Source organism: Mucilaginibacter sp. P4_A11, assembly GCF_056402535.1.
Window position 1 is genome coordinate 288,357 of sequence record NZ_JBFUHE010000007.1, and the last position, 96,809, is coordinate 385,165.

The 96,809-nt window shown below is 43.8% G+C and carries 72 protein-coding genes and 2 tRNA genes (1 of these 74 only partly in view); 38 read left to right on the forward strand and 36 right to left on the reverse strand.

The features are described from left to right. From AC1DUD_RS16185 to AC1DUD_RS16205, 5 genes are all read left to right on the forward strand, one after another. Nucleotides 1–274, forward strand: the final stretch of a protein-coding gene (locus AC1DUD_RS16185; RefSeq protein ID WP_477376111.1) for an SDR family oxidoreductase. Its footprint begins 470 nt before the window's first position; 274 of the gene's 744 nt are visible here — the last part of the coding sequence; its start codon lies beyond the left edge, outside the window; its stop codon occupies nt 272–274. A gap of 164 nt (nt 275–438) precedes the next feature. Continuing rightward, entirely contained in the window at nt 439–1,344 is a 906-nt protein-coding gene (locus tag AC1DUD_RS16190; protein ID WP_477376113.1) for a glutamate--tRNA ligase family protein, read from the forward strand. A gap of 207 nt (nt 1,345–1,551) precedes the next feature. After that, the gene (locus tag AC1DUD_RS16195; RefSeq protein ID WP_477376115.1) at nt 1,552–2,400 is read left to right on the forward strand and encodes a phosphatidylinositol-specific phospholipase C/glycerophosphodiester phosphodiesterase family protein; all 849 of its coding nucleotides are present in this window, start codon (nt 1,552–1,554) and stop codon (nt 2,398–2,400) included. A 22-nt stretch (nt 2,401–2,422) separates the two neighbouring features. Further along, nucleotides 2,423–3,592: a glycosyltransferase family 4 protein gene (locus AC1DUD_RS16200; protein ID WP_477376117.1), complete on the forward strand. Its 1,170-nt coding sequence runs from the start codon at nt 2,423–2,425 to the stop codon at nt 3,590–3,592. Nucleotides 3,593–3,724: 132 nt separating this feature from the next. Further along, complete coding sequence (locus AC1DUD_RS16205; RefSeq protein WP_477376119.1) at nt 3,725–4,600, forward strand: PfkB family carbohydrate kinase; 876 nt, start codon at nt 3,725–3,727, stop codon at nt 4,598–4,600. A 387-nt stretch (nt 4,601–4,987) separates the two neighbouring features. Here AC1DUD_RS16205 and AC1DUD_RS16210 read toward each other — a convergent pair whose 3' ends face one another. The 11 genes from AC1DUD_RS16210 to ileS form a co-directional block, all read right to left on the reverse strand. After that, on the reverse strand, nt 4,988–5,746 hold the full coding sequence (locus AC1DUD_RS16210; protein ID WP_477376121.1) for a tetratricopeptide repeat protein: 759 nt from the start codon (nt 5,744–5,746) through the stop codon (nt 4,988–4,990). 4 nt (nt 5,747–5,750) lie between these two features. Then, nucleotides 5,751–7,568, reverse strand: a complete 1,818-nt coding sequence (locus AC1DUD_RS16215) for a BatD family protein (RefSeq protein ID WP_477376123.1) — start codon at nt 7,566–7,568, stop codon at nt 5,751–5,753. A gap of 24 nt (nt 7,569–7,592) precedes the next feature. After that, nucleotides 7,593–8,348 (reverse strand): tetratricopeptide repeat protein, encoded by a 756-nt coding sequence (locus tag AC1DUD_RS16220; RefSeq protein WP_477376124.1) that lies wholly within the window; start codon nt 8,346–8,348, stop codon nt 7,593–7,595. Further along, a complete protein-coding gene (locus tag AC1DUD_RS16225) occupies nt 8,345–9,385 on the reverse strand; it encodes a vWA domain-containing protein (protein ID WP_477376126.1) in 1,041 nt (346 codons plus the stop codon). The genes AC1DUD_RS16220 and AC1DUD_RS16225 overlap by 4 nt, the downstream gene beginning before the upstream one ends. A 4-nt stretch (nt 9,386–9,389) precedes the next feature. Further along, nucleotides 9,390–10,394, reverse strand: coding sequence for a vWA domain-containing protein (locus tag AC1DUD_RS16230; protein ID WP_477376128.1), 1,005 nt, complete (start codon nt 10,392–10,394; stop codon nt 9,390–9,392). Further along, nucleotides 10,391–11,353, reverse strand: coding sequence for a hypothetical protein (locus AC1DUD_RS16235; RefSeq protein WP_477376130.1), 963 nt, complete (start codon nt 11,351–11,353; stop codon nt 10,391–10,393). The genes AC1DUD_RS16230 and AC1DUD_RS16235 overlap by 4 nt, the downstream gene beginning before the upstream one ends. 5 nt (nt 11,354–11,358) lie before the next feature. Continuing rightward, nucleotides 11,359–12,240, reverse strand: a complete 882-nt coding sequence (locus AC1DUD_RS16240; protein ID WP_477376132.1) for a DUF58 domain-containing protein — start codon at nt 12,238–12,240, stop codon at nt 11,359–11,361. A gap of 119 nt (nt 12,241–12,359) precedes the next feature. After that, the gene (locus AC1DUD_RS16245; RefSeq protein ID WP_477376134.1) at nt 12,360–13,415 is read right to left on the reverse strand and encodes an AAA family ATPase; all 1,056 of its coding nucleotides are present in this window, start codon (nt 13,413–13,415) and stop codon (nt 12,360–12,362) included. Between the two features lie 475 nt (nt 13,416–13,890). Then, on the reverse strand, nt 13,891–14,496 hold the full coding sequence (locus tag AC1DUD_RS16250) for a lipoprotein signal peptidase (protein WP_477376135.1): 606 nt from the start codon (nt 14,494–14,496) through the stop codon (nt 13,891–13,893). After that, the gene (locus tag AC1DUD_RS16255; RefSeq protein ID WP_090533802.1) at nt 14,497–14,880 is read right to left on the reverse strand and encodes a TraR/DksA family transcriptional regulator; all 384 of its coding nucleotides are present in this window, start codon (nt 14,878–14,880) and stop codon (nt 14,497–14,499) included. It lies immediately after the preceding gene. Then, nucleotides 14,880–18,263 (reverse strand): isoleucine--tRNA ligase, encoded by a 3,384-nt coding sequence (gene ileS / locus AC1DUD_RS16260; RefSeq protein WP_477376138.1) that lies wholly within the window; start codon nt 18,261–18,263, stop codon nt 14,880–14,882. The genes AC1DUD_RS16255 and ileS overlap by 1 nt, the downstream gene beginning before the upstream one ends. A gap of 72 nt (nt 18,264–18,335) precedes the next feature. Here ileS and AC1DUD_RS16265 point away from each other — a divergent pair, with 72 nt between their 5' ends. Then, entirely contained in the window at nt 18,336–18,530 is a 195-nt protein-coding gene (locus tag AC1DUD_RS16265; protein ID WP_477376141.1) for a hypothetical protein, read from the forward strand. 804 nt (nt 18,531–19,334) lie between these two features. Continuing rightward, nucleotides 19,335–19,904 (forward strand): hypothetical protein, encoded by a 570-nt coding sequence (locus tag AC1DUD_RS16270; protein WP_477376143.1) that lies wholly within the window; start codon nt 19,335–19,337, stop codon nt 19,902–19,904. Here AC1DUD_RS16270 and AC1DUD_RS16275 read toward each other — a convergent pair. Beyond that, a complete protein-coding gene (locus tag AC1DUD_RS16275; protein ID WP_477376145.1) occupies nt 19,899–21,218 on the reverse strand; it encodes a leucine-rich repeat-containing protein kinase family protein in 1,320 nt (439 codons plus the stop codon). The two genes, AC1DUD_RS16270 and AC1DUD_RS16275, sit on opposite strands and share 6 nt — an antisense overlap. Before the next feature lie 183 nt (nt 21,219–21,401). On the opposite strand from AC1DUD_RS16275, the gene AC1DUD_RS16280 reads away from it, so the two are divergent. The 7 genes from AC1DUD_RS16280 to AC1DUD_RS16310 all read left to right on the forward strand — a co-directional run bounded on the left by AC1DUD_RS16280 (nt 21,402) and on the right by AC1DUD_RS16310 (nt 30,578). After that, entirely contained in the window at nt 21,402–21,650 is a 249-nt protein-coding gene (locus tag AC1DUD_RS16280) for a hypothetical protein (protein ID WP_477376148.1), read from the forward strand. Nucleotides 21,651–21,772: 122 nt separating this feature from the next. Then, entirely contained in the window at nt 21,773–22,546 is a 774-nt protein-coding gene (locus AC1DUD_RS16285) for a M17 family peptidase N-terminal domain-containing protein (RefSeq protein ID WP_477376150.1), read from the forward strand. 64 nt (nt 22,547–22,610) lie between these two features. Further along, the gene (locus AC1DUD_RS16290) at nt 22,611–23,213 is read left to right on the forward strand and encodes an RNA polymerase sigma factor (protein ID WP_477376152.1); all 603 of its coding nucleotides are present in this window, start codon (nt 22,611–22,613) and stop codon (nt 23,211–23,213) included. Nucleotides 23,214–23,291: 78 nt separating this feature from the next. Then, nucleotides 23,292–24,248, forward strand: coding sequence for a FecR family protein (locus AC1DUD_RS16295; protein WP_477376154.1), 957 nt, complete (start codon nt 23,292–23,294; stop codon nt 24,246–24,248). Between the two features lie 115 nt (nt 24,249–24,363). Further along, nucleotides 24,364–27,900: a SusC/RagA family TonB-linked outer membrane protein gene (locus AC1DUD_RS16300; protein ID WP_477376156.1), complete on the forward strand. Its 3,537-nt coding sequence runs from the start codon at nt 24,364–24,366 to the stop codon at nt 27,898–27,900. Between the two features lie 20 nt (nt 27,901–27,920). Then, nucleotides 27,921–29,720 carry a RagB/SusD family nutrient uptake outer membrane protein gene (locus AC1DUD_RS16305; protein ID WP_477376158.1) on the forward strand — a complete coding sequence of 600 codons (1,800 nt, stop codon included), beginning with the start codon at nt 27,921–27,923 and terminating at the stop codon, nt 29,718–29,720. An 18-nt stretch (nt 29,721–29,738) separates the two neighbouring features. Beyond that, nucleotides 29,739–30,578 carry an endonuclease/exonuclease/phosphatase family protein gene (locus AC1DUD_RS16310; RefSeq protein WP_477376161.1) on the forward strand — a complete coding sequence of 280 codons (840 nt, stop codon included), beginning with the start codon at nt 29,739–29,741 and terminating at the stop codon, nt 30,576–30,578. A gap of 126 nt (nt 30,579–30,704) precedes the next feature. Here AC1DUD_RS16310 and AC1DUD_RS16315 read toward each other — a convergent pair. The 3 genes from AC1DUD_RS16315 to AC1DUD_RS16325 all read right to left on the reverse strand — a co-directional run bounded on the left by AC1DUD_RS16315 (nt 30,705) and on the right by AC1DUD_RS16325 (nt 31,413). Continuing rightward, nucleotides 30,705–30,779, reverse strand: a tRNA-Val gene (locus AC1DUD_RS16315). Between the two features lie 142 nt (nt 30,780–30,921). Next, nucleotides 30,922–30,996, reverse strand: a tRNA-Val gene (locus tag AC1DUD_RS16320). Nucleotides 30,997–31,095: 99 nt separating this feature from the next. Next, nucleotides 31,096–31,413, reverse strand: a complete 318-nt coding sequence (locus AC1DUD_RS16325) for a hypothetical protein (protein WP_477376163.1) — start codon at nt 31,411–31,413, stop codon at nt 31,096–31,098. Between the two features lie 404 nt (nt 31,414–31,817). Here AC1DUD_RS16325 and AC1DUD_RS16330 point away from each other — a divergent pair, with 404 nt between their 5' ends. Genes AC1DUD_RS16330 through AC1DUD_RS16340 form a run of 3 tightly spaced genes read left to right on the forward strand, consistent with a single transcriptional unit; the run spans nt 31,818 to nt 35,444 of the window. Continuing rightward, nucleotides 31,818–33,017 (forward strand): sensor histidine kinase, encoded by a 1,200-nt coding sequence (locus tag AC1DUD_RS16330; RefSeq protein ID WP_477376165.1) that lies wholly within the window; start codon nt 31,818–31,820, stop codon nt 33,015–33,017. Continuing rightward, a complete protein-coding gene (locus tag AC1DUD_RS16335; protein WP_477376167.1) occupies nt 33,014–33,712 on the forward strand; it encodes a LytR/AlgR family response regulator transcription factor in 699 nt (232 codons plus the stop codon). Before AC1DUD_RS16330 ends, AC1DUD_RS16335 begins: the two co-directional genes overlap by 4 nt. 28 nt (nt 33,713–33,740) lie before the next feature. Next, nucleotides 33,741–35,444: a CocE/NonD family hydrolase gene (locus tag AC1DUD_RS16340; protein ID WP_477376169.1), complete on the forward strand. Its 1,704-nt coding sequence runs from the start codon at nt 33,741–33,743 to the stop codon at nt 35,442–35,444. A 79-nt stretch (nt 35,445–35,523) separates the two neighbouring features. Here the strand turns inward: AC1DUD_RS16340 and AC1DUD_RS16345 are convergent, their stop codons facing one another. The 6 genes from AC1DUD_RS16345 to AC1DUD_RS16370 all read right to left on the reverse strand — a co-directional run bounded on the left by AC1DUD_RS16345 (nt 35,524) and on the right by AC1DUD_RS16370 (nt 43,404). Then, on the reverse strand, nt 35,524–36,282 hold the full coding sequence (locus AC1DUD_RS16345) for a 3-keto-disaccharide hydrolase (RefSeq protein WP_477376171.1): 759 nt from the start codon (nt 36,280–36,282) through the stop codon (nt 35,524–35,526). Between the two features lie 27 nt (nt 36,283–36,309). After that, nucleotides 36,310–38,025 carry a GMC oxidoreductase gene (locus tag AC1DUD_RS16350; RefSeq protein ID WP_477376173.1) on the reverse strand — a complete coding sequence of 572 codons (1,716 nt, stop codon included), beginning with the start codon at nt 38,023–38,025 and terminating at the stop codon, nt 36,310–36,312. Between the two features lie 181 nt (nt 38,026–38,206). Then, on the reverse strand, nt 38,207–38,941 hold the full coding sequence (locus AC1DUD_RS16355) for a glucosamine-6-phosphate deaminase (RefSeq protein WP_477376175.1): 735 nt from the start codon (nt 38,939–38,941) through the stop codon (nt 38,207–38,209). Nucleotides 38,942–38,944: 3 nt separating this feature from the next. Then, nucleotides 38,945–40,030, reverse strand: a complete 1,086-nt coding sequence (locus AC1DUD_RS16360) for a Gfo/Idh/MocA family protein (protein WP_477376177.1) — start codon at nt 40,028–40,030, stop codon at nt 38,945–38,947. Nucleotides 40,031–40,360: 330 nt separating this feature from the next. Beyond that, nucleotides 40,361–40,606, reverse strand: a complete 246-nt coding sequence (locus AC1DUD_RS16365; RefSeq protein WP_377026671.1) for a hypothetical protein — start codon at nt 40,604–40,606, stop codon at nt 40,361–40,363. A gap of 275 nt (nt 40,607–40,881) precedes the next feature. After that, complete coding sequence (locus AC1DUD_RS16370) at nt 40,882–43,404, reverse strand: OstA-like protein (protein ID WP_477376180.1); 2,523 nt, start codon at nt 43,402–43,404, stop codon at nt 40,882–40,884. Nucleotides 43,405–43,506: 102 nt separating this feature from the next. Between AC1DUD_RS16370 and tilS the strand changes: the two genes are divergently transcribed. Next, nucleotides 43,507–44,844, forward strand: coding sequence for a tRNA lysidine(34) synthetase TilS (gene tilS / locus AC1DUD_RS16375; protein ID WP_477376182.1), 1,338 nt, complete (start codon nt 43,507–43,509; stop codon nt 44,842–44,844). After that, entirely contained in the window at nt 44,841–45,323 is a 483-nt protein-coding gene (locus tag AC1DUD_RS16380; protein ID WP_477376184.1) for a hypothetical protein, read from the forward strand. The genes tilS and AC1DUD_RS16380 overlap by 4 nt, the downstream gene beginning before the upstream one ends. Before the next feature lie 53 nt (nt 45,324–45,376). Here the strand turns inward: AC1DUD_RS16380 and AC1DUD_RS16385 are convergent, their stop codons facing one another. Then, complete coding sequence (locus AC1DUD_RS16385) at nt 45,377–46,258, reverse strand: LysR substrate-binding domain-containing protein (protein WP_477376186.1); 882 nt, start codon at nt 46,256–46,258, stop codon at nt 45,377–45,379. A gap of 143 nt (nt 46,259–46,401) precedes the next feature. Here AC1DUD_RS16385 and AC1DUD_RS16390 point away from each other — a divergent pair, with 143 nt between their 5' ends. After that, nucleotides 46,402–47,640, forward strand: a complete 1,239-nt coding sequence (locus tag AC1DUD_RS16390) for an MFS transporter (protein ID WP_477376188.1) — start codon at nt 46,402–46,404, stop codon at nt 47,638–47,640. Nucleotides 47,641–47,646: 6 nt separating this feature from the next. Here the strand turns inward: AC1DUD_RS16390 and AC1DUD_RS16395 are convergent, their stop codons facing one another. The 3 genes from AC1DUD_RS16395 to AC1DUD_RS16405 all read right to left on the reverse strand — a co-directional run bounded on the left by AC1DUD_RS16395 (nt 47,647) and on the right by AC1DUD_RS16405 (nt 49,791). Then, nucleotides 47,647–48,315 (reverse strand): lysostaphin resistance A-like protein, encoded by a 669-nt coding sequence (locus tag AC1DUD_RS16395; protein ID WP_477376191.1) that lies wholly within the window; start codon nt 48,313–48,315, stop codon nt 47,647–47,649. 69 nt (nt 48,316–48,384) lie between these two features. Further along, nucleotides 48,385–48,756, reverse strand: coding sequence for a hypothetical protein (locus AC1DUD_RS16400; RefSeq protein WP_477376193.1), 372 nt, complete (start codon nt 48,754–48,756; stop codon nt 48,385–48,387). A gap of 72 nt (nt 48,757–48,828) precedes the next feature. Further along, a complete protein-coding gene (locus AC1DUD_RS16405) occupies nt 48,829–49,791 on the reverse strand; it encodes an isopenicillin N synthase family dioxygenase (protein ID WP_477376195.1) in 963 nt (320 codons plus the stop codon). Between the two features lie 204 nt (nt 49,792–49,995). Here AC1DUD_RS16405 and AC1DUD_RS16410 point away from each other — a divergent pair, with 204 nt between their 5' ends. Together AC1DUD_RS16410 and AC1DUD_RS16415 are read left to right on the forward strand one after the other, a co-directional pair. Continuing rightward, nucleotides 49,996–51,717, forward strand: a complete 1,722-nt coding sequence (locus tag AC1DUD_RS16410; RefSeq protein ID WP_477376197.1) for a DUF6600 domain-containing protein — start codon at nt 49,996–49,998, stop codon at nt 51,715–51,717. Between the two features lie 84 nt (nt 51,718–51,801). Next, nucleotides 51,802–52,248, forward strand: coding sequence for a thioredoxin family protein (locus AC1DUD_RS16415; RefSeq protein ID WP_477376199.1), 447 nt, complete (start codon nt 51,802–51,804; stop codon nt 52,246–52,248). Between the two features lie 75 nt (nt 52,249–52,323). On the opposite strand, the gene AC1DUD_RS16420 is transcribed toward AC1DUD_RS16415, so the two are convergent. The 4 genes from AC1DUD_RS16420 to AC1DUD_RS16435 form a co-directional block, all read right to left on the reverse strand. Beyond that, nucleotides 52,324–53,169 carry a ferritin-like domain-containing protein gene (locus AC1DUD_RS16420; protein ID WP_477376201.1) on the reverse strand — a complete coding sequence of 282 codons (846 nt, stop codon included), beginning with the start codon at nt 53,167–53,169 and terminating at the stop codon, nt 52,324–52,326. 12 nt (nt 53,170–53,181) lie between these two features. Continuing rightward, entirely contained in the window at nt 53,182–53,874 is a 693-nt protein-coding gene (locus AC1DUD_RS16425) for a ferritin-like domain-containing protein (protein ID WP_477376204.1), read from the reverse strand. Between the two features lie 1,401 nt (nt 53,875–55,275). Continuing rightward, a complete protein-coding gene (locus AC1DUD_RS16430) occupies nt 55,276–58,842 on the reverse strand; it encodes a sensor histidine kinase (protein WP_477376206.1) in 3,567 nt (1,188 codons plus the stop codon). A gap of 92 nt (nt 58,843–58,934) precedes the next feature. Beyond that, entirely contained in the window at nt 58,935–59,207 is a 273-nt protein-coding gene (locus tag AC1DUD_RS16435; protein WP_477376208.1) for a hypothetical protein, read from the reverse strand. Between the two features lie 277 nt (nt 59,208–59,484). Here AC1DUD_RS16435 and AC1DUD_RS16440 point away from each other — a divergent pair, with 277 nt between their 5' ends. Further along, complete coding sequence (locus tag AC1DUD_RS16440) at nt 59,485–62,397, forward strand: hypothetical protein (RefSeq protein ID WP_477376210.1); 2,913 nt, start codon at nt 59,485–59,487, stop codon at nt 62,395–62,397. A 58-nt stretch (nt 62,398–62,455) separates the two neighbouring features. Here AC1DUD_RS16440 and AC1DUD_RS16445 read toward each other — a convergent pair whose 3' ends face one another. Continuing rightward, nucleotides 62,456–64,798, reverse strand: coding sequence for an efflux RND transporter permease subunit (locus tag AC1DUD_RS16445; protein ID WP_477376212.1), 2,343 nt, complete (start codon nt 64,796–64,798; stop codon nt 62,456–62,458). A 627-nt stretch (nt 64,799–65,425) separates the two neighbouring features. Between AC1DUD_RS16445 and AC1DUD_RS16450 the strand changes: the two genes are divergently transcribed. From AC1DUD_RS16450 to AC1DUD_RS16465, 4 genes are all read left to right on the forward strand, one after another. Continuing rightward, nucleotides 65,426–65,794, forward strand: coding sequence for a diacylglycerol kinase (locus AC1DUD_RS16450; protein WP_477376214.1), 369 nt, complete (start codon nt 65,426–65,428; stop codon nt 65,792–65,794). Beyond that, entirely contained in the window at nt 65,784–66,509 is a 726-nt protein-coding gene (recO, locus tag AC1DUD_RS16455) for a DNA repair protein RecO (protein ID WP_330862935.1), read from the forward strand. The genes AC1DUD_RS16450 and recO overlap by 11 nt, the downstream gene beginning before the upstream one ends. Before the next feature lie 485 nt (nt 66,510–66,994). After that, the gene (locus AC1DUD_RS16460; RefSeq protein ID WP_477376217.1) at nt 66,995–69,373 is read left to right on the forward strand and encodes a glycoside hydrolase family 3 C-terminal domain-containing protein; all 2,379 of its coding nucleotides are present in this window, start codon (nt 66,995–66,997) and stop codon (nt 69,371–69,373) included. Nucleotides 69,374–69,438: 65 nt separating this feature from the next. Beyond that, a complete protein-coding gene (locus AC1DUD_RS16465; protein WP_477376219.1) occupies nt 69,439–71,778 on the forward strand; it encodes a glycoside hydrolase family 3 protein in 2,340 nt (779 codons plus the stop codon). Between the two features lie 309 nt (nt 71,779–72,087). On the opposite strand, the gene AC1DUD_RS16470 is transcribed toward AC1DUD_RS16465, so the two are convergent. Continuing rightward, entirely contained in the window at nt 72,088–73,608 is a 1,521-nt protein-coding gene (locus AC1DUD_RS16470) for a glycoside hydrolase family 32 protein (RefSeq protein ID WP_477376221.1), read from the reverse strand. A 334-nt stretch (nt 73,609–73,942) separates the two neighbouring features. Here AC1DUD_RS16470 and AC1DUD_RS16475 point away from each other — a divergent pair, with 334 nt between their 5' ends. From AC1DUD_RS16475 to AC1DUD_RS16485, 3 genes are read left to right on the forward strand one after another with little or no spacing between them, the layout of a single operon-like run. Beyond that, the gene (locus tag AC1DUD_RS16475; protein WP_477376223.1) at nt 73,943–75,745 is read left to right on the forward strand and encodes a patatin-like phospholipase family protein; all 1,803 of its coding nucleotides are present in this window, start codon (nt 73,943–73,945) and stop codon (nt 75,743–75,745) included. A 33-nt stretch (nt 75,746–75,778) separates the two neighbouring features. Then, nucleotides 75,779–77,755, forward strand: coding sequence for a hypothetical protein (locus tag AC1DUD_RS16480; RefSeq protein WP_477376225.1), 1,977 nt, complete (start codon nt 75,779–75,781; stop codon nt 77,753–77,755). Nucleotides 77,756–77,766: 11 nt separating this feature from the next. Continuing rightward, a complete protein-coding gene (locus AC1DUD_RS16485) occupies nt 77,767–79,164 on the forward strand; it encodes a ComEC/Rec2 family competence protein (RefSeq protein WP_477376227.1) in 1,398 nt (465 codons plus the stop codon). Between the two features lie 41 nt (nt 79,165–79,205). Here the strand turns inward: AC1DUD_RS16485 and AC1DUD_RS16490 are convergent, their stop codons facing one another. From AC1DUD_RS16490 to AC1DUD_RS16505, 4 genes are all read right to left on the reverse strand, one after another. Next, the gene (locus AC1DUD_RS16490) at nt 79,206–82,940 is read right to left on the reverse strand and encodes a sensor histidine kinase (RefSeq protein ID WP_477376229.1); all 3,735 of its coding nucleotides are present in this window, start codon (nt 82,938–82,940) and stop codon (nt 79,206–79,208) included. 83 nt (nt 82,941–83,023) lie between these two features. Beyond that, entirely contained in the window at nt 83,024–83,911 is an 888-nt protein-coding gene (fabD, locus tag AC1DUD_RS16495) for an ACP S-malonyltransferase (RefSeq protein ID WP_477376231.1), read from the reverse strand. Nucleotides 83,912–84,063: 152 nt separating this feature from the next. Next, nucleotides 84,064–84,705 carry a GTP cyclohydrolase I FolE gene (folE, locus tag AC1DUD_RS16500; protein ID WP_477376233.1) on the reverse strand — a complete coding sequence of 214 codons (642 nt, stop codon included), beginning with the start codon at nt 84,703–84,705 and terminating at the stop codon, nt 84,064–84,066. Between the two features lie 9 nt (nt 84,706–84,714). Beyond that, nucleotides 84,715–85,131 carry a 6-pyruvoyl trahydropterin synthase family protein gene (locus AC1DUD_RS16505; protein WP_090534603.1) on the reverse strand — a complete coding sequence of 139 codons (417 nt, stop codon included), beginning with the start codon at nt 85,129–85,131 and terminating at the stop codon, nt 84,715–84,717. 76 nt (nt 85,132–85,207) lie between these two features. On the opposite strand from AC1DUD_RS16505, the gene mqnB reads away from it, so the two are divergent. Further along, nucleotides 85,208–85,828: a futalosine hydrolase gene (mqnB, locus tag AC1DUD_RS16510; protein ID WP_477376235.1), complete on the forward strand. Its 621-nt coding sequence runs from the start codon at nt 85,208–85,210 to the stop codon at nt 85,826–85,828. A gap of 12 nt (nt 85,829–85,840) precedes the next feature. Further along, nucleotides 85,841–86,710: a menaquinone biosynthesis family protein gene (locus tag AC1DUD_RS16515; RefSeq protein WP_477376237.1), complete on the forward strand. Its 870-nt coding sequence runs from the start codon at nt 85,841–85,843 to the stop codon at nt 86,708–86,710. A 92-nt stretch (nt 86,711–86,802) separates the two neighbouring features. Here the strand turns inward: AC1DUD_RS16515 and hflX are convergent, their stop codons facing one another. Further along, on the reverse strand, nt 86,803–87,987 hold the full coding sequence (gene hflX / locus AC1DUD_RS16520) for a GTPase HflX (protein ID WP_477376239.1): 1,185 nt from the start codon (nt 87,985–87,987) through the stop codon (nt 86,803–86,805). A gap of 204 nt (nt 87,988–88,191) precedes the next feature. Between hflX and AC1DUD_RS16525 the strand changes: the two genes are divergently transcribed. The 6 genes from AC1DUD_RS16525 to istB all read left to right on the forward strand — a co-directional run bounded on the left by AC1DUD_RS16525 (nt 88,192) and on the right by istB (nt 96,671). Beyond that, complete coding sequence (locus AC1DUD_RS16525; protein ID WP_477376241.1) at nt 88,192–90,171, forward strand: DUF3857 domain-containing protein; 1,980 nt, start codon at nt 88,192–88,194, stop codon at nt 90,169–90,171. 8 nt (nt 90,172–90,179) lie between these two features. After that, nucleotides 90,180–92,114 (forward strand): DUF3857 domain-containing protein, encoded by a 1,935-nt coding sequence (locus tag AC1DUD_RS16530; RefSeq protein WP_477376244.1) that lies wholly within the window; start codon nt 90,180–90,182, stop codon nt 92,112–92,114. A gap of 11 nt (nt 92,115–92,125) precedes the next feature. Then, nucleotides 92,126–92,764 (forward strand): leucyl/phenylalanyl-tRNA--protein transferase, encoded by a 639-nt coding sequence (gene aat, locus AC1DUD_RS16535; RefSeq protein ID WP_477376246.1) that lies wholly within the window; start codon nt 92,126–92,128, stop codon nt 92,762–92,764. Nucleotides 92,765–92,782: 18 nt separating this feature from the next. Next, complete coding sequence (ruvC, locus tag AC1DUD_RS16540) at nt 92,783–93,373, forward strand: crossover junction endodeoxyribonuclease RuvC (RefSeq protein WP_477376248.1); 591 nt, start codon at nt 92,783–92,785, stop codon at nt 93,371–93,373. Between the two features lie 1,238 nt (nt 93,374–94,611). Further along, nucleotides 94,612–95,904 (forward strand): IS21 family transposase, encoded by a 1,293-nt coding sequence (gene istA, locus AC1DUD_RS16545; RefSeq protein ID WP_477376250.1) that lies wholly within the window; start codon nt 94,612–94,614, stop codon nt 95,902–95,904. Between the two features lie 20 nt (nt 95,905–95,924). Next, nucleotides 95,925–96,671 carry an IS21-like element helper ATPase IstB gene (gene istB / locus AC1DUD_RS16550; RefSeq protein WP_252790399.1) on the forward strand — a complete coding sequence of 249 codons (747 nt, stop codon included), beginning with the start codon at nt 95,925–95,927 and terminating at the stop codon, nt 96,669–96,671. Nucleotides 96,672–96,809: the final 138 nt, after the last annotated feature.

The following is a 96,809-nucleotide window of genomic DNA, read 5'->3' on the forward strand; positions in this document are numbered from 1 at the left end:
TTGCGGCGCTATGGAAGGCTTGGTAAGGGCGTTGGCCGTTGAGCTTGCCCCAATACGTGTAAATAGTGTGGTGCCCGGCGTAATTGACACCAACCTTTGGGATAGCTTACCTGCCGAAAATAAAGAAGGCCTCTACAATTGGGCGAAAGATACACTGCTGCTTGGCCGTGTTGGCCATGCCGATGACGTTGCCCTCGCCTTTGTTTACCTCATGAAGCAAAGCTTTGGTACCGGGTTGAGTTTGGTGGTTGACGGCGGCACATTGTTGGTATAATGGTTTAATGAGAGACGCCTAACCGCAAGGTGATCAGGGTAAAAAAGTTTAGGTAAAAAAGCGTCATTGCTTCGTACCTCGCAATGACGTTGTGTGAATTGCATTATTAAACAGCACCTTATCGATATACAACGCTTTTTGCCAAAACCTCCATCTTTTGTATCTTGGGCTATTCATCAACCCAAAAACAATTGACAAGCACCCCGATACATTTTAATAAAACCCGCATAGCGCCAACGCCGAGCGGGTTTTTGCATGTGGGTAATATTTTATCATTTTCGCTTACAGTGGCATTAGCCCGCAAATATGGTGCGAAAATATTATTGCGGATAGATGATCTCGACCGGGCAAGGGTTAACCCTGAATATTTAACCGATATTTTTGATACGCTTCGTTTTTTAGAAATCTCCTGGGATGAAGGCCCACAGGACATCAATGATTTTGAAGCCCATTTTTCGCAAGTTCATAGGATGAATCTCTACAACGAAGCCCTTGAGCAATTGGTTGCCGGTGGTTTAGTTTTTGCCTGCACTTGTTCACGAAAGCAGCTGGGTGAAACCGCCCCATGTGCTTGTATTGATAAACAGAGCCCGTTAAACACTCCGGAAGCAAGCTGGCGATTACGTACAGATAGTAATGCCGTATTAAAATTGAACAGTTATGATGGCACAACTATCCAAACGCAATTACCTGCCGAAATGGAAAATTTCGTAGTCAGGAAAAAGGATGGCTTTCCCGCCTACCAGCTTACGTCGGTTGTTGATGATTTGTTTTATGGTGTCGACCTGATTGTAAGAGGGGATGACCTGTGGGCATCAACGCTGGCCCAAATTCAATTGGCCGCTGTGCTGGATAAACCAGTTTTCAATAATGCAGTATTTTATCATCATCCTTTGTTGCTTGAAGGGTCGGGGAAAAAACTATCTAAGTCGGCAGGCTCAACATCGGTCAGGTATTTGAGGCAGGAGGGCAAGAGCGCGGCAGAAGTATTTGAGCTTATTTCAAATCTGTTAGGACTTCCCGGTAGGGCCGATAGCTGGCAGCAGCTTGCTGGGCTTATTCTCGGCTAATCTTCATGGCTTATTAACAGGTGTTTATAAAATGCTGATTTAATGTGAATCGGCCTTAATCGAAAAGTATCGGTTTGTATATTTTAATGTGATGAAAATGTTAATTCATTTACAATAAATTAAAACATACGGTGCTTTTACTTTACCATGACATAACTGCCTGTACACATCGGAGCGGTAAATTTGTATCAACAAATACAAATTACGATGCAAGCCGCATTTTGCCACAAGCACCTGAAATTTCTGTTTTTTGTTATCCTTGCCTTCAGAGCCATTACCTGCCAGGCTCAAAACAGCCCCCTCTCCAAAGGTTTCGCACATAATGATTACTGGCATAACCGGCCTCTGTATGATGCCCTGGATAACGGTTTTCAAAACGTAGAGGCTGATATTTACCTGCGCGACGGCGAATTGCTGGTTGCTCATATGCTGCCGGCTTTTCAAAAAAAGCGTACCCTGGAGCAGCTTTATTTAAACCCGTTATTCAATTGCTATGAGGGTAAAAACAGGGAAGTGGTACACCCGCTTTCTCCCATTACTCTTATGATCGATATCAAGTCCGACGCTGAAAAAACCTATGCAAAGCTGTCGGAAGTGTTAAAACGTTATGCGCCGATGCTGTCGAGCTATAATAATGGCGAAATAACAGAGGGGAATGTAACCATTGTCATTACCGGCAACAAGCCTTATAAAATGCTCCAGGCGCAAAAGGAACGTTACGCTTTTATCGATGAGGACCTGATGCAGGTGCATACCGATACGCTTTCAAATACCGTTTACAAAACCGCCAGTTGCAAATATTCGCGCCTGATCAGCTGGACAGGTAAAGGCCCGATGCCCGAAGATCAAAAACAGTTGCTCCGCGATTACGTAGCCACAGCACATCAATACAAGAAACGGGTGCGCCTTTGGGCTTCGCCTGAGAATAAGGAAGTATGGCGGGCCTTGCTTGAATGTGAGGTCGACCTGATCAATACAGACAAGTTGGCCGAATTAAGAGAATTCCTAATGACCGGGCCGGAGCCTGTGCGGTACGCTAAGGTAAACACCAGGTAATAACATTTAATCAATCAATAAGATGAAAAAGATCAGAGTGGCTTTTTTTGCCGAGATACTTATTGAAGATTTTGACGGTGCAGTACGCACCATGTACCAGCTCATTAAGCGAATAGATCGTAATGTTTTTGAATTTTTGTTTGTGTACGGGGCTGGGCCTGACAGTATAGCAGGATTTGAATCATTAAAAGTTCCGGCCTTAACACTGCCTATTAATACGGGTTATACCATGGCTATACCAGCTTTGGTTGTTAGCGAGTTAAGAGAGGAAATAGATAACTTTTCGCCGGATGTTGTACACATTGCTACCCCATCGCTATTGGGCAATTTCGCGTTAAAATATGCTTCTCAGCGCGGTTTACCGGTAATCAGCATCTATCATACCCATTTTATTTCCTATATCGATTACTATCTGAAACATACCCCATTCCTGATCAATAAGGTTAAACAGATGATGACCGAAAACCACAAGATTTTCTATAATCAGTGCGACCAGGTATATGTGCCCTCGTTAAGTATGAAGGACGAGCTCATTGATATAGGCGTCGATACTTACCGCATGAAGCTTTGGCAAAGAGGGATGGATACCAACCTGTTTTCGCCCGGTCATAAAAACGACAAAGCCCTGCGCCGGTTAACCGGGAATGATAATCCTACAATTTTATTTGCGAGCCGCCTGGTTTGGGAAAAAAACCTGGAAACCCTGTTTGAAATTTATACGATAATGCAAAGCCGGCATCCTAAGGTTAATTTTATAATTGCCGGGGATGGCGTTGCGCGTAAGGCCTGCGAAGCGAAGATGCCGAACGCCGTGTTTACCGGTAAGGTAGATCACAAATCACTTTCGGTTTTGTATGCATCATCAACCCTGTTCCTGTTTCCTTCGGTATCCGAAGCTTATGGCAACGTAGTGCTTGAGGCAATGGCATCGGGCCTGCCCTGTGTGATAGCCGATGGCGGAGGCTCAAAAGATTTTATTGAGCAGGGTATCAATGGTTTTAAATGCGATCCTTATAACGCCGCCTGTTTTGTTGAACGGATTGAATTACTGCTTAAAAGTAATAGCTTAAGAGAGCAGTTTATTGAAGAGGGGATTCAATACAGCAGCCGGTTTAGATGGGAGCACCTGGCATCGGTATATTTTGATGACCTGGCCGAAATGGCCGGCGCAGATGTGCTGAGTATCGTATAAAACAGATCTGATCCCTAAAGTGATTTCCCTGTCACAAAACATTAATATCCTTGTACACCAGATCCTATTTCTTACATTTGCCGTTTGTTTAAATAATAAGGGCTGATTATCAAATCATAATAGGGGAATTTCATGTACGATATTTGTTGTGTAGGGCATATTACGTTAGATAAAGTGGTGACGCCGCAAGCGGTAAAACACATGGCGGGCGGTACTTCTTTTTACTTTTCAAACGCCATCCGTAATATGGATGTGAAGTATACCCTGGTTACTTCGCTTGCTTTAAGCGAAATGCCGGTGGTTGAAAAACTTCGCGGCAAGGGTATCGAAGTACATGCCACTACCGGCGGCGAAACGGTTTACTTTGAAAATATTTACTCTGTTAACCAGGATCACCGCACTCAGCGCGTGCTACAAAAAGCTGATCCCTTCACTATCGAACAACTTGATGAGATCCGGTCCCACGTTTATCATTTAGGCCCTTTACTGGCCGATGATATCTCTGTAGAATTTATAAAGTCCCTCGCTCAACGTGGTAAGCTGTCTCTTGACGCACAGGGGTACCTGCGCAAAGTAGAAGATAAAAATGTAGTGGCTATCGACTGGCCCGAAAAACGCGAAGCCTTGCAACATATCCACATCCTGAAAGTGAACGAACACGAAATGGAAGTGTTGACCGGGATAACTGACATCCATGAAGGTGCCAAAGTTTTGAACGAATGGGGTGTTAAAGAAGTAGTGGTTACGTTGGGCAGCATGGGCTCTGTTATTTATACCGATGGTGTTTATTACCAGATCCCGGCATATAAACCATCGGAAGTAGTTGATGCCACCGGTTGCGGTGATACCTATATGGCAGGCTATTTATATCAGCGAGCCAAAGGCAAAGGTTTCCAGGAAGCAGGTGAATTTGCAGCCGCCATGGCCAGCTTCAAAATTGAATCATCAGGTCCTTTTACCGGTACGGAAGAAGATGTGCTGGAGCTGTTAGCTAAGAATAGGGTTTGAAGCTGAAAGCTAACACTGGTTCAAGTTTAGCGATAGCGTAACTTGGACCTAAAATAGGTTAAGCTTTCAGCTTAACTAAAATGATACTATTGATAATCCTTTTGCTATTCAAGATCTCCCACCTCGGATTACTATGCATGTAGCCTAAGACTACAGTTGGCCATCAAATATTGAAATTCTTTATGCATGTAGTTACAAACTACAAGCATAATTAATCCGTAGACGGAGTCTACGGACAGCATGATACTATTGATAAACCCCGGAAGCAGGATGCTTCCATGGTTTTAGGACGAAGTTACGCTATCGCTAAACTTCGACCAGTATAAAGCTTTAGGCCTTGGGCTTTCTGCTTTTAAGCTCGAAAAACCTTTCGCCTCCCTCAAAAAACTATATTTCCTTAGCATCCGATTCATTGATCCAGCCTTCGTTGCCGCTGGCCAGCCTGATCTTCATCCAGCCGTTGTTGTTCTCCAATATCTGAACCTTGGTGCCATCGTGGATCAGGAACAGGTTTTTGGAACCTGGCGTCGGTCCGCTTTTTACATTTACAGATGTGCTGAAGATAATTGCGCCATGGTGAGCATCAAAATACTGGTCCTGGCTATTTGCTACGAACATGCTTGCAAAGCCGAAAAGCAACAACACTAAAGCCGAATAGAACGACAGCTTTTTAATGCTTACCGAATTGGTAAACCTGTATGTTATTAACAATGCAGAGCCCGCAATAATGAACAGGATGCTCATTACAGCCAATGTTGTTAACGAAAAGCGAAGAATGAACGAGTGCCACCATTTGGTAATGAAAAACTCGGTACCGGCATCAACCTTATCGGTTGTTTTTTGATTGGCAAACTGGATATTGAAATTGATATCCTCATCCCCCGGCGAAAGCTTATGCGCCTTTTCGTAATACAACAGGGCCGATGGCACATCTTCATTTTTAAAATAGGCGTTGCCTAAATTATAATAAACCAATGCCGACTGGTGTCCATCGTCTACAATTTTCTGGTAGCTGGTTATAGCCTCTTTGTACTGGCCTTTGGCGTACTGGTCGTTTCCTTTTTTTAACAGGATGCTGGCCTCATCGTTAGCTAATGCGTACATGGGCATAACGATGATGAGCAGGATGTATATAATGCGCTTCATCATGTTATATTTTATTTTCAATGTTATTGATCATGTTCTGTGCCTTATCAAACACCTGCTGCTCGGTAATACCTGATACAGGGGCATAGCGGGCCATCTCGCAAAGGTCAAGCGTGTCAAGCATCTCATTAATGAGGTTTTCATCAAGTGAACGGGCTTGCAGCTCTGAAGCTATCTTTTCGTGGTTCAGGTCGGCATAAGGGATGTTGAGCTTATCGCTCAGGTACCCGTATAAACCGCGGAACAGGTTCTCGTAAAATGCCTTTTTATCATTCAATTGCTGTTTGGCACTTGCCAGATGTTTGGCTGCTACCTTGCCTGCTTTACGGCTTTTTAAACCTACTACGTCGGCATTGTTCTTATCGCGCCATTTGCCGTAAACCAAAGCGCCCATAAAGCCTACCGGACCTAAGATCAGCAGGAAATAATATAATCCCGAGCCATAAAAATCGCTGCCTACCTCGTTTAGTTCGCTGCCGGTTTTTATGTAGCGGATATCATTGCTCAGTACCTTAACATCCTGTTTGCCCGCGTTTGAAAAAGCGGTAACATTACTGCCATCGCCGGTGCCTTTAGCTACTTTGATGTGGAATGCCGGAGTGCTTAATGAAACGTACCTGCCGGTAGCGGGGTTAAAGAAAGCGAACTTAACCGGATCGATGGTAAAATCGCCCTGGTGCCTTGGAATCAGCAGAAAAGTGTATTTCCTGTTGCCCGATGAACCGCTTGCATTTTCGGTAATAGTATCGGTTATCTTGGGCTCGTACTTCTCAAAATCGGCCGGGAAGGTTGGGTTTATCGGTTTCAACAACTTCAGGTTGCCTGTACCGCTTACCTTTATGGTGTAATTAATGGCATCATTAGCTTTAACATCATTTTTATCAAGCGAAGCCTCAATATTAAACTTACCCACTGCACCGGTAAATTCGGCTGGCTTGCCTGCCTGTGGCAACGGTTTTACATGGATAACAACGGGCGTACTTTTAACCTTGTACTTCACATCCTCGTATCCGCCAAAAAAAGCATCGAACGGATCACCTGATGATGAAGCGGCCTGCTGCCTTACTATAAAGTTCATGATGGATGGCTCAATGGTGATATTGCCTTCATGCTCGGGGAACAGGATGGTTTGTTTAATATCAGTTACGTTGTAGCGCACACCATTTAAAATCTCGGTACGCCATTGGGCATTAGGGTTATTGTTTTTGATCTCCTGACTGTAAAAGCCGTTCAAATCAGGGATCTTTTCTGGTTCGCCGTTGGCTATGTTGACCCGGGTATAAAGGCGCAGGTTCATCATGATCTGCTGGCCCATATAGGCGGTTGTTTTATCAACCTCGGCACGCAAAAACAATGATTTGGAGATATCGCTTACACGGCCTTTCTGAATGTTGCGGCTATCGGGACCGTTACTGCTTTGTTGCTGGGCTTGCTGGCCGACCTGCCCGCCCTGGCCTTTTACAACTTTAATTTTAATTGGAGCCGTGCTGTAAGGCCTTCCGCCCGACATGATTGTAGCCGGACCGATGGTTAATTCGCCCTCTTTGGTTGGTACCAGGTCATATCCGTATGCGATACTTGCCGAGGTAACCCCGTTAATCATGGACACGCTGTTGGACACGTTAGGGCCGCCAACTACCTGGAAGCCGCCAAAAGCAGGTGGTGCAAAACGATCTCCATTGGCGTTGATGGAAAAGGTTACTTCAAGTACCTCGCCTGTGCCAATAGTGGTTTTATTTACCGATGCCGTGAACTTTACCTGCGCAAAAATCAGGCTTGAGCAACATAGCAGCAGCGTTAATATGGAAAGTTTAATTTTCATTAGTATCTACAAAACAACAAGATTTTACCAATCCTTTGAAATAGGCACTTTAGCGCCTTTTAATTTTTTATTCTTCAGCTTATCCTGGGTTTGCTTCTCATCGTTGTTGAGGGCGTCAAGCATCCGCTGGGCATCATCTTTTGACAGTTGGTTTGGCTGCTGCCCCTGCTGGTCTTTCTGATCCTGGTTTTGCTTGTTCTTGTCCTGATCTTGCTTGTTTTTATCCTGGTCTTTCTTATCCTTATCGTTCTTATCTTTATTTTTATCGTCCTGGTTTTTCTTATCGTCTTTGTTTTTATCCTTGTTTTTGTCCTTATTATTGTTGCCCCCGCCGCCTTTGTTCTTATCCTGCTGGTTTTTTAGCATTTTTTGGGCATAGGCGAGGTTATACCGGGTCTCCTCATCTTTAGGATTATTAACGAGTGCTTTTTTATAGGCGTCGATACTTTCCTGGTATTTTTTTTCGGTTAAAAAAGAGTTACCGATATTGTGATAAGCACCAGCTTTCACATTTTTATCAATTGATGCGTTTGCCAGTTTATTGAACTGCGCGGCTGCATCATCATATTTTTTCTGCTTAAACATGGCATCGCCAAGGTTAAAATTACCTTCAAGGGTTTTTGCCTTTTTGCTCATGGCCTGGCGATACGCTACTTCTGCTTCTTTAAACTTTTTTTGCTGATAGAGTTGGTCTCCCTGCCTCAGGTATTTCCTTTCCTGCTGTGCAAAAAGAAATGAAGCCTGCAGCACTAATAAAATGGCTATGATATATTGCTTCATGTGTTTTTTACTTCAAATAATTTGATCTTGCTCAGGCGCATATTTTTACGGATGGAGATAAAGAACTCGGCCAGTAACAATACAAAGGCAATGGCCAGGAAAAATTGAAACCTGTCTTCAAAATCTTTAAACTGTTTGGTATCCGTCATCTTGCGCTGTACTTTGGCTATCTCATCCATCACAATGTTAAGGCCGCTGTTGGCATTGTTGGCACGTACGTAAACGCCTTTTCCTGCTTCGGCTATTTCCTTACCCATGGTTTCATCCAGCTTGCTGACTACAGGTTGCCCGGTGCTGTCATTATGAAAACCGATTTGTTTGCCGTTTTGATAAATAGGGATAGGTGCGCCTTCTTCCGAACCTACACCAACCACATTCACGGTAACGTTTTTAGCTAAGGCATATTTAGCTGCGGCTACGGCATCATCCTCATGGTTTTCGCCATCGGTAATAATGATGATGGATTTACCGGTTCCGTTCTTAAAATCAAACGACTGCATCCCTAAATTAATTGCCGCGCCAATTGCTGTGCCTTGTGTTGGCACCATTTCGGTATTAATGGTGTTCAGGAACAGTTTGGCTGCCGCATAATCGGTAGTTACCGGGAGCTGTACATAAGCCTGCCCCGCAAATACTACGATACCGATGCGGTCGTCATGCAGTTTATCTATCAACTGGGATAACGCGCGTTTGGCATTTTCCAAGCGGTTAGGGGCAAGGTCCTGCGACAGCATACTGTTCGATACATCAAGCAGGATCATGAGGTCGGCACCTTTGCGCTTTACCTCTTCTGTTTTGGAACCCAACTGCGGATCTGCAATGCCAATAATAACAAGGGCATAGGCTAAAATGAAAAAGATGAACTTGATCCAGGGGCGTGAAAAGGATACCTGTGGCATCAGCTGCATCACCACCTCCTTGTTACCCAACGAGGCTATGGCTTTACGTTTCCACCAGTTTACCCTCAAAAAAATAAAGAGCAGCAGCGGAATAGCAAGCAATCCCCATAAAAATTCTGTATTTGCAAAACGTAGCATGCTGTTATGTTATAGCTCCCTTAAGCAGGGTGTGTCTTGTTAAAAATTCTAATGATAAAAGCGCCAGTGCAATAATGGCGAACGGCAAAAAGCGTTCGGTTTTTTTGCGGTACTGGGTAACATCTATCTTGGCTTTTTCCAGTTTATCAATCTGTTCGTAAATATCCTTCAAAGCGCTGTTATTGGTTGCCCTGAAATATTTACCGCCGGTAATGGTAGCAATTTTGCTCAGTGTGCCTTCATCAATATCAACTTTCATGCGCTGGTACTGCACACCCATCGGGGTTTGAACAGGGTAGGGGGCATAACCGTTTGTGCCGATACCTACCGTATAAACCCTTACGCCAAACTGCTTGGCAATTTCGGCAGCTGTAACCGGCGGGATGGAGCCCGAGTTGTTTGAACCATCGGTAAGCAGGATCACTACTTTACTTTTGGCTTCGCTGTCTTTTAACCGGTTTACGGCTGTTGCCAACCCCATACCAATGGCGGTACCATCTTCAATCATCCCGTTTTTGATATCGGCATAAAGGTTTACCAGTACAGAGTGATCGATAGTGAGCGGGCATTGTGTAAAACTTTCACCACTGAAAACCACCAGGCCGATCCTGTCATTAGGGCGGTTCTGGATAAAATCAGTAGCGATGTTTTTGCCCGCTTCAAGCCTGTTGGGTTTAAAATCTTCGGCAAGCATACTGCCAGAGATATCTGAAGCTATAACGATATCAATACCCTCGGTGGTGGTATCCTGCCAGCTTAATGATGATTGCGGCCTTGCCAGCGCTATGATCAATGCCGCCATTGCTAACGAGCGTAATATGATGCTCAAATGCCTGAAGCGCGGCAGCATGCTTTTGGTGATCATGGCGAAGCCCCTGATGGTAGGCATGGCCAGGTTACCCTGCAGCTGCTTTTGTTTCCAGATGTACCAGCCCACCATAAGCGGGATACTGATCAGCAGCCAGAAAAAGCCGGGATGGGCAAATTCTATTCCTTTAAACCAAATCATTTTGCCTCATCTCCCTTCACATCTGTTGGTCTGGCATGGGGTTGTGTATCTTTAATAAAAGTAACAGCATTTTCCATGCTCTTTTCATTTTCATGAGCCGCGGGTTTTTCTTTGGCAAATTTCACCATGTCCGATAGCACGAGTAATTGTCTTAACAAGTTCCTGTCTTCACTGGCTATATCCATATTCCGCAGACTGGCAAAGATCTCTTCGGAGGTTTGCTCCAGGGCCTGTATGGTGTACCGTTTTTCAAGATACTCGCGCACTACATCGCTCAGTTCAATATAATATTGCTTAACCTGATCATGCTGCCAAAGCTGTTTGTTTTTGATTTCTTCAAGTTTTTGAAGCGCCTGCACATGCAAGGGAACGTCAGGTTTAACCTCTTCAACAACCACTTCCTTTTTAGGTCGTTTAAGCAGGTAGTAAACTACTCCGCCTGTAACCAGCATTGCGGCTAATATTCCAACTACCAGCTTCCAGTTATCGCGCAGCCAATCCCAAAAAGTATATTTAATGGTAAGCGGTTGCTTTATATCATAAAATGCTTTAGTTGTATCAACCGCAACTGTTCTTACATCAAGATTCAATGTATCAGTTGGTAAGTCACCCACCGGCGATTTAAATACATATGACGGGATGATGTACATACCGCTGTCGAAAGCGGTAATAGTATAGCGCCTGTTAATGGTTTCGATCGATCGATCATCCTTATCAAAAACGGTATCAGTCTTAAAGTGTACAATCCTGATCTTGCCTATGCTATCGGCCAGTTTTGGAAACCCGATGCTGTCTTTAACATGAAAACGGATGCTTAAGTTGAGCTGTGTTTGTTCGCCTATGAGGATAGATTTTTTATCCAGCGTAGCTTTAGCTCCAAAGTTTTGCGCCCTGCCTGTTTGGTAAAAGCCTGCAAGCAATACCAACATAGCCAGGGTGTATTTGATGTACCTGTTCATATATTTTACCGCCGGCCTTCCCGCTTTTTAAATAATGTCATTAATGGTTTAACGTATGATTCATGTGTGCCAATGGTAGTATAATCAACCCCCGAGCGCTTAAAAGTATCCTGCAGGGCAGCGTTGCGTTTCACGGCATCCCATTTAAAGGCATCGCGAACGGCTTTATCACCGGTGTTTACCCACATGATCTGTCCGCTTTCTTCGTCCTTAACAGGTATGAGGCCCAGGTTAGGAAACTCATCTTCATGTTTGTCGTACAGCTTTAGGGCAATGATATCGTGCTTTTTATTGGCGATCTTAAGCTCGTTCTCAAACTCAGAAGTAATAAAATCCGAGATCACAAAGGCCGTGCATTTCTTTTTGATAACGCTTGTAAAGTATTTCAGAGCCGCGGCTACGTTGGTGCCCTTGTTTTCGGGCTGAAAAGCGATCAGCTCGCGGATGATCATCAAAATATGGCTACGGCCTTTTTTAGGCGGAATAAATTTCTCGATCTTATCGCTGAAAAGTATGATACCTACCTTATCATTGTTTTGTATGGCCGAAAATGCCAGTACGGCGCAAAGCTCAGTAGCCAGGTCCTGCTTTTGCTGGTTTTGTGTGCCGAAGTTTTCAGACCCGCTCACATCCATCAGTACCATAACGGTAAGCTCGCGCTCCTCTTCAAATACTTTTACGTAAGGAGCATTAAAGCGGGCCGTTACGTTCCAGTCGATGGTACGGATCTCGTCGCCGATCTGGTATTCACGCACCTCGCTAAAGGCCATACCGCGCCCCTTGAAAGCCGAATGATACTCGCCCGAAAATAAGTGGTTACTTAAGCCACGGGTTTTGATCTCTATCTTCCTTACCTTTTTTAGCAGATCCTTGGTGTCTTTAGCCATTTGGCCCCCTCTAAATCTCTCCGCCAGCTGGCGGAAGACTTTTAAAAATCATTGTTATAAAACTGTTACTCGCCCTGTTGTAAAGCCCTCTTCCTTTAGGGGAGGGTTTGGGTGGGCTATTACGGTACCTCAACCGCGTTCAGGATCGCTGTAATGATATCCTCACTGGTGATGTTCTCTGCTTCGGCCTCGTAGCTTAAGCCTACACGATGCCTTAACACATCGTGGCAAACAGCGCGTACATCCTCAGGGATCACATAGCCGCGGCGTTTGATAAAAGCATAAGCTTTAGATGCCAGAGCTAAACTGATACTCGCCCTTGGTGACGCACCGAAAGTGATAAGCGTTTTGTATTTGGCAAGCTTAAACTGATCCGGGAAACGGGTGGCGAAAACGATATCAATAATGTATTGCTCTATCTTTTCGTCCATATAAACCTCGCGCACTATTTTGCGGGCTTTGATGATCTCCTCAGGCTTGATGATGGCGTTTGGTTTACCCATGCCTGCCGGCGAAATGTTGGCGCGCATGATCTTTTTCTCATCTTCCTTGTTAGGATATTTGATCACCACCTTCAGCATAAAACGGTCAACCTGTGCCTCTGGCAGGGGATAAGTTCCTTCCTGCTCAATAGGGTTTTGGGTTGCCAGTACCAGGAACGGATCGGGCAGCTTATAGGTGGTATCGCCAATGGTTACCTGGCGTTCCTGCATGGCTTCAAGCAGCGCACTTTGCACTTTGGCAGGCGCACGGTTGATCTCATCGGCCAAAACGAAGTTAGAGAAGATAGGGCCTTTGCGCACAATGAACTCTTCTTTCTTTTGGTTGTAGATCATCGTACCCAACACGTCGGCAGGGAGCAAATCCGGTGTAAACTGGATCCGGCTAAAGTCAGCCTGGATAGCTCTCGCCAGCGTATTGATGGCAAGCGTTTTTGCCAATCCAGGTACACCTTCCAATAAAATGTGCCCGTTAGCCAGCAAACCGATCAGCAGGCGCTCAACCATGTAGCGTTGCCCAACTATCACTTTATCCATCTCCATGATGAGCAGATCGATAAAAGCGCTTTCTCTTTGTATCATTTCATTCAGTGCCCTGATATCGGTTGAGTACGACGTTGGGGCTGCCGGTGCAGCTGATGAAACATTTCCTGTATAGCTATTTTGTTCTTCCATTAATTTTTTTCGTTTCGGTAGGCAAACTTAAACACCCGCTCAATTTTTCGCCAACTAAAATCTATGCTTAAATGTTAAAAAGTGTTAAATCGTAATATATCGTGGCTGATATATCTGTTTAGCACTCACAAAGTTCGGTGGTAATTGTTAAATCCGGCCCTGTTAAATCCCCAATATACATTATTTAGCTGCTTTTGTACAATATAACGTGTTAAAAGGTATTTTATTGAATGGAGGGTTGCACACTTAGATAACTCGCATTCGTTGCAAATAAGCACAAGAATAGTTTGTGTGGGTTTTTAATTACGGGATTTACTTATTTCCGTCATTGCGAGGTACGAAGCAATCCCCAACAGGCAGAGTAGCTATGAAAGTCCGCCCTGTATAGTTTGCGATTGCTTCGTACCTCGCAATGACGGGGGGATAGCAAAAAAGCCGCTCATCGCGGCTTTTCATATATGGATCTATAATAAATTTATTCTTCAACCATTTCGCTGTTGGGGCTGGCTACTTCTGGTTTTTCGTGTTTGAAATAGCGTTTCTGGTATAGCAGTATCATAATTACGCCTATGCAGATCGAAGCATCGGCGAGGTTAAATACCGGCCTGAAAAACTCGAACGGCTCGCCTGCCCATAACGGGAACCATGATGGATAGGTGCCACGCAGCAGCGGGAAGTAAAACATATCAACTACACGGCCATGAAATATAGGAGCGTATTTATACATCAAACCATAAAAGGTTGAATCGATGATATTGCCCATAGCGCCGGCTAAAATGAGCGCAACATTCATGATAAGCCCGCGATGGTATTTGTGTTTAATTAAATAAACAAGGGTGTAAATTATACCGCAAACCGCAACTATGCGGAACAGCGTTAAAGCCAGCTTGCCCGCATCGCCGCCCCATTCCATGCCAAATGCCATGCCGTTGTTTTCGGTGTAATGTAACATACCCCGGCTCCCCAGGAAACGAATTTCTTCGCCCATTTGCATATGTGCCCGTACCCAGGTTTTAATGATCTGGTCGGCAAGGATGATAAAGGCAGCAGTTAAAAAAGGTTTGGTATAAGAAGCCTTCATTTATTGCTTTAATTTAGCTTCCATTGAAAGGGTGGTGTGCGGCACAGCACGTAAACGCTCTTTCGGGATCAGCTTGCCTGTTTCGCGGCAAACACCGTAAGTTTTATTTTCGATACGTACAAGCGCGGCCTCAAGCTGTTCAATGAACTTTTTCTGACGTGCAGCCAATTGGTTTATCTGCTCCTTTTCAAGCGTGGCCGAACCATCTTCTAATGTTTTGTAAGTACCGGCGGTATCATCGGTGCCGTTGGCATTAGGCGAACTTAATGACGTAGCCAATGAGTTTAATTCCTCGCGGGCTATGCGCATTTTATCCAGGATAATCCCTTTAAATTCCTGCAGGTCAGCTTCAGAATATCTGGTTTTTTCTTGTTCTTGTTTCATTATACTTTACTAATAGCAATCAATATTTCTTGTTCGTCAATTGTAACAGGTTCTCCCTCATTTAGGTTATCTGCAAACACGATGCTGTCAGCCAAAATTTCGGCGCAAATATAGGATAGATTGTTCTCCACGGCCTCTCTGATTGCCTGGGTGCTGTTTACCCGCACGTTTATCCTATCAGTTACTTCAAATCCTTTGGTCTTACGTATATTTTGCACACGGTTGATAAACTCGCGCGAGATACCTTCCTGTTTCAATTCGTTGGTTATGGTAACATCTAAAGCCACGGTTAGTTTTCCCAAATTTGCAACCTGCCATCCGGGAACATCTTCGGCTATGATCTCAACGTCATTAGCTAATACTTCGTATTTGCCATCAAGTACAGTGATATTACCGTTGGTTTCTAATGCGCTTATATCATCCTGCGTAAAGTTTGTGATAGCTTCGGCTACAACTTTCATGTCCTTACCTACTTTTTGGCCCAAAGCCTTAAAGTTTGGCTTTATCTTCTTTTTGATGAAACCTGCGGTATCGGTAATGTACTCGATATCCTTGATGTTGGTTTCAGACAAAATCAGGTCTTTAACCTGCTCAACGTGTAATTTAAAGCTTTTATCCAGTATTGGCAATAAAATTTTGCTCAATGGCTGGCGCACATTAATATTCACTTTTTTACGCAACGAAAGCGTTAGCGATGAAACATCCTGTGCCAGTTGCATCCGCTCTTCCAGTTCGGCATCAACCAATGCGCTGTTATATTCAGGGAAATAAGCCAGGTGCACCGATTCAAATTCTTCCTTGCCGGTAACAGCGTTTAAGTCACAATATAATCTGTCGGCAAAGAATGGCGCGATTGGCGACATTAGCTTGCTAATCGCGATCAGGCAGGTATATAACGTTTGGTAAGCCGAAAGCTTGTCTTCCGAATCGTCTGATTTCCAGAAACGGCGACGGCTTAAGCGGATAAACCAATTGCTGAAATGCACATCAACAAATTCCTGGATAGCACGGGCAGCCTTGGTTGGCTCAAAATCGGCGTAGTAACCGTCAACCTCTTTGCTCAGGGTGTTTAACAGCGATATGATCCAGCGGTCAATTTCGGGGCGTTTGCTGTTCTCAATTTCAGGCTCGCTATATGCGAACTTATCAATATTCGCGTACAGGGTAAAGAATGAATAGGTGTTGTACAGCGTACCAAAAAACTTACGCCTTACTTCATCTATCCCCTCTTCGTTGAATTTAAGGTTGTCCCATGGCGATGCATTGCTGATCATGTACCAGCGGGCTGCATCAGCTCCGTATTTCTCAATGGTCTCAAATGGATCAGCAGCGTTGCCTAAACGTTTAGACATTTTGTTGCCGTTTTTATCAAGCACCAGGCCGTTTGATACCACGTTTTTGAACGCAATACCTTTGTTGCCAACCTGTTCGTTAACTGCTTTAACTTCGTCACTTGCTTCGCTTAGCATTACGGCTATGGCATGCAGGGTAAAGAACCAGCCGCGGGTTTGGTCAACACCTTCGGCAATGAAATCGGCAGGGTAGGCGTTTTTAAACTGCTCCTGGTTTTCAAAAGGGAAATGCCATTGCGCGTAAGGCATAGCGCCCGAATCAAACCAAACGTCAATCAAATCGGGCTCACGCAGCATTTTGTTGCCGGTTGATGATACTAAAACCACATCATCAACATAAGGGCGGTGCATATCCTCCAAAACAAAACCTTCGGGCATGAAACCTGCTTTGATAGATTTTTCGATCTCGGCATTCAGTTCAGCTATCGAACCGATGCAAATTTCCTCTGCACCGTTCTCCTCGCGCCAGATAGGCAGCGGGGTGCCCCAATAGCGTGAACGCGAAAGGTTCCAGTCAACCAAATTTTCCAGCCAGTTACCAAAACGGCCAGTACCGGTTGATTCCGGTTTCCAGTTAATGGTTTTGTTCAACTCCACCATTTTATCCTTTACCGCGGTGGTACGGATAAACCAGCTATCAAGCGGATAATATAATATCGGCTCGTCGCTGCGCCATGAGTGGGGATAGCTGTGCTCGTATTTCTTAACGTCGAACGCACGGTTCTCTGTTTTTAATTTAATGGAGATGAGTACGTCGGTTGGTTTAAATCCTTCTTCGGCACGCTCGGCATCACTATAATATTCTTCTTTAACGTAACGGCCCGCGTAATCGGTAACCTCGTCAACAAAACGGCCTTGTTTGTTCACCAGCGGAACATCCTTGCCTGTTTCATCCTTCACCATTACCGATGGTACGTTGTTTTCCTTACAGGCCCTGAAGTCATCCGCACCAAAAACAGATGCGGTGTGTACTATACCGGTACCATCTTCAGTAGTAACAAAATCGGCCGGGATCACGCGAAAAGCGTTTTGCTCCAGATCCTCATTGGTTACATAAGGCATCAGTTGTTCGTAGTGGATACCCACCAGCTGACTGCCTTTTACTTCGGCTTCAATTTTCCATGGGATGATCTTGTCGCCGCCTTTGTAATCGGCAAACGAAGCGTTCTCACCCTCAGCTTTAAAGTATTTTTTAACCAGGTCTTTAGCCAGTACTACACAAACCGGCAGGTAAGTGTAAGGGTTAAAGGTACTGATCTTAACGTAGTTGATGCCTTCGCCAACGGCAAGGGCACAGTTTGATGGTAAAGTCCATGGGGTAGTTGTCCAGGCCAGGATAAATACTTCCGTATCTATGCCGTTGAATAAAAACGCCGAGTCTGCATCTTTTTTTACCTTGAACTGAGCTACTATGGTAGTATCCTTCACCATTTTATAGGTGCCCGGTTGGTTAAGCTCGTGCGAGCTCAAACCGGTACCTGATTTTGGCGAGTATGGTTGTACGGTGTATCCTTTGTACAGCATATCTTTATTATGCAGTTGCTTCAGGATCCACCAAAGGCTTTCAATGTATTCGCTTTTGTAGGTGATGTACGGATCATTCAGGTCGACCCAGTAGCCCATTTTTTCGGTCAGGTCGTTCCAAACGTCGGTATAGCGCATTACTTCCTTACGGCAGGCGTCGTTATAATCTTTAACGCTTATTTTTTTACCGATATCATCTTTGGTGATGCCCAAAGCTTTTTCAACAGCAAGCTCAATTGGCAGGCCGTGGGTGTCCCAACCGCCTTTGCGTTTTACCTGGTAACCTTTGAGGGTTTTGTAACGGCAAAAAATGTCTTTAATAGAGCGCGACATTACGTGGTGAATACCGGGCATACCGTTAGCGCTCGGCGGCCCTTCATAAAAAGTATAAGGGTTACCTGCCGGACGGCTGGTAATGCTTTTTTCGAAAATATTTTTCTGTTTCCAGAAGTCCAGTATCTCTTTGCCGGTTTGCGATAAGTTTAACTGCTTATATTCCTTGTACATCTATTATTTCACCTCGTTTTTAAGAGGTTGCAAAAATACAGAATTAAAAAATGATTTTTTTAATTTAGGCCGATGAAAAATAAAGCAAAACGCTCTGTTTATCTTTTACTAATAGGGATCATCCTGTTTTCGGCAGGGATGGCCATCCCAAGCGGGCCAGCCGAAAAATGGGATGATTACGCACGTGGAGCAGGACTCGGTTTATTTATAGCTGGCTTCATTGGCCTGGTAACCTGGCTTATTGATGTGGTGAAGGAAAATAAGTAAGTGTCTTAAGTCGCAAGTCTTAAATCCAAAGTTCCGCAGATATTGATGTTGTCACCAAATCTCTACGCCACACTTGTGGCTTAGGTGTTCATCAAAAGATAAGGGAGTCAAGGTTCTCTCTGCCGTTGTTGGTGTTTTCACCAACAACGGGCAAGCAGTCGCGAATTACACAGAGTGACTTTGTTAATTGGAGTGGCTTTTGTAATAATGTGAGTTTAAGTCGTTCATTGTTAGGTGTATTTTACGAATATGGGCGTTGCCTGCGGCTCGGGCTTTACGTTCCAAGTCCTCGCTTTTCCTTCCCCGCAATTCCAATGCTCGCTGTGGGCTTTACACTACAATATAGCGAGGCCTCCGCACCAATCCCATCAACGTCGGGAGATTGAAAATAAATGATTGGCCCTTAATATTCAATTTCCGGCTAAATACTTCAGACTTAGGACTTTTTTATCGCTTGTTTAAATACTAAGACTTTAGTTGATGCGTTATTGATAAGATAAAAAATAAAAGCCTCCTTGCACTCGCTGCTTGGAGGCTTTAAACCTAAACCTTATCACAAATCAAGGTGGTAACCTTGTATTGAAATAGCTGCAAATCTAATACATGGATTGTTAAAATCAAAAAAAAACCGACGAATCCGGTGAATGAATCGACGGATTGGTAAAAATTATCATTTTTCGTTCAAATATTTCTAAAAAAGCAATGTTAAAAGTCGCTTTCATCTACCTAATGAAAGATGTACACATGTAAAAGCTTTAAAAATCCTGTATAATTGCCTGAGCTATTAATCAATATTTGTATTCAATGCATCCAAAAGACCTGGTGGGAAAGAAGATAACAGATATCCGCTGTTTAGTTAAAGCCGAGCAATATGGACTGGATTTTGCCAGCTGTTTTATTGAACTTGAGGGAAGCATGTTTGTAACAATCCCCTATGATTTTGAAGATGAAGTGAAGATAGAAGCACCTGATGCAGATGCTGAAAGTATTTTCCTGCTCCCGCTGATTGAAATACAGCACGTTAACCCCGGAAAGAAACCAATTGCTGAACTGGCTTATAATAATTACACTGGCTGGAAAAGGCTGATAGTTAGGATAAAGCACATCTTAGCGTACTGGCCGTATAAAACAGAATTTGTTGAAAATAAACTGATGAATGTTAAAGGCAGGGACATAGTTGATTTGCTTAGCCGGGAATTTGAAGATGAAAAGCTGATTTTAGAGCTTGATAACGGATATTTTATTACTGAAACAACGGTAGCTCCAAACGGCTTAGGTCTTGCCGGAATTAATTACTTTACCTGCCTGGCTGATTTACTTGATGGGGAAGAAGATGATTTAATAAGGCTATCAACAACGCAGGCTTCGCTATAGCACAAACTGTTCCCGGTCTAATACCATAAAGTCTCTGTTTAAAACTTGAAACGAAGGGCGCTTTTCCATGTTATCGCTCATGCACGCATCCCTGAGCTCCTCAAGTTTTAATATTAACCGAGACTCTGCTTGATTACATAAGCTAATAAGATCATCAAGCAGGCAGCCATAGGCCCTTACTTCAAGCAATTCAAGCTTCTTGGCTGTTTCGGAATCCGATAGATCATAAAAACAGGCGGCCCCAAAATCGCTGAACAGTGTGTTTGCTTCGTCATCAACCAAAATATTGTGAGCGTAAAGGTCGCTATGCATAATGCCTTTGCTGTGCAGGTGCTCTGCTACGGAAGCAATGGTTCCTGCAATTTTTAATACCTGTGCAGGTGTAAGGCCCATGCCCGGCTTAAAAACATCGCGTGTGCAGGTAACGAAGCTGGGGGGGAGGCCCAAATTGTAAAAAGTTTTAGGTATGAGTTTCATCACCAACCCCTTTTTGTTTTCGGGGTGATTGGTGATCTGGCCTATTAATTCTGCAAGCCCCTCGTGATTGCCGGCAGTGATGCAGGCGTTCATCTCATCTTCGGGCAGGCCATCGCTGGTAACTGCTCCTTTAAAAATTTTAACCGCAACTTCGCTGGTTTCGCCGGCATGCCGCCAGCTAGCTTTGGAGATAACACCAGATGCACCTTCGCCAAGCAACTCGCTGATCTCCAGTTCGTGACTGTCAATCGGTGTAAGCGGTTGTACAGTTGGTTTATAGCTGAAAGGATTGCCCGAAAAGGCCAGCCATGATAGTTTAGGCAGAGATAAAAGCCATTCGGGAAATTCGCTTAATTGATTGGCAGAGATCCGGAGTAATTCCAAATTACGACAATTAGCAAGCGACGCCGGTAACTCCTTTAATTTATTACCTGCAAGCATCAATTTCTGCATTCTGTTGCAATTACCTATTTCGGCAGGCAAACTGGTAATGCTGTTATTGGTAAGGATAAGCCACCTAAGATTTGAATTAATTGATGCCTGCGGCACCATTTCTATCTGGTTTGATTTAAAACCTACAATATCCAAATGCGGACAATCGCCCAGTACTTCGGGCAAAATGGTGAACAGGTTTTCTGAACAAAAAAAGATCTTAAGTTTTTGGAGCCGACCAAAATCCGCAGGTAATGAGCTTAGGTTATTGAATGAAAGATCGAGATATTCCAGCGTATCTGACAGTTCAAAAATTTCGACCGGGAAATGCGAAAGCTGTTCAGATAGCTTAAGTGATATGGTTCCTTTTAATTCTCCGTTTTGTAACTGCTTTAATGTTTGCATAGGCTGAGGGCAAAGGAACAAAAAAGCCTAAACATTTATGTTAAGTCTGGTGGGATGAGAGGGGTGTTATTTTAAGCTGAGTGTTCTGATAGAAGTAACAAATAGGATAGATTTCGGAGGTTTATTGATGATAAATACTTTTCCTGTTAATTCGCCGTTTGTTGCGGAAACCCCTATATGTTTATGCATAAGAAAGTGCAGTTAGCACATATTCGTTATAATACCAATAGCAATGGTCAAACCGAATGCTGGCGTCTTGTGCTTGATGGCGAAGAGATCCTGGTAGAATCTGTTCAGATAGAAGCGCCGGTATTCACCTCGCGGGATTGGATCGAACCCATCAGTCAGTTTAAGCATCATATATCAGTAAAAGATTGTAACGTTGTTATAAGCGAAGCAGGTGCAGCCCTCATTACAGATCAAAAAACCTGATTTACATTTAAATAGCCGATTGAGATGCTTTTTAAGGGATCCCGTATTTCTTAATCTACGTCATCTTTTTGTTTTTCTATTTCCCTCATTTTTGACGTATCGGTAATTTAAACGTCGTCATTATGGAATACGCTATAACAATAACTCAAAAACCATCTGCAAAATCTCATACAGGTTCCTTGCGGTTGCTTATCGCCAGTGCAGCCATTGTTTTAATAACTTTTACAAACGGGTGGGCACAAACACAAGCACCAGCGTTGCCCGCCGCCGGAACATCGGCAGTATTAGGCCAAATTGATGGGATAACCATCGCAACAGCTGTTCAGGCACCATCTAATCAGCAGACACCGCTACAGGTTATTTGCGTTTTTGAATACACCGAAGGAGATATTTTTAATTCACCACCCGCATTGCCGCGTAACCTTAACGGTTTGGTACACATAGATGATGCCCTGAAAGGAATGCTTACCGAATTGCGAAAGAGCGGCAGGTTTGAAGGCCATGCACTGGAAACCATATTGATTACACCACCCGCCGGCAGCATGCCTGCCGAAAAGCTGCTGATCATTGGGCTTGGCGACCGGAAATCATTTAACCCGGAGCTGATGACCAGTGTTGGCCGTGTAGAAATGCGTGAAGCTTTGCGGTTAGGGGTGAGCAGCTATTCGCATGCCAGCGATTTAAAAGATGCCGGCATTGATTCGCCTACCGGCGCTGTTGCTGTGAATGTTATCAAAGGGGCGGTAAATGCTTATGAAACTGAGCGGTTTTTGAAAGATCATTCGTTGAGCTCTTCTCAACCTATAACCAAAATAACGCTGCTTGCCGGGCCTGCTTATTTTCAAACTACAGGCGATGCGGTTAAAGCTTTTGTTGGTACCGCAAAGGGTAATTAAGCACTTCTGCATGATCAGTTTGTTATTTAACTTTTACTTTACGTTGGTTGTTTAATTTTGGCGGATGCAACAATTTGACAATCCTCCTGCTGATCATGAACTGTTGGAAATGCTTAGAGACGATAACATCAGTGCTTTTGATGTATTGTTCAACCGATATTGGAAATCCCTTTTTATAGCAGCGCAGGTAAGGTTAGGTGACGATGAGGCCGCGAAAGATATTGTTCAGAACCTGTTAATAGATGTTTGGCAAAAGCGGAATGAACTACAGATAAATACCTCTCTTGAGCAGTTTTTATTTGGTGCTGTTAAACGTAAAGTATTAAATCATTTTCGTTCGGAAGGTATCAGGCAAAATGCTATGGAGAATGCATTATCCCGTATGAATGATATCATTTATAAAGAAGAAAATCTGTCCTCTTATTTTAACCTCGAAAAAATTGTAAGCGAAGAAGTAGAAGAAATGCCGGTTAATATGAAGCACGCTTTCCTGCTGCGGAGCGATAGCTACTCGGTAAAGGAAATAGCCGAAAATCTTAATCTTGCCGAGCAAACCGTATCAAATAATATTACCGAAGCGCTAAAACGTTTAAAGCGCCGCCTTAAAGTTGAATACCCCGATCGTTATATTAACTGCTTTATTTGTTTGGTGATCCTGTTTACATAAAGTTAACGGAAACTTGATGTAAAATAGAAGTAGTAAAAGCGGTTTTGTGCAACATCCCAGTAAAAAGCACAAAACTGGATGGATTCGTCGGAGCTTAAAAAATTAATTGACCGCTATCTTAAAAATAAAGCTACCGAGCAGGAGCGCAAACTGGTTGATGAATGGTATCAATCATATGATGATATTGATGGATCATTGCCTGTCGCTAAAGAGCAGCAGTTAAAAAGCGAGATCTACAGCTACGCAAAAGAACGCGTAAATAACAAACCTCCCAAAATACGAAGACTCAATTTTATTAGGTATGCAGCTGCTGCGGCAATCATTGTGCTGGTTACAGCAGGCTTGCTTGTACGCCGTGAAATAGCGCAGCAGCAGGAACAACAGAAACCAACATATGCCATTTTTAAAACAGGTATAGGGCAGGTAAAAAAGCTGGAACTGCCCGATGGTTCTACAGTTTGGCTCAACGCCATGTCACGCATCCGCATCATTGAAGGTTTTGAAAAAAACACAACCCGAAGTGTTTATTTGGATGAGGGTGAGGCTTATTTTGAAGTAAAGCACGATCCTGCCCATCCATTCCTGGTAGTCACCAGCAACGTGACTACAAAAGTACTGGGTACTTCATTCAATGTTAAAGCGTATAACCAGTTAAACTATGTGGCCGTAACGCTCCGCACCGGCCATGTGGAAGTACGCGATAAGCAAGGCAAAATGGCCGTGCTTATGCCTAATCAAAGGGCTGTTTATTCATTGCAGGAACACAGCTATAAACTAAGCAGCTACAATGGCGAAAAAAGCAAAGGCTGGGTAGAAGGGCGAAGCGCACTCAGCAATGCATCTTTCCGGGAACTGGCCCTAACCGTAAATAACATTTACGGTGTAAAACTCACCAGTAAAAACAAGCAAACAGATACCTACAAATACAATATCATCATCAGCCAGTCGCACACGGTTGATGAAACCTTGAGGCTTATATGTTCAATCCATAAAAACAGTTGCAGGAGGCAAAACAATGACGTAACCATGTATTAATAAAAAAAGCCGGTCTGTAGCAGATCCGGCCATTAGTTCGCAAAGCTAATAGATTGAGCCCTATTTGCTTATGCCCTTAGTTTCTCCGTTAAAAATCCACTAAGAACTCAAAAGTATGAAAAAAAACTTACGTTGCTTAAGTAAAGCCATGCGTATCACTTTTCTGATTTACACCATTATTATTGCGGGCGCAGGTGTATTGATAGCCGCGCCAAGTACAGGACAGGTTTTTGAAAAACGCGTTAGCGTTTCCCTTTCAAATGAAACGCTGTTAAGTTCCATTAAAAAAATTGAAAATGCCGGTAGTATTGAATTTGCGTACGACCCTAAACTGCTTGGTTTGGCCGATGTGCAAATTAAAAACCAATCTTTTAATAACGAGCGTTTGGCCGATGTATTAAAAAGGCTTTTTGGCAATACCGGTATTGGTTTTAAAGAAGAGGTATCGGGTACTGTTACCTTGTATAAAAAAGAACAGCCAAAGGCTGTCCCCGGTAAAATTACAGGGAAAATTATCGACGAAAAAGGTGCACCGCTAACAGGGGCCACCGTTATGTTGATTGAAGCAAGTAAAGGGGTACAAGCCGATATTAATGGCGATTTTACCATAAGTGCCGATGAGGGTAATTATACCTTAATGGTAAGCTTTATTTCGTTCGAGTCCAAACGTGTGCCGGGCGTAAAAATAAAAGCGGGCGAGGTTACGCAACTTAACCCTATAACGCTTGTGGCGCAATCAGGTACGCTTAATGAGGTACTGGTTGTTGGTTACGGAACGCAGAGGAAGCAAAATTTAACCGGTGCTGTTGAACAGGTTACTTCAAAAGCATTTGAAAACCGTTCGCTGCCTAACTTAACCCAAGGCTTACAGGGCGTTATTCCCAACCTTAACCTTGTACCGCTTGATGGTAAACCTATTCAGTCGCCATCGTACAACGTAAGGGGTACTACCTCTATCGGTCAGGGCGGAAACGCATTGGTTTTGGTTGATGGTGTCGAAGGCGATCCAAGCAGGATAAACCCTAATGATGTGGCCACGGTATCGGTTCTAAAAGATGCAGCTTCGGCTTCAATATATGGTGCAAGGGGTGCTTTTGGCGTAATCCTGATCACCACTAAAAGTCCGTCGAAAGAAAAAACCAGCGTTACCTATTCATTTAACCATTCGGTTAAAAGCCCAACTGCAGTACCTAAGTTTGTTACCGATGGGTATACTTTTGCGAAAATGTTTAACGAGGCCTGGAGTGCCTGGAATGATTATTCGCAAACACCGCAAAACATCAACAAAACAGTTAAGTTTTCTCCTGCATATTTAGAGGAACTCAGAAAGCATTCCCTTGATCCGTCGTTACCTTCAACAATAGTTAACAGTGCGGGTGAATATGAATATTACGGCAATACCGATTATTACAAACTGCTTTACAAAGATCATAACGAAGCCCGTGAACATAACCTTTCTGTATCAGGCAACAGCGGTAAGGCCGATTTCCTGATCACCGGTCGTTATTTTTCACAGGATGGTTTGTTCCGTTATAACTCCGATGATTACAAGATTTATAACCTGAGAGCTAAAGGATCTTTGCAGGTATATCCGTGGTTGAGCCTTTATAACAATGCCGATTACTCTAACGTGAAATACCATAACCCGCAAAATGTGGGCGAGGGAGGCAGCGTATGGAGAAATATACAGGATGAAGGCCACACTATGGTGCCTTTATTCAATCCTGATGGTACGCTTACTTATTCTGCTGCTTATTCGGTAGGTGATTTTTACTATGGCAAAAACGGTATCGATTTTAACAACAGGGTATTCAGGAATACTACCGGCTTTGTAGCCCAGTTTTTTGATAATACATTTCGCGTTAAAGGTGATTTCACTTTCCAAAATACTGATAACGGCAAAACCAGTAAACGTGTACCTGTAGCTTACAGCCGTAAACCAGGTGTAATTGAATACTTAGGTACTGCCTATAACGATCTTGAAAATTATAACCAAAGCATCCAATACGTCGCTACAAACACTTACGGCGAATTTGAGCCAAAGTTGAATGGCGGCCATTATTTTAAAGCATTGGCAGGTTTTAACTTTGAGCAATCAACCCAAAAAGCGCTTGATGTTACACGCAACGGATTGCTTTCTGACGATGCTACTGATATCAATCTTGCCCTTGGCCAGGGGATCACTACAATAGGTGGTTGGGACAAGTGGGATATTGTAGGTGGTTTTTATCGTTTAAATTATTCGTTTAAAGATCGTTACCTGATTGAAGCCGATGGGCGTTACGATGGTTCGTCAAAGTTCCCGGCCAATCAGCGTTACGCTTTTTTCCCTTCGGTATCTGCCGGCTGGAAAATTTCGAACGAACCGTTTTGGAATGTATCTAAAGATTTGATCACTAATTTAAAAGTGAGGGCCTCTTATGGTTCGTTGGGTAATGGCAGTATCGGTTCATACGCGTTTCAGGAGAAATTCAAAATTGAAAAATCACCAAGGATCCTGAATGGTGTGATTCCTCAAAAAACCGGTCAGCCGGGTGTATTGCCCGATGGGTTAACCTGGGAAACTTCAAACACCCAGAACCTTGGTTTAGACTTGGGCATGTTATCAAGCCGCTTAACCATTTCGGGCGATGCTTACATCCGTAAAACCAATAACATGTTTACAGTTGGTATGACCTTGCCTGCAGTTTTTGCTACCGATGTACCTAAAGGTAACTACGCCAACCTGAAAACCAAAGGCTGGGAAGTAACCGTAGCATGGCGCGACAAATTTAATGCGGGCGCGAAACCATTTAACTACGGCGTAAGGTTAACAATGGCCGATTATACTTCTAAGATCACTAAATACAACAACCCTAATAAACGTTTAGACGATTATTATGCAGGCCAAACTGTAGGAGAGATTTGGGGCTTTGAAACAGCCGGTTACTTTACATCGGCGCAGGATATTGCCAACTCGCCTAAACAAACCTTGATCAAAGCATCAACAACCGGTCAGCTTTTGCCGGGTGATATCAAGTTTAAAGATTTGAATGGAGATGGTGTAATTGATTACGGCGATCAAACCGTAAATAAACCGGGCGATAAAAAAGTTATTGGTAATGCTACCCCACGATATACGTATGGTATAGGTGTTGATGCCGATTGGAATAACTTTTTTTTCTCAGCATTTTTTCAGGGCGTAGCTAAGCGCGACTGGTATCCTGGTTCGGAAGCAAGTGTTTTCTGGGGGCAATACAACAGGCCTTATAACAAGGTTCCTCAATCACAGTTAGGAAAGATCTGGTCGGAAGATAACCCCAACGCTTATTTCCCAAGGTACCGTGGTTACTCTGCTCAAAACGGATCAGCCGAGCTAACCCAGGCGCAAACCAAATATTTGCAAAATGCTGCTTACCTGCGCATGAAAAACGTTCAGGTAGGTTATAACCTGCCATTGCACCTCATCCAAAAAATTAAGCTGAACAATTTGCGTGTATTTGTTTCGGGCGAGAACCTGTTAACGTGGTCACCACTGTATAAAGTTACCAAAGATATCGACCCGGAAAGCATTAACGGATCAGACAGGGTTGTTACCGATGGTAAAAGCGGTAACGGAAATAACTACCCGATATTAAAGAGTGTAACCTTAGGTTTAACCGCAACATTTTAATCATTTAAAAAGCTACAGATATGTTTTCCTTAAAATCAACATACATAAAGCTATCGGCAATAATGCTTTTTGTGAGTTTTATTGCAGTTAGCTGTAAAAAATTAGACCAATTGCCACAGGACACAGCTAAAAGCAGCGACGTTTTTGGCAACGTAACGGGGCTGCAATTATATGCCAACTCCTTTTATGAAATCCTGCCTGATGCCGGTGCGGTTGTGCGGAGTGATGCCATGTCTGATTATGCGGCAAGGACGTCCGTGCCTGACTTTTTACGACCAGGTGCTTATGGTCCGCGTCAAAGCACTGATTGGGCATGGACTGGTTTGCGCAACATTAATTACTTTATCGAGAATTGTAATAATCCGAAAGTTGCCCTCGCAGATCGCCAGCATTTTATTGGCTTAGCGCGCTTTTTCAGGGCCTGGTTTTATTTTGATAAATTGAAACGCTTTGGTGATGTGCCATGGTACAACAAAACCATGAAAGTTGATGACCCTGCATTGTATAACCCAAGGGATAAAAGGACATTGGTGGTCGATTCGATCATGGCCGATTTGGATTATGCCGGTTTATATATCAAAACTACTGATAACACCCGCAGTTTGATCACAAAATACACAGCTTACGCCTTTAAATCGAGGGTTTGCCTTTTTGAAGGTACTTTCCGTAAGTACCATGATGAATATGGCTTGCAATCATCAGTAAACGGCTTACTAACCAAGGCTGCCGATGCTGCCCAAAAAGTAATGACCGAAGGTGGTTTTAATTTAAACACTGCCGGGGGGACCGATAAATCGTACCGGGCGTTGTTTACCAGCCAGGCACCGGTATCATCAGAAGTGATCCTTGCCGCTATATCTGATCCGGCACTGGGTATTTTTAACGATTCGAACTGGTATTGGACAAGTGCCACTTATGGCGACAGGTTGAGCTTTACCCGCACATTTGTAAATACCTATCTTAATATTGATGGCACGCCGTTTACCGATAAGCCGGGTTACAAAACCATGCCCTTTGTTGAAGAGGTAAAAGGTCGTGACATGCGTTTGCAGCAAACCATCCGTATGGGTAACTATACCCGCCTTAATGGTGCTACACAACAAATTGCGCCTCCGGTATTTTCGTACACTTACACCGGCTATCAGCCAATAAAATTAACACAGGATGATGCCTCCATGGACGGAGGTAAACGTAATACAAACTCGGTACCAATTATGCGCTATGCCGAAGTGTTGTTGAACTATGCTGAAGCTAAAGCCGAATTAGGCACACTTACTGATGCCGACTGGAACCAAACCATAGGCGCTTTACGCCGCCGGGCGGGCATAACCGGCAGTACCAATACTAAACCTATTATTGCCGATCAGTATCTTAAAACAAATTATTTCCCGGCCATATCTGATGCTTCGATACTGGAGATTCGTCGCGAACGCGGTATCGAGCTTGCGTTTGAAGGTTTCAGGTTTAATGATATTGTAAGATGGAAAAGAGGCGAATTGATGGATCAAACCTGGAATGGTTTTTACGTACCGGCCCTGAATGTTCCGCTTGATTTGAACGGAGATGGCATACTTGATGTTTGCTTTTATACCACGCTGCCTGCCAAAGAAAATCAGATTGCCGGGGTAACCTACGTTAGTGTTGCGCCAACCTTAACCAGCGGCACATCAAACCCGCAAAGGCTAAACAGCGATAACGAGCTTACCTGGTTAACAACCATTGCGCGTAAATGGGATAACAAGTTTTATCTGTATCCTATCCCGGAAACAGACAGGCTTCAAAACCCTAAATTAGGCCAAAACCCAGGCTGGGAACAATAATTATTACAGATACATATCATGAAAATAAAACAATATTTATTTGCCGCATTATTTGCTTTGGTATGCATGCAAGGCCATGCACAGCACTTAATTGCCGGAACTTTTAATTTACGATACGACAACCCACGGGATACTGGTAATTTATGGGTAAACCGGGCGCCTGTTGCTGCAGCGCTGATCCGCTTTCACCAGTTTGATATTTTTGGTACGCAGGAAGGCTTGAAAAATCAGCTGGATGATTTGAGCAACGCCCTGCCCGAATATGAACGTTATGGCTTAGGGCGTGACGATGGTAAAGATGCCGGCGAGCATTCGGCCATTTTCTTTAAAAAGAGCCGTTTTGTGTTGTTGAAAAAAGGTGATTTCTGGCTGTCTGAAAACCCCGAAAAGCCGGGATTAGGCTGGGATGCAACCTGCTGCAACCGCATCTGTTCATGGGTTTACCTGCAGGATAAAGAAAGTAAAAAGAAATTCTATTTCTTTAACGCACACTTTGATCACCAGGGAAAAATTGCCCGCGAAGAAAGCGGTAAATTGATCCTGAAGAAGATCAAGGAGATTGTAGGAAACGAAAAAGCCATATTTACCGGCGACCTGAACGGCGATCATAACAGCACCTGGTACCAGCGCCTGGCTACCTCAAACTATTTAGTTGATACCTACAGCCAGGCAGTGCAACCCTATGAGTTTAACGCTTCTTTTAACTCATTTGGAAGAGCTTTAAAATCAAATGGTGTCATCGATCATATTTTTACAACCGGTAAAGTGGATGTTAAAAGATGGGGTATTTTAAGTGATAGCTATCATGGTAAATTTCCATCAGATCATTTTCCTGTATTGGCGGAAGTGAATTTGTAGGAGGATATTTTTTTGTTGTTGAGGGGCTGCCGGAGGCAGCCCCTTTTTTGTGGGATGGATTTTGGCTGGATGATTTAACACAGTCTGAAAATAAAAAAGCCTAACATTTCTGTTAGGCTTTTCCTGTGGGAACTACTGGGTTCGAACCAGTGACCCTCTGCTTGTAAGGCAGATGCTCTGAACCAGCTGAGCTAAGCTCCCTTTGTTTTTGATTTTGCCATTATAACTGGTAAAACCGAGTGGCGAAGTTAAATCACTTTGCCATATAATGCAAATACTTTTATGAAGTATCTTACCAAAGATGCAAGTATAAAAAAGCCTAACATTGCTGTTAGGCTTTTTGTGGGAGCTACTGGGTTCGAACCAGTGACCCTCTGCTTGTAAGGCAGATGCTCTGAACCAGCTGAGCTAAGCTCCCTTGCTTTTGGGACTGCAAATATAGGAGTTGATGTTTGCTTGTCAAAATAAAATTTCAAAAATTTTTATGTGACTGATTTTCAGTAAATAAGAATGCTGGTTACTTTACATCCCGGTACTGGGCACGGGGGCGGGGATCTTCCGGGAGGATTTCCATTTCCGGAAATTCAATATAGTGGGCGTACCATTGTATAGCGCCAACTAAATCCAGCGCATCTTCGGCAGCAACATTAACTGTTTCAAAAGCGTAAAGCTTATGGTCGGCATAGCCGTAAAGCTGAATCTCGTTGTCATCCGGACTAAAGCGCTCCTCATCAAGGCAGTAAACTTTTACCTTGAGGCGTGTATCCCTGGAGTGGATCACATCCCTGCAGGGGTTTTGAGGATCGGTTGCCAGTAAATATACATTATAGTCCATAATTGGGTTAACAAAGTTTATATGGGATGGTTTCTTTTAATAAGCATTTAAGGGATAAAATTGTTTGAATTTATGTCCGTTTCCCGATGTGTGGAAATCGCACCCTTATTTGGGTAAAAATTCTACAGTTTAACATTTACGCAATATTAAAAAGCTGTTTTTTAGGTAAATAAGCTAATTTTTACTGATTGGCATTTCGTTTGAATAAATGTTATTACCCTTCTCAAAGGGTTGTTTTTCATAGGTAGATGTAGGGTCGAAATACTGCGAGAGTATTTCGACCTTTTTTTATTGGCATGAACCGCTTTACAGGCTGTCTGAAATTAAATATTACTAAATAACAAGCGTTATCAATTCGTCGTTCCTCCTGGCCATGATAAATAATAAAGGAAGAACATAAGCGCATGAATCCGGCGGGTTATGAAGGAGTAAATGACATCGGTCCGATAGCCGCACTCATCCCCCAAATACTTACGCTCATGTACTTTATCTTTCAACTGTATAATAGTTTTTGTTGCTTTGGTAATAAATCGGCAGCAAACAAATTGAAACAACAGGTACCCATATCACTTTATTGGAAATGTCAGCTCATTGGCTGGTCTGTTGCGGCGCTTTATTGGGGGTATACAGGTTACAGCCAACCTGGGTTTAACTGGCTGCTGGGCATCCTTCAATTTATTACCGATGTTGCTATCTATATTCTCATTACTCATTTATACCGTTGCCTTGCCTTAAAATTGGGCTGGCAAAATCTTGGATTAAACAAATTATTGTCAAGACTGATACCCGCGGTTATAGTGTTGGGCCTGGTTTACCTGTTTGTAACCGTTTCAAAAGTTTACTTTTTCAAGGTGTGGTTTCAGTGTGGGTTTTCAGAACCGTTCGGTGATTTTTTTGATTTTTACCGCGATAGCATTTTTGTCGCGGGGGTACGCTTGATGTCTATCTGGCTACTGGCTTATCATATGTACCATTATTCTAAACGCGAAATAGGCATAGCTAAGGAAAATGCCAGGCTGGAGGTTATCACACGCGATGCACAGCTGAATAACCTGTCTGCGCAACTTAACCCGCATTTCCTGTTCAATTCTTTAAATAACATTAAAGCTTTAGTTATTGATGACCCTAAATCTGCAAGGCGGGCAATCGACCTGCTGGCCGATCTGCTAAGGAATTCGCTTTACAACGGCCATAAACAATTGATCGCCATAAAAGAAGAACTTGAGCTGGTTAAAGATTATCTGGAATTGGAAAAACTCCGGCTTGAAGAGCGGCTTCAATATCATATTGAAACTAACAACGGGCCTGAAAATGTTATGCTTCCCCGCTTGTGTATTCAAACCCTCGTTGAAAATGCCATTAAACACGGCATTGGGCAACAAAAGCAAGGTGGCCTCATCAATATACAATTAAACAATGAGCAAAGCGCTTTGACCATATCAGTAAGTAATCCCGGGAGGTTAAAACCTGTTGAAGAAAACGATGGGTTAGGGATTAAAAACCTGAACGAACGTTTGAAATTGCAATACAAAGGCACGGCTCATTTTACCATTAGTGAGGCTAATGATATAGTTACGGCAACCATTAAAATTCCTTTGGCATGAAAAAGATAAGGGTTTTGATCATTGATGATGAACGCGCCGCCAGAAATGAGATAAAGCGCCTGCTTGGGGATTATCCTGATTTTGAAATTGTGGGGGAAGCTGCCAATGCAGACGATGCCCTGAAGGCGATTGGAGAGCATGCACCTGACCTGCTTTTTTTAGATATTCAAATGCCCGAAAAATCGGGCTTTGATCTGCTTGAATCATTGGAACAAGCACCATCAGTGATATTTACAACGGCCTACGATCAATACGCGGTTAAAGCATTTGAAGTTAACGCGCTTGATTATCTGTTAAAACCTATCCGTGATGAAAGATTTGAAAAAACCATAGTACAAGCAAGGCAACGGTTAAGTAAAGCAGATCCTGCCGGGCAGATCTTTGTGAAAGACAGGCAGCAATACCATTTTATTCAATGGAGCTTGGTACACCTCATCGAATCGATGGATAACTACGCCCGGATTTTTTTTGGCGATAAAAAGGTGTTCCTGAAAACCTCGCTCAATCAGCTGGAGGATAAACTGAACAGTGAGCTGTTTTTTAGGGTTAACCGTGCGCAGATTATTAACCGGCAATACATACAAACCATAACAACGGTGGATAGTCGTTTAAAAATAACAATTAGTACAGGTGCCCAACTGGAGGTTTCCGAGCGGCAATCGGCAAAATTCAGGCAATGGGCAGCAAGTAAGTAAATCAACCTTTACATATTAACCACTTAAAATGATGAGAAAATTATTCTCCCTGCTACTGCTATGCCTTATTTTCGGTAGCATAGCATCGGCACAAAACAAAAAAGCGGCAGGACCTTACCTTCGGGATAGCGTACTGCTAAAAACACACGACGGCGCATTTGTTACCGTAATGATAGCCCGCAAAAAAGGGGTAACTGAAAAACTACCAACCATTTTCCAGTTCACCATTTATGCCCGTCGTTCAGATTCATTAAAAATCCAGGAAGCTGCGGATAGGGGCTATGTCGGTGTAATGGCCTATACACGCGGCAAATGGAACAGCCCTGGCGAGCCGCTGGCCTATGAAACCGATGGACGCGATGCTTATGAAGTGATAGACTGGATCAGCAAACAGGCCTGGAGTGATGGCCGGGTAGGTATGTACGGCGGAAGCTACAATGGATTTACCCAGTGGGCGGCTACTAAAAAACTTCATCCGGCACTTAAAACCATCGTGCCTTCGGCTGCCGTAGCGCCGGGACTTGATGTACCGATGACCAATAACGTGCAAATGAGCTTTGTTTTTTCGTGGACGTATTACACCAGTAACAACAAATTCCTGGATGAAAAAGATTATAACGGACCACAATGGAACCAGCTGTACTGGAAATGGTATAACACAGGCTTAGCTTATCACACGCTCGACAGTCTTACCGGCAGAGAGGTTAATCATATGTTCGGGCATTGGGTGGCACATCCAACTTATGATCAATACTGGCAGAATATGATTCCCTATAAAAAAGAATTTGCAGAGATCAACATACCGGTGTTAACAACCACGGGGTATTACGACGGCGGACAGATTGGTGGCATGTACTATTATCGCGAACATCTGAAATATAACTCCAACGCCAATCATTACGTGATCATCGGACCTTACGGCCATTTCGGCTCACAGGGACATCCCGATTCGGTTTTGAATGGTTACCGCATTGATGATGCGGCGCGGATCAACATTCACGAAATTATTTACCAGTGGTTTGATTATATCTTCAAAAACAAACCTAAACCAGTTTTTTTGAAAGACAAGTTCAACTTTGAAGTTATGGGCAGCAATGAGTGGAAGCATGTGCCCTCGCTCAAGCAAATGAGCAATGATACCCTGAAGCTTTATCTGGATAATTCCCGCTTAAGCCCGGTTAAACCATTGAAAAAAGCTTTCGCATCGCAAAGTGTCAATTTTGCCAACCGGGATAGCATCAGCAGTTATTACTTTTTAAACCAGTTTATTTATGATACGCTGAACACCGGCAGCAGTCTTGTTTTTAAAAGTGATCCACTTACAAAACCGCTTACTGTCAGCGGCGCGTTTTCGGGTGTGTTAAAGACTATCATCAATAAAAAGGATCTGGATTACCATGTGGTGATGTTTGAGGAAATGCCCGATGGCAAATATTTTTACCTTAGCTATTTTATGGGCAGGGCCAGTTATGCTACTAATCCAGAGAAAAGGCACCTGCTAAAACCGGGACAAATGGAAACTATTCCGTTTACTAACACCTACATCACCAGCAGGCAGTTCAGTAAAGGCAGCCGCATAGTGATCCTGCTCAATATCAACAAAAGTCCTTTTGAACAGATCAATTACGGAACGGGGAGGAATGTGAGCGATGAAACTATCCGCGATGCCAAAATACCGCTGCAGATAAAGTGGTTTAATGATAGTTATATCAATGTGCCGGTGTTGCGATAGATAAGACGCAAGACGGCAAGAGCCAGGAAGCAAGAAATTAAAAACTTCGTAAGTCTGGGTTCTATTAGAGAAGCATACCTTATAACTTCTTAATCTCGATATTCCTGTACCAAACATCAGCGCCATGGTCTTGCAACACGATGTGCCCTGATTTAAACGTTCCGAAATCGGGCCATTCTTTGAATTTACTGCCCGCTACCAGTTTTTTCCAATGGTCGTCCCAAAGGGTCGTTGACAGTACATGCTCGCCATTAATGGTAAAATCAAGCTTGCTGTTGTTGCAAACAATCTCTACCTGGTTCCACTCGCCGGCAGGTTTAACTACTTCTTTCGATATGGAGATCAGATCATACAAATCGCCTGCACGGTGTTTGATGAGTTTGCCATCTTCGTTTTCCTTGTTATCAACTACCTGGCATTCGGGACCGGTAAAGTAACTGTATTTGTATTTGGTGGTATCCTCCTTTACAAGAAACAGAATCCCGCTGTTCCCGCCTTTTGAGATTCTCCATTCCAGCTTAAGGTCAAAGTTTCCGTACTCCTCGTTACTTACCATATCGCCTCCATTTTTGCTTTGCCAATCACCTTTTTGCGAAGCGTCAAGGTGCAGCACGCCATCTTCTGCTTTCCAGGCTAAACCCGGTGCCGGTTTACCATAGGCATGCCAGCCGTTTGTAGTTTTACCATCAAACAGTGGCTCAAATGCCGAAGCAGTGCTATCCTTTTTTTGATTAGTATCGGCAATACTTGTACTGTCCTTATTATAGTTTTTGGGGGTAGATGAATGGCAGCCACTTAGGGCTATGGCTGTCAGTGCTATTAAAAATAACTTGTTCATTTGGTGCTATGTTTTAGTTAATATGTTTTAGAGATTTCCTTTTTTAAATTCGCCCACGGCATAAGTAGCAGCTCGGGCAGTTAAGGCCATATACAATATTGACGGGCTCTGATTACCTGTGCTGGTCATACAGGCCCCATCGGTAACAAATGCGTTTTTACATAAATGCAACTGGTTCCACTGGTTAAGCAGCGATGTTTTAGGATCTTTCCCCATCCGTACGCCACCCATTTCATGAATATCCAAGCCAGGAGCCTGTTTATTTTCATGCTTTTGGATATTGGTACAGCCTGCTTTTTCAAACATATCGGCAGTTTGGGTTAAAAAATCCTTGATCATGCGCTCATCATTATCATCATATTCAACCGAAGTTATCAGCAAAGGAATGCCCCATTGATCTTTCTCCTCTGTACTTAAACGCACATGATTACTGGCTTTGGGTATGGTTTCGCCCTGCAGGTACATGTAAGCACTCCAGCCGCCCGGCTCGGTAAGCGAATCTTTGTAAGCGCCACCGACTTCGCCTTCAGTGGTTTCTTTTGGTCCCCGGTTGCGGTAAGCGCCCATAAATGTGGTGAAACCGCCTTTATAATCTGTTTCCTGTTTATGCAGGTTACGATAGTTGGCCAGGATCAGCTCTGTAGGGTTGCGACCAAAGTAGTAGCGGTCTAAAAAGCCGTCCATATCAGCCGTTACCGATGCCCGGTAATTTTGAAAAGCAACATACTTTCCAAGCAAACCATTATCGTTACCCAAGCCATTCGGGAACCGCTCTGATTTAGAATTAAGCAGGATCAGGTTGGTGTTCAATGCCGAAGCATTCATGAAAATAATGCGCGCCTTGTAAATAAACTCCTGTTTGGTATTGGTATCAATAACTTTTATCCCTGTAGCTTTACCTTGTTTTTCATCATAAATAATGGAATGCACAACCGAGAATGGTCTTATAGTGAGGTTACCCGTTTTTTTTGCCCAGGGCAGCGTTGAGCTTACTGAACTAAAATAACCACCGAACGGGCAGCCACGCATACACAGGTTCCTGGCCATGCATTTAACCCGGCCCTGATCTATGTGGATCTGCTTAGGCTCGGTAATATGGGCCCAGCGGGCATGTACCAGGTGCCTGTCTGGATAGCTTTCTTTTATTCTGTTGCTGATATGTTCCTGTACTGCGTTCATATCAAATGGTGGCAAAAACTCGCCGTCGGGCATGGATTCAATGCCATCTTTATTACCGCAAACACCAATAAACTTTTCCACATGCGAGTACCATGGCGCTACATCATCATAACCTATAGGCCATTCAATACCATACCCAAAACGTGCCGGGTTTTCAAACTCGTATTTACTCCAGCGCTGGCAGGCCCTGCCCCAGGTAAGCGATTTACCACCAACCTGGTAACCACGAATCCAGTCGAAAGGCTTTTCCTGGATATACGGATGATCTTTGTCCTTTACAAAAAAGTGGGCATCATCCTCGCCGTAACCTGCTGCACGGGTTATCAGCGGATTTTCCTTCAAAAATGCCTTGGTCATAGCCCCCCGGTGTTTAAACTCCCAGGGATCCATGGTTGCTGTGGGATAGTCTTTGATATGCTGCACATCCCTGCCACGTTCAAGTACCAGGGTTTTTAAACCCTGCTCACAAAGCTCTTTAGCTGCCCATCCACCGCTGATGCCCGAGCCTATTACAATAGCATCATAAGTAAACTGACCGTCAGTATTTTTAGGTTCATCAGGCATTGGTACAATTGGTTATGGTTAATAAACTGTTTAATTGGCAATAGGTTTTATATAAAAGCTGAAAGCACAAAGCTAAAGGCCTAAAGCATTAAGCTCTTAAAAGCTAAAAGCACAAAGCTTTAAATTTTTAGCTTTCGGCTTTTTGCCTTAAGCTTTCAGCTCATCATATCTGCATAACGATTTATACTGTTAAGCTCAGTTGTGCCGCCGCTGCTTCATCCAGAAACACCTGTGCGTTTTGCAGCGTTTTAAATATGGAAGCAGGTACGTCATTGGTAACACAGCCCTGTAAGGCCTCGGCAATAATTGGCGCTTTTTTACTTCCGCTGGCTATCAGCACCGGTACCGCGGCTTCGGCCAGGTGCCTTAAACCAAGTGTAATGCCCTCGGTTAAAACAGTATCGGTAGTAAAATATTTTTGAGCAACTTCAACCGTAATAGGAGCTAAAGGTGAGTGATGCGCATACGAATGAAAATTGGCACCGGGTTCATTAAGACCGATATGGCCATTGAGCCCCACACCAACCACCATCATATCTAACCCGCCAAGCTTATCAATATGTTTATTCATGTCCTGGCATTCCGCATCCAGGTCATCGGCAATAGCATTAAAAAATTTCACTTTGTTGGGTGAGATATTAAGCGGCTTAAAGAAATGTTTTTCGAGGAAGTAAGTACAACTGCCGTCATTGGTTCGGTCGAGGCCTACCCATTCATCAAGGCCTACAAAGTTAGTTTGGCTAAAATCAACCAGGCCACGATTTGCATATTGAACCAGGTAGCTAAGCAAACCGGCTGGCGATTCGCCTGAGGGAAAACAGATAAGCGCGTCAGGCTTTTGGCTAACAAGGGTAACCACCAGGTCGGCCGCCGCTTTTGACATGGTGTTGTAATCAGGATATGTATGTATTTTCATTTTCTATTTATTATTGAGCCAAAGATTTACAGGTTTATCAACCTTTGCCGAAAAAGGCAGCTCTATTTTTTTGCCTGCCCCTGCCGATGCATAAGCCGCGTAGATGAGTTCAAGTACAGCCCTGCCATCCTCGCCGGTTACCAGTGGGGTTTTGTTGTTTTGTACACAATCAATAAAGTGTTTTAGCTCATGCGGATAGCCTTGGTTGAAGGCTTCTTCAAAAATGGTGAAGCTCCATCCTTGCGTGGTATCTGATTTTTCCATGGCGTAGCCATACCCATCACGACTGTAAGTTACCGCCGCATTGCCCATAAACAGATCGGCATAAATAACGCCGCCAAGACCGTGGATCTCGCAGCGGTCGTCCATACCGCCATGTTTAGCCCAGCTATTTTCGGCCACGGCTGTTACGCCGTTTTCAAACTCAACAATAATTACAGAATTATCTTCGCCTTTGGTACGGCCTTTATGAAGTACCGTGCTCATACTGGCATAAACGCTTTTAGGTTTGGCATTATCCAGCATCCAGCGGAACCAACCTAAAGCATGGCAACCCATGTCCATGATCACCCCACCGCCCGAAAAATTGATATCATAAAACCAATCCGAATGCGGCCCCGAATGCTTTTCGCCCTGCTTCAGCATGTAGATCTCGCCAACAGCGCCTTCTTTTACCAGGTGCCTTGCCCGTTCATATTTGGGTGCGAAGCAAAGCTCTTCGGCATACATCAGTTTTACATTGTTGGCCTTGCATACGGCAATCATTTCATCGGCCTCTTCAAGCGTAACGGCAAGCGGCTTTTCAATAATCACATGCTTGCCTGCTTTGGCAGCTTTTATGGCGGCTTCAGCGTGTAAATAATTGGGCAGGCAGATATCTACTACCTCGCACCCTGATTCGGCAATGAGCTTATCAATATCGTCAAACCATTGGGCTATATGGTATTTTTCGGCAAAGGCTTTAGCTTTTTCGGGGTTTCGGGCGTAACAGGCCACAACATCGGCTTCAGGGATAAAGCGATGGTACGATTCCATGTGGATATCGGTAATAAAACCGGCACCCAGTATGGCAACTTTAGTTTTGTTCATAAAACGTATATATAATATAGCGCTGATAATTGGGACAGCGCACAGGATTTACCTGGTTCAGAATACTATTCAAGATTAACGAATAATAATTAAAAATTGAAAATTTTTGGAAGATCGGTACTTCGTCCCCACCCATGACACAATAAAATAGTGGTCATATTGAACTTGTTTCAACACCCCATTTGCTAAGCCGCTTGCTAATCAAATCGCATACCCGTCCTATGGGGTGCTGAAACAAGTTCAGCATGACGGGTAGAGATGCCATTTCACCCTAAAAATTAACGGGATCAAAAAATTTGACGAGATAGAAATCTTGTTCTGTTTAACGTTTTACTGCTCCAGCACATGCTTTTTAATAAACTCAATTGTTGATTCGGGCAGGGCATTACCGCTGGCCTGGGTAAGGCTACCGTCGGGTTGTAATTCAAGTTCAGCGTTGATGTTGTTATCGATAAAAACATGAAGCTTGTTTTGCTCTTTTTCAACACGGCAGGTAAGCTCACGTTCTGAATAGTTGATCAGGAATTCGTACTTCCCATCTTTGGCAGCAGGTGTGGTGTCTTTTTGATCGATCATGGCGGTTTGTTTATTGGGATAACACGCCGGGATACATGATGTTTACTTTATTTAATAAATAAAAACAGGTGTTTCAACATCCTTTAAAAACAGGCAGAAAAAAAAAGAGATAGCCCGCCGGCTGTCTCTTTTTTAAATTTAAGTTGACTGACCTCATTATTTATCATAAAGAACTAATTGGTTAGAACGATAATAACAATTAGTCAAATATAAGCACTATAGAATAAGTAGACTAATTTTTTTGATAAAAAATGTTACTTTTTTTTCATTTTGGCTCAGTTTTTCTTAACAGATGGCATTTTGCTAACAATACTGTCCTTTTTCTGCTCATTTCCGGATGGTTTTGGGGCAAAATTTCTGATAATCGTATCCTTTTTAAATTTTATCGTATTATTCTTCGCTGTATCAACTTTTAGGGTACTATCCTGCATGTTTTTTTGTCCGGGGCCTTTTAGGCTGTCTGTCTTCATACCTGCTGCAGGTTTAGTGGTACCTGGCTTGCCCGGGGTATTTTTTGCAGGTGGCTTTGTAGTAGTTGCCTTTTTGCTTCTCTTTTTTATAATGTCTTCTTTAGAAGCAGGTCGCTCTTTAGGCTTCCATAAAAATCCTTTCAGGATCTTGTCGTCCTCCTTTACTTTTTCGATAGGGATGTACCGGTTTTCGGGTTTGGTTAAAAAGTAGATATCCGTAGCCTGGTTCTTTTTAAAAACGGTACGGATCCTGCTGCTTAATGAGCGCTGCATACCCGAAACCTTGCCGCTGTCGCGCTGAAAATATATGGTTTCGGCATTGCCGAATGTGTACATCTCGTCCAGCTTATCATCCTTAAAATAGCCCCGCATCTTTTTACCCGAAACCTGGTTAAAATGCGTTGAATCGTCTTTTTCAATATTTACGATAAATGCAGATGGGAACAATTCAATATTATCCAGCTTTTTGTGGCGCATTTGCATATATACCGTATCCCCGCTCAATTGCGACCCTTGTGTCCAGATAATGGGGTTCACATACATGCGCATTGTTGAGTCGCTATTGCTGTAAAATACCGAATCGGACTTAGCCTGCAGATCCGATTTAAAGATCTTGACATGATGGTGCCCGATAAGCATCCTCACCCGTGCTGTATCTTTCACGTTGACAGGATATTGTCTGAAAACCGGGTCACGCTGCATTTGCACACGGGCTATGCTGTCCTGCTTTGCTTTTTTGATAGCTGCAAGTGCATCCTTTTTGCGTTGTAATGAATCATTTACCGGTTTAGGCTTTCCAAAAAACTCACGGTGAAAATAACTGGTATCTTTAGGCACCTTTATATAATAAGCCGTCAAAAATTTCGACGATTTTTTATCAGCCGCCACTTTGCGTTGCTTCAATGTAGTATCCCGTAAAGTACGCTGACGTTCCTGGTAAATTTTTTGATTTTTATAGGTCATGATCTGCGTTTCGATAGTATCGGCAGTCATGTATATCGAATCGCGTTTAATGTGGCTGGTGTCTTTAGGCGCCACAGAAGATTTTACGGGTATAAGCTTTCCTGTTACTTTAGCAACGCCGGGCTTAATGGCATCGGCAACTCCGGCAAGGCTGCCTATGTTTTTTATACCTACTTTATCCTTATTGTTTTTTAATGCAGGGGCCGCAGCCTTCAGTGCTGAATCAATCAGTTTTTCGTTACCTTTTTTGGCCTGCGTTGCCGCCTTTATCAGGGCATCTGCATTTGTATCTTTATTATTTTGTAAAGCGCCTTGTACCAGCTTGGTTGCCATATCAACATTGGCACTATCCTTTTTACCTATTGCAAAAGGCTGCTTAATCGGCATGGTATTGGCCGGGGCCTTGTGGCTGCTATCGGGTTTTATAGCACCGGCAATTTTAGCAAGATCGGTCACTTTCTTGCCCGATGCTTTAGCATTCTTGTTTTCTGCCGGCAATTGTTTAGCTGTGGTATCGGGTTTACTGGTATCCTTTTGTTCGGAGATCAGTACCACATAAGCGTTTTCGGTAACAACGGTTTTTTCCTCGGCTCTGTAATAGGTACCCAGATCGCCTTTAATAGTTACCTTTTGCTCACGGTCTTCAAAAGTGATGTTTTTTACCGCCCGACCGTAGCCTTTTAGCTTATCATAAAAAAGACTATCCCCTTTTAATGATTTGGTACCCTGCCTGTATGAATTTTTCTTCCCGAAATAAGCTTGCTCCGTAACGGTGTTATACAAGCCGTTCTCCGTGTACAGGGTATCCTTATCCTTGGTGCCATAAATATTGGTTGGCCCGAAAAAATAAGCTATACGAGTACCTGTATTGTACTTAAGAGTATCGGTTTTTATAAGCGCATCGGGTGTGGTAAGTACCACATTGTACCGGAAATAAGAATCGCGGCTGAAGGCAAAATAGTAGCCATTTTTACTCGTGAGCACATTATCCTTATTAACCAGTTTTCCGCCGCCTGTATAGGTACCTATGCGGCTGGCTGTATTATAGGTAAGGTAATTGGTGGTTAATGTGGCATCGCGGTCAACCATTTTAACATTATCGGTAAGGATGGCTGTTTTGGTATTACCGTTATAGTTCAGCTTATCCGAGAATATATTCAGCGTATCGCCCTGGTTTATGTTTACATTGCCAAAAGCGTCAAAAGCGTTTTCGTTGGGATAAAAGTAAGCACTATCCGACCGCAGGAGGGAGTAATCCTGCTTAAACACACCTTTATATACCTTGATCAGTTGCCTGCCGTTAACCTTTGTGCCGGTGCTTCGTTCAGATTGTATCAGGTTTACAATTGATTTTTTTTGAGCCATAGCTGCAGTTGCTATCGCCAAAAACAAAAAGCATAAAACATATTTCCTCACAATGGCAAAATTAGTTTTTTGTTGGGGTTATTAAATTAATAATTTTGATGAATGCTGCCAGTTAATCAGTTTGTTAATTTTATTGAGCAAAATGCTTTATTTACACCCGCTACCAAAATACTGGCGGCTGTAAGCGGCGGCATCGATTCGGTTTTAATGGTGCACCTGCTTAATACTGCAGGCTATGATTTTGGCATTGCCCATTGCAACTTTCAGCTGCGCGGCGATGAAGCCCTGCGCGACCAGGCCTTTTGCCGTGACCTCGCCACAGCACTTCGCATACCTTTTCATACTGTAAACTTTGATACGGAGCAATACGCGGCCCAAAACAAGATCTCGATCCAAATGGCAGCCCGCGACATGCGTTATCAATGGTTTGATACAATCAGTCAGCAATCAGGTTATGAGGTTATTGCGCTTGCTCACCACCAAAACGATACTATTGAAACAATATTGTTAAACCTTACACGAGGTACCGGAATTGCCGGGCTGCATGGCATTTTACCCAAAAACGGTAAACTGGTTCGCCCACTGTTGTTCCTCACCCGTGCCGAGATACAGACTATTGTTACTACCGAAGGTTTAACTTTTGTAGAGGACAGCTCTAATGCTTCGGCTAAATATGCCCGCAATAAGATCAGACTGGAAGTTGTGCCAAAGCTGAAGGAATTGAATCCATCACTCGAAAAAACTTTTGAAAACAGCTTGCTGCATTTCCGCGACCTGGAACTTTTGCTTGAGCTTAAGCTTGATGAAATAAGACAGACGCTGCCGCAGATACATGATGGCGTTACTTATCTCCCTATTGCCGAAGTAAAAAAACTAAATCCCAAACGGCTGTTGCTTTTTAAACTGCTCGATGAATATGGTTTTAATGAAGCTACTATCGAAGATCTCATTGCTTCGCTTGATAAACACTCCGGCCGGGTATTTGAATCAGGGACACATACCCTGTTGCTCGACCGTGATAACATTATCCTGAAACCCAAAACTACCACGCAGCTTGCCGAAGTTATTATCAAGACCACAGACCATGAAGCCAATTTCGGCGTTTATAGGGTGAATTTGCTGCATGATGATAGTCCGCTGATTATAAAAGATAACCCGTTGGCTGTATCAATTGATGCAGATAAACTGATATATCCGCTCAGGATCCGTAGCTGGCAGGATGGTGATCATTTTTTCCCTTTGGGGATGAAGGGCAAAAAAAAGTTAAGCGACTTTTTCATTAACCAAAAACTGCCGCTGCACCAAAAGGAAGAAATCCCTATCCTTGTAAACGGCAACGGCGAAATTATATGGATTGGCGGCTACCGCCCCGACGAAAGGTATAAAGTGAGTGATAACACTAAAAAAGTTACTATCTTCGAACTGTTTAAACTAACATGAGCGATAAATCCGTTTTTACTGAAAAGCAATACCTTGGCCGGGAATTTATACCGCTAACCATACGCCTGGTTTTAGCCATGTTTTGTTTTGCAGCCTACTTTTTTACTGATGAACGCGAGCGCAACGGCGATTTACTGGTTGTTGTAGGTTTTTCTATCATCATCATTTCCATTATCCTTGGATTCCTGCTACATTTCCGCACCCGTGTAGAAAACAAAAGCGTTATGCTTGACGGGCTTTGGACAACCAAGCTGGTGAAAATAGATCTGAACAGCATTGTTAAAGTTGAAAAGGGTACCTATAGCCGCTATATGTTCAATAATCCTGTTTATAACCTGCATACCAAAGGCACTATCCGCTTTTTCACCTCAGGTAACGAAGCCATCCACCTTACCGACCGCGATGGCCTGCTTTACATCATCGGTTCCAAACACCCTAATGAATTTTTGAGGGCAGTAAGGGAAGAGATGAAAAAGTAATCCGCGCTGGTCGTGAGGACACGACCACGGGGGAAGAGAATTTTCCATTAGTATTACTCACTCTCCATCACCCGCATCAATTCCTCAATAAATAAAATAGCCGCTCTTTTACGGTAAACACCTTTTTGCCAAAGGATGTATGATTGCCGTTTGATCTCTTTTGATTCGATGGGGATAGCGGTTACTTTGTTCCAGCCGATGATGGCTTTTTCGTTCAGGATAGTTGCCCAATGGCCATTCTCAACCAGGGCCAGCAATGAATGTACGTCGTTTAGTTCTATTTTGATGTTGGGCACTATCTTTTTACGGTTAAACAACTCATTGATAAACTCTCGCGAGCTGAATCCTTTACCCGGCAAAATAAGGTCCTGTTTGGCCAGTTCTTCGAGGCTTATTTTTTTTAGTTCGGCAAGTGGGTTGTTTTTGGATACCACCATCACCACGCTCGAGCTGAACAGCAGCTGCATTTCCAGATCTTCGTCGTCGCTTTCATTATGAAAAGCCAGGATCATATCCAGTTCGGCCAGGCGAAGTTTCTTTTCCAGTTCTTCGGGGTTACCGTAAGTAATAAAGATCTTGATGCCCGGATATTTGGTACTGAACGGGGCCAGCGCCGGTAATAGCAAAGAGGTAAAAGCGTATGAAACGCCGAGGTTCAGCTCGCCCGTGGTGGCATTCTGCAATTCACTAATGGCCTGCTTGCTTCGCTGTACATCGTTAAGGATTTTTCGGGCATGGGTTAAAAATATATGCCCGGCCTCAGTAATGCGCACATGTTTACCTATCCTGTCGAACAGGAGCATACCCAGTTCTTCCTCAAGCTGTTTGATTTGTTGCGATAGGGTACTTTGTGTAATGAACACGGCAGCTGCAGCCTCGGTAAAGTTCATGGTTTCGGCAGCTTTAACAAAGTACTGTAATTGACGTAATTCCATAATCAATCGTTTTTGCCTATCAATTCTATTAAAACAATCTATTTTACAAATGTATCAATAAGGGCGATATTTGCATTATAAAACAATTCAATAGTCTTGCATTAAGTACTCCCCTGAATTTGCTTTTGTTATGAATTGAACAAATGAATGTGTTTCGCTCTTTAAAGTACCGTAATTTTAAACTGTTTTTTTACGGTCAGTCAATCTCCCTCATTGGCACATGGATGCAAAAAACAGCAGTAAGCTGGTTAGTTTACCGCCTTACAGGTTCGGCCCTGTTATTAGGAATTGTAAGTTTTGTGAGCCTGATCCCCTCACTGATATTGGCCCCATATGCTGGCAGTATTGTTGACAGGCATAACCGCTACCGCATTTTGGTTATTACACAGCTGGTATCCATGCTGCAGGCCGGAGCCTTTGCTTTTATGATCTTTTTCAAGATCTATAATATCCCCGCAATTATTGGTTTAAGCCTGTTGCAAGGCATTGTAAATGCTTTTGACGTTACCTGCCGCCAATCATTGATGGTGGATATGGTTGATGATAAGGCCGATCTGCCTAATGCAATCGCTCTAAACTCAACCATGACCAATCTTGCCCGTATTGCGGGCCCGGCCATTGCAGGTATAGTATTGAGTGCTTTTGGCGAGGATGTTTGTTTCTTCGGTAACTTTTTGAGCTATATCCCGGTGCTTGCCTGTTTATTTATGATGAAACTGGACACCATAGTGCCTGTCCGTTCAGAAAAAAGCATCTGGACAGAACTACAGGAAGGTTTCAAATATGTATCAGGCGACAGCGACCTGAGCAGTATGATCCTGATGCTTACCGCAAGCAGCTTGTTCGTTATTCCTTTTAATACGCTGATGCCCATCTTTGCAAAAGATATTTTTAATGGCGATGCCAAAACTTTCAGCTGGTTTGAGAGCGCAGCCGGCTTAGGCTCGGTGATCAGCGCGGTTTATTTAGCCAACCTCAAAACCAATAAAAACCTGGTGAAGATCATGTCTATCGCCAGTCTTATCTTCGGCACAAGTGTATTGATGGTAGCTTATGCGGGCAAACTGCCTTTTGCTTTAACATTCATGGTATTTACCGGCGTTGGGATGATGGCGCAAACATCGGCCATTAACACCTACATCCAAACCCATGCAATCCCGGCCATGAGGGCAAGGGCCATCAGTTATTATGTTATGGCTTACCAGGGTATGATCCCTGTAGGTAGTTTGATGGCCGGATGGTTAGCCAATGAACTTGGCCCGCGTAAAGCCGTTTGTATAGAAGGCATTATCGGAGTATTGGCAACAGCCTTATTTGTGTTGTATAAAAGAAGGCAGGCAGCCGGTGAAAGCGTTGATGGCAAGCCAGTGCTGGCCGATTGAAACATCTTAATGTTTAGGAACCGCATGAAACAGCGCATTGATATCGATCAATAAATGACAAATGATCAAAATTTTGATATTACGGTACCTATAATAGTGATATCCAAAAACCAGCCCTATGGCAAAGGGCACCAGCATATTAATAAGGGTGCCGTACCCGGTATGGACTAAGGCAAAACAAGTTGCCGATAAAAAAACCGGGAAATGCCGGTTGGTGAAAATAAGTTGCAACCGGCTTTGGATATACCCTCTAAAAATTATTTCCTCCACAACACCGGCGGTGATCAGGGTGAAAATTTTTAACGGTACGCTCATGAGCGAAAACTGAAGCGCTAAAGCGCTGGTTTTAAACCCCAATAGTTTCAAAGGTATCCATAGCGCAAACGCTGCGGCAACAATGATCACCAGTATAACCATCACAGATATTATATAAAAGCCAAACGAATGCCGTTCTTCTTTCCACAACAGAACAGGTTGCTTTTCAATTTTTGAAGCATACCAATAAACAATGCCAAAATAAATCCAAAATGTGATGCGGGTTATCAACATCCTTTCGGGTATTGGTAAGCCATGCAAAAGCATTGAGCTCAACGACCAGCATATATGCAGCGCAATAACAACTAAAAGGCCGTTAATCACTGCCCGTCGTTCTTCTTTTTTTAGTTGCTGTATCATTTAGCGATTAAAGGTTTAGCATCTCAATATACCAAAAGATCATGAATTAGTTATGGTTTAGGCCAGGGCTTATTTCAGGCGTAATTCAATTTTTTGTTTATATATATCCAGCCTAATCCAATCCAAAGAATTTTCGGACGGAACACATTCTTTCAAATCTAATCCCCGGGCGTACCTGCTAAGCGCTTTCGGGCCGAAATTTATAGTCATCTCATATTCCCCTTGCCCATCCGTACCGATCCTGGATTTTGTTATAATTTTACGGGTTTCATTTACGTTTTTAGCCGTTAATTGCTCTTCAACAAGTGGCATTGCTACCCCATCGCACCAAAAAAATTTAATTTTATCATCCTCAAAGTTTTTGAATACCCTGGATAAATGATATTCAAGGTAAATACAAAAATCTTCATCAAATGGGTAGCAGGGTTTATCTTCGGGCATCGTCGGGATAGATATTATAGAAAAGCCCTCTCAAAACTGAAAGGGCTTTTGTTGTTATGAACATGTTTTGCTTTACATCTTTAAACCAATCTCTCTCAAACGCTCATCCAAATACTCGCCTGCAGTAATATCAGTGTATAATTTAGGATGCTGGTCATCAATGCACGAATCAAGACTGGTAAGATCCATGTTTGATTTGGGATGCAGGAAAAACGGCACCGAAAAACGGGAGAACTTCATCAGCTCGCGCGGAGGATTTACTACTCGATGAGTTGTGGATTTTAGTTTATTGTTGGTTAAACGCTGCAGCATATCACCAACGTTAACCACCAGATCTTCGCCATACGCCTTAACCGGGAACCAGCTGTTATCGCGGGTTAACAGTTCAAGCCCGTCGGCACTGGCGCCTATTAATAAGGTGATCAGGTTGATATCCTCATGTGCACCGGCACGTACCGCGTCATCAGGAACCGAATCAGGATCCAGTATCGGGAAGTAGTGCAGATTACGCAGGATAGAGTTTCCGTTGTGCACTTTATCATCAAAATAGGTTTCCGGCAGTTCCAGGTAAACAGCGATGGCACGCAGCAAATATTTACCGGCTGCTTCCAGCTTTTTGTAAACTTCTATGGTAGTTGGGTTAAATTCAGTCAGTTCGTTAACTGTTACGTTATCCGGATACTGGGCTTTCAGCGCATCATCATCCGTTACGGTTTGGCCAATCTGCCAAAATTCTTTCAGGTCGGGGGTTTTAAAGCCTTTAGCAGTTTCTTTGCCTTTACCGGTATAACCACGCTGACCAGCCAAGCCCGGAATTTCATATTGCTGTTTTACAGCATCGGGTAAGGCAAACAGGGCTTTAACCTGTTCATAAAGTTTATCTATCAGCTCTTTGCTTAAACCGTGGTTAGTAATGGTAACAAAGCCGGTTTCGTTAAAAGCTTTGCCGATATCGTTCGAAAATTGCTTGCGTTCGTCGGCATTGCCGTTTATATAGGTATTCAGATCCAGGCGTGGAATATTTACGGTGCTCATAGTTGTAGTTTATAAAACAGGTAGCAAAATTATTTAATTTTTAAGCGTAGTACACAAGATAGCAATAAAATTTTATCCCCATAATTACACTGACTGAGTTTGAATAAACACGTTAAAACAATTTTTGCTTTAAACGTTTTATACATCTGCCTGTCATATATTTAGCAACAACGATATAACAGGCTTTTTTTAAACACTATTATTATGAAATTCATCAATAAAATATGCGGCATCAGCTTAATAGCATTTTTGATAATGCTTGCCGCACCAAACATGAGTAAAGCCCAGGAAGGAGGCTACGTATCCGACCAGGAGTTTTACGACGAACTTGAACCTTATGGCACCTGGGTTAACGACCCTCAATATGGTAACGTGTGGATTCCCGACGCGGAAGACAATTTCAGGCCATATGCAACCCGTGGCCACTGGGTTGTAACCGACTATGGTAACACCTGGGTATCTGATTACGAATGGGGTTGGGCGCCATTCCACTACGGCCGCTGGCGTTATGATGATTACTATGGCTGGGAATGGATCCCGGGCCACGAATGGGCACCGGCATGGGTAAGCTGGAGGCATGGAGGCGGTTATTATGGCTGGGCTCCTTTACAACCGGGCATCAGCATCAATATATCTTTTGGCAATAGTTACAATGTGCCCGATAATTATTGGGTTTGCGCGCCACAGGCTTATATTAACAGACCAAACATTTACAACTATTATGTACCGCAAACCCGTGTGGTAAATATTATTCACCAAACAACTATTATTAACAACACTTATGTTAATAACAACCGCACTTATGTAACCGGCCCCAGGATCAACGAGATAAGGCAGGTTACCAACAACCGTAATGTGCGTGTTTATAACATTACTAATGTTAACAGGCCAAACGGCGGCGGCAGGGTAGTTAATAATACCGTGAATATCTATCGCCCTGAAATAAGGAGAGCGCCTGATGCAAGGCCGGCAAGGGTAGTAAATGCGGCGGCTTATCGTCAGCAAAACCCAAATGATGGCATAGCCAACAGACAGGGCGGCAACGCGGCTATTAACCGCAACAATGCAGCCCGTTTACGGGAAGTAGCCCGCAATGAAAAACCTGATAACAAAATAGTACAGGTTAATCATGCAGGCCCGGCTGCAAGGCCAAACCCTGCAAACGGAGCCCGCTCCGATCAACCCAATGCAAGGCCCGGCGATAACCAGGCACAGCGTGAGCAACAAGCACAGCAACGTCAGCAACAGCAGCAAGCCCAACGTCAGCAGCAGTCAGATCAAAAAGATCAAACCCAGCGCTCGCAACAACAGCAGGCACAGCGTCAGCAGCAGGAACAACAACGCCAGCAGCAACAGCAAGCTCAAAGACAGCAACAGCAGCACCCTCAGAACCAACCTGACCAGCAAGCACAACGTCAGCAGCAAGCACAGCAACGTCAGCAACAGCAGCAAGCCCAAAGGCAACAGCAGGATCAACAACGTCAGCAACAACAGCAAGCCCAAAGGCAACAGCAGGATCAGCAACGTCAGCAACAGCAACAGGCCCAAAGGCAACAGCAGGATCAGCAACGTCAGCAACAACAGCAAGCCCAAAGGCAACAGCAGGAACAACAACGTCAGCAACAGCAACAAGCCCAAAGACAACAACAGGAGCAGCAACGTCAGCAACAGCAACAAGCCCAAAGGCAACAGCAGGAGCAACAACGTCAGCAACAGCAACAAGCCCAAAGACAACAACAGGAGCAGCAACGTCAGCAACAGCAACAAGCCCAAAGGCAACAGCAGGAGCAACAACGTCAGCAACAGCAACAGGCTCAAAGGCAGCAGCAGGAGCAACAACGTCAGCAACAGCAACAAGCCCAAAGGCAGCAGCAGGAGCAACAACGTCAGCAGCAGCAAAGGGAGAGACGCCCTGAAAACAGGTAAATAAAATTACAACTGCTACAATAAACAGCACGTATAAAGCATTATATACGTGCTGTTTTTATTTTACGAACACCTTAATTAAGAATGAAAAAAATCCTGCATACTACATGCTTTGTTATCCTGTTCAATATTGTCTTTAGCTTTACCGTTAAAGCACAGGAAACTGTAAGCAAATCATCAACCCAAATCAATTTTATTGAAAACTCCTGGAACGAGGCATTGAAACAGGCTGCCCGCCAAAACAAATACATTTTTGTTGATGCCTATGCCAGTTGGTGCGGCCCCTGCAAAATGCTTAAAGCTACTACCTTCAAAAACAATAAAGTAGCCGACTTTTATAACGATAATTTTGTGAATGTAGCCATTGATATGGAAAAAGGCCAGGGCCCGGCCCTTGCTGCCCAATGGGGACTGCAGGCTTATCCTACCATGATCATATTTACCAGCAAAGGCAAACCTGTTTCAGGTACTGTAGGCTATATCCGGGCAAACGACTTAATTAAATTCGGCCAGCAGGCATTGAACAAATAGTTCAATTTTCAGGCATAAAAAAAGACCGGCACTATAAGCAACCGGTCTTTTTTTTAACTCAATTAACAACTTTATTTAGGTGTAGATAAAAGTACCTACTAATAAAGCTAACACCTGGTCCATAGATAAAGGCTCATCAAAGGCAGCGGTCGCGATAGCAACCGAAGTAGTCGAGCCGGAAATACTTGGCAATGTGGTAACATTAACCGGGCCCTGGGTAACATTTTGCTCCCCATCATAATTCCCGTTAACTTGCGGTACACCTGTATCGTTACCTAAAGTAGCGGTGCTGGTGATCCATGGAGAAACACCTAATAGCTGGCGGATGGCCGATGCGTGGCGGGCTTCAACCGCGTGGATAGATAAAGCGGCAGTCAATATATCTTTATTGCCCAACAAGTTAGGGGCCTGACCTTTATAGGCACGCACGCCTGTATCTTCAAATGCCAATGCTACTTTCAAAAACAGGGTATAGTTGCTGAACAATCCTTTAAACGGACCATTACCTGTACCACCGCCTGCAGTAAAATCAAACTTAGGCGAAGTAACCGGCGTACCGCCCGAAGCAGTAATAGCAGTTTTCAGGAAGGCTACGTGCTGGTTCTCGTCGTCTTTTACTGTGTTGATATAAGAAGCACCCGCTGCGGGGATCAAACCAGCAGAGGCAGCACCTGTATTATAAAATGATGACTCAAGATACTCAAGTGTTAAGGCGTAATTTAAAACTTCAACAACAGTTGGGGCCGCTGCTGCACCATATGCCCTTTTCAACATAGTGCCCATAGCAAACGGCACAGCAGCCAAAGCTACCTTTGAACCGAAGCTGGTTATATTTTTGATGGCTGCACGACGCGGGTTAAGCCTGTCGTTCAGTTCCGGATCAAATTTTTCTATTTCTTCTATTATATTAAATAAATTCATGGCGATGTGGGATTAAGCTGTGTAACTGTAATTGGTTGCGCTCACTTTGGTTTTCAGGTAGGTGTTTGCAATCGGCAATACCTCGGCAATGGTGGCTGATTTGTTTAAGCCGTTGCTGTCAACCTGGTCATCAGCTGCAAATGAGCCTGCAACCAGCATATTGCTGATCAGCGCCGCATGCCTTGCCTCAACCGATACAATTTTACCTGCGATGGTCAGATAACCCGGGTCCTGGATGAGGTAACCGGCACCGTCATAAGCTTTAACGCCGGTATCTTCAAATGCTTTGGCAGCACCCAGCACAGCAGATTTTTTGGTAAAATCGATAGTGCTGAAATCGACAGTAAGCGCAGGGATCGCGTTACCACCCAAAGCAGCTTTGAAAAACTCGCGGTGAAGTACCTCATGATCGCGGATACTGGTGAAAAGCGCTTTTTCGTTAGCTGTCATGCCCGAATATGGCGTAGTAATTACCTGGATATAAAATGCAGCTTCCAGTTGTTCCAGTGCATAAGCATAATTGAGGATAGCAAGATCGCCTTTGGCGCCTATATCAATGCCCCCGCCAACTATTACCTTATGATCTTTGTGGCAGGCTGCTGTAGCTAAAAGGCCGGCTGATGCCACGCCTAACCCCGCATAACGTAAAAATGACCTCCGGGCCATGTTTGCTCCGCCTATGCTTTCTTGTTCAGATGTTTTCATAGAGTTCGATTTTTTAATGCTATAATTAGTTGTTTTGTAGATGGATATACGCCTGTAACAACATGGCGGATTGTAATTAGTTGACAATTAATACACTCTTAATTAGAGTAATTAACTTTCAGTAAAACTTCCGGCTCTATTTATGGCTAAAAGGCGTTAGAAAAAATCAGGGAGCAATAAAAAAGGCCGAAAAACTCTCGCAATTTTTCGGCCCTACATCTACCTATGAAAACAACCCTATGAGAAGGGTACATTAATACCTATCCAAACCCGGTGCCAAATCACAAAAGCACCTTTCAGGCACTACAAATAACCTTTTTGAGACTATTATATTACTTTCATGTGGAAAGTAATCCCACAATCGGGAATTATAAGCAACTGGTCAGCAGTAATACTTAATTAAAAAGCAAAGAGAAAATCTGGAATTAAATTTTAGCTAAATAAAAAAGGCCGGACAACTCTCGCAGTTATTCCGACCCTACATCTACCTATGAAAAACAACCCTTTGAGAAGGGTAATAAGCTATATTCAAACGGAGTGCCAATTTCAAAAAAGGTGTTTAATTGCCTAATTGGCAGTTTTTTAAGTCAAGTAGATTCTCAATATGTAGAAATGACACCCATAACCGGGAATTTATTTCCCAATGGTTAATTTTGTCGGTATAAATTTTAATTTTCAGGTAATTCGATATAAAAATAAAAGGCCGGACAACTCTCGCAGTTGATCCGGCCCTACATCTACCTATGAAAACATCCCTTTTTAGTAAGGGTATTAACTTTAATTCAAACCGGATGCCAATTGGAAAAACATACCGTAAAGCGTTGAAAGGCACTTCTCAAATGTGTCTTGGGGATGAAGTGTGCAAAAACATTCCAGGAAAGGAGGTGTAATTTTCCCAAAGGTTAAATTCTTTGAATTTCGAGCGGATTGTCGTGTCGGGCAATAGTGAGTGGCGTTACTTTTACCTGTGATAAGTTGAAAACCCTTGCCAGGCTGAGTGTTTAAATTCGGCAAATTCCGAAGCTGAAATATTCAAACAGATAGCTCACGGATTATTGAATAGTAACGATATTGGCCTGCGTTCATTTGCAAATAGGTTAAGAGGAAGAAAAGGGGTGAGGCCTTTAACTATAAAGGCGATAGATGGGAAACCGCCACTCAATACCGACCTTTAATTGTTAAAGGTGACGACTTCGTGAAGAAAGGGCATCATGCCTATTAAATAACATTAAAGAGTATAAACAAGGGCGATTAGAAAAACTTTCCTTTGAATTGAATAGAGAATTTATACCTGCTTAAATTATTGTGTCATGAGTAGCGCCTGTCGAAGTATATCAGGCAGACCTATGCGCGCGAGTCTTCGACAGGCTCAGACTGACTGGCCTTCGCTCAATGCCAACCTTACCCCACCGGCAAAGTAACCGTAAACACAGTATACTCTCCCTCTTTGCTGTCAATATCAATTTTGCCGCCGTGTCCTTTCACCAGAATATCATAACTGAGTGACAGCCCTAAGCCTGTTCCCTGTCCCGTTGGTTTGGTGGTGAAAAATGGCTGCATGACCTTTTCCTTAATACTGTCAGGAATCCCCATGCCGTTATCGCGAACTGTTATGATTACCGAGGTAGCTCCCCCTTTAGGTGGCTGGGTGGCTGTTGTGACTGTAACCTCCGGTTTATAAGTTTCACCTGCTGTTTTTTGCTTTTGATGCACCGCATAAAAAGCGTTGTTAAACAGGTTAAGCAGCACACGGCCAATATCCTGCTGTACTATATTGATTGGTGTGAGGTTATTGTCAAAATTAGTAACCAGCGCAGCGTTAAAAGTCTTGTCCTTAGCGCGGAGTCCGTTGTAGGCCAGCTTGAAATACTCGCCGGTGAGGTTATTGATATTTACAGGTTCTTTACTGCCGGTGCCCGCACTTGAGTGTTGGAGCATGTTTTTCACGATACCATCGGCGCGCTTACCGTGATGGTGGATCTTCTCGAGGTTGAGCTTTACATCTGCGGCAATGGCTTTAGCTTCTTCCGCGTCACCATTGATTAACTCGGTTTCCATTTCTTCTATCAGCTCAATACTCACCTCCGAAAAATTGTTTACAAAATTAAGCGGGTTCTGGATCTCGTGGGCTATGCCTGCGGTAAGTTCGCCTAATGAAGCCAGTTTTTCGGCCTGGATCAGTTGCTGCTGAGTTGTTTTGAGGTTATCAACAGCTTCAGATAGCCTGTCGCGTTGGGTAATGATCTCTTCCTGTTGTTCGCTCAGTTCCTTATTGGCCACGCTCAGGTCGCTGGTGCGTTGTTTTACCTTTTCTTCAAGCAACTGGTTTTCACGTTTAAGATGCTGCGAACGATAGGCAATAAAGGCGTAAACGGCCGAAGTAAACAGTATTACATATATTAACCAGGCCCACCAGCGCAAATACCAGGCTGTAGCGATAATGATAGTTATGCTGTCGCCGGTGTTGTTCCATTTACCCGAGCTGTTTGCCGCTTTTACGCGAAATACATATGTACCGGACGAAAGGTTATTATATGTCACCCAGCGATCAGTCCCGGCGTTCACCCAGTTTTTGTCAAAGCCTTCCAGTTTGTAGGCATACACATTTTGTTCCGGATTATCGTATTGCAGACCAATATAATCGATCTGCACCCGGTTTTGATCGTAGGGCAGTTCGAGCGTTTTGTGGCCATATGCTAATGTTTTGTTAAATACCTTTTCACTTGCCGCAGGATTACTATAGATAACATCTTCAATATGTACAATGGGCAGGTAGGGGCTGTCATTTAAATCTTCGGGGTTAAAAACAGCAATGCCATTGCTTAACGGAAAAAGCATCCTGCCATCTGCAAGCTTGTTGACGTTATCAATGCCCCTGAAAAGATCCTTGCCCGGCAAAATATCGTCCATGTAAAAATTTTTCAGCTTCATGGTGCGGGGATCAATCCGGGTAAAACCCCGCTCGGTTATCACCCACAGGCGACCATCATTGTCTTGATTAATGCCCATTACCGAATTAAATATTAAGCCGGAATCTTCATTAAAATGCCTTACATAAACTTCCTTTTTGCGGTCAAATTCAAATAGGCCATTAAGGTAGGTACCCACCCAAAGCCTGCCGGTTTTATCTTCAAAAATATTATCTACACAAATGGCTTTTCGTATGTCATTATTAAAATAGGATATGAAGCGTCCTGTTTTCCTGTCGAAACGGTTAAGGCCGCCAAAATTGGTACCTATCCAAAGGGTATTTTCATGATCTTCATAAAAGGTAATAGCGCGGCTGTCATCAAGTGCATATTTATTTTTTGAAGTGATTTTTTCATAAGTGCCCCGGTAGGGGTAACGGGTAAACTTTTTGGTTACCGGGTTAAAAGAGCATATCCCGGCATCAACATCTACAGCTATCCATAGTATCCCGGTATGATCCTGAAACAACGTATGTATAAAATTGCTTGTAAGGGAAGTACTATCGCCGGGGATGTTACTGTACTTTTCTTTTTTTCCGGTGATGGTATTGTACACCAGCAAGCCGCTTTCAGTTGCCACATACAGTGTGTTGTTTTGTCCGTAACAAAAGCCCGGAAAATAGCCTTCATTAGGGGCCGCGTTATATACCTTTTTATACTGGTTAGCAATGATGTTGCCTTTATATATGCCTTGCCGGGTGGTTAACCAGGCATCGCCATTGGGCCATGTTTTAATAGCTACCAACTTGCCGGGATAAGTGCCGGTTTTTGCAGGGTTACCTTTAAATAAGGTAAAGGCGCTTTTTAGCTTGTTTACACGTGCTACACCTGCATTCCCAAACCCAAGCCAAAGCGTATTGGTATGGTCAATTGTTTTACCTCCTATGCCCAGGCTCGGCAAGGCGCCCTGATCTTCCGGATCGGTGAGGTAACGTTTAAAAGCCGACGTTGCGGGATCAAAGTAAACCAGCCCAGCCGACGATGAGATCCAGAGTTTACCATCCTGCGTTTCCCCGAAGCTGATAAACTGATTTTTGTTAGCAGAGCTTATGGTATCAACAGGTATGTAGTTGCTGAATGTACGAGTTTGCCTGTCGAACTTTGAAAGGCCTTTATTGGTGCCAATCCACAGGTGTTTACGTTTATCTTCGTAAAAGCTATAAATACCTGCGCTCAACAGGCTGTCTTTTGCATTAGCCTGGCCATATTCTTTAAGCTTGCCGGTGCTAATGTCATAACGGGCAAATTTCAGGGCTTCGTCATGCCCATGAAAAGTATTCATATAAAGTATACCTGGTTCGGACGGGGCTTCATAAATTGGGTTAGCTGCCCGCATTTTGGCGGTATCATTTGATGTGAGGTATTCACTAAAACCTTTTCCTGCGCCGTTGTAGTGGTATATGCCATTATTTGAGCTAAACCAGATACTGCCATTGACAGTTTTAACGGGATTATAATAAACGGTTGCCCTGATATGATAGATGCCCTTTTGCCGGTTGCCAAAAAGTTGATATCGCCCTGTGCCCGGCTCAAACTTCATAATATTTTGACCGCTGTTTGCTGCATCAAAACGCCCCCACAAATTCCCCTCGTTATCTATAGTACCCACAATCAGCTGTCCATAGGTTATGCTTGCGGGATAGGGGTATTGTGTAAAGGAATCAGTTTCGCGGTTGTACCTGAAAATTCCGTTGGCAAGGGTAGTTACCCACAAGGTTTTGTTATGATCTTCAATTACATTAAGTACCAGTGTTGATACCTGCTTGTTGAATTTTGGAGAACCAAGTTTATATATCTTGTAGCGGTAACCGTCATAACGTACCAGTCCGTTCTGCGTAGAGAACCACATATACCCCTGGCTGTCTTCAATAAGGGAACCCACGTTTGATTCGGGCAGGCCTTTTTTAATATCAAAGCGGTCGAAATATAAATGGGCTGATTGAGCGCCGGCATAAAGGCTTATGCAGCAGCACAAAATCAGCAATATGATCTTTTTCATTAAGGCGTAAGTTTACAGGCTTAAAGTAAATATTTTATCCTGTAAAATAAAATGGGGGTTTTATATCCCGGAAACTTACTTTTTAGGAGCTTTCAGTTTTTTTCGCGTTTGTTATCCGATACCATTTTCACAATGGTTTTTCCCTGGGTTAGTTGTTTAGGGTCTTTAACCTTTGCCAGTGAGTTTTGCCAGGCCTCGTCAACCAGCTTCTTCACTTCTTGTCGCGGAAATGCTTCGATATCGTTCACCAGCAAATAGCGGTACTGCTTGCCTTCGCCAATAAGTATTTTGTGCGGATCGGAAAGTTCGGAACCCCAGTAAAAAGCCGAAATGGGTATTGTAATTACCTCCCCGGTACAAGGCAAAGGAGCAAAAGATATGGATCATTTTTTCGGTAGGCGACCAGCCCGCGGCCAAAGCATTGTAATTATCATAAATAAGCTCATTTGCTTGCGGATACAAATCCCATATAAAATCGCGCAGCCACAAAGCACGCTCCCGCACTTGCGGAGGGAACATTTTCAAAAAGAAAAGCAGATCGGTAACCTGTTCCTGCGACATAATATAAATGTACAATCTTTTATTTTTTGTTAATAATAATTAACTTTATATCACCCAATTATAAACCTAAATACTTTCCTATTGAAAAGCAACGGCTTTACTAAACCGGTATTTGTTTATATAGCGAAAAGAATGCGCGGCTCAGTGATCAGCCTGCTCATTTTAGCTCCTGTTTTATTTTTTAGCATGCAGTGCCAAGCGCAGGAAAAAGCTCCTGCTTCGCGCCTGCTTGAAATGAAATCAGTGCTGGATAGCGTTACCCGTCAAACCCCTGCTGAAAAGATCTATCTGCAATTAGATAAAAGTATCTACACCCCCGGCGATACGCTGTGGTATAAAGCTTACCTTTTTAACGCTCCCACACTCGGCTTATCGGCTAAAAGTGCACTAATGTACCTGAGCATTGTTACCGATAGCAATGTGGTGGTAAAACGACAGCGCCTGCCGGTTGAAAACGGGCTGAGCTGGGGCAACATCAGCCTGAAGGACCTTCCTGCCGGTACTTATACACTTGTCGCTTATACCCAATGGCTCCAAAATTTTAACCAGGATTGCTTTTTTCGTAAACAATTCACCATTGCCGACGATGCAGGCAGCAACTGGTTGGCTAACTATACCAGCTCAAGTATAATGACAGATGGTAAGGAACAAGCCCACGTTAAACTATTGTTGACGGATGTGTATAAAACCGCTGTTGCAGGTAAGCCTGTTCAGTTAATGGTAATGAAAGGCCGAAGGCGGTTGTACCGACAAACCATTCAAACCGATGAAAAGGGACTGATAGATATTACTTTTAAGCTGCCCGGCAAACCTGGGGATATCCACATTATTGCCAGTGATGCCGGGGGTAACAGGGTAAACATCCCGCTTAACTTTAACCGACCACAGGATGCCGATGTGCAATTTATGGCCGAGGGCGGCGAGCTGATTGCTGACTTGCCGGCTCATATAGGTTTTAAAGCGATAGGTTTGGATGGTAAAGGCATCAACGTTTCGGGCGTGGTGCTTGATCGCGAAAAACAGGTGGTGGCTAATTTTACAACACAGCATTTAGGTATGGGGAGTTTTAACCTGCCGGTGGTTAATAAAGGCGAAAGTTATACCGCTAAGGTAACCCTACCGGGCGGTGCTACCCGCGATTATCCATTGCCGGATATAAAAAGCGAAGGCATATTTTTAAATGTGATCAATGCCGCTGCCGAAGATTCGGTAAGGGTATTGCTGGGAGCAACAGATAAAATAGCCCGATCCGGCGAGAGTTATTTTCTTATTGGTAAAGCCCGTGAAATTATTTGTTATGGGGCCATGGTTAACTTTAAAAATGGCGCGTCCATTAGCCAAAAGATCAGTAAACGGCTTTTTCCTTCGGGCATTACGCATTTTGTGCTGCTTGATATGAAGAACAGGCCCTTGAATGAACGACTGATTTTTATTAACCGGCATGATGACCTGCACTTAAATATCAATACTGATAAAGCAATCTATAATCCACGTGACAGCATTGCATTGCGCTTGAATATAAACGATGCTTTGGGTAATCCTGTGGCCGGAAATTTTTCGCTGGCCGTTACTGATGATGCGCTGGTACATCCTGATAGCCTCAATAACGAAAATATCATTACCCGGATATTGCTTACTTCCGAACTGAAGGGCTATGTGGAAGAACCCAATTATTATCTGAATACTAACGATGCTGCAAGCAAGGAGGCACTCAATAACCTGTTGCTTACACAGGGATGGGTAAGTTATGGCTGGCCAGATGAAAAAGGCCGGCCAGTTTATGCTGCCGAAACCGAAGTGGCTATTAAAGGCCGGGTACTTAATGTTTTTAACAGCCCGGTAAAGAAAACAAAGGTACAGCTGTTTTCTAAATCGCCGTTAATGGTTACTGATACACTTACCGGTAAGGATGGCCGCTTTATATTTCATAATCTCCCATTTACAGATACACCTGCCTATGTACTTAAAACTGCTAAGAACTTTAATGTAGGCATTGTAATGGATGATGCACCCCCGCCGGTATTTACGGTATCCGCCGGCAATCCCGTAACACCATGGTATGTGAGCAGCGATAGCACCTTACTCAATAGCATAAAGAATAACCGGGTGCGTCAAAACCTGGCGCTCGATCTGCCTGCCGGTACCCGGGCCCTGAAAGAAGTAAAAATCACTGCAAAAAAAATTGTTAAAGACTCAAAAAATCTGAATGGAGCAGGAAATGCCGATTACGTTTTTGACGAAGCGGACCTATTGAAAGCCGAAAAGAAAAGCTGGTTGCGGTTTTTGCAGGAAAAAGTAAAAAGCTTTAGGGAAGGTTCTATTATAAAACAATTTCCATTGCGTTTTGCGGTGCAAGGCAAAACTCTGAGCGAAATTCAATTTGGGCAATGGCGATTGCCACCAAACAATTTTTTTGCATGGTATTTTGTAGATAACAAGCCTATTTGCTTTGTGGTGGATGGGATCCCTTTTGGTGCTATAATGAAAAGCAACTATAACGATGACCCTGATTTTATTACTTTAAAGAATTACCTGGAGTCAAATAGCGCCGAAGATATTAAAGGTATCGAGATCAATACTACCTCAAAATATAATAACGAATATTATAGACGCTATGTCCCATCGGAATGGATGATGAATACTAATGTTGCGGATTTTACTTTTATGGAAATAACTACCCGGGGCGGTCATGGCCCCGTCATACGTAATACACCTGGCAGTTATTTATATAAGCCTTTAGTCCTTAGCTTTCCATCCAAATTTTACAGCCCCCGGTACGCTGTAAATGACAAAAGCAAATACCAGCCCGATGTGCGCTCAACTATTTATTGGACGCCTAATGTTAATAGCGGTGCCGACGGTAAGGCCGGTGTTGGTTTTTATGTTGCAGATAAACCTTCAACCTATACTTTTATTATAGAAGGCACAGACGGAAACGGGAATATCGGTTTTAAAACCGGGAAGATAAAGGTAAGCAGTAGTATAACCCCTTAGTTAAAGTTCAAAAATGCTGCGAAAGCTTTCAGCCTTTAGCCTTCCGCTTTTAGCTTTTTCATGCTTCATCAATATCCGGTCCTTTGATCTTTTTACGGTCAACGCCGCCTTCAAGTGAAAGCAAGAACGCCGGTAGCAAAGTAAGGTTGCTGATCATGGCGACCAGTAAGGTGATGGATAACAGGATGCCCAAAGCAACCGTACCGCCAAATTTTGACACCGCGAAGATGCCGAAGCCGAAAAACAAGACCGTAGCAATAAAAATCATGCTTACCCCGGTTTCGCGGATGGTATCTGAAACTATTTGTGAGATGCTTTTTTTGCTGTGCCGTAACTCGTGGCGGTAGCGGGTAATAAAATAAATGGTCTGGTCGGATGAGATGCCCATGGCTATACTGAATATCAATATGGTTGAGGGTTTAAGCGGGATACCAAAAAAACCCATAATACCGGCCGTAATAATCAGCGGAACAAGGTTGGGTACCAGCGATATGGCTATCATTTTTATGCCGCGAAACAGGATCCACATTACGCCTGCTATGAGTGCTATAGCCCAGGCCAGGCTTTCATAAAGGTTTTTTAACAGGTAGTTGGTGCCTTTTATAAATATGATGCTTGAGCCGGTAAGTTCAACATGGAATTTCTTCGGATTGAAGATGGAATCGATGCGTGGCTGTAATTGGGCCAGTACGGTATTCATCTTTTTTGACCCGGCATCAACCATTTCAAAAGTAACACGGGTAACGCGATGGGTGCTGTCGAGATAGGTTTTTAACAAACCGCTTGTTCCTTTGCCCGAGTTACCGGCATAGTTAAGGATAAAGTTTTGCTCCAGTCCGTCGGGCAGGCGATAGTATTCCGGATTGCCACCGTAAAATGCCTGTGTACTGAATTTTAGCACCTGGATCAACGATACCGAACGGCTAAATTCTGGATAGGAGGAGATCAGTTTTTCCAGCTTCTCCACCTTGCGAATGGTGGCTAAATTCATTACCCCGTTTTTGCGTTTGGTGTCGATACTAACTTCTAATGGCAAAACCCCCTTGAAATTCGATTCGAAAAATTTAAGATCGTGCAGGGTATTATTGCTTTGCGGAAGGTCATCAACCACATAACCGTTAATGTTCATTTTAGCCATGCCAAAACCCGCAATGATGATCAATACCACGGTGGTGATATAAATAACTTTGCGTTTGGTGTGCACAAGCTTATCTAACAGCGCTAACAATCCGTCCATCAGTTTGCTGTCTTTAATGCCTGTTTGGCTTGCCCTTGGTGCAGGCAGGAAACTGAAAATGATGGGTACCAGGATCAGGCTTAGCGCAAAAGTGCCCAAAATGCCTATTGAGGCTACCAGGCCAAACTGGGTAAGTAATTCGCTGTTGGTAAAGCATAATACACCAAAACCTATGGCGGTAGTAATGTTTGCTATAAACGTGGTAATTCCGGCACGCTCCACAGCAACTTCTAAAGCGGCCATTTTGTTACCGCTGATGCCGTACTCATGGAAATATTTATTGAGGATGAATACACAGTTAGGGATGCCGATCACCACAATAAGCGGGGGAATGATGCCTGTAAGAATGGTCATTTCATAATGCATCAGCTGCAGCACACCTAAGCTAAATATCACGCCCATTATCACAATGATTACCGGGAATATAACGGGAAATACCGACCGGAAAAACAGCAGAAGGATAAGACCGGTAATGATCACCGAAAGACTCAGGAACAATGAAAACTCGTGAGCTACCAGATCGCCAACTACAGTACGGATCAGGGGCAGGCCGGAGTAGTGTACTTTAATATTGTGTTTCTTTTCAAAGGCATCCCCAAGCTGATCAATTTTTTTAATGATGGGCACGCGAAAAGGCGTGTTGATGATCTTGTCATCAAAAGTGATAGCCATTAAGGTACTTTGCCCATCTTCACTTACAACTAATCCTTTATAAAATGGCATGGAAGCAAGCTGTTGTTTTACACTGTCGACAGCTGCTTTTGTTTGCAGCGGACCGGTAACCAAAGGTTTCAGTACAAATTTATGTTGCAGGGTATCCTTTTGCAGGTTGTAGATATTGGCGGCTGAGATCACAGCTTTGATCCCTTTTACTTTTTTTAACTCTTCGCCAATCTGGTACCAGTCATTAAAAACATCTTTATTATTGAATATCTCCGGCGACTTGATACCGATAACCATTGATGAAGCGTCCTGCCCAAACGTTTTCTTAAATTCAGCGTACCGGATAAAAGCCGAGTCGGTAACAGGGAGAACTTTACCGCCGTTGAAGGTGATTTTTACCTTCGACGCTTCATATCCCATAAAGGCGCTCAGTGCCAAAACGCAAATAAAAATTATCAGCCTGTTTTTAAGAATTGCAGAAGCTATATGTTTCCAGAACATTAGTTATTGATATAGTAAGAGGAGGCGCAAAACTACGAAAATTGCGCTATCTGCCTATTAATGATAGTGATAATGTGACAAATAGTTAATTGGGATTGCGTTATGTTGTAGTTAACAGATTTGTATACAGTGTTTAGCGTTCAACTTTTTAGGTGTGAACACTTGTACTTGTTTTTAAAATAAACAGCACTGATAATTAGGGTGTTACATTTTGTGAGATTGGGCGTTTTTGGGGATATGAACAAGTTGGTACTGATAATCAGCTTCTTATGTTTTTTGAAAAACAAAAGGCTGAACACCCGTTTTTAAAAAGTTGAACACTTGTGCTATGCTGTTGCTGGTGTTGTCATCACGGGTATTCGGAAGAAAATAAAAAAGTTCGAGATTGTGCGATTCCCTCCCCTGGGAGGGTGTAGGGAGGGGTTTCGACAACAGACTTACCTGCTTTTATGGCGCATAGCCCCCTCCCTGCCAATGCACATCCCAACGCACCCCTCCCAAGGGAGGGAATTGTAAATCTTCCGAATACCTGTGATGACAACATCAACAATGGCTTAGGTGAGGATAACAACAATATCGCAGTATAACGTCTCTCCTTATTTGCGCTTAAACTTTGTATTTTTGAGCATGAAAAGGTTGGTACGCAGTTTTGGTTTCGCGTTTAAGGGTTTGGGGTATGCTGCCAAAACCCAGCCTAACTTCAGGTTTCATTTAGTGGCCGGTACGATAGCTGTTGCATTGGGCGTCTTTTTCCAGCTTGCAACTGCCGAGTGGTTTTGGCTTATGGCTTGCATTGCCGTGGTGCTTATTACTGAATTACTCAATACTTCTCTCGAAACACTCACCGATCTGGTTTCGCCTACTTATAACGAAAAGGCTGGTCACGTAAAAGATGTAGCTGCCGGGGCCGTTGTTGTAGCTGCGCTATTTGCGCTGATAACGGGGATCGTCATTTTTTTGCCGAAGATCATTTTATTGGTAAGGCATGCTGCATAAAACCCGTGGCATCATATTCCGGGCTACCGATTACGGCGAAAGCAGCGTGATCGTTCAAATCTTTACCGAAAAGTTTGGATTGCAATCTTACATCATCAACGGAGCTAAAAAGCCAAAAGCAAAAATAGGGCGGAATATGCTGCAGCCGCTGCACCTGTTAGACCTAGTGGTTTACCACAAAAATACCGGTGGTGTGCAGCGCATTTCTGAACTGAAAAATGCACCGGTACTGCTCAGCATTCCTTATGATGTGATCAAAAGCTGCATAGCGATATTTTTGAACGAGGTGTTGTATAAAGCCATAAAGCAACAGTCGCCGGATGAAAACCTGTTCGATTTTGTTTTCAGCGCTATTGAATGGCTCGATCATCAAACAGAAAGCGTGGCCAACTTTCACCTGATATTTTTAACCCGGCTTACCCGTTACCTCGGTTTTTACCCCGACCGCTACATGGCCGGTAATGCCGATTACTTCGACATTAAAAACGGGCAATTTACCCGGTTCAAGCCCGAAAGTGTTTCTTATCTCTCGCCCCCGCATACCCAAAATTTCGGATTAGTATTGCAAACCGGCTTTGAAGACATGCAGCTGCTAAAGCTGAGTAATGATGAACGCCGCTACCTGGTACAAAAGCTGCTGGAATATTATGCCATGCACATTGAAGGTTTTGGAAATATCAAATCGGCCGATGTGCTGGAGGAGGTGCTGGCCTAAGTAAGTATTTGCATTGCGGATGATAGCTGATTGAATGCCTGCACTTAATATAAGCTCGCAAAGCCGCAAAGGCGCTAAGAAAAACCTTTGCATCTTAACGCCTTTGCGAGAAATCAATACCCTTACCCTACAACTGGCGCGAGTATGTAGTGAGAATATTATAAATCGTCATTGCGAGGTACGAAGCAATCGCGAACTCTACAAGGAGATTTGCATAGCCGCTCTGTAAGTAGGGGATTGCTTCGTACCTCGCAATGACGCGGTGGAGAAACCCACAACTGGCAAAACCCCAAACTGAAGGGAGGAGGTAATTCCATAGCCCCGTTTCACCTGCCCACCCATATTCTTTATCCTTTCATCGATAAAACTTGCTATTGTAAAACTTAATTTTTACTATTGTGTAATAATGACACAAAGAGTTTGATTTTGCTGTTATTGTACCGCCAATTAGTACCCTTTAACCTATTTAATTTTTAAACATGAGAATGAGCTACAAACTACACGTTGCTTTAGCATGCGTTTTATTAGCCGGTGGCATCCATCAGGTAACACATGCTCAAAGCAAAAATTCCGCGCCGCAGCTAAGTGCAACAAACGTAAAACAGATTGTTGCCGCCATGACACTCGAAGAAAAATCGAAGCTGGTTGTGGGGATGGGTTTTAAAATGCCGGGCGTACCGCCGCCTTCAAAGGATAAAAAAAATGAACCTATTGATATCGGAGGTTTTAAATTGCCGCCATCTGACCCGGATGCTTATAATATTCCCGAAAAAGTGCCCGGAGCAGCCGGTCGCACACATGCTATTGCCCGTTTAGGGATCCCTTCAATCACGGTATCTGATGGGCCTGCCGGTTTAAGGATCGAGCCTATCCGCAATGGCGATAAATCAAAAACTTATTATGCTACGGCATTCCCGGTTGCCACTTTACTGGCCTCAACCTGGGATACGCAGCTTGTAAATAAAGTAGGCGTTGCCTTTGGTAACGAAGTACGTGAATACGGTGTGGATATTTTGCTCGCGCCGGGCCTCAACATTCACCGTAACCCATTGGGCGGCCGTAATTTTGAGTATTATTCGGAAGATCCGTTGGTGGCAGGCAGCATGACAGCGGCCATTGTTAACGGTATCGAATCAAACGGGGTGGGCACTTCCATTAAGCATTATGCGGCTAACAACCAGGAAACCAACCGTAACTCCATCAACACTATTGTAAGCGAACGTGCCATGCGTGAGTTGTACCTGCGCGGTTTTGAGATAGCGGTTAAAAAAGCACAGCCATGGACGGTGATGTCGTCATACAATAAACTCAACGGCACTTTTACATCCGAAAGGCGCGACCTGCTTACTACCATTCTTAAAAAAGAATGGGGCTTTAAAGGTTTTGTCATGACCGATTGGTTTGGTGGTAAAGATGCCGTAGCACAGATGAAGGCCGGCAACGATTTGCTGATGCCGGGTAACCCAACCCAGTCTGAAGATATAGTAGCTGCTGTAAAAAGCGGTAAGCTCAGTGCCCAGCAGCTTGATGCCAATGTGGAACGTATCCTTAATGTAATCATTCAATCGCCTACATTTAAAAAATATAAATACTCTGATGCGCCTGATTTAGCCGGTCACGCGGCTGTGGCTCGCGAAGCTGCTGCACAAGGTATGGTACTTCTGAAAAATGACGACCATGCGCTGCCGTTTGGCGCAGGTAAAAGGATCGCTGTATTTGGTAATACTTCATATGATATTATTGCAGGCGGTACTGGTAGCGGCGATGTGAACAAGGCTTACACTATTTCGCTGATGCAGGGCCTGGCTAATGCCAACTTTAAATTACAGGAAACGCTTTCCAATAATTATAAGGCCTACCTGGTTGATATGAAGGCTAAACAGCCAAAGCCTAAAAACTTTTTTGATCATCCTGCTCCAATACCCGAAATGGATGTAAACGCTATCGTAGCCGAAGAGGCCAATGGTGCCGATGAAGCACTGATCACCATAGGCCGTAACGCAGGTGAAGGTGCCGACCGTAAGCTGGAAAGCGATTACTATTTGAACGATGCAGAAAAAGGACTGATCAGCGGTGTTGCCAATGCTTTTCATGCAAAAGGCAAAAAAGTAATTGTTGTGCTTAACATCGGTGGTGTGGTTGATGTTACCGCCTGGCGCGACAAGGTTGACGGTATTTTATTAGCCTGGCAGCCGGGTTTGGAGGCGGGTAATGCTATTGCCGATGTGCTGAGCGGTAAAGTAAACCCATCGGGTAAACTGGCAACCACATTCCCTGCCGACTATAAAGATGTGCCATCGGCAGGTAATTTCCCCGGCACGCCAGAAGGTAAACCAACACAGGTTATTTATGAGGAGGGTATTTATGTGGGGTATCGTTATTATGATGCCGCTAAAATCACCCCGGCGTATGAGTTTGGTTACGGCTTGTCATACACCAACTTTAAGTTCAGTGATTTGAAATTAAGCTCAAAAGCTTTCAAAAACGTGATCACCGCTACTGTGACTGTTAAAAATACCGGCGATGTTGCAGGTAAAGAAGTGGTGCAGTTATATTTGGCGGCTCCTAAAAAAGACCTAGATAAACCCGAGGATGAATTGAAAGCTTTCGGCAAAACCAAGTTGCTGGCCCCCGGTCAATCGCAAACATTAACCTTTACTATCAAAGCAGCAGATCTGGCTTCGTTTTATACCGACAGGCAGGCCTGGATAGCTGATGAAGGCAATTACAAAGTGAAAATAGGTTCATCATCGCGCAAAATTGAAGAAACAGCTTCTTTTAGCCTCGCTAAAGATATCACTGTTGAAAAAGTAAACAAGGCGCTGGTGCCCGAACAAACTATAAACGAACTAAAACTAAAGTAAAACCAACCGGCCTCTGCAATATTTTTTGCAGGGGCTTTTTTCTTTAACCAGAATCATGAATGATCATGGCCAAACCAATTAAACTGATAACCCTGCTGGCCCTGCTGCCCGCAACTGCTGTAATAGCGCAAAATAAATGGACTGAAAGAAAGGCAGGCGATATTGCTTTTGTTACCAATACCGGCGGTCAAAACTTAGGTTACTCTACCTCATCCGGCGTAAAAATATTAACTGTTGATGGGCTTGCTTTTAAAGACCTGAACAAGAACGGCAAACTGGATAAATACGAAGACTGGCGCCTGTCGGTTGATGAACGTGCTAAAGACCTCGCTTCAAAAATGAGCGTTGAGCAAATAGCGGGCTTGATGCTGTATAGCCGTCACCAGCCTATCCCGGCGGCAGCGGGTGGTCCATTTGCAGGGACTTATAACAATAAGGTATTTGCCGAAAGCGGAGCTAAAGCTTCCGACCTTTCCGATCAGCAAAAACAATTTTTGGCTAAGGATAATGTAAGGCATGTACTGGTAACATCGGTGCAAAGCCCCGAAATAGCTGCCCAATGGAATAACAACGCCCAGGCTTTTGTTGAAGGACTGGGTTTAGGGATCCCCAATAATAACAGCTCCGATCCGCGGCATGGCACTGTGGCAACTGCTGAATATAATGCAGGGGCAGGAGGGGCTATTTCCATGTGGCCTGGTTCGCTTGGACTTGCCGCTACTTTTGATCCGGAAGTGGTGAAAAACTTCGGCCATATAGCCGCGCAGGAATACCGGGCTTTGGGTATTTCGACAGCGCTTTCGCCGCAGGTTGATATTGCTACAGATCCGCGTTGGGCCCGTGTAAGCGGTACTTTTGGCGAAGACCCGCAATTAGCTGCCGATATGGCCCGCGCTTATATTGATGGTTTCCAGACTTCTGAAGCTGAAAAGGAAATAAAGAACGGATGGGGATACAACAGCGTAAATGCTATGGTTAAGCACTGGCCGGGCGGTGGTGCCGGTGAGGGTGGTCGCGATGCGCATTATGCTTATGGCAAGTACGCCGTTTATCCGGGGAATAATTTTAAACAACACCTGATCCCTTTTACCGAGGGCGCATTTAAGCTGCAAGGTAAAACCGGTATGGCTGCGGCAGTGATGCCTTATTATACCATCTCCTATAACCAGGATACCAAAAACCATGAAAATGTAGCTAATAACTATAACTCTTACATCATTAACGATCTGCTTCGAAAAAAATACAAATACGATGGTGTGGTTTGTACCGACTGGCTGGTTACCGGCGATGAAACCACGGTTGATTCATTCCTTTCGGGTAAATCATGGGGTGTGGAGGGGCTTTCTATTGCGCAGCGTCATTACAAAGTGCTGATGGCCGGTGTTGATCAGTTTGGAGGTAATAACGAGGTAGCCCCGGTTACCGAAGCTTACCAGATTGGCGTAAAAGAGCATGGCGAGGCATTTATGCGGGCAAGGTTTGAGCAGTCGGCGGTGAGGTTGCTGCGTAATATTTTCAGGACAGGTTTGTTCGAAAACCCTTACCTGGAACCCGAAGTTTCCAAACAAGTTGTGGGTAAGCCTGAGTTTATGGATGCGGGTTACCTGGCACAGCTTAAATCGATAGTGATGCTTAAAAACAAGGCTAACATTTTGCCTTTGCAAAGCGGCAAAACCGTGTATGTGCCTAAAAAATTTACGCCTGCAGGTAGGAATTTTTTAGGGATGGAAACACCCGAAAAGCTGGAATATCCTGTAAATATGGAAACCGTTAAAAAGTATTTTAAAGTAACCGACAATCCCGATGAAGCTGATTACGCCCTGGTATTTATTGCCAGCCCCAACAGCGGCGGTGGTTACAACAGCGCAGATGCTAAAAACGGAGGGACAGGTTATGTGCCGGTTAACCTTCAATATGGCGCGTACACTGCTACAGATGCCCGTGCAACCAGTATAGCAGGCGGTGATCCGCTGGAGAAATTCACTAACCGGACATACAAGGGCAAGTCGAGCACTGCTATTAATGTTACCGATTTGGCTATGGTTACAGATACCTATGCAAAAATGAAAGGCAAGCCGGTTATTGTATCTGTTAATGTGAGTAACCCGATGGTATTTGCCGAATTTGAAAAAGATGCCAGCGCCATCATTGTTGATTTTGGCGTACAAGGCCAGGCTTCGCTTGATATCATAACCGGTAAAGCCGAACCATCGGCATTGTTACCGCTGCAAATGCCGGTTGATATGAAAAACGTTGAAGCCCAGTTTGAAGATGTGCCGCATGATATGAAATGCTATGTTGACGAGCAGGGCAATAAATATGATTTTGGTTTCGGCTTAAACTGGAAAGGTATAATTAAAGACGGGCGTGTGGATAAGTATGTGAAGAGTGTGGTGAAGCCGTAAAGGCAAAATATTCAAAACACAACGGCGTCATTGCGAGTAACCACCAGGGCCCCCTCTGGAAAAACCGTGACGATATTTAAAAAATAGTATTAATAATCAACAGCTTACAATCACATCGTTATAGGGTACGAAGCAATCCTCGATTAGCAGGTCCGCTCTGTAGAGTTTGGGATTGCTTCGTACCTTACAGCAATGACGCTTCTTTATCATCCTATTTCCCATCGCTACTGCAAGCGTCCTCGCTTGTGGGCTTCATGCTGAGTTATGCAATCAGCCGCTGTTCCCGGAAACATTCATGCCTCCCGACCCCTAATTCCCCCCACTCAAATCCCACATCTTTAAACTCTTCACCACTGCCTCTCCCTCCGAAAACACCGCCAAACCTGTAGCATCTTTATCAGGATAGATCATGGTTGAGATCACTTTTTCGCCATCGTTGCCAAACACTTCCAGTGATGACCGGTCAAGCAAAACCTTCACTTTAACAATACCGTTTACCGCTTTCATGGGAGCCGTCTGTACCAAATTTTCCGGCGACTTATTATCTTTTTCCGAACCTGTGCAATCCACAAAAAGCTGTTGCTTTTCCACGTCGTAACCCACAATTACTTTTTTATCCGTCCCGGTTTTTTCGGCTACGTTAAACCCTACCTTCTTTGCATTCCTGGTATTAAACTCGGCATCAATCCAATAAGCGTTTCCCTTACCCGGCAGCTTTAGTCCAGAGCCGTTGATAATAATGTTCTTCTTTTCTACAACTTTTCCCCGGGCATATTTATTCAGCGATTTGGTCACGAATATGGAAGGCAATTGATTAAGCACCAACCCTTCACCTGTGGTTTTTAGCGACAGGTCATGAGGAATGGACATCTGCCCTTTCCAGGGAAAGGTTTCCGGTCTGCCATTTTGGAGCCAGCCTAACAGGATCTTTTTATTTTGTGGAGCGTCACGCCAGGCTATCGCGGCATAAAATGCATCGCCATAATCAACTTTTAATACCTGATTACTATCATTAATACTTTTGAAGCTTGTACCGTCAAAATCGCCAACAAAATATTGAATCAGCGGCCCATGCTCACCTCCCGACGAAACAAAGAGTGCCCATTTGATATTTGCCGGGTTACCGTCAACTACCAATGGCAATAACGACGGGCATTCCCAGCCATTTTTCGTAAAGCCGGCCGGGCCAAAGTCGCTTAGCTTGTTCCATTCCTTTAGGTTTTTTGAGCCGTAAAACCGCACCTTATGATCGTCAACCATTGATACGGTCATAATCCATTGCTGAGTTGGCTGATACCAGAAAACGTTAGGGTCACGAAAGTCCCGCATATTCAGGTCGATAACCGGGTTGTGTGCATATTGCTTATAGCTTAAACCGCCATCGTTACTATAGGCAATAAACTGCGATTCTTTTTTCTGTTTAGGCTGATCGGCAGTAAAAATGGCTACCAGCGGCCGCTTGCCATTTATGCCGAATCCACTGGTATTGTTTTTATCCAATACCACCGAACCCGAATAGATCCAGGTGGTGGTGTCTTTGGTAATAATCTCCGGGATAGCAACAGGAAGGTGTTTCCAGGTTACCAGGTCTTTACTGGTTGCATGTCCCCAACTCATATGCCCCCATTTATTTTCAAATGGATTATGCTGATAATATAAATTGAACTCCCCGTTTAAAAATATTAGCCCGTTGGGATCGTTGGTCCAGTTGGCTGGTGGCGTAAAATGATACGCTGGCCGCCAATGTGGGGTAGGCACAACTTTTTCCTGGGCAAACGCGTTGCCGGTAAGCGAAATTAACCCAAGGCATAGTAATTTAATTTTGTTCATGTTTTTCGGTTTAATAAATGCGGGTTCTTGTTTACCACAAAATGCAAGAATAAAATTTAAAAAACCAAATCTGCAATTAAATGCCAGGGAAATTGAGTTAAAATAATTCTATCTGCTTGATCAACCCCGTATTTAAATATTTAGACAGAATTTATTTCAAATGCCTCACAATTAATCGAATTACATAAATCTTAAATTAAGAACCGTTCTGCTACCGATGGCGTGGTATCTACTCTATCTATTCAGAAAAATAAATAACTTATTCTTTTGAATAGACAGACCAATGCATTAACTTTCAATAAATTAACAACACAAAACACCTAAGCCAGCGTCTATGAAAAATATCGCATTAGCCATGTCTGGCGGGGGATACCGTGCCGCCGCATTCTCACTTGGTGCCTTATCCTATCTAAACAACACACCATATGAAGATCACTCTCTTTTACGAAACGTGACCTTCATGAGCTCGACATCTGGCGGTAGCATTACTAATATCGCCTATAGCGCAGGCTTATGCCGGGGCGACTCCTTTTCAGTAATCTATCACCGGCTGCTCAATGCTATCGACGGCGAAATGGTTATCAAAAGAGTATTTGAGATCCTGAGCCACGATGCTGCCTGGCAGGCCCGGCCCGATAAAAGCAGGAACCTGATCAATGCATTTTCCATGGCCTATGATGAATTGCTTTACCCGAATCAATATTTTAAGCTCTATACCGATGGCCTGAGCGGAACTCATCTTGAAGAGATCTGCGTTAATTCAACCGAATTTGCCAATGGGCTAAGTTTCCGCTTCCAATCCCAGCACCCCACACTCAACAATGGCAAGGTTGGCAACGGTTATATTTACTTTAACGATCTTGATGCGGCTTGGCGTTTAAAGCTGTCGGATATCCTGGCCAGTTCTTCCTGTTTTCCAGGCGGCTTTGAGCCACTGGTCTTCCCCGAGGATTTTACACACGCCGGGCTCAAACCAGAAGAACTGAACGAAGCTATAAGTTTTAAGAACAACCCTTTTACCACCGACGAAAAACCGGACGATATTTTTGAGGACAAAGAATTCAAAGTTAACCCTAAACGTTTTGGCCTAATGGACGGCGGCATTGCCGACAACCAGGCTATTGACAGCATCCAGCTGGCCAGTCAGCGCCGCAAGGAAAAAGGGCGGCCACCGTTTGATCTGCTGCTGATCACCGATGTAACAAGCTACCTTATCGACAGCTATACCCTGCCACTGGAAAAGAAGAGCTTCGCAGGTAAAGCAACCGTTAACGGCATCACATGGTCGCTATTCATCCTTGGCTTGCTGTTTCCTTTAATGATCCTGGTGTCCCTGTTTACAGGCTGGCACCAGCAGATGTACTTGCTTTTTATCCCTTCATTACTGGCCCTGGTTGCCTGGCTGGCAATCCAGGTTAAACTCCTGACAACCCGCATCCAGGCCAACAGGGAACGTTCTACCTGGAGCCTGATGTTGTTAAGCTACGCCGGATACTTTTTAAAACTCCGCCTGAGCGCATTGACCCAGATGCTTACCGCCCGCTTAAAATCGGTGCTGATGATCACCTCAGATATTTACCTCAAACAGATCAGGGCACACTATTACAGCCAGCTCTATGCCGACCCGGCTACGCATTTCCTGGTGGTCAGTAACGCCATCTATGACCTGAGCCTGGTTAAGCAAAAACCCGGGGCCGGAAAAACCGGTAACCCGGCAGATGAGGCAGCCGAACAGCAACTTGATAAGGTGACACCACCTTCTGCCGCGCTTATCGGTATTGCTGAAAAAGCCCGGATAATGGCTACCACGTTATGGTTCGATAAATATCAGCGAAAGGATAACAGTAAAGCAGCCATTGTAGCAACCGGCCAGTTTACAACCTGCTATAATTTATTAAAGCATCTTTATGCTAAGCAACAGCGGGTAAGGCCGCAGGCTGCGACCCCTATAGCTACAGAACCCGTGGAAACCTGGACGACAATTGATACGCAGCTCAAGGCCGCCCTGGAAGCTGACTGGAAAAAATTTAACCAGGACCCGTTCTGGCTTTATAACCAGGAAGGCGCTTCCGAAACAGGCTTCAGCCCTCTGATGGCCGTAGCCGAAAACCAACGATTCAAAGTAATCAGTAAGTAAATCCAATGCCCCCGAAATCAAACTTGCAAGTATATGAGCTCACTTAGTTACCCGCAGCCTTTTTTCCGTAAGTTAAGAGGCTATGCCTTCGATCCCTCTTTTTCCTCTACCCTGGCCAAACGGCAGGTTAACGAAGTGATCTATAAGATCAAATGGGAGCCTACTAAGCCTGGCCCGCGGGGAGAATATGTAGAAGTGATTGATTACGATCCAACCAAGCAGTGTTATTATGCCGCGCTCTCGCTGGAAGAGCCCTTTGTTTTGGCCGACCATGGCATGGCCCTTTCCGAAGGAGATCCGCGCTTTCACCAGCAGCAGGTTTACGCAGTGGTCATGAGCGTGATCAGCCAGTTTGAAAAGGCCCTGGGCCGGAAGATCATCTGGTCAAAAATTGATAAACCTGAAGGAAAAGGCAGTTCGCGGACGGAATATGATCACAAGTTTATCCAGCGGCTTCGCATTTACCCGCATGCCATGCGCCAGCAGAACGCCTTCTACTCTCCGGAAAAGAATGCCCTGCTGTTTGGTTATTTCCAGGCCTCCAATAACTGGGACGGGAATAACGTACCAGGCGGCGCTATCTTCACCTGCCTTTCGCCGGATATCGTTGCCCACGAAACCACCCATGCCATCCTGCATAGCATCCATCCTTATCTTACCCACGATACTAATTTGGATATGCTGGCTTTTCATGAAGGCTTCGCCGATATTATCGCCCTGCTGCAGCGCTTTACCTTTCGCTCAGTAGTAGAGGACCAGATCCGCAGTTCGCGGGGCGATATGCTTTCACCCGAAAACATGCTCGGCGATTTGGCTATCCAGTTTGGCCAGGCTGTATCCGCCAACCGTCGCGCGTTGCGCAGTTTCCTGGTAAGCATGAATCCCGATCCCGCTAAATTTCATACTGTTACCGAACCTCACACCCGCGGCGGCTTATTGGTAGCGGCCGTCTTCGACGCCTTCGCCCGGCTCTATAAATTCCGCATTAGTGATCTTCTCCGCCTGGCCTCAAACGGTACAGGCATTTTGGCATCCGGGGAAATCGACCCCGACCTGGTGAAGCGTCTTTCTAAAGAAGCCTGCGACATTGCCAATAAATTAATGCTGATCTGCATCCGCGCACTGGATTACTGCCCCCCTGCAGACCTAACCTTTGGCGATTACCTGCGCGCCCTGATCACTGCCGATGTGGAATACAACCCGGATGATGAAGAAGGCCTGCGCTTCGCCCTGATGGAGTCTTTCCGCCGCTGGGGTATCATTCCCGAAGAAGTCAACACCTTCTCGGTAGAAGCACTAAGGTGGAAGAATCCCAATGACTATTTCGTTGATCATGATAAATTAAAAGGGCTTATCAGAACAATCAAGTATACCTTCGATCCAACTTTTGAACAGGTTTACAAAATGCGACCGAACCCGAAGCTCGCCGAAGTGCTGAGCAGCATTGAACGGATCCTTCGGGAGAACAACCGCAACGTCATTTTTACAAAATCGCAGAACCTGTCCAGGTTTGTCCATAAACTTTTCGATTACAAGATCGGCTTCGCCCCTGCCGGAACCGAAAGCCTGCTCGGCATGAATTTCCAGGCCATCACTTACAATTATACAGATATCGATACACATGGTGTAGAAACACAAAAACAACTACAAGCCGCCAAACGGGATAAATTTCAGGTATATAAATGCCGCCCGCAGATTTTGCCGAGCCCGGAATCAGGCAACAGCGTAAAAACTATGGTTATCATGTTTCTTCAAAAAGTATATGTTGACCTGAAAGGCAGCCGTTACCAGGGTTATTTCCCCGATGATCAATATGCCTTCCGCGGCGGTGCCTCGCTGATCATTGATATGGCTAACTATGAGATCAAATACGTGATCAAGAAAAGTGTCTGTAGCGCCGACCGGCTGATCCGCCAGCTCGATTACGCGATTGCCAATATGCGCGATGCCGATAATAATGCCCTGCTGATGCAGGATGATGAACCCTTTGCCGCCTTACACATCCATTAAACCTATTCACCATGCCAGCTACTGCTAATATCCGTATGTATAACCAGGACAATCTTGGAGATTGCTTCCTGCTTAGGTTCAGCTCCGGACAGGAGGAAGCTTACTTACTGATCGACTTCGGTTCCTATATGGGCAACAATGCCGAAAGGGAGAGAAAGATAGCCGAAAATATCATGCAAACCATCGGCGATAAAAAACTGACCATAGTCCTAACCCATCAGCATAAGGATCATTGGAGCGGATTTTTGACCGCCGGCGATATCCTGAAGGGCGAAAACAACCCCGAACGGGAGCTCTGGCTATCCTTCCTTGATAGCGAAACCAGCAAAGAGGGTAATATAATCCGCTCCACTACCGAAAAGTACTGGAAAAAAAGCGCGAAAACCAAGCAGCTCCTCCTCGATAATTTCGGTAATGTGCCAGAGGTAAAAAAAATGCTCGCGCAGAAAGAAGGACTTGACCTGTTTGCCGAAGGACAGACCGGAGGGCCTGCCATCAAAAAACTCCTGGAGATCGCCGGAAAAAAAACGAGGTTCCTTACACCCGGTGATTCCTTCCTGATGCCGGGGATAAGCGAGGGGGTTGAAGTTTATGTGCTTGGCCCGCCATTTGATAATAAGCAACTCACCAAAATGAACCCCGGCAAGGACGAAGCCGTTATTGGCCTTAACGCTATGGCCGAGCTTGCCAATATGGATTTGTCAGGTTCTCTGATGCTTGATGCATTGAATTCATTGGATACTACAACTTCATTTGAGGAAAGCGATTTTCCTTTCAACCGCCGTTTTATCGATACTAATCCCACCAACCCTATCAAGACCGCTTATGAAGGCGCTGACAACATTTGGCGCAAGATTGAGTACGATTGGCTCAGCGAGGTTGGCCGTTTATCCCTTTACATGGATAAACTAACCAATAATACCAGCCTGGTTTTGGCTTTTGAACTCGTTGAATCCAAACGGGTATTGCTTTTTGTGGGCGATGCGCAAATTGGTAACTGGCAGAGCTGGTTCGATGTGAAATTTAAGAAAACTACCGTCACCGGCGAGGACCTTTTAAAACGAACTGTACTGTACAAAGCCGGGCACCATTCAAGCCATAACGCCACTTTAAAACAGGGGCTTGAACTAATGAATGAAAAGGAGTTAATTATTATGATCCCGGTAAACGAAAAGGTAAGTACCAAGTTTGGCTTTGCCATGCTTAAACCCGAAATGCTCCATGGCTATCATCGTAAAAGTAAAGGCCGCGTGCTGCGCGCCGATACCATAGAACAGGATGGCAGCAAATTTCAGCTGGATTTCCCGTTTGCTACCCGTGAAGACCTGAAGGACCGGCTCACTATCCACCAGCCAGACGATGCCGAGCCTTACCTATGGATGGAGCTGACCGTAAAGGATGACGATTGAAAGCATCGGCTTAAATTAATTTACCGGTTGCTTATTAACAGTTAAGCAGCCGGTAAACTCAAATAAAATGTAGTCCCTACGCCCATGGTTGTTTCAAACCATATTTTGCCGTTTGCGTTTTCGATAGAGTTTTTAATGAACGCCAGGCCTAAACCCGTTCCCGAACTTTTGGTAGTAAAGTTTGGCTCAAAGATCTTTTCGCGCATCTCTTCAGGAATCCCATTGCCGTTATCTTTAATAGTAAGCAGGATATTTTTACTGGTAAGCAGGTAATTGATATCTATGATGCATTTCCTGTCATGAGGGGTAGCTTCAATGGCATTTTTTAAAAGGTTGTTGAAGCAGCGCAATAGCTGGTCGCGGTCGGCATTAATGATGAACGAGCCTTCGGGTTGCTGATAAGCAATCTGCACATTATCCATCTGCTTAAAAATGGTAACTGCCTGGTTCAGCATGTCAAAAATATTGATAGGCTCAATACGGGTATCCGGCATCTTGGCAAATGCCGAAAACTCCGAAGCTATTGACGACAGGCTTTCAATCTGCTCAACAAATGATTTGCTGAAACGTTCAAATTTCTGATCAAACTTAGGGTCTTTATCCTTCCATGATTTATCAAGCAGCTGCAGGCCCAGCTTTAGCGGTGTAAGCGGGTTTTTAATTTCATGTGCAACCTGTTTGGCCATTTCGCGCCAGGCGCTTTCACGTTCAGATTGTGCAAGCCGTTGGGCGCTGTTTTCCAACGCCGCGATCATCTTATTATACTCCTTAACCAATGCCCCGATCTCATCATCGCGCGACCATTTAATATGCTCGTTCTTTTTACCGTAGATGGTTTTACTGAGGCTTTGCTGTATGAAGTTTAACGGTGCCGTTATCTGCCTGGCTATAATGATCGCAAACAAACCTATCGCTATAAAAACAATAGCATAAACGTTAATCATTACGTTAAGCAACGAACTTATGCGCTCGCGGTAATCCGTTTCATTGCTAAAGTAAGGCAGCTGAATATAGGCTACAGTTTTGTTTGATGAGGTAAGGGTTATCGGGGCATAAGCTGCTTTGTAGCTCAACTCGCCTATTTTTTCATCGTTTACAAATTCGGTTTTTTGCAATTTGCTCAAAAAGATGAAGGCACGGGCGTTCATCCGTTTGGCTACCAGGCCGTTTTCATAAATTTTGGGCTGGGTAGTTAGCAAAGGGATGCCGTTGGTATCAAACACGGTAAGGTCAGTTGCGTAAGTATTGGCCAGCTCGTTAAAATGAACCTGGCTCTCCTCGCTTATATGCTCAACATATTGGGTAAAAAGGCCATTTTCAAATGCTGATGCTATGCGGGTTATCTTATCCCTGATCATTTTTTCCTGCTGGGTATGGTACTGGTTGCTGATGGATAAAAAGGTAATAAAACCCACAAGCACCAATGTAACCACCACGGCCAGGATCATCGAGATCTGGATGCGGGTTTTGTACAATACCTTATCAAAATTTATCCTGAAGTTTATCTTCAGCCCGTCTTCGGCAATGTTAAATATCTTGATGCGGGCCCATGACCATTTTAAAGTGATGATAACCGCGCTGAATATCAATATCACTACCAAAAAGAATGTTAGGGAAGTAACCGCGTAATAAAGGGAGTTTTCCTCCCGGCTCACAACTATAAGATTCCTTTCGCTTGGCCTATAAATCAGGTGGTTGTATGTTGTAAAACTTTCATACCAGGCATTGCTGTGGTTTTGAGTAGTTTTTTCGGTGTATTTTTTCAGATCGGCTTTAAATTCACTGTTATCAAGCGAATAAACATAGGTACCACGCTGACTCAGCAGTTTGTTATCGCTGTAAAAAGCGTAGGAGTAATCTTTAAAATCATTTTCGGGGTTGATGTTGCCGTCGATAAGCAATTCGGGGAAAGTACCTGATAATTGCAGTGGCTTTGATTTAAGCTCAATTACAATGGTGCCCAATTGCTTATTGCTGGTATTTACAGGCAATATGGCAAAGTAATTCTGATATCCAAACGATTCGTTTTCGCGGTAAAAATAGTCTGACACCTTAAATGAACTATATAGTACCAGGTCTTTAAATACACTTAACGAATAGTTTTTATCAGCCGATGTAGGTTGTTCATTGCCATCAAATTCATGGACCTTAAACTCATATTTTGACAAATAACCATCAAAATAAAGCTTCTGAAAACGGGTTTTAAGATACTCGCCGTTGTGCAGGCCATTGGTAAAATAGCGCACTATGGCTGTATCCGTTATAATTTGATTTTCTACCTTCTTAAAAATGTAGTCGGCGGTGGCATCATCCGGGATCTCCAGCTTTTGTACCAGGGCTTTCCGGGTTTCGTGCTCTTTCAGGTCTTCAAAATGATTAAGTTTAATGGCGGCTATCAAGGCACAAACAAACACGATACCTAAAAACGAAGTCGCAAAAAGCTGTTCTTTATTGTAGATAAAATTATAAGCCCTGATCAATACCAGCAGGCTCCATAATATATAAAACAGGGTAAATTCATGATAGTATGCAAACACAACGGTAGTTATGGCAATTCCGAATAAGAACAGGAATAACTGGTGTGTTCGCGGTACATTAAGCTTCAGGCATATGGTTAAAATGATTTCATTAAGCAGGTAAAATATCAAAAAACTAAAGCACAGCATTAATACACCCAGCATACTAAATCCTGTTAAGCTGAGTACATTATTAACATCAAAATTGATTTTTGAGTTGATAACCAGGCCATAAAATAAGCGCAACAATGAAGTTGACACCACTATAAGCGTTAAAATAGAAATAACAACTATAATATAGCCGGTTGTTTTATTTTGTATATCATTCAAAAATTTGCGCCGTTGTCTGTACACAAAAGTTACAAACCAAAAAATGACCAGGATATTAATACAAAAATCGCCCAGTGAAGGATAAACCAGGCTCGAACCATAAAATATGGGATTGAAAATACTGAGCTTATAAGTAAAATCGGGCAGGTTATAATGCAGGTTAACGAACCTGAACAATGCAATATATAAAGCCAGGAATATGATAGATAACACTACATATCCTTTCGATGCTACATAGCTGCAAATATTATGCATCAGGATGCAAAGCGTAATAGCTGTTAGGATCCAGAATGAAAGTTCATAGTAAACAAAATCATTATTGGTACCATTGTTTTTAAGCTTTACCGAAAACAGGTAATCGTTATCGCTGCTATGAACTTCATAAACATTGATGTCTGTAAAATCGGCTATGTCAATGTTATCATCATCCAGCAGATCCTTAGCGAATTTATTTTGGAGATATTTGTTCTGAAAGGCATAATTGATTTTTACCGGGATAAAAAAGATAACCGAAAAGTTGCCCTCCGTTTTCCGGAAAGTTTCATAATATCCGTTAGGCTGCTGAATAAACGAATAGCCCTCTTTAATGGTATTCGTACTATCGGGCAATACTTTAATACCGCTCCAAAAGCTTAATTTATTGTTGGTTAGGGTTATAAACCAAATACTGTTTTGAGTAGTAAAATCTTCTATGGCATTAATGGCATCCTGCTCATTATTGCGCAGGTTCATCATCTTTTTAAAGCGCCCGGTGCCGTTGAGCTGCTTATTTATAAAGGCTTCCTTGTTATGAAGATTATTTTCCAGCACCCGGGCAGACTGCACAAGGCTGTTTACAGGCGTATATGTTTTTTGAACAATAATGGCCGTAAGCAGCAAACTAAGCCCTAAAAGGGCAAGCAATAGGCGTATTTTTCCGGAGGTAGTCAAGATGTTGCTATACTATGGATTTTTTGTTTATTACAAGCCTATAACAAAAATAAAAGCCACATGTTGTATGTGGCTTTTAAAAATTATTGCGGTAATATGGCGCTTGCTGTTATCACGGTTTTATCAACCTTTTTAACAAGCCCCTGCAGTACATTGCCCGGCCCCACTTCGGTAAATGACGTGGCGCCATCTTCAAGCATATGCATTACCGTTTGCGTCCACCTAACAGCGCCGGTGAGCTGAGCTATCAGGTTTTTCTTGATCAGCTCGGGATCCGTATATGGCTTGGCATCAATATTTTGATAGATTGGGCATACCGGGGATTTAATTTCAGTTGCAACAATTGCGGCTTCCAGCTCAACCCTTGCGGCTTCCATTAATGGCGAGTGGAACGCGCCGCCTACCTTTAACTTTAACGCACGTTTAGCACCGGCCTCGGTCATTTTAATACAAGCCTCGTCAATACCTGCGATTGAACCTGATATCACCAGTTGTCCGGGACAGTTATAGTTTGCAGGTACAACCACTTCGCTTATGCGTTCGCAAATATCCTCAACAGTAAAATCATCCAACCCCAGGATAGCGGCCATAGTTGATGGCTGTATTTCACAGGCTTTCTGCATAGCGTTGGCACGGGCAGCTACTAAACGTAACCCATCTTCAAAGGTTAAAGCGCCTGCGGCAACAAGGGCCGAAAACTCGCCCAGTGAATGACCGGCAACCATTTCAGGCTGAAAGTCATCACCCAAAACTGTAGCTAAAATAGTGGAGTGTAAGTAAATAGCCGGTTGGGTAACGTTGGTTTGCACCAGGTCTTCGGCAGTACCTTCAAACATTACATCGGTAATGCGGAAACCCAAGATCTCGTTAGCTTTTTCAAACAGCTCACGTGCTTTTTCTGACTGGTCGTACAGGTCCTTGCCCATACCTACAAACTGGGCACCCTGGCCCGGGAAAATATATGCTTTCATTGTTTTAGTTTATTGGTTGATTAAGTGAGTGGTTACTTTTTGGGTAAGTGGTTGATTGGGTTAAGTAGAGAATGGTTGCTTTTGGGGTGAACAATTGATTACGATAAAACCATTCACCCAATCAACCACTCACTTAATCAACCATTCACCACTTAACTCAACTTAGAGCTTATCAAATTCAAAAACTCTGTCCTCGTTTTTTCTTTCAGAAACTCGCCGGTAAAGGCTGAGGTGGTGGTTACCGAGTTCTGTTTTTGTACGCCGCGCATGCTCATGCACAGGTGGCGGCACTCTATTACCACACCAACGCCATAAGGGTTCAGTGTTTGTTGAATGCAATCGCGGATCTCGTTGGTTAAACGCTCCTGTACCTGTAAGCGGCGGGCAAATACGTCAACCACACGGGGGATCTTGCTCAAACCTACCACGTGCCCGTTGGGAATGTAAGCCACATGTGCCTTGCCAAAAAATGGCAGCATATGGTGTTCGCACATCGAATAAACCTCAATGTCTTTCACTACCACCATCTGGCTGTAATCCTCCTTAAACTTGGCCGAGTTCAGGATCTCTTCGGCGTTAAGCTCGTAACCGTGGGTTAAGTAAAGCATAGCTTTAGCTACACGCTCAGGGGTTTTTAACAAACCTTCGCGCTCTGCATCTTCGCCTATTTGCTTTAATACGTTTTGATAGTTATCCTTTAAACTATCAATGCGTTCCTGGTTGTAACGGTCTATTTTGATGTATCCGCCGAAGTCGTCATCGTCGGTATCCTGGCTAAATTGTGAATCGCTCATCTTATAAAATTAACCGCCAAAATACTCGGCAGAATTATTTTCGGTTTCGTACAGCTTAACCGAATGTAAAAACACACCCTCGTAAGCTTCAATAGGTCCTTTTAATTGGTTAAAGATCTCAATGCAGAGTAACTCGGTCGATGCCATTTTGCCAGCCATAAAATCAACATCTTTATTGATGTTTTTATGATCAAGCTTTTCAATAACATATTCGTTGATAATTATCTTCAGCTCTTTTAAGTCGATAAGATAACCTGTGGCGTGCGTGACCTCGCCCTTTACAGTTACAAACAGGTTGTAATTGTGACCATGCCAGTTGGGGTTTGCGCATTTGCCAAACACCTCAAAGTTTTTTTCAGCGCTCCATTCCTCACGGTACATCCGGTGAGCGGCATTAAAATGTTCCTTGCGCGTTATATGTATCATCATAACAAAAGTGGGTGCAAATATACAAAACAAAAACAGGTGAGTTGTTTTATATTAGCCGTCAAAATAATGCAATATGCTTATACTCATTGTTGCAGCTACCAAATTTGAGGTTGAACCACTGGTTAATGCCTTTGGCAGCAAGGTTGATGTGCTGATAACCGGCGCAGGCATGGTGCCAACAGCCTTTGGCTTGGCCCGGCAACTCAGCAGCCATACTTACGACCTCGTGCTTAATTTGGGCATAGCAGGCAGTTTCGACCGCACTTTCCATTTAGGCGATGTATTGGAAATTACCCAAGATACCTTTGCCGAACTTGGTGCGCAGGATGATGAAACCTTTATTCCTATCGATACCCTTGGTTTTGGAGAAAGTTTTTTTACGCCTACAACATCGCTTGAGCAGGTTTATCCAAACTTTTTTCTAAAAAAGGCAAAGGCCATAACTGTTAATACGGTACATGGGCACGAACCATCCATCCAAAAAGTACAGCAACGGTTAAACCCGCAACTGGAAAGCATGGAAGGTGCGGCTTTTTTTTACGCCTGCCGGCAGATGAATGTACGCGGCATGCAAATCAGGGCAGTGTCAAATTATGTTGAAAAACGCAATCGCGAAGCCTGGAACATTGGGCTGGCCATTAAAAATCTGAATACATTTGCCATCGACCTGGTGAGCCAGATCATTAACAGTTAATCTACTACCCGTATGAAACTAACGCTCGGATTTTCACCCTGCCCTAACGATACTTTTATTTTTGATGCCCTAATTCACCATAAAATTGACACCGAAGGACTGGAGTTTGAGGTGTTTTATGATGATGTGGAAACGCTTAACCAAAAAGCCTTCCGCGGCGAGTTGGATATTACCAAGTTAAGCTACCACGCTTTTGCTTACGTGACTGATAAATATGTACTGCTTGACTCGGGGAGTGCGCTGGGCTTTGGCGTAGGACCATTGTTGATTTCGGATTTGGAAATTTCTACTTCGGATCTGGAGAAAAACCTGATCAATGATCCAAAATCAGGGAGCCGAAACCCATTGATTGGTATCCCGGGCAAATATACTACAGCTAACTTCTTGTTAGGCCTTGCATTTCCTGAAGCTACCAATAAACAGGAACTGGTTTTTTCTGAGATAGAAGATGCTTTGCTTGATAGCCGCATAGATGTTGGCCTGATCATTCATGAAAACCGTTTCACCTACCAGGATAAAGGCCTAAAAAAAATCATCGATCTTGGCGACTACTGGGAAAAACGTACCGGCTGTGCCATTCCGCTGGGCGGCATTGTTGCTAACCGAAATTTACCGTTGGATGTTCAGCATAAAATAAACCGGGTGCTGCGCAAATCGGTTGAGTTTGCTTTTGCCAATCCCAAATCGGGCTTGGAATTTATTAAACAGCATGCCCAGGAAATGAGCGAGGAAGTGATGTACAAACACATTGAACTTTATGTAAACCAATACTCGGTTGAGTTGGGCGAAGAAGGCAGGAAAGCGATTAACCTGGTGTTTGATACTGCTTTAGAGAAAGGTATTATACCGGAGATAAACGATGGGATATTTTTGACTGCCTAAAAAAGGCTGACATTTTTAATTATAAAAGCCGTCATTGCGAGGTACCTCGCAATGACGGCTTTTATATTGTAGTTCCTTTTAAAAGCAGGCTATCAATACAACAACTGATCATACGGATACCTCTCCGTATGTATTGCTTTCACTTCGTCATATAACAAAGCCCTGAACTCATCAACATTTTCTTTTTTCGTTGCCGAAATAAATATGGCTGGTGCATTGTTCTTAGCCATCCAGCTTTGTTTAAAGTCTTCCAGTGTTAGTGGTTCTTCCTGCTGTGCAACCTGATGGTCTTCGGGTTTAAACGCATCTATTTTGTTAAATACCGTAATGATGCGTTTATCAATAGCGCCGATATCTTTTAGGGTTTCGTTAACGGTACGAATCTGGTCTTCAAAGTTAGGGTGGGAAATATCAACCACGTGGATAAGGATATCTGCCTCGCGGGTTTCATCAAGCGTTGATTTAAAGCTCTCAACCAGATTGAGGGGCAGCTTACGGATAAACCCTACCGTATCCGACATCAGGAAGGGTAAATTCTCAATCACCACTTTCCTTACTGTAGTATCAAGCGTAGCAAACAGCTTATTCTCGGCAAACACCTCCGATTTGGAGATCATGTTCATGATAGTTGACTTGCCTACGTTGGTATAACCCACTAACGCTGTACGTACCATTTGATGACGGTTCTTGCGCTGGGTTTCGTTCTGTTTGTCTATTTGCTTAAGCCTTTCCTTTAATAAGGATATTTTATTCAGGATTAAACGACGGTCAGTTTCAATTTGCGATTCACCCGGTCCGCGCATACCAATACCACCCTTCTGGCGCTCCAGGTGGGTCCAGAGGCGGGTAAGGCGGGGCAGCAGGTATTGTAATTGCGCCAGTTCAACCTGCGTTTTGGCCTGGGCTGTTTGGGCACGACTGGCAAAAATATCCAGGATAAGGTTATTCCGATCCAGGATCTTTACCTGCAGTTCATTCTCTATATTACGTAATTGCGATGGCGAAAGGCCATCATCAAAAATAACTATGTCAATTTCTTCTTCTATAACGTAGGCTTTAATTTCTTCCAGTTTACCTGAACCTACAAAGGTTGCCCTGTCCGGGCGCTGTAGTTTTTGTGTAAAATGAGTCACCGTTAGCGCTCCTGCAGTACTGGCTAAAAACTCCAGTTCTTCCAGGTGTTCCTTCTCCATTTCTTCAGATTCGTTTGGTGTTATTACACCAACAAGTACAGCTTTTTCCTGCTTCACAGCAGTATCATAAAATTTTTGCTTCATTAATTACAATATATCAATCCAAATGCCAATTAAATAAATGTACGTAAACGGGGCTGTGAAATAAAATTTTAATGTCAAAATAACATGGTGCAGGTTAATTAATGACATAGATTACATTTTTAGTAAAAAAATAAAATGGCTAAAAAAATTTGCTTTTAAATATTATGTTAATTGTTATTTTTGATTTGATTAAACCTCATCACAATGAACAGGCTCTTACTGCTGCTTGGAGCAGCCCTATTTGCGTTACCTGCTAACGCCCAAAAAACCGAACCCCCCTCTAAAGTTTTACCTTTTGGCAAAATTGAAATTGCCGACCCTGAAATGGCCAAATGCGATTTTGAGCCTGATGCCAATGCCGAAGTCCTTTTTAACAAAGGCGATGTTTATTACGATAGCTCATTTGACATTAGCGGCGAGTACCACAAGCGCATCAAGATCTTTAACGACAACGGCAAAGATGAAGCAAACATCCGCATTGAATATTACGGCGGCAACCGGCTGGAGTATATCACCGATGTACAAGCCGAAACCATTAACCTTGTTAACGGGAAACCAGAAATAACCAAGCTGGATAAAAAGCTTATCTATACCCAAACCATTGACAAGGTGCGCAATGCCATTGTATTTTCAATGCCAAACGTTAAAGCAGGCTCGGTAATTGAATACAAGTATAAATATCATACTGTTTCGATAAGCAATTTCCCATCCTGGGATTTTCAGCAAAAAATACCGGTAAAGTACAGCGAGCTGGATACCTCTATTCCTGATCTGTTATATTTCCGCACGGTAAACCATGTCTGGATGCCTTATTCAAAGGAAACCCATAAATCAGACGCCCGCACCATGCCGGGTACAAATCCATTATCTTATAATGATGAAAAAGATTTCAGGGTAATGGAAAATATCCCGTCACTGCATGATGAGCCTTACATGCGCTCATATACTGATAATATTATGTCGTTGCAGTTCAACCTCACTTCGGTAAAATCAAGCTATGGCTTTTACAAGTCATATTCAGATACCTGGGCTAAAGTGGGCGGCATTATTGCTGACGATGAAGATTTTGGCGGCCAGTTAAAACGTAAATTAAAAGACGAAGAACCCATTATCGCCAAAGCTAAAACCTTTAAGTCTGATGATGAAAAAATAGCTTACGTTTTTAACCAGGTAAAAACCCTTATGAAATGGGATGGCGTTGACCGCTGGTACACCAATGATGGTACTTACCGGGCCTGGGAAAAGAAAACCGGCAACTCGGCCGAGGTTAATATCATTTTATACCATCTGCTTAAGCAATCGGGCATTAAGGAAATCTATCCGATGATCGTGAGCACGCGTGAACATGGAAAAGTGAACCGCTTCAATACCTCGCTTTCGCAGTTTAACCGGGCAGTGGTTTACATTCCTGTTGATAGCACAAAAGAATATATCCTTGATGCTACAAACAAATACAATTTGTATAACGAAACACCCGACATGCTGCTAAATTCATCGGGATTGTATATTGACAAGCAGGCCAATGCTTATGATATGCTTTTTATCACAAAAGAAACCCCGGCCAGGCAGGTGGTTATGATCAATGCCGACATTAAGGCCGATAGCAAAATGACAGGAACCGCCGATATCAGCAGCTTTAGCTATCACAAAATAAACAGCGTTGAACGTTATAAAACTGATGGTGAAAAAAAATATATCGACTACATAAAGGCTAACGACAATAACCTTAAAATATCATCATTAAAAATGAAGGATATGGAGGCCGATACCCTGCCCCTGGTGCAAAACATTGCATTTGATTTGGAACTCACCGGCTCCGACGGAACATATATCTATTTTAACCCCAACCTTTTTACACCTATCCGCACCAACCCGTTTCTAAGCGAAAAACGCGCTACTGATATTGACTTCGGGCATCGTAACAGGTATGAAATAAACGGAACCTACAAAATTCCGGCGGGTTATAAGATTGATGCCCTGCCCAAAAGCATCCGTATGGTTATGCCCGATCAAAGCATAAGCCTTAAACGTTTTATTGCCGAGCAGGACGGAACGATCATAGTAAGGTATGTTATTTCATATGAAAAAGCTTTGTACGAAAAGGACAGTTATCCTGAGCTAAGAGAGTTTTATAAACAGATGCAGGATATGCTTACCGAGCAAATAGTACTAAAAAAATCCTGATCACCAACATGAGCACTACATACTTTTATAGACTGCTAACTGTTGCAGGCATACTCATTTTATCAACCAAGAGTTACGGACAGGATAAAAACATCCCGAAAGAATTTTATATAGCGTCAACCATTCCCGATTCATTGAAAGAGGAAGCAAATTCGGTTGTGCGGTATTCATCAGACGAGGTTACGGTAAAAGCGGCCGGTAAAATGATCATGAAGCATCACGCTATCATCACCGTTTTAAATGAAAAAGGCGATGCCGCTGCACAACTTGGCCTGGGTTACGATAAAAAATTCAGTAGTGTTGATGATGTGCAAATGCTGGTTTACAACGCTGGTGGAACGATGATAAAAAAATACCACAAGAGTGATTTTTATGACCATGCTGCGACTGATGGGATCTCTATTGTAACCGACGACCGGATGCTGGTCATGGAGCATCCGATATCTGCATATCCAACTACTATCGAAGTGATTTTTGAGGAGGATATGAACAGCTTTCTTGATCTTGGCGAATGGGAGATCCAACGGTCGGAGCGGGCAGTCCAGAATGCGGAGTATACTGTTCTGGTCAATCCTTCGGTCGGTTTCAGGTATATAAATAAGAATACCACCATCAAGCCCGAAAAAACACCTGCCGGCGAATTTGAAAAGTACACCTGGCATGTAAAAAACATAAAAGCTGTAAAACTCGAAGACGATGCCGAAGCATGGCAGGTTATGCCGCGGATCATGTTTGCAGCAAACTCATTCCAGTACGGTGGTATTCCCGGCGATATCAGCACCTGGCAAAATTTTGGTAAATGGCTGCAGGCTCTTAATGCAGATGTATGCACACTTAGTCCGGAGCGGATAGCCGAGGTAAAAAAACTGACCGCCGACTTTAAAACTGACAAAGAAAAAACGAAGTTTTTATACCAATACATGCAGCAAAACATGCGCTATGTAAGTATCCAGCTTGGTATTGGAGGTTTAAAGCCATTTCCGGCTACGTTTGTTGACCAGAAAAAGTATGGCGATTGTAAGGCTTTATCAAACTATATGTATGCCTTATTAAAAGCAGCTGATATACCATCGCATTATGCCATAATAAACGCAGGCTCAAACGAAGAGCCTGCCGACCCTGCATTTCCATGCGATCCGTTCAATCACATCATTTTATGCGTGCCTTTTAAAAGCGATACTACCTGGCTTGAGTGTACCAATATGCAAAAGCCCTTTGGTAAGCTTGGCCCATTTACCGAAAACAGGTACGCCCTGCTGGTTACTGAAGATGGGGGCAAACTGGTTAAAACCCCGCGAAGTACAGATGTTGACAATCAATTTAACAGCGAGGCGCACGTAATACTTGACGCGAATGGAGGCGCAAAAGCAACACTTAAAATTTTAAGCACCGGCGAATACCGCGATGATTACCTGGGCATAGCCGCTTTAAAAACCGACGAGCAAAAACAAGTACTGATCAAGATGCTGAATATGAAGCAGCCATCTCTTTTTGAGTTTAAGCCTTCAACGGATAAGGACGGCACAAAAGAACTGGACATTGAACTGGAGTACGATAAATTTTGCGATGTATCAGCAGGCAACAAGCAGTTTTACAAGCCCCGTGTTTTTGATCTGTGGAAAACCACCGTGCCAATCCTTGAAAAACGAAAAGGTGATTTCTTCTTTGAGATCCCCATGTTAAAAACATGCGTTACCACTATCGATCTGCCCACAGGCTTTGAAATTGACGCACTGCCGACCGATCAAAGCCTTAAATTTACTTACGGCACTTATGATGTTAAGTATGTTTATGATGCTGCCAAAAACCAGGTGGTAAGTACAACCAAATTCAACTTAAAAAACCATGTGATTCCCGCCGCCAAATACACCGAATTGCAGGTTTATCTGGATGCGATAGCCAAAGCCCAAAATAAAAAGCTGGTGATCCGCCGTAAAGCATAAATTTGTGCCTGATGATATTCAGGCTCGACGAACATTTAATATTTCCAAAGCCCGATCTGGCCGAACCAGACGGGCTTTTGGCTGTTGGCGGCGACCTGAGCACTGAGCGCTTGTTGCTGGCTTATCAAAACGGCATTTTTCCATGGTATAGCGATGATACGCCGATCCTGTGGTATTCGCCCCATGAGCGCTTTGTTTTATACCCGGATGAGTTGAAGATTTCCAAATCCATGAGGCAGGTATTACGCTCCGGCAAGTTGAGCGTCACGGTAGATACCTGTTTTAACGATGTCATAACAGCCTGTTCAATTGCTCCGCGCGAGGGGCAGGACGGCACCTGGATAGTGCCGGATATGATTGCCGCTTATAACCGTCTGCATCGGAAAGGTTATGCCCACTCTGTTGAGGTATGGCAGGATGACAAGCTGGTAGGTGGCCTTTATGGTGTGCACGTAGGTGATGTTTTTTGTGGCGAAAGTATGTTTAGCCGCATTAGCAATGCTTCAAAAACCGCGCTCATCTATCTGTGCAACACAGGCCTTTATAAATTGATTGACTGCCAGGTGCATACAGATCATCTTGAATCGATGGGAGCCAGGATGATATCCCGGGAACAATACATGGATGTTTTGCTAAATAATTTAGTTTGATTAATTACCTTTGAGCCTATGCAGCAGGTGGTAAATTTAAAGGAAAGGATCATTTTAGGTATCGACCCCGGCACAGCCGTTATGGGTTATGGATTGCTCAAAGAAATCGGCCCTAAAATTGAACTGCTGGCTATGGGGGTAGTTAAAATGCCCACTACCGACGATCATATGCTCAAGCTACAGCGCATCTTCGAAAAAACGGTAGCTCTTATTGATAATTATAATCCAGATTGCCTGGCCATTGAAGCGCCATTTTACGGAAAAAACATACAGGTAATGCTAAAACTTGGCCGCGCACAGGGCATGGCGATAGCAGCAGCATTATCACGCAACATCGAGATCACCGAATACGCCCCCCGTAAAATAAAACAATCCATAACCGGTAACGGTAACGCCACCAAAGAGCAGGTGGCCGCCATGCTGCAAAGCTTGTTAAAGTTTAAAGAAACCCCCGATTTTCTGGATGCTACCGATGGTTTGGCGGTGGCCGTTTGCCATTCGTTTCAACGGATCCCTACCGGTTCGGGCCCGGGAAAATCGGGGTCTAAAAAAGTATATTCGGGTTGGGATACTTTTGTAAAGGATAATGCCAAGCGGATTGTGAAGTGAGATAATAAAAGAAGCGTCATTGCGAGGTACGAAGACAACCGAACGCAGGGAGCTCATTAATACCTATAAAAATCAAATTATAATTATTAATAATCCCAAACTATACAGGGCGGACCTGCTAATCGGGGGTTGCTTCGTACCTCGCAATGACGCCGTTATGTTTTGAATATTTTACGCCACGCTAAACGTAAAGAGGGCTGTCACCCTGAGTAAGTTTTATTTGCGCACAAATAATCGCATTGCAGATGACAACTAATGGGTCGCTGACGAATACCTGCAATTTATAAGCTCGCAAAGCCGCGAAGGCGCTAAGAAAAACCTTTGCGTCTTAGCGCCTTTGCGAGAGATTAATACGCCAACGAGTATTTAAAATTGCCTAATAATCAATAGCTTAAACGATGTGTCAATGGCAGCCTGTCGAAGGGTCGCGCGCAGAGGCCCAACCCGCTATGCTTCGACGAGCTCAGCATTACCCGTTTTAACTTGCTATAAAGCAACAACGAAGAATCCAATTCACTTGCTGCCCTGCTGCCGCAAGCGTCCTCGCTTTATCTCATTGTATGCAGACACACAAGCAGGATGCTTGCCGTGTTTTAGGTCGAAATTACGCTGACGCTAAACTTCGACGAGAGATGGCGGTCAGCGAATTTTTATCCTTTGCTAATAGATGGCAGTTCCTTAAACAGCACACATATGCAAGGTCGGGTAATTCAGGGTTTGCGATTGAGTGTACACTTCCCTGGCTTGTGCGGTTTCACCGGGTAAAGTGTATCCGGTTGTATGACCCTGCCCGCCACCGGCGGAGCCTGCTGCAGGATAATGATCGTCTTCTCTTTGTCCGCCTTCTTCCCCCAGAACAGCTGCACCAAGCCAAATACCATACTCAGCACCAGCCCGGCCAGGAACAACACGATCTGCGCGCGCCCAGTATTCCGCACATTCGGCGAAGTGATCGTAAGGTTCGGTGTAGCTGGATAAAACACACCAAAATGACCCTATCCGGCCAGATCAAAAAGGTCCCCTTTGCCAGTTGAAAGTGACCACGTTCGCCAAAGCAAAGTGACCCCTCTTCGCCAGACGAAAGTGACCCCTCAAAAGAGATTAAAGTAATGTATTGATAGGTTTCTGTGGACAAGGTTTTTGTTTAGCTTTTTAGATAAACAAAACCAGCGAATACATGTCCAATAAACCGATCAAGATGAATAGATTACGACAGATCGATGCAAGTATTGGAGAGTATGCTTCCTGAGATAAGCAAACGGCTCAAAAAGAAGGGTGTAACCCGTGAGATGCTGCATGCGGAGTATATAGAAAAGTACCCTGATGGCTATGGCCGTTCACGGTTCAATAACGCGGTACATACTTACCTTCAGCTTTCACGGCCCGTTATGCATATCGACCACAAGGCAGGTGATAAGATGTATATCGACTTCACGGGAAGTAAGTTACAGCTGACCACATCGCAGGATGACACAGCTCATGAGGTGGAGGTATTTGTTGCCATTTTAGGCTGCAGCCAGCTTACGTATGTGGAAGCAGTAGAAAGTCAGCGAAAGGAAGACCTGATCAAGGCCTGCGAGAATGCGCTGCATTACTTCGGCGGTGTTCCTGGCGCCATAGTCCCGGATAACCTTCGTTCCGCAGTAACCAGGGGAAGTAAGTACGAAGCTATCCTGAATGATGAGTTCGCTTCTTTTGCAGAGCATTACTCGGTTACCGTTGTTCCTGCACGTGTTTATAAGCCGCGTGACAAGTCTTTGGTGGAAGGAGCGGTCAAACTGATCTACCGCAGCATCTACACCCGGCTGGAAGGCCGGAAGTTCGGTGATCTGGAATCGCTGAACTCTGCAATACGCCCCGCTTTGGAGATCCATAACAATAAACCTTTCTCCGGGCGGACCTACTCCCGTAGGGAACAGTTCGAAGAGGTTGAGCGCGAAGCGCTGGGCCAGCTCAACCCATTGCGTTACGAGGTCAATAAACAGGTCATGGTTACCGTGATGAAGAACGGCTACGTTCGTTTAGGAGAAGATATCCACTACTACAGTGTGCCTTACAACTACATCGGCAAGAAAGTAAAGGTCTTATATACTTCTATTGCGGTAAAGATCTATTACCAATATACCCTGATCGCTTCTCACCGCCGTAACCGGATCAAATACCGTTACACCACAGATGAGAACCACCTGGCCTCACAGCACCGGTACCTTACTGAATGGTCACCTGAAAAGTTTATCCAGCAGGCAGAAGCTATCCATGATGATGTGGCCCGCTATATCACCAAAGTACTCGAACATAAGGTTTACCCGGAGCAAGCCTACAAGTCATGTTCAGGTATCTTAAGCTTCGCACGGCGTGTCGGTGCCGGAAGATTGGCCGATGCCTGTCGCTGGGCCGACAACCTCGGCCAGTATAACTATCCGGTTATCGAAGAGATCCTCAAGAAACGCCTGGACCAATTACAACACGAAGACGAGCCCGTATCTATCCCCGCCCATAACAATATCAGAGGCAAAGAATATTACCAGTAAACCCATAAAACATAGAATAAATGAATAATGAAACATTAGACAAGATGCGTCAGCTTCGCCTTTATGGCATGTATGATGCCTTTAAAACCAATCTGGAGACTTCAGTAAAAGAATCGCTTACAGCAGATCAATTCATCGCCTTGCTGGTCGCCAGCGAATGGGATGACAGGCGCAACCGTTACGTAGAACGGGCCATCAGGGGCGCAGGCTTTAGATATAAAGCCTCGCTTGAACAGATCGACTATGCTATTGACCGTGGCCTGGAAAAGAATCAGGTCCACAGGCTTGCCGCCCTGGACTTTGTTAAGGAGCATAAGGACCTGTTCATTACAGGTTCTACGGGTACCGGTAAAAGCTATCTGGCAACAGCGCTTGGTTACCAGGCCTGTCAGAATGGTTACAAGGTCTTGTACGTTAATACCGCTAAGCTTATGGGCCAGCTGAAGCTGGCCAAAGCAAAGGGTACCATCCTGGCCGAACTGAAAAGAATAGAACGGGCCGATCTGCTGATATTGGACGACTTCGGGCTACAGCCTTTTGATGCGCAGAGCAGGGCCTCTTTACTGGATATCATTGAAGACCGGCACCAAAAGCGCTCTACGGTGGTCACTTCGCAGATACCGGTGAAGGAATGGTATGATATTATTGGTGAGAAAACCATCGCTGATGCGATCCTTGACCGCATTGTTCACCACTCTTTAAGGGTCGAATTATATGGCGAATCACTAAGGAGAAGAAACTCTAAATCAGAAAATGTATTTTTGTAAAAATAATAGTTGTTAAACCGGACAAAAACATCCGCTCCAAAGAGCCTATCTGTACAACAACTTTACTCTCTTTCAAACCCTAACTCAGAGGGGTCACTTTAGATTGGCGAAGAGGGGTCAATATCATTGGTATATCCA

Excerpts from the sequence above, each read along its gene's own strand:
- AC1DUD_RS16460 (WP_477376217.1), top strand. The coding sequence starts at position 66,995 with ATGAGCTACAAACTACACGTTGCTTTAGCATGCGTTTTATTAGCCGGT.
- AC1DUD_RS16225 (WP_477376126.1), bottom strand. The coding sequence starts at position 9,385 with ATGCTACGTTTTGCAAATACAGAATTTTTATGGGGATTGCTTGCTATT.
- AC1DUD_RS16325 (WP_477376163.1), bottom strand. The coding sequence starts at position 31,413 with ATGGACTATAATGTATATTTACTGGCAACCGATCCTCAAAACCCCTGC.
- AC1DUD_RS16210 (WP_477376121.1), bottom strand. The coding sequence starts at position 5,746 with ATGAAGCGCATTATATACATCCTGCTCATCATCGTTATGCCCATGTAC.
- AC1DUD_RS16360 (WP_477376177.1), bottom strand. The coding sequence starts at position 40,030 with ATGAACAAAACTAAAGTTGCCATACTGGGTGCCGGTTTTATTACCGAT.
- AC1DUD_RS16335 (WP_477376167.1), top strand. The coding sequence starts at position 33,014 with ATGAAAAAGATAAGGGTTTTGATCATTGATGATGAACGCGCCGCCAGA.
- AC1DUD_RS16245 (WP_477376134.1), bottom strand. The coding sequence starts at position 13,415 with ATGGAAGAACAAAATAGCTATACAGGAAATGTTTCATCAGCTGCACCG.
- AC1DUD_RS16355 (WP_477376175.1), bottom strand. The coding sequence starts at position 38,941 with ATGAAAATACATACATATCCTGATTACAACACCATGTCAAAAGCGGCG.
- AC1DUD_RS16345 (WP_477376171.1), bottom strand. The coding sequence starts at position 36,282 with ATGAACAAGTTATTTTTAATAGCACTGACAGCCATAGCCCTAAGTGGC.
- AC1DUD_RS16290 (WP_477376152.1), top strand. The coding sequence starts at position 22,611 with ATGCAACAATTTGACAATCCTCCTGCTGATCATGAACTGTTGGAAATG.
- AC1DUD_RS16370 (WP_477376180.1), bottom strand. The coding sequence starts at position 43,404 with ATGGCTCAAAAAAAATCAATTGTAAACCTGATACAATCTGAACGAAGC.
- AC1DUD_RS16385 (WP_477376186.1), bottom strand. The coding sequence starts at position 46,258 with ATGGAATTACGTCAATTACAGTACTTTGTTAAAGCTGCCGAAACCATG.
- AC1DUD_RS16275 (WP_477376145.1), bottom strand. The coding sequence starts at position 21,218 with ATGCAAACATTAAAGCAGTTACAAAACGGAGAATTAAAAGGAACCATA.
- recO (WP_330862935.1), top strand. The coding sequence starts at position 65,784 with ATGCTGCATAAAACCCGTGGCATCATATTCCGGGCTACCGATTACGGC.
- AC1DUD_RS16280 (WP_477376148.1), top strand. The coding sequence starts at position 21,402 with ATGCATAAGAAAGTGCAGTTAGCACATATTCGTTATAATACCAATAGC.
- AC1DUD_RS16405 (WP_477376195.1), bottom strand. The coding sequence starts at position 49,791 with ATGAGCACCGTAAATATTCCACGCCTGGATCTGAATACCTATATAAAC.
- AC1DUD_RS16195 (WP_477376115.1), top strand. The coding sequence starts at position 1,552 with ATGCAAGCCGCATTTTGCCACAAGCACCTGAAATTTCTGTTTTTTGTT.
- AC1DUD_RS16285 (WP_477376150.1), top strand. The coding sequence starts at position 21,773 with ATGGAATACGCTATAACAATAACTCAAAAACCATCTGCAAAATCTCAT.
- AC1DUD_RS16400 (WP_477376193.1), bottom strand. The coding sequence starts at position 48,756 with ATGCCCGAAGATAAACCCTGCTACCCATTTGATGAAGATTTTTGTATT.
- AC1DUD_RS16445 (WP_477376212.1), bottom strand. The coding sequence starts at position 64,798 with ATGTTCTGGAAACATATAGCTTCTGCAATTCTTAAAAACAGGCTGATA.
- AC1DUD_RS16480 (WP_477376225.1), top strand. The coding sequence starts at position 75,779 with ATGAGCTCACTTAGTTACCCGCAGCCTTTTTTCCGTAAGTTAAGAGGC.
- AC1DUD_RS16255 (WP_090533802.1), bottom strand. The coding sequence starts at position 14,880 with ATGAAACAAGAACAAGAAAAAACCAGATATTCTGAAGCTGACCTGCAG.
- AC1DUD_RS16200 (WP_477376117.1), top strand. The coding sequence starts at position 2,423 with ATGAAAAAGATCAGAGTGGCTTTTTTTGCCGAGATACTTATTGAAGAT.
- AC1DUD_RS16270 (WP_477376143.1), top strand. The coding sequence starts at position 19,335 with ATGCATCCAAAAGACCTGGTGGGAAAGAAGATAACAGATATCCGCTGT.
- AC1DUD_RS16205 (WP_477376119.1), top strand. The coding sequence starts at position 3,725 with ATGTACGATATTTGTTGTGTAGGGCATATTACGTTAGATAAAGTGGTG.
- AC1DUD_RS16410 (WP_477376197.1), top strand. The coding sequence starts at position 49,996 with ATGAAATTCATCAATAAAATATGCGGCATCAGCTTAATAGCATTTTTG.
- AC1DUD_RS16425 (WP_477376204.1), bottom strand. The coding sequence starts at position 53,874 with ATGAAAACATCTGAACAAGAAAGCATAGGCGGAGCAAACATGGCCCGG.
- AC1DUD_RS16230 (WP_477376128.1), bottom strand. The coding sequence starts at position 10,394 with ATGATTTGGTTTAAAGGAATAGAATTTGCCCATCCCGGCTTTTTCTGG.
- istB (WP_252790399.1), top strand. The coding sequence starts at position 95,925 with ATGAATAATGAAACATTAGACAAGATGCGTCAGCTTCGCCTTTATGGC.
- AC1DUD_RS16420 (WP_477376201.1), bottom strand. The coding sequence starts at position 53,169 with ATGAATTTATTTAATATAATAGAAGAAATAGAAAAATTTGATCCGGAA.
- AC1DUD_RS16250 (WP_477376135.1), bottom strand. The coding sequence starts at position 14,496 with ATGAAGGCTTCTTATACCAAACCTTTTTTAACTGCTGCCTTTATCATC.
- AC1DUD_RS16215 (WP_477376123.1), bottom strand. The coding sequence starts at position 7,568 with ATGAAAATTAAACTTTCCATATTAACGCTGCTGCTATGTTGCTCAAGC.
- AC1DUD_RS16505 (WP_090534603.1), bottom strand. The coding sequence starts at position 85,131 with ATGATACATATAACGCGCAAGGAACATTTTAATGCCGCTCACCGGATG.
- AC1DUD_RS16530 (WP_477376244.1), top strand. The coding sequence starts at position 90,180 with ATGAGCACTACATACTTTTATAGACTGCTAACTGTTGCAGGCATACTC.
- AC1DUD_RS16470 (WP_477376221.1), bottom strand. The coding sequence starts at position 73,608 with ATGAACAAAATTAAATTACTATGCCTTGGGTTAATTTCGCTTACCGGC.
- AC1DUD_RS16350 (WP_477376173.1), bottom strand. The coding sequence starts at position 38,025 with ATGCCTGATGAACCTAAAAATACTGACGGTCAGTTTACTTATGATGCT.
- AC1DUD_RS16485 (WP_477376227.1), top strand. The coding sequence starts at position 77,767 with ATGCCAGCTACTGCTAATATCCGTATGTATAACCAGGACAATCTTGGA.
- ileS (WP_477376138.1), bottom strand. The coding sequence starts at position 18,263 with ATGTACAAGGAATATAAGCAGTTAAACTTATCGCAAACCGGCAAAGAG.
- AC1DUD_RS16515 (WP_477376237.1), top strand. The coding sequence starts at position 85,841 with ATGAAACTAACGCTCGGATTTTCACCCTGCCCTAACGATACTTTTATT.
- ruvC (WP_477376248.1), top strand. The coding sequence starts at position 92,783 with ATGCAGCAGGTGGTAAATTTAAAGGAAAGGATCATTTTAGGTATCGAC.
- tilS (WP_477376182.1), top strand. The coding sequence starts at position 43,507 with ATGCTGCCAGTTAATCAGTTTGTTAATTTTATTGAGCAAAATGCTTTA.
- AC1DUD_RS16305 (WP_477376158.1), top strand. The coding sequence starts at position 27,921 with ATGTTTTCCTTAAAATCAACATACATAAAGCTATCGGCAATAATGCTT.
- AC1DUD_RS16450 (WP_477376214.1), top strand. The coding sequence starts at position 65,426 with ATGAAAAGGTTGGTACGCAGTTTTGGTTTCGCGTTTAAGGGTTTGGGG.
- AC1DUD_RS16310 (WP_477376161.1), top strand. The coding sequence starts at position 29,739 with ATGAAAATAAAACAATATTTATTTGCCGCATTATTTGCTTTGGTATGC.
- AC1DUD_RS16265 (WP_477376141.1), top strand. The coding sequence starts at position 18,336 with ATGAAAAATAAAGCAAAACGCTCTGTTTATCTTTTACTAATAGGGATC.
- AC1DUD_RS16300 (WP_477376156.1), top strand. The coding sequence starts at position 24,364 with ATGAAAAAAAACTTACGTTGCTTAAGTAAAGCCATGCGTATCACTTTT.
- AC1DUD_RS16390 (WP_477376188.1), top strand. The coding sequence starts at position 46,402 with ATGAATGTGTTTCGCTCTTTAAAGTACCGTAATTTTAAACTGTTTTTT.
- AC1DUD_RS16415 (WP_477376199.1), top strand. The coding sequence starts at position 51,802 with ATGAAAAAAATCCTGCATACTACATGCTTTGTTATCCTGTTCAATATT.
- AC1DUD_RS16365 (WP_377026671.1), bottom strand. The coding sequence starts at position 40,606 with ATGATCGATCAAAAAGACACCACACCTGCTGCCAAAGATGGGAAGTAC.
- AC1DUD_RS16525 (WP_477376241.1), top strand. The coding sequence starts at position 88,192 with ATGAACAGGCTCTTACTGCTGCTTGGAGCAGCCCTATTTGCGTTACCT.
- hflX (WP_477376239.1), bottom strand. The coding sequence starts at position 87,987 with ATGAAGCAAAAATTTTATGATACTGCTGTGAAGCAGGAAAAAGCTGTA.
- AC1DUD_RS16295 (WP_477376154.1), top strand. The coding sequence starts at position 23,292 with ATGGATTCGTCGGAGCTTAAAAAATTAATTGACCGCTATCTTAAAAAT.
- AC1DUD_RS16380 (WP_477376184.1), top strand. The coding sequence starts at position 44,841 with ATGAGCGATAAATCCGTTTTTACTGAAAAGCAATACCTTGGCCGGGAA.
- AC1DUD_RS16240 (WP_477376132.1), bottom strand. The coding sequence starts at position 12,240 with ATGGCTAAAGACACCAAGGATCTGCTAAAAAAGGTAAGGAAGATAGAG.
- AC1DUD_RS16340 (WP_477376169.1), top strand. The coding sequence starts at position 33,741 with ATGATGAGAAAATTATTCTCCCTGCTACTGCTATGCCTTATTTTCGGT.
- AC1DUD_RS16475 (WP_477376223.1), top strand. The coding sequence starts at position 73,943 with ATGAAAAATATCGCATTAGCCATGTCTGGCGGGGGATACCGTGCCGCC.
- mqnB (WP_477376235.1), top strand. The coding sequence starts at position 85,208 with ATGCTTATACTCATTGTTGCAGCTACCAAATTTGAGGTTGAACCACTG.
- AC1DUD_RS16235 (WP_477376130.1), bottom strand. The coding sequence starts at position 11,353 with ATGAACAGGTACATCAAATACACCCTGGCTATGTTGGTATTGCTTGCA.
- AC1DUD_RS16220 (WP_477376124.1), bottom strand. The coding sequence starts at position 8,348 with ATGAAGCAATATATCATAGCCATTTTATTAGTGCTGCAGGCTTCATTT.
- aat (WP_477376246.1), top strand. The coding sequence starts at position 92,126 with ATGATATTCAGGCTCGACGAACATTTAATATTTCCAAAGCCCGATCTG.
- istA (WP_477376250.1), top strand. The coding sequence starts at position 94,612 with ATGCTTCCTGAGATAAGCAAACGGCTCAAAAAGAAGGGTGTAACCCGT.
- folE (WP_477376233.1), bottom strand. The coding sequence starts at position 84,705 with ATGAGCGATTCACAATTTAGCCAGGATACCGACGATGACGACTTCGGC.
- AC1DUD_RS16395 (WP_477376191.1), bottom strand. The coding sequence starts at position 48,315 with ATGATACAGCAACTAAAAAAAGAAGAACGACGGGCAGTGATTAACGGC.
- fabD (WP_477376231.1), bottom strand. The coding sequence starts at position 83,911 with ATGAAAGCATATATTTTCCCGGGCCAGGGTGCCCAGTTTGTAGGTATG.
- AC1DUD_RS16430 (WP_477376206.1), bottom strand. The coding sequence starts at position 58,842 with ATGAAAAAGATCATATTGCTGATTTTGTGCTGCTGCATAAGCCTTTAT.
- AC1DUD_RS16465 (WP_477376219.1), top strand. The coding sequence starts at position 69,439 with ATGGCCAAACCAATTAAACTGATAACCCTGCTGGCCCTGCTGCCCGCA.
- AC1DUD_RS16330 (WP_477376165.1), top strand. The coding sequence starts at position 31,818 with ATGAATCCGGCGGGTTATGAAGGAGTAAATGACATCGGTCCGATAGCC.